The organism is Pseudobutyrivibrio sp. JW11 (assembly GCF_900115355.1).
Taxonomy (GTDB): domain Bacteria; phylum Bacillota; class Clostridia; order Lachnospirales; family Lachnospiraceae; genus Pseudobutyrivibrio; species Pseudobutyrivibrio ruminis.
In genome coordinates this window covers 1-115343 of sequence record NZ_FOWB01000005.1, presented here as the reverse complement: position 1 = coordinate 115343, position 115343 = coordinate 1, and the positions used below count along the sequence as shown (strand labels likewise).

113 protein-coding genes and 1 pseudogene (1 of these 114 running past the window's edge) are annotated in these 115343 nt (G+C 40.1%); 15 read left to right on the top strand and 99 right to left on the bottom strand.

All coding sequences use genetic code 11. From position 1 onward, the window contains the following. The 17 genes from BM102_RS06985 to BM102_RS06905 all read right to left on the bottom strand — a co-directional run. Positions 1-488, bottom strand: the beginning of a protein-coding gene (locus BM102_RS06985) for a tetratricopeptide repeat protein (protein WP_090480372.1). Its footprint begins 859 nt before the window's first position; the window shows 488 of its 1347 coding nt (coding positions 1-488); the start codon lies at positions 486-488; the stop codon falls past the left edge of the window. A 7-nt stretch (positions 489-495) separates the two neighbouring features. Beyond that, positions 496-987 carry a hypothetical protein gene (locus BM102_RS06980; RefSeq protein ID WP_090480369.1) on the bottom strand — a complete coding sequence of 164 codons (492 nt, stop codon included), beginning with the start codon at positions 985-987 and terminating at the stop codon, positions 496-498. 172 nt (positions 988-1159) lie between these two features. Continuing rightward, entirely contained in the window at positions 1160-3556 is a 2397-nt protein-coding gene (locus BM102_RS14185; protein ID WP_143085468.1) for a hypothetical protein, read from the bottom strand. An 84-nt stretch (positions 3557-3640) separates the two neighbouring features. Next, positions 3641-3892 carry a hypothetical protein gene (locus BM102_RS06970; RefSeq protein WP_090480366.1) on the bottom strand — a complete coding sequence of 84 codons (252 nt, stop codon included), beginning with the start codon at positions 3890-3892 and terminating at the stop codon, positions 3641-3643. A 27-nt stretch (positions 3893-3919) separates the two neighbouring features. Next, a complete protein-coding gene (locus BM102_RS06965; protein ID WP_090480363.1) occupies positions 3920-4390 on the bottom strand; it encodes a hypothetical protein in 471 nt (156 codons plus the stop codon). 382 nt (positions 4391-4772) lie between these two features. Further along, positions 4773-5009 (bottom strand): hypothetical protein, encoded by a 237-nt coding sequence (locus BM102_RS06960; protein ID WP_090394663.1) that lies wholly within the window; start codon positions 5007-5009, stop codon positions 4773-4775. Positions 5010-5084: 75 nt separating this feature from the next. Continuing rightward, positions 5085-6032 carry a HipA domain-containing protein gene (locus BM102_RS06955; protein WP_090480360.1) on the bottom strand — a complete coding sequence of 316 codons (948 nt, stop codon included), beginning with the start codon at positions 6030-6032 and terminating at the stop codon, positions 5085-5087. Between the two features lies 1 nt (position 6033). Further along, on the bottom strand, positions 6034-6354 hold the full coding sequence (locus tag BM102_RS06950; protein ID WP_090480357.1) for a HipA N-terminal domain-containing protein: 321 nt from the start codon (positions 6352-6354) through the stop codon (positions 6034-6036). Then, positions 6347-6562 carry a type II toxin-antitoxin system Y4mF family antitoxin gene (locus tag BM102_RS06945; RefSeq protein WP_044938163.1) on the bottom strand — a complete coding sequence of 72 codons (216 nt, stop codon included), beginning with the start codon at positions 6560-6562 and terminating at the stop codon, positions 6347-6349. Before BM102_RS06945 ends, BM102_RS06950 begins: the two co-directional genes overlap by 8 nt. Before the next feature lie 112 nt (positions 6563-6674). Further along, positions 6675-7409, bottom strand: coding sequence for a tRNA pseudouridine(38-40) synthase TruA (gene truA / locus BM102_RS06940; protein WP_033154492.1), 735 nt, complete (start codon positions 7407-7409; stop codon positions 6675-6677). A 1-nt stretch (position 7410) separates the two neighbouring features. Beyond that, positions 7411-8211 carry an energy-coupling factor transporter transmembrane component T family protein gene (locus BM102_RS06935; protein ID WP_044938165.1) on the bottom strand — a complete coding sequence of 267 codons (801 nt, stop codon included), beginning with the start codon at positions 8209-8211 and terminating at the stop codon, positions 7411-7413. A gap of 43 nt (positions 8212-8254) precedes the next feature. Next, on the bottom strand, positions 8255-10015 hold the full coding sequence (locus BM102_RS06930; RefSeq protein WP_090480479.1) for an energy-coupling factor transporter ATPase: 1761 nt from the start codon (positions 10013-10015) through the stop codon (positions 8255-8257). A gap of 8 nt (positions 10016-10023) precedes the next feature. Then, the gene (gene trmL, locus BM102_RS06925) at positions 10024-10521 is read right to left on the bottom strand and encodes a tRNA (uridine(34)/cytosine(34)/5-carboxymethylaminomethyluridine(34)-2'-O)-methyltransferase TrmL (protein WP_044938167.1); all 498 of its coding nucleotides are present in this window, start codon (positions 10519-10521) and stop codon (positions 10024-10026) included. A 20-nt stretch (positions 10522-10541) separates the two neighbouring features. Beyond that, entirely contained in the window at positions 10542-11711 is a 1170-nt protein-coding gene (locus tag BM102_RS06920) for a pyridoxal phosphate-dependent aminotransferase (RefSeq protein ID WP_090480354.1), read from the bottom strand. Further along, positions 11708-12190: an Lrp/AsnC family transcriptional regulator gene (locus BM102_RS06915; protein ID WP_033154496.1), complete on the bottom strand. Its 483-nt coding sequence runs from the start codon at positions 12188-12190 to the stop codon at positions 11708-11710. Before BM102_RS06915 ends, BM102_RS06920 begins: the two co-directional genes overlap by 4 nt. A 25-nt stretch (positions 12191-12215) precedes the next feature. Beyond that, positions 12216-13199 carry an AIR synthase family protein gene (locus BM102_RS06910; protein WP_044938171.1) on the bottom strand — a complete coding sequence of 328 codons (984 nt, stop codon included), beginning with the start codon at positions 13197-13199 and terminating at the stop codon, positions 12216-12218. Between the two features lie 2 nt (positions 13200-13201). Further along, complete coding sequence (locus tag BM102_RS06905) at positions 13202-14878, bottom strand: VanW family protein (protein WP_090480352.1); 1677 nt, start codon at positions 14876-14878, stop codon at positions 13202-13204. Between the two features lie 173 nt (positions 14879-15051). Here BM102_RS06905 and BM102_RS06900 point away from each other — a divergent pair, with 173 nt between their 5' ends. Further along, the gene (locus tag BM102_RS06900; RefSeq protein ID WP_090480350.1) at positions 15052-15663 is read left to right on the top strand and encodes a hypothetical protein; all 612 of its coding nucleotides are present in this window, start codon (positions 15052-15054) and stop codon (positions 15661-15663) included. Between the two features lie 34 nt (positions 15664-15697). On the opposite strand, the gene BM102_RS06895 is transcribed toward BM102_RS06900, so the two are convergent. From BM102_RS06895 to BM102_RS06835, 13 genes are all read right to left on the bottom strand, one after another. Further along, on the bottom strand, positions 15698-16282 hold the full coding sequence (locus BM102_RS06895; RefSeq protein ID WP_044938175.1) for a manganese efflux pump: 585 nt from the start codon (positions 16280-16282) through the stop codon (positions 15698-15700). Between the two features lie 116 nt (positions 16283-16398). Continuing rightward, positions 16399-16965: a TetR/AcrR family transcriptional regulator C-terminal domain-containing protein gene (locus BM102_RS06890; RefSeq protein ID WP_044938178.1), complete on the bottom strand. Its 567-nt coding sequence runs from the start codon at positions 16963-16965 to the stop codon at positions 16399-16401. Positions 16966-16973: 8 nt separating this feature from the next. Continuing rightward, on the bottom strand, positions 16974-17207 hold the full coding sequence (locus BM102_RS06885) for a hypothetical protein (RefSeq protein WP_044938181.1): 234 nt from the start codon (positions 17205-17207) through the stop codon (positions 16974-16976). Next, entirely contained in the window at positions 17207-17776 is a 570-nt protein-coding gene (locus BM102_RS06880) for an HdeD family acid-resistance protein (RefSeq protein WP_090480348.1), read from the bottom strand. Before BM102_RS06880 ends, BM102_RS06885 begins: the two co-directional genes overlap by 1 nt. 3 nt (positions 17777-17779) lie before the next feature. Then, positions 17780-18667 (bottom strand): DegV family protein, encoded by an 888-nt coding sequence (locus BM102_RS06875; RefSeq protein ID WP_090480345.1) that lies wholly within the window; start codon positions 18665-18667, stop codon positions 17780-17782. 78 nt (positions 18668-18745) lie between these two features. Then, positions 18746-21475: a response regulator gene (locus BM102_RS06870; protein WP_090480342.1), complete on the bottom strand. Its 2730-nt coding sequence runs from the start codon at positions 21473-21475 to the stop codon at positions 18746-18748. After that, positions 21475-22920 (bottom strand): HD domain-containing phosphohydrolase, encoded by a 1446-nt coding sequence (locus BM102_RS06865; protein WP_090394653.1) that lies wholly within the window; start codon positions 22918-22920, stop codon positions 21475-21477. Before BM102_RS06865 ends, BM102_RS06870 begins: the two co-directional genes overlap by 1 nt. Positions 22921-22990: 70 nt before the next feature. Then, the gene (locus BM102_RS06860; RefSeq protein WP_044938203.1) at positions 22991-23488 is read right to left on the bottom strand and encodes a Gx transporter family protein; all 498 of its coding nucleotides are present in this window, start codon (positions 23486-23488) and stop codon (positions 22991-22993) included. Between the two features lie 20 nt (positions 23489-23508). After that, on the bottom strand, positions 23509-23886 hold the full coding sequence (locus BM102_RS06855; RefSeq protein ID WP_090480340.1) for a NusG domain II-containing protein: 378 nt from the start codon (positions 23884-23886) through the stop codon (positions 23509-23511). A 2-nt stretch (positions 23887-23888) separates the two neighbouring features. Beyond that, the gene (locus tag BM102_RS06850) at positions 23889-24965 is read right to left on the bottom strand and encodes an FAD:protein FMN transferase (protein ID WP_090480337.1); all 1077 of its coding nucleotides are present in this window, start codon (positions 24963-24965) and stop codon (positions 23889-23891) included. Between the two features lie 71 nt (positions 24966-25036). Next, positions 25037-26122, bottom strand: coding sequence for a hypothetical protein (locus tag BM102_RS06845; RefSeq protein WP_090480335.1), 1086 nt, complete (start codon positions 26120-26122; stop codon positions 25037-25039). A gap of 66 nt (positions 26123-26188) precedes the next feature. Next, positions 26189-27148 carry a polyprenyl synthetase family protein gene (locus BM102_RS06840; RefSeq protein WP_090480332.1) on the bottom strand — a complete coding sequence of 320 codons (960 nt, stop codon included), beginning with the start codon at positions 27146-27148 and terminating at the stop codon, positions 26189-26191. Next, complete coding sequence (locus BM102_RS06835) at positions 27141-29138, bottom strand: NAD(P)/FAD-dependent oxidoreductase (protein WP_177194928.1); 1998 nt, start codon at positions 29136-29138, stop codon at positions 27141-27143. Before BM102_RS06835 ends, BM102_RS06840 begins: the two co-directional genes overlap by 8 nt. A 227-nt stretch (positions 29139-29365) precedes the next feature. Between BM102_RS06835 and BM102_RS06830 the strand changes: the two genes are divergently transcribed. Then, positions 29366-30271 (top strand): UbiA family prenyltransferase, encoded by a 906-nt coding sequence (locus BM102_RS06830; RefSeq protein WP_090480328.1) that lies wholly within the window; start codon positions 29366-29368, stop codon positions 30269-30271. Positions 30272-30351: 80 nt separating this feature from the next. On the opposite strand, the gene BM102_RS06825 is transcribed toward BM102_RS06830, so the two are convergent. The 4 genes from BM102_RS06825 to BM102_RS06810 are packed head-to-tail and all read right to left on the bottom strand — an operon-like array spanning position 30352 to position 35146. Further along, positions 30352-31872: an alpha-N-arabinofuranosidase gene (locus BM102_RS06825; RefSeq protein ID WP_090480326.1), complete on the bottom strand. Its 1521-nt coding sequence runs from the start codon at positions 31870-31872 to the stop codon at positions 30352-30354. 24 nt (positions 31873-31896) lie between these two features. Further along, a complete protein-coding gene (locus BM102_RS06820; RefSeq protein WP_081822036.1) occupies positions 31897-32766 on the bottom strand; it encodes a carbohydrate ABC transporter permease in 870 nt (289 codons plus the stop codon). Position 32767: 1 nt separating this feature from the next. Next, positions 32768-33664, bottom strand: a complete 897-nt coding sequence (locus BM102_RS06815; RefSeq protein WP_033154510.1) for a carbohydrate ABC transporter permease — start codon at positions 33662-33664, stop codon at positions 32768-32770. A 60-nt stretch (positions 33665-33724) separates the two neighbouring features. Beyond that, the gene (locus BM102_RS06810) at positions 33725-35146 is read right to left on the bottom strand and encodes an ABC transporter substrate-binding protein (RefSeq protein ID WP_090480323.1); all 1422 of its coding nucleotides are present in this window, start codon (positions 35144-35146) and stop codon (positions 33725-33727) included. A 399-nt stretch (positions 35147-35545) separates the two neighbouring features. On the opposite strand from BM102_RS06810, the gene BM102_RS06805 reads away from it, so the two are divergent. Then, positions 35546-36466: an ArsR/SmtB family transcription factor gene (locus tag BM102_RS06805; protein ID WP_044938231.1), complete on the top strand. Its 921-nt coding sequence runs from the start codon at positions 35546-35548 to the stop codon at positions 36464-36466. A gap of 4 nt (positions 36467-36470) precedes the next feature. Here the strand turns inward: BM102_RS06805 and BM102_RS06800 are convergent, their stop codons facing one another. The 22 genes and pseudogenes from BM102_RS06800 to nifJ form a co-directional block, all read right to left on the bottom strand. Beyond that, entirely contained in the window at positions 36471-36719 is a 249-nt protein-coding gene (locus BM102_RS06800; protein WP_044938233.1) for a DUF6171 family protein, read from the bottom strand. Beyond that, on the bottom strand, positions 36712-37659 hold the full coding sequence (locus tag BM102_RS06795) for a glycoside hydrolase family 43 protein (protein ID WP_177194927.1): 948 nt from the start codon (positions 37657-37659) through the stop codon (positions 36712-36714). Before BM102_RS06795 ends, BM102_RS06800 begins: the two co-directional genes overlap by 8 nt. Positions 37660-37684: 25 nt before the next feature. Continuing rightward, entirely contained in the window at positions 37685-39217 is a 1533-nt protein-coding gene (locus tag BM102_RS06790) for a glycoside hydrolase family 43 protein (RefSeq protein ID WP_090480316.1), read from the bottom strand. Between the two features lie 155 nt (positions 39218-39372). Then, positions 39373-40053 carry a tRNA (N6-threonylcarbamoyladenosine(37)-N6)-methyltransferase TrmO gene (tsaA, locus tag BM102_RS06785; RefSeq protein WP_090480313.1) on the bottom strand — a complete coding sequence of 227 codons (681 nt, stop codon included), beginning with the start codon at positions 40051-40053 and terminating at the stop codon, positions 39373-39375. A 56-nt stretch (positions 40054-40109) separates the two neighbouring features. Next, complete coding sequence (locus BM102_RS06780; protein WP_044938243.1) at positions 40110-40634, bottom strand: adenine phosphoribosyltransferase; 525 nt, start codon at positions 40632-40634, stop codon at positions 40110-40112. 115 nt (positions 40635-40749) lie between these two features. Then, positions 40750-41559, bottom strand: coding sequence for a hypothetical protein (locus BM102_RS14305; RefSeq protein ID WP_090480311.1), 810 nt, complete (start codon positions 41557-41559; stop codon positions 40750-40752). Continuing rightward, positions 41534-42346 (bottom strand): HipA domain-containing protein, encoded by an 813-nt coding sequence (locus BM102_RS06770; RefSeq protein ID WP_177194926.1) that lies wholly within the window; start codon positions 42344-42346, stop codon positions 41534-41536. The genes BM102_RS14305 and BM102_RS06770 overlap by 26 nt, the downstream gene beginning before the upstream one ends. A 137-nt stretch (positions 42347-42483) precedes the next feature. Next, positions 42484-43989 carry a flagellin N-terminal helical domain-containing protein gene (locus BM102_RS06765; RefSeq protein ID WP_090480308.1) on the bottom strand — a complete coding sequence of 502 codons (1506 nt, stop codon included), beginning with the start codon at positions 43987-43989 and terminating at the stop codon, positions 42484-42486. 465 nt (positions 43990-44454) lie between these two features. Next, complete coding sequence (locus BM102_RS06755; RefSeq protein WP_090480305.1) at positions 44455-45978, bottom strand: flagellin N-terminal helical domain-containing protein; 1524 nt, start codon at positions 45976-45978, stop codon at positions 44455-44457. Positions 45979-46413: 435 nt separating this feature from the next. Further along, entirely contained in the window at positions 46414-47883 is a 1470-nt protein-coding gene (locus tag BM102_RS06750; protein ID WP_090480303.1) for a flagellin N-terminal helical domain-containing protein, read from the bottom strand. A 632-nt stretch (positions 47884-48515) separates the two neighbouring features. Next, positions 48516-49319 (bottom strand): metal ABC transporter permease, encoded by an 804-nt coding sequence (locus BM102_RS06745; protein ID WP_049960413.1) that lies wholly within the window; start codon positions 49317-49319, stop codon positions 48516-48518. After that, positions 49312-50073 carry a metal ABC transporter ATP-binding protein gene (locus BM102_RS06740; protein ID WP_090480300.1) on the bottom strand — a complete coding sequence of 254 codons (762 nt, stop codon included), beginning with the start codon at positions 50071-50073 and terminating at the stop codon, positions 49312-49314. Before BM102_RS06740 ends, BM102_RS06745 begins: the two co-directional genes overlap by 8 nt. 15 nt (positions 50074-50088) lie before the next feature. Continuing rightward, positions 50089-51060 carry a metal ABC transporter substrate-binding protein gene (locus BM102_RS06735; RefSeq protein WP_090480298.1) on the bottom strand — a complete coding sequence of 324 codons (972 nt, stop codon included), beginning with the start codon at positions 51058-51060 and terminating at the stop codon, positions 50089-50091. Continuing rightward, complete coding sequence (gene yihA / locus BM102_RS06730; protein ID WP_044938258.1) at positions 51060-51680, bottom strand: ribosome biogenesis GTP-binding protein YihA/YsxC; 621 nt, start codon at positions 51678-51680, stop codon at positions 51060-51062. Before yihA ends, BM102_RS06735 begins: the two co-directional genes overlap by 1 nt. After that, positions 51680-52966 (bottom strand): ATP-dependent Clp protease ATP-binding subunit ClpX, encoded by a 1287-nt coding sequence (gene clpX / locus BM102_RS06725; protein ID WP_090480295.1) that lies wholly within the window; start codon positions 52964-52966, stop codon positions 51680-51682. Before clpX ends, yihA begins: the two co-directional genes overlap by 1 nt. Positions 52967-53012: 46 nt before the next feature. Then, positions 53013-53597 (bottom strand): ATP-dependent Clp endopeptidase proteolytic subunit ClpP, encoded by a 585-nt coding sequence (clpP, locus tag BM102_RS06720; protein WP_044938266.1) that lies wholly within the window; start codon positions 53595-53597, stop codon positions 53013-53015. Positions 53598-53847: 250 nt separating this feature from the next. Continuing rightward, positions 53848-55170, bottom strand: a pseudogene (gene tig / locus BM102_RS06715) (trigger factor); the annotation flags it as partial. 91 nt (positions 55171-55261) lie between these two features. Continuing rightward, positions 55262-55708, bottom strand: a complete 447-nt coding sequence (gene rpiB, locus BM102_RS06710; protein ID WP_044938270.1) for a ribose 5-phosphate isomerase B — start codon at positions 55706-55708, stop codon at positions 55262-55264. Between the two features lie 2 nt (positions 55709-55710). Next, positions 55711-56265 (bottom strand): YqeG family HAD IIIA-type phosphatase, encoded by a 555-nt coding sequence (locus BM102_RS06705; protein ID WP_090480477.1) that lies wholly within the window; start codon positions 56263-56265, stop codon positions 55711-55713. Positions 56266-56323: 58 nt separating this feature from the next. Next, a complete protein-coding gene (locus BM102_RS06700; RefSeq protein ID WP_044938273.1) occupies positions 56324-56713 on the bottom strand; it encodes a hypothetical protein in 390 nt (129 codons plus the stop codon). Between the two features lie 80 nt (positions 56714-56793). After that, positions 56794-57246, bottom strand: coding sequence for a transcriptional regulator NrdR (nrdR, locus tag BM102_RS06695; RefSeq protein WP_033154531.1), 453 nt, complete (start codon positions 57244-57246; stop codon positions 56794-56796). 214 nt (positions 57247-57460) lie between these two features. Continuing rightward, on the bottom strand, positions 57461-60994 hold the full coding sequence (nifJ, locus tag BM102_RS06690) for a pyruvate:ferredoxin (flavodoxin) oxidoreductase (protein WP_090480292.1): 3534 nt from the start codon (positions 60992-60994) through the stop codon (positions 57461-57463). Positions 60995-61340: 346 nt separating this feature from the next. Here nifJ and guaB point away from each other — a divergent pair, with 346 nt between their 5' ends. After that, positions 61341-62798, top strand: a complete 1458-nt coding sequence (guaB, locus tag BM102_RS06685) for an IMP dehydrogenase (RefSeq protein WP_090480289.1) — start codon at positions 61341-61343, stop codon at positions 62796-62798. Between the two features lie 151 nt (positions 62799-62949). On the opposite strand, the gene BM102_RS06680 is transcribed toward guaB, so the two are convergent. From BM102_RS06680 to BM102_RS06660, 5 genes are all read right to left on the bottom strand, one after another. Continuing rightward, entirely contained in the window at positions 62950-64464 is a 1515-nt protein-coding gene (locus tag BM102_RS06680) for a sodium/proline symporter (RefSeq protein WP_090480286.1), read from the bottom strand. Positions 64465-64475: 11 nt separating this feature from the next. Continuing rightward, positions 64476-65228, bottom strand: coding sequence for an amino acid ABC transporter ATP-binding protein (locus BM102_RS06675; protein ID WP_044938284.1), 753 nt, complete (start codon positions 65226-65228; stop codon positions 64476-64478). Between the two features lie 12 nt (positions 65229-65240). Then, complete coding sequence (locus BM102_RS06670; RefSeq protein WP_090480283.1) at positions 65241-65897, bottom strand: amino acid ABC transporter permease; 657 nt, start codon at positions 65895-65897, stop codon at positions 65241-65243. Positions 65898-65927: 30 nt separating this feature from the next. Next, positions 65928-66770: a transporter substrate-binding domain-containing protein gene (locus BM102_RS06665; protein ID WP_090394634.1), complete on the bottom strand. Its 843-nt coding sequence runs from the start codon at positions 66768-66770 to the stop codon at positions 65928-65930. An 88-nt stretch (positions 66771-66858) separates the two neighbouring features. Further along, entirely contained in the window at positions 66859-68142 is a 1284-nt protein-coding gene (locus BM102_RS06660; RefSeq protein ID WP_090480281.1) for an aminotransferase-like domain-containing protein, read from the bottom strand. Positions 68143-68266: 124 nt separating this feature from the next. Here BM102_RS06660 and BM102_RS06655 point away from each other — a divergent pair, with 124 nt between their 5' ends. Further along, positions 68267-68845 carry an ECF transporter S component gene (locus BM102_RS06655; RefSeq protein ID WP_090480278.1) on the top strand — a complete coding sequence of 193 codons (579 nt, stop codon included), beginning with the start codon at positions 68267-68269 and terminating at the stop codon, positions 68843-68845. A 106-nt stretch (positions 68846-68951) separates the two neighbouring features. Here the strand turns inward: BM102_RS06655 and aspS are convergent, their stop codons facing one another. From aspS to BM102_RS06640, 3 genes are all read right to left on the bottom strand, one after another. Then, positions 68952-70715: an aspartate--tRNA ligase gene (aspS, locus tag BM102_RS06650; RefSeq protein ID WP_090480275.1), complete on the bottom strand. Its 1764-nt coding sequence runs from the start codon at positions 70713-70715 to the stop codon at positions 68952-68954. 108 nt (positions 70716-70823) lie between these two features. Further along, on the bottom strand, positions 70824-71285 hold the full coding sequence (locus BM102_RS06645; RefSeq protein WP_090480271.1) for a Fur family transcriptional regulator: 462 nt from the start codon (positions 71283-71285) through the stop codon (positions 70824-70826). 57 nt (positions 71286-71342) lie between these two features. After that, a complete protein-coding gene (locus BM102_RS06640) occupies positions 71343-71723 on the bottom strand; it encodes a metal-dependent transcriptional regulator (protein ID WP_033154541.1) in 381 nt (126 codons plus the stop codon). 265 nt (positions 71724-71988) lie between these two features. On the opposite strand from BM102_RS06640, the gene BM102_RS06635 reads away from it, so the two are divergent. Genes BM102_RS06635 through BM102_RS06625 form a run of 3 tightly spaced genes read left to right on the top strand, consistent with a single transcriptional unit; the run spans position 71989 to position 73898 of the window. Next, positions 71989-72426, top strand: a complete 438-nt coding sequence (locus BM102_RS06635) for a hypothetical protein (protein ID WP_242942910.1) — start codon at positions 71989-71991, stop codon at positions 72424-72426. A gap of 14 nt (positions 72427-72440) precedes the next feature. Next, entirely contained in the window at positions 72441-73286 is an 846-nt protein-coding gene (locus tag BM102_RS06630) for a DUF5685 family protein (protein ID WP_090480269.1), read from the top strand. Continuing rightward, complete coding sequence (locus BM102_RS06625; protein ID WP_090480266.1) at positions 73287-73898, top strand: J domain-containing protein; 612 nt, start codon at positions 73287-73289, stop codon at positions 73896-73898. 118 nt (positions 73899-74016) lie between these two features. Here BM102_RS06625 and BM102_RS06620 read toward each other — a convergent pair whose 3' ends face one another. The 20 genes from BM102_RS06620 to BM102_RS06530 form a co-directional block, all read right to left on the bottom strand. After that, positions 74017-74361: a hydrogenase maturation nickel metallochaperone HypA gene (locus tag BM102_RS06620; protein ID WP_033154545.1), complete on the bottom strand. Its 345-nt coding sequence runs from the start codon at positions 74359-74361 to the stop codon at positions 74017-74019. Positions 74362-74363: 2 nt separating this feature from the next. After that, on the bottom strand, positions 74364-77246 hold the full coding sequence (locus tag BM102_RS06615; RefSeq protein ID WP_090480263.1) for an FAD-dependent oxidoreductase: 2883 nt from the start codon (positions 77244-77246) through the stop codon (positions 74364-74366). Between the two features lie 125 nt (positions 77247-77371). Next, on the bottom strand, positions 77372-78082 hold the full coding sequence (locus tag BM102_RS06610) for a carbon monoxide dehydrogenase (protein ID WP_090480260.1): 711 nt from the start codon (positions 78080-78082) through the stop codon (positions 77372-77374). Continuing rightward, positions 78082-78240 carry a hypothetical protein gene (locus BM102_RS14300; RefSeq protein ID WP_177194925.1) on the bottom strand — a complete coding sequence of 53 codons (159 nt, stop codon included), beginning with the start codon at positions 78238-78240 and terminating at the stop codon, positions 78082-78084. Before BM102_RS14300 ends, BM102_RS06610 begins: the two co-directional genes overlap by 1 nt. Then, complete coding sequence (locus BM102_RS06605) at positions 78240-79031, bottom strand: acyl-CoA dehydratase activase (protein ID WP_090480257.1); 792 nt, start codon at positions 79029-79031, stop codon at positions 78240-78242. The genes BM102_RS14300 and BM102_RS06605 overlap by 1 nt, the downstream gene beginning before the upstream one ends. A gap of 102 nt (positions 79032-79133) precedes the next feature. Further along, on the bottom strand, positions 79134-80684 hold the full coding sequence (locus BM102_RS06600; RefSeq protein ID WP_090480252.1) for a 2-hydroxyacyl-CoA dehydratase family protein: 1551 nt from the start codon (positions 80682-80684) through the stop codon (positions 79134-79136). After that, complete coding sequence (locus BM102_RS06595; RefSeq protein ID WP_090480247.1) at positions 80684-81874, bottom strand: 2-hydroxyacyl-CoA dehydratase family protein; 1191 nt, start codon at positions 81872-81874, stop codon at positions 80684-80686. The genes BM102_RS06600 and BM102_RS06595 overlap by 1 nt, the downstream gene beginning before the upstream one ends. 123 nt (positions 81875-81997) lie before the next feature. Further along, on the bottom strand, positions 81998-82762 hold the full coding sequence (locus BM102_RS06590; RefSeq protein WP_090480243.1) for an ATP-binding protein: 765 nt from the start codon (positions 82760-82762) through the stop codon (positions 81998-82000). A 172-nt stretch (positions 82763-82934) separates the two neighbouring features. Further along, complete coding sequence (gene udk / locus BM102_RS06585; RefSeq protein ID WP_033154551.1) at positions 82935-83564, bottom strand: uridine kinase; 630 nt, start codon at positions 83562-83564, stop codon at positions 82935-82937. 11 nt (positions 83565-83575) lie between these two features. Continuing rightward, positions 83576-84442 carry a YitT family protein gene (locus BM102_RS06580; protein ID WP_090480238.1) on the bottom strand — a complete coding sequence of 289 codons (867 nt, stop codon included), beginning with the start codon at positions 84440-84442 and terminating at the stop codon, positions 83576-83578. A gap of 47 nt (positions 84443-84489) precedes the next feature. Further along, the gene (gene pepT / locus BM102_RS06575) at positions 84490-85710 is read right to left on the bottom strand and encodes a peptidase T (protein WP_074791931.1); all 1221 of its coding nucleotides are present in this window, start codon (positions 85708-85710) and stop codon (positions 84490-84492) included. A 104-nt stretch (positions 85711-85814) separates the two neighbouring features. After that, on the bottom strand, positions 85815-86051 hold the full coding sequence (locus BM102_RS06570) for a hypothetical protein (RefSeq protein WP_044938337.1): 237 nt from the start codon (positions 86049-86051) through the stop codon (positions 85815-85817). A 124-nt stretch (positions 86052-86175) separates the two neighbouring features. Beyond that, the gene (ychF, locus tag BM102_RS06565; protein WP_044938340.1) at positions 86176-87276 is read right to left on the bottom strand and encodes a redox-regulated ATPase YchF; all 1101 of its coding nucleotides are present in this window, start codon (positions 87274-87276) and stop codon (positions 86176-86178) included. 106 nt (positions 87277-87382) lie between these two features. Then, positions 87383-87796: a hypothetical protein gene (locus BM102_RS06560; RefSeq protein WP_044938344.1), complete on the bottom strand. Its 414-nt coding sequence runs from the start codon at positions 87794-87796 to the stop codon at positions 87383-87385. 11 nt (positions 87797-87807) lie between these two features. Then, a complete protein-coding gene (locus BM102_RS06555; protein WP_074791935.1) occupies positions 87808-88248 on the bottom strand; it encodes a LytTR family DNA-binding domain-containing protein in 441 nt (146 codons plus the stop codon). Next, positions 88248-89078, bottom strand: a complete 831-nt coding sequence (locus BM102_RS06550; RefSeq protein WP_074791937.1) for a carbohydrate ABC transporter permease — start codon at positions 89076-89078, stop codon at positions 88248-88250. Before BM102_RS06550 ends, BM102_RS06555 begins: the two co-directional genes overlap by 1 nt. Beyond that, entirely contained in the window at positions 89075-89974 is a 900-nt protein-coding gene (locus BM102_RS06545; RefSeq protein ID WP_090480235.1) for a carbohydrate ABC transporter permease, read from the bottom strand. The genes BM102_RS06550 and BM102_RS06545 overlap by 4 nt, the downstream gene beginning before the upstream one ends. A 102-nt stretch (positions 89975-90076) precedes the next feature. Next, positions 90077-90289, bottom strand: a complete 213-nt coding sequence (locus BM102_RS14585) for an AAC(3) family N-acetyltransferase (RefSeq protein ID WP_090480232.1) — start codon at positions 90287-90289, stop codon at positions 90077-90079. 36 nt (positions 90290-90325) lie between these two features. Continuing rightward, positions 90326-90988 (bottom strand): sugar O-acetyltransferase, encoded by a 663-nt coding sequence (locus BM102_RS06535; RefSeq protein WP_090480229.1) that lies wholly within the window; start codon positions 90986-90988, stop codon positions 90326-90328. Between the two features lie 300 nt (positions 90989-91288). Then, positions 91289-91750, bottom strand: a complete 462-nt coding sequence (locus BM102_RS06530) for an HIT family protein (protein ID WP_090480226.1) — start codon at positions 91748-91750, stop codon at positions 91289-91291. Between the two features lie 225 nt (positions 91751-91975). Between BM102_RS06530 and BM102_RS06525 the strand changes: the two genes are divergently transcribed. From BM102_RS06525 to BM102_RS06505, 5 genes are read left to right on the top strand one after another with little or no spacing between them, the layout of a single operon-like run. After that, positions 91976-92917 (top strand): ABC transporter ATP-binding protein, encoded by a 942-nt coding sequence (locus tag BM102_RS06525; RefSeq protein WP_090480223.1) that lies wholly within the window; start codon positions 91976-91978, stop codon positions 92915-92917. Then, positions 92917-94062 (top strand): ABC transporter permease, encoded by a 1146-nt coding sequence (locus tag BM102_RS06520; RefSeq protein WP_090480220.1) that lies wholly within the window; start codon positions 92917-92919, stop codon positions 94060-94062. The genes BM102_RS06525 and BM102_RS06520 overlap by 1 nt, the downstream gene beginning before the upstream one ends. Next, positions 94049-95212 carry an ABC transporter permease gene (locus tag BM102_RS06515; protein ID WP_090480217.1) on the top strand — a complete coding sequence of 388 codons (1164 nt, stop codon included), beginning with the start codon at positions 94049-94051 and terminating at the stop codon, positions 95210-95212. Before BM102_RS06520 ends, BM102_RS06515 begins: the two co-directional genes overlap by 14 nt. Beyond that, positions 95202-96212, top strand: coding sequence for a sensor histidine kinase (locus tag BM102_RS06510; RefSeq protein ID WP_090480214.1), 1011 nt, complete (start codon positions 95202-95204; stop codon positions 96210-96212). The genes BM102_RS06515 and BM102_RS06510 overlap by 11 nt, the downstream gene beginning before the upstream one ends. A 3-nt stretch (positions 96213-96215) precedes the next feature. Continuing rightward, entirely contained in the window at positions 96216-96857 is a 642-nt protein-coding gene (locus BM102_RS06505) for a response regulator (RefSeq protein ID WP_090480211.1), read from the top strand. A gap of 31 nt (positions 96858-96888) precedes the next feature. Here BM102_RS06505 and BM102_RS06500 read toward each other — a convergent pair whose 3' ends face one another. The 5 genes from BM102_RS06500 to priA all read right to left on the bottom strand — a co-directional run bounded on the left by BM102_RS06500 (position 96889) and on the right by priA (position 104312). Next, positions 96889-98457 carry a GH25 family lysozyme gene (locus tag BM102_RS06500; protein WP_090480207.1) on the bottom strand — a complete coding sequence of 523 codons (1569 nt, stop codon included), beginning with the start codon at positions 98455-98457 and terminating at the stop codon, positions 96889-96891. Positions 98458-98471: 14 nt separating this feature from the next. After that, positions 98472-99326, bottom strand: a complete 855-nt coding sequence (locus BM102_RS06495) for a LysR family transcriptional regulator (protein ID WP_177194924.1) — start codon at positions 99324-99326, stop codon at positions 98472-98474. Between the two features lie 108 nt (positions 99327-99434). Further along, positions 99435-101426 carry an oxidoreductase gene (locus BM102_RS06490; protein WP_090394613.1) on the bottom strand — a complete coding sequence of 664 codons (1992 nt, stop codon included), beginning with the start codon at positions 101424-101426 and terminating at the stop codon, positions 99435-99437. Positions 101427-101565: 139 nt separating this feature from the next. Next, positions 101566-102057 carry a peptide deformylase gene (def, locus tag BM102_RS06485; RefSeq protein WP_090480201.1) on the bottom strand — a complete coding sequence of 164 codons (492 nt, stop codon included), beginning with the start codon at positions 102055-102057 and terminating at the stop codon, positions 101566-101568. Positions 102058-102080: 23 nt separating this feature from the next. Next, complete coding sequence (priA, locus tag BM102_RS06480; protein WP_090480197.1) at positions 102081-104312, bottom strand: replication restart helicase PriA; 2232 nt, start codon at positions 104310-104312, stop codon at positions 102081-102083. A gap of 99 nt (positions 104313-104411) precedes the next feature. On the opposite strand from priA, the gene pyrB reads away from it, so the two are divergent. Both pyrB and BM102_RS06470 read left to right on the top strand, forming a co-directional pair. Then, the gene (gene pyrB / locus BM102_RS06475) at positions 104412-105326 is read left to right on the top strand and encodes an aspartate carbamoyltransferase (RefSeq protein ID WP_044938387.1); all 915 of its coding nucleotides are present in this window, start codon (positions 104412-104414) and stop codon (positions 105324-105326) included. A gap of 9 nt (positions 105327-105335) precedes the next feature. Next, entirely contained in the window at positions 105336-105773 is a 438-nt protein-coding gene (locus BM102_RS06470; protein WP_090394612.1) for an aspartate carbamoyltransferase regulatory subunit, read from the top strand. A gap of 135 nt (positions 105774-105908) precedes the next feature. On the opposite strand, the gene BM102_RS06465 is transcribed toward BM102_RS06470, so the two are convergent. The 10 genes from BM102_RS06465 to BM102_RS06420 form a co-directional block, all read right to left on the bottom strand. Beyond that, a complete protein-coding gene (locus BM102_RS06465) occupies positions 105909-107567 on the bottom strand; it encodes a GH25 family lysozyme (RefSeq protein WP_090480194.1) in 1659 nt (552 codons plus the stop codon). A 77-nt stretch (positions 107568-107644) separates the two neighbouring features. After that, on the bottom strand, positions 107645-107851 hold the full coding sequence (locus BM102_RS06460; protein WP_044938395.1) for a DUF6472 family protein: 207 nt from the start codon (positions 107849-107851) through the stop codon (positions 107645-107647). Then, positions 107830-108015: a hypothetical protein gene (locus BM102_RS06455; RefSeq protein WP_033151491.1), complete on the bottom strand. Its 186-nt coding sequence runs from the start codon at positions 108013-108015 to the stop codon at positions 107830-107832. The genes BM102_RS06460 and BM102_RS06455 overlap by 22 nt, the downstream gene beginning before the upstream one ends. Next, positions 108015-108506, bottom strand: a complete 492-nt coding sequence (locus BM102_RS06450; protein WP_177194923.1) for a COG2426 family protein — start codon at positions 108504-108506, stop codon at positions 108015-108017. Before BM102_RS06450 ends, BM102_RS06455 begins: the two co-directional genes overlap by 1 nt. A 5-nt stretch (positions 108507-108511) precedes the next feature. Next, on the bottom strand, positions 108512-109573 hold the full coding sequence (gene hisC / locus BM102_RS06445) for a histidinol-phosphate transaminase (protein ID WP_090480191.1): 1062 nt from the start codon (positions 109571-109573) through the stop codon (positions 108512-108514). A gap of 21 nt (positions 109574-109594) precedes the next feature. After that, positions 109595-111289: a L,D-transpeptidase family protein gene (locus tag BM102_RS06440; protein WP_090480188.1), complete on the bottom strand. Its 1695-nt coding sequence runs from the start codon at positions 111287-111289 to the stop codon at positions 109595-109597. Between the two features lie 107 nt (positions 111290-111396). After that, complete coding sequence (gene hslO, locus BM102_RS06435; RefSeq protein ID WP_074792194.1) at positions 111397-112266, bottom strand: Hsp33 family molecular chaperone HslO; 870 nt, start codon at positions 112264-112266, stop codon at positions 111397-111399. Continuing rightward, positions 112263-113006, bottom strand: coding sequence for a class I SAM-dependent DNA methyltransferase (locus tag BM102_RS06430; protein ID WP_090480185.1), 744 nt, complete (start codon positions 113004-113006; stop codon positions 112263-112265). The genes hslO and BM102_RS06430 overlap by 4 nt, the downstream gene beginning before the upstream one ends. 4 nt (positions 113007-113010) lie before the next feature. Continuing rightward, a complete protein-coding gene (locus tag BM102_RS06425; protein WP_074792198.1) occupies positions 113011-114054 on the bottom strand; it encodes a DUF6709 family protein in 1044 nt (347 codons plus the stop codon). Between the two features lie 18 nt (positions 114055-114072). Further along, on the bottom strand, positions 114073-115017 hold the full coding sequence (locus BM102_RS06420; RefSeq protein ID WP_044938414.1) for an alpha/beta fold hydrolase: 945 nt from the start codon (positions 115015-115017) through the stop codon (positions 114073-114075). Positions 115018-115343 lie beyond the last annotated feature (326 nt).

Sequence of the window (115343 nt, the reverse complement as noted above, 5' to 3'; positions counted from 1 at the left end):
ATGAAATCATAAATGTATAATTGGTACTTATCTTTAAAAGAATTGATTTCCTCATAACCTTCTTCATTACAATTTAAGGTGTACAGCTCCTTAAAATATAATTCCGTAAATTCTGATTCAATTTGTACTCTTAATTCTGTTGCGGATTCAATAGTCTCATCTCCGCCTTCATATTGAGTATCAACATCTTCGATCATATCATTTAACGTATTCCATGCTAAAACTAATGAATCTAAGGATTCACTAGTATCATCTACGGATGATGCCTTAGCTTGATAAGCTTTTGCCAAGCCTACATGGGCATCAATACTTAAAGGATCTTCTTCAATAGCAGATGTATAAGCCTCAATTACACTGTCATAATCTAATTCTTTTAAATACTTCTCACCTAAATCCATGTATTTATTAGAATGAGATGTGCCACAAGAGCATAACATAACCAATACTAAAGAAACAGCCAATAAATTTTTTACAATTCTTTTTACCATATTCTTCTTATCCTCGCATCCTATCCCCTGAAAATGTTTTATAGAATTCCTCACCACAGTATTTACAAATATAGTTTTTTTGATAATTTCTTCGGGTATATTTAACCTGCTCAGTATGACTTTCAGGTGTCTCAACCTTGAAAGTACCCAATCCAGTTTCAACCTTAGAAGTGTTAACAGAATAGGATGTTTCATCAACTAAAAATTCATCTGCTTCAAGCTCAACAATACCATTGCCTTTTATGGCGAAGAACTTCCCACAAACAGGGCAACGCCACGGTTTTAAAAACTTAAAATATGTATAAATACTTATTCCAACAAGGATTAATAGACCCAAAATAATCACTATCACAGCTTCTTTTGTTTCCATAGAACCATCAGACAAACAGGCAAATCCGCCTATTATAGCTACTAATGCTAATAACAAACCCACCAAAACAGCAAAAAATGAAATTGCTTTATCCCTTAATTCTCCTAAATAATACTTAATCTTATCCATGTTGACAGGTACCTCCATATATCATTTCTCAACTTACTCTTCACACATTTAGAGTTCTTTAAAATTACAAAAATCATTATATATATAATGTCAAGCTGAATTTTTTATAACTTTTTGAGTATTTTTAGACATAAAAACACCCTTGATAAATAATCATCAATGGTTAAATCTATTATTCAGTATTTTCCATATTTCTGTAAGGTCTTCTATATGAAAAAGACGAACTTCCTAAATCTATTATTGTGTCTTCAAATCTACTCTCATCATCATATGTAATTTGCCCTACTACATCTCCATAAACATAACCTGAATTCAAAAAGCTAGCCCCCAAAAATGAGGACATTATTCTAGGGATTCGTATATCGCTTATGTCACAGCCATTAACTACAACAAAATCACCTGGCATGAACATGTTTACTTTTTCTCTATCTTCATAGCTTAAAGAAAACCACTCGGAATTGTTGAAAATGTAATCAGTCTCGTTGAAAGCGGCGCTATCTGCAGAGGTCATACCGTAGCCCATAATATCTTCCTTTGATAGATTATCTAAGTATGCTAAGTACTGCTCTTCGTACTCATCATTCTCGAACTCAAAACCAAAGCGCTCACCATTTATTTCAACAAAGTACGCTGCATCTGTATCATAATCAGCGCTTTCTTCAACCTCTGCATAGTCAAATGCTATCTTTTCATCCGATTCATGATCCTCGTCAGGTCTATAGTGTGTACAGACCGAGGCGTTACCATTTGGATCCTCCAAAAGCTTTATAGGCAACACCTCGATATGATAGTACTTTGCAAATAATAATGCATTGTCATCATTGATGCCATTAAGCTGAATTTCACCTGGAAGACTAGCCCTATCCAAGAAGTAATCTAAGAGTGTTCCATCAGATGCTAAAGCCACTGAACAAATAGGGCCGGCGGCCTTTACCTCAAAACAAGGATACTCGTATCCCTCTACCACATCTAATGCTCTACCAACTAACACCATTCGTGATGTGAAGCTTGGCTCTGCAACATTAATAAACTCACAAAGCTTTACACTAAGACCAAGCTGAGCTCCTGCTGCAACATGAAACTCATCCAAATCAAGGCTGACATCTTCTAGGTAATTAACATTTCCTATATCAAAATCACTGGTATTTTCATTAATTGAAGCTGCACCGCCTGATTCGTTGTTGTTTGTTGATAGGCACACTGGATTCTGTGGCTCAAACTCCACTGTAAGGCCTAAGTCCTCATCCAAAAGAATACTTGGGCTTACCTCGCAGGAAAGGACTCCAACACCCAGTGGAAGAGCTGGTAATGCCACCTCAAGGTCAGCTGTAATATTCTCCAGCTTTACATATGGTGTAAAGGAAACATCAAAGCTAACATCCTTATCATCTTTTACATATGCGTAAATCTGAACACCCTTTAAGACGATTTCTACATCACCTGAAGCTGAGCCTTCAGCTGAGACACCTTCATCCTCGTCCTCGTCTTCTTCGTCTGATTCTCCCTCTGAATCATCATGAGTTTCTTCAGATTCATTATCCTCATCGGACTCCTCGTCTGACTCCTCTTCCTCAGATTCTTCTTCATCCTCTTCTTCGGAATCTTCCTCATCGTCGCCGGATAAAACTACGCCATCTACGGAGAATTCTGAAAGCTCCCATCCCTCATTGGAAACAGTTCCTTTAATAACAATATCCACTGAATGAGATGCATTATTCTTTGTAGCGCATGCTGAAGCTTGAGGATTAGCAAAGGCTGTATTCCCTGTCATATCTTGAACCTTAGACCAATCAACGTATCCAGCAATTGTGTAGTCCTCAATAAGATCTGCCTGAGAATTCACTGGCTCAGTCATGATGTCATATTGACCACCATCCCTTGCTTCTACAGCAACGACTTTGCCACCATGCATTATTCCATTTTGGTCTAAATATACAATTTTCTCATCGATTTGAGGTTCATAGCCATTTGTGTCGATTATGACCTCACTCTTAAGAACGCCATCTTCCTCAACCTGGCTGAAATACTCAGCAGTCCATTCCTGACCGTCTACTACATTCTCAGCAAATTCCACTTCGTTTTTTTCAACATGATAATCTCCAGCTTCAAGCAGAGCCTTGAGGTTCTCGATAAGTGCAGTCGCCTGCTCCTGACCAATGTAGGAATCTATGTAGTTCTCATCTATCAGACCTAAATCTACTGCCACACTGCATTTATTCTCAAGTGTGTTTTCCTTTCCTTCCAAATAAAAGTCTAGGCACGCACCACCAAGCTTTTCAAAACCTGTGGCCACGGCAAAGCTACCGTTGATTTTATCGCTATTGTACTCTGTGTAATCAGTAAACTGAAATGCCTCATTAAGCATTTTCATCCACTGAGCTTGAGAAAGTGCATCCTCCTCTGAAACAGGTACAAATGATATTTCCTCTATCTCTTCAGGCTTGGATTGCTCCGTCTCGTTGTTAGCAGATTCCTCACCAGCCTTTTTATTCTTATAAAACTGATATCCAAAAAATCCTGTAACAAGCAAACAAATGACCACTACAATAGCGATAATTTTCTTTTTCATGCTCACCTCTCATAATTAGATAAAGACCACCTAATCACAACATCAGGCGATTATGCGATTTCTAATTTATATACATATTATTATTTATTCTGCAGGCTGTGCGGTAATATTTGAATCAGCCATTAAATCATCTTTGCAGTCTTCACATACATTGTAAGTGGTGGTTTCTTCTGACACTGTGTAGCCAAGAAAATCTGTTGACTCATTTACTGTAACTTCCCACAGCTTTGCATTTTTGCCGCAGATATCACAGATTCCCCTTGCCTGTCCGCAAGCAACAAATAGTGATGATATAAGTATCATTAACAACACTGTATTTAATATTTTAGCTTTCATTGATTTCAAACTCCTTATTCCTTAATATTAATCTAATGTATTCCTGTACGTGTAAACACCATCAAACGCACTTGGGTTGTCATTAAAATCACATAATTCCGCCTTGCAATCCCCATAAGTAACTGGACTATCAGTATCATTACTTAAAGATAAAGAAAAAATAGGCTGATATTCAATTGCAGAAGCATTCCACCCTTCCCACTCCGCATCTAGAGAATAGAAATCTTCATTCAACAAGTAAACTCTCTCAGTCCTGTTAGATTCAATCAAATCATCCTCGGGATTAATAATATTACTATCTTTGTTTACAAATATAAAATTTTCTTCTTCAGGAAACATTTCCAAAAAATCATTAAATGTTCTCTCTTCGTTAATAACAAGAATCTTATCGTCAACTTGAACAGATAAAGTCTTATAATCAAGCTCAGCCTCTTTAATTCCGTCTAAAGCTTCCCAGATGTGATCTTCCGGTTCCTTTGGGGCTCCACAGCCTGTCAATGAGACTAACCCCCCGTTGCCAATACTAGCAACGCTCCAAATTTCTTTTTCATATACTACCTCATTTAATAACTTTTACTACAATTAAAAATTGCACTAAAAATTATATATATATATATGCTAAGTCAATTGGATTTTGTGTAATATTTTTAAACTTTCTATGAAATAAAAAACCTTGGCATGTTATAGTGCCAAGGTCAATAAATAAGTTATTTTAATACGTTAATTCGCTCCACAATCAGTTCTTGCAATTGGTCCTTCATTTCTTTTGGTAGTCTCCAGCATATTTATTTTGAACGTAAACCCAATCCAGATCTAATTGCAAATTCTTCTTGGGTTAATCCGGCTTTTTTACGTTCAATTTTTATAATATCTCCCTGCTCTACCATACTTCTCTACCTACATGTTTTCCCCATTCTATTTCTGTAGAAGCCTGTAATGGCTTCCCTGATAGTTCAACATACTCCTCCAATGATCTATGTCTAAATCTAAAGCCAGTAGCTATTAATTCCTTAATTTGCTCATCATTAAGCTTTTCAATAACTTCCATATCCAATAGTTTCCCTTCACTTAATCCAAAAGCATATTTTCCAAGACGTTTAGCTCTTTCCTTTTTCATAACCTCTACATCCTCATAAAATACTCACTAACACCTTCTAAAATCAGAGTTTTTCATTATAAACAAGAGCTACATCTATTGAAATATGCTAATACGTTCCGATAGCAATTTACTCATACTTTCCTTCATATCATCCGGTAACAGGGATATTTCTATTTCCTCAAGAAAGCTTTTTTCAACCTTACATATTTTTGACATAAGCTTCTCCGCTGTTTTTCGATTCAAATCCAAACTATCTGCTAATAGTAAGAAATCTTTTTTTCTAATATTGCGTTTCTTTCCATTAACAGTTAAAGCCATCTGTTCTTTATCCGCTGGCATAATTACATTGACCGGTAATAAATCATAAGCCGCAGAAAGACCAAAGATTCTACTTTGAGGCTCATTTTCAATTAATGAAAAATTCTTAAGATGCATATCAGAATTACCAGTAGCAAAGCAAAATAGCAATCTATAGAATAATTCCGATTTATCTACACCGACATTTTTTGAATATCTAGAAATCACTTTTCCGCAGTTCTCATAAGACCCTTTGTATTTATCAGAAGTTAATCTATTTGATAACTGACAAAAGTCCTCCATGGCATACATTTTGCCATTCTCTCTATCTATTCTCTTTGTAATATAGGCATATTCACCATTTACTCTTATTAATCCATTAGGAACAGTCTTTATCCCTACCATTTCAGCTAACTTCATAGATAAGAACTCAGCTTCTGGCAGAGCCCGAAAATCTTCTGATTGAGGCTTTAAAATGTATCCTGTAGGGTAATCTACAATTGTAAAACGTCCAGCTTTGTCCACCTTATCAAGATGAAGGGACAGTTTCTTTTGAACGCCAGGCACTGTTAATCCTTTATTAACTGTAGAATTAGCTAATGCTTCTAACTGCTCTTCTGAAATATCAATCTCCGGAATAGCAACTGTACCAAAAAATTTCTTTATGCATTTATTATGCCACAAAACCTTAGCTTCATAATCAGACGGGCTATTTAGTTCTTTATTACAAAATAAACATCTCATATTATTCCTCTGGTATTACGTATACATCACCGATACAATCTCTACATGCTGCAAGAAGTAAACCAAATCTATCTTTACCATCTATTTTCCAATTACGTTCTACAACACCTAAAAGCCATCCCTCAGGAATAAGACCATCAAAAAATGGAAACAAAACATTTGATTTATATGGTTCATTTGTTATTGGTAAAGTAAGACTAATAGGCGCAGCATTCTCATCAGATAAATAGCTTTCATCATAAGAATACTCATATCCATCATCGGTCTCCTTTATAGCTCCAGCATATTTATTTTGAACATAAACCTTCCCAATTCTAGCCATTTACTTCACCTCTATCTATTTCACCCGGAACTGCTTGCATACCAAACATAGCAAGAGCCTGATTGACTTTATCCATTCGGACAGTCTCCTTGCCCTGCTCAAGTTCGCGCACAAAACGTAAACCCAATCCAGATCTAATTGCAAACTCCTCTTGGGTTAATCCAGCTTTCTTTCGTTCAGTTTTTATAAATTCAGCTATATTATTCATAAAATAAATATACACCCTATCGGGTATAAATTCAACTAATTGCAGAAGATTTATACCCGTTAGGGTGTACTCCGATATCGAAACAATATTTTTATACCCGTACGGGTATATTTTATTCGTATTCAATTCCAATCATAGTCAGTCCGTGAGCTGGAGCGGTTGGGCCAGCAAGCTCGCGGTTGCGGCCACGGAATATTTCAAGCATGTACATTGGTTCCATCTCTCCTGCACCTACTTTGATAAGTGTGCCGGCGATGATACGTACCATGTTGTATAGGAATCCATCGCCTGTAAGGCGGATATGGATGACATCGTCTTCTTTGTATACCTTTGCTGTGTAGATGGTGCGGACACGGGATTTAACCTGCGCCTTTACTGATGAGAATGAAGTGAAATCGTGCTGACCGATAAGGTAAGCAGCTGCTTCATTCATTTTATCTACATCCAAATCGTAATAATAGTGGAATGTGTCCTTGCGCTTTGTAGGGTCTGGCATCTTGCGGTTTAAAATCTTATATTCGTATGTCTTGCGGCAAGCAGCATAACGTGGGTGGAAATCATCCTCCACCTGACAAGAATACTGAACCACAATATCGTCAGGCAAGCGCTGGTTAAGTGCAAAGCTGATTTTGTCAGCTGGCATTCTAGAATTAGTGTCAAAGACAGCTACATTTCCAAGGGAATGAACACCTGCATCTGTACGGCTTGCTCCCATAATCGAAATCGGCTCCTGAAGAAGGTCCGTGAGGGCCTCGTTCAATTTCTGTTCGATTGTTACTCCGTTTGGCTGAATCTGCCAGCCACTATAGTTACTGCCATCATAGGCAACTACTATCATTACTCTCATATTATAAAATAACCTTTACTGCAAAAAATAGGATGATGTAAAGGGCTACACAAATATATGCTCTCTGATCAAGTGAATTATACTTGAGGGGATGCATCTTTGTACGTCCTTCGCCACCATTATAACATCTTGCCTCCATGGCAAGGGATAAATCGTTAGCTCTTCTAAAAGCTGAAACAAAAAGTGGTACTAAAAGTGGCACCATGTTTTTAGCCTTTGTAATAAGTCCGCCTGATTCAAAATCAGCGCCTCTAGCCATCTGTGCCTTCATGATTTTGTCTGTCTCCTCAATGAGGATTGGAATGAATCTGAGGGCAATTGACATCATCATTGAAATCTCATGTACTGGCACATTGAACTTTTTCATAAAGCCAAGTGATTTCTCCAAACCATCAGTAAGCTGATTTGGTGTGGTTGTAAGTGTCATGATTGATGTACCAACAATAAGAAGAATCATTCTGCTTGTCATAAGCACTGCATTTTTTAGTCCCACATCTGAAATAGAAAGAATCCAAAATGATACTAAAGTCTTTCCAGGTGTAAGGAACAAATTGAAAAGGCCGGCAATGATAAGCAATACAACAATTGCCTTTAGACCCTTTACCATAAATGAAAATGGCACATGGCTAAGCCTGATAATGCCAATCATTGACAACAAAACTATTGCAAACAACACTGCATTGTCTGCTGAAAATAATGTGATGATAAAAACCAGAGTAGAAAACAGCTTCACTCTTGGATCCAATGAATGAAGAACTGATTCTGCTGGATAATATTGTCCTAATGTAATTTCTCGTAGCATATTTATAATCCTTTTTTAGTCCAAGCCAATAAGGTCTCGGCTATTATTTACAAGCTTTTAAAATGGATTCTGTTGCTTCTGAAACTGTTGTTGCAGAGGCATCAACATCATAACCCATTTCCTTTAAATCATTCATAACATATGTTACCTGTGGAGCGGCAAGTCCCATCTTTTCAAGCTCCTTGTAGTGAGCAAAGACTTCCTTTGGTGTGCCATCGAAAGCTGGGCGACCTGCATCCATTACGATGATTCTATCAACGTAGTTGGCCACATCCTCCATGGAATGAGAAACCAAAATAACTGTATCTTTTCGTTTTTCATGCATATCGGAAATAAGACCAAGTATATCATCTCTTCCCTTTGGGTCAAGACCTGCTGTTGGCTCGTCCAAAATAAGCACTGCCGGTTTCATTGCAATTACACCAGCGATAGCAGCTCTACGCTTCTGTCCACCTGAAAGCTCAAATGGCGATGCAAGATATAATTCTTCTGGAAGCTTAACCAAACCGAGGGCCTCGTATGCTCTCTTGATTTGCTCCTTTTCATCAAGTCCCTGATTCTTTGGACCATACTGAACATCCTTGAAAACAGTAGTTTCAAAAAGCTGATGTTCAGGATACTGGAACACCATTCCTACCTGTGTACGTAAGTCTCTGATATCAAAATCCTTGTCGTAGATATCCTGACCATTGTAGTAGATTGTCCCCTCGGTAGCCTTTTCCAATCCATTCAAATGCTGCACTAGAGTAGATTTACCACTACCTGTATGGCCTATGATACCGATGAACTCTCCCTCTTTTATAGAGAGATTAACATCATCAAGAGCCTTTACTTCATATGCTGTATTTGGAGAATACTTGTATGAAACATGATCAAGTATTAACACGTTCTTTTTATCGGCATCTGCTTCTGCCGCTGGCTTTTCTATAGTCTGTGCAGCCGCTGCCTTTTTCATCCCAAGCTGTGTGAGAGCATCTACAAGTTCCTTTCTTGTAAGGACGCATTCTGGTAGATTAAGACCTGCTTTTCTAAGCTCATGAGCAAGAAGTGTAACCTGAGGAACATCAAGGCTGTGCTCCTTGAGAAGCTCAACATCCTTGAAAATCTCCCTTGGCTTGCCTTCCATAAAGACCTTGCCCTTTTCCATTACGTAGACATAGTCAGAATCAACAACCTCTTCCATGTAGTGAGTAATCAGGATAACAGTGATTCCCTTTTCACGATTAAGAGTGTGAACTGCACGAAGCACATCTGCTCGTCCATCAGGATCAAGCATGGCTGTTGGCTCATCCAAAATGATACATTTTGGCTCCATTGCCATAACACCTGCTATTGCTACTCTTTGTTTTTGTCCACCTGATAATTTGTTTGGAGAATGAGCTTTATACTTCGTCATTCCAACCATCTTTAAAGACTTATCAACGCGTTCCACAATCTGTTCTGTAGGAACGCCGATGTTTTCTGGTCCGAAAGCCACGTCTTCTTCTACAACACTGGCTATTATTTGATTATCAGGATTTTGGAAAACCATACCTGCAGTCTGACGTACTGCAAATGTGTACTCATCATCAGATGTGTTCATCTCGTCTACCCAGATTGTACCTTCTGATGGAGTAAGAAGCGCATTAATGTGCTTTGCGAATGTAGATTTGCCTGAACCATTGTGTCCTAAAATAGATATGAACTGTCCTGGTTCAACGTTAAGATTAACGTGGTCGAGGGCAAGCTGAATGCTCTCCACATTGCCCTCTTCGTCACGTCTGATATATTCATGTACTAATTCTTTTGACCTTATTATTGCCATGGTACCCACTATTCCTTCCAGTTGAGTCTATGCAAATTGCCCTCAGTTTCAAGTCCGAGGAAATCATTCTGTCTCAGTGCCTCGTATAAAACAACAGCAACTGAATTTGATAAATTAAGTGATCTAATATCGTGTCCCATTGGAATACGAACGCAATTCTCCTCATTTTCAACAAGGATTTCTTCAGGGATGCCTGCTGATTCCTTGCCAAACATAATGTAGCAGTCTGGTTCATAATTCACCTGGGTATGTGTCTTTTTGGCTTTTGTAGTAGCCATATAAACCTTTGCATCAGGATTCTTTGCCTTGAAATCTTCCCAATCATCATATCGGAAAACTTCAAGCTTATCCCAATAATCCATGCCGGCTCTTTTCACAGTCTTGTCTGTGAGCACAAAACCAAGTGGCTCAATCAGATGAAGACGTGTGCCTGTGGCACAGCATGTACGCCCAATATTTCCAGTGTTTGCTGGAATTTCGGGCTCATGTAATACAATATTTAACATTTTTACTTACTCTTTCTAAATTAATTCGCTCTCAATTCTTCCACGAACTCTTCAATGCGGTCCATGGCACGCTTGAGATTTTCCAGAGAATATGCATAAGAAATACGCACATTTCCTTCACCACTCGCTCCAAATGCTGTACCTGGAACTACCGCAACTTCCTTTTCGCGAAGAAGCTTTGTACAAAATTCTTCTGAACTCATTCCGAATTCTGCAATCGATGGGAAAATGTAGAATGCGCCGTATGGCTCAAAACATTTAATTCCCATTTTCTTGAAACGATTCACAAGATATCTACGTCTGTCATTGTACTCTTCGCGCATATTTGCAACGTCCTCGTCGCAATCGCGAATAGCTGTAACAGCTGCATACTGACTTGTTGTAGGTGCACACATAATAGCAAACTGATGAATCTTTGTCATCTGCTTTACAAGGATTTCTGGTGCACATACATATCCCAATCTCCATCCAGTCATAGCATGGCTCTTTGAAAAGCCATTGATGTAAATTGTTCTTTCCTTCATTCCTGGGAAGCTGGCAATTGAAACATGTCCTTCACCAGTGTATGTAAGCTCTCCGTAGATTTCGTCTGTGAGAACAAATAAATCGTATTTTTTAACAAGCTCTACGATTGGCTCCAAATCTTCTTTTTCCATAACAGCACCTGTAGGGTTGTTTGGGAAAGGCATGATAAGAAGCTTTGTCTTGTCTGTGATGGCTGCCTCAAGCTCATCAGGCTTAAGTCTGAATTCGTTTTCTTCCTTAAGATTGATAGGCACTGGCTTACCACCTGCCAAAATGGTACAAGGCTCATAAGAAACATAGCTAGGCTGTGGAATAAGAACCTCGTCACCTGGATCAAGCATAGCACGAAGAGCTATGTCGATACCTTCTGAACCACCGACTGTCATAAGCATTTCAGTAAGTGGATTGTATTCTAGATTATAATGGCGCTTTAAAAAATCAGCGATTTCAATACGAAGCTCTTTTAAACCTGAGTTTGAGGTGTAGAATGTACGTCCTCTCTCAAGAGAATAGATTGCTTCGTCTCTAACCTTCCATGGTGTATCAAAGTCTGGCTCGCCAACACCAAGGGAAATAGCATCTGGCATTTCTGCAACAATGTCGAAAAACTTACGGATACCAGATGGCTTAATTTCTGTAATAGTTTGATTTAAAGGATTTCTCATAAGCTCACCTTCTCCCTCTCATCAACATGCTTTTCCGCCATAATTATGCCGTGGTCCTTGTATTTCTTAAGGACAAAGTTAGTCTGTGTACTAAGCACTGAATCAAGTGGAGAAAGCTTAGCAGAAACAAAATCTGCAACCTCTCTAAGTGTGTGGCCCTCAATTGAAACCATGAAATCATAGCTTCCTGAGATCAAATAAACAGCATCAACTTCAGGATAGTTGTAGATGCGCTCAGCCACCTTATCAAAACCCATACCTCTCTGAGGTGTAACACGTACCTCAATAAGAGCTGATACCTTTTCTACGCTTGCCTTATCCCAGTTGATAAGAGTAGGATAGCCGCAAATGATGTGCTCGTTTTCCATTGCCTCAAGCTCGTTCATGATTGTAGCCTCGTCTGTACCAAGCATCATGGCTAAATCTGCTAAATCAATCCTACTGTTATGTTCAATGTAAGTTAAAATCTTTTCTCTCATTATAATCACCCCTAAACTTTCTTAGCTAATGTACGTTATACAATGCGTCTGTCTTTGGTGGCTCAAGGAATCGTTCCTCATCACCATTTATTACACGCTTATCATTCGAAGAGTTGGACTTCCCGATAATGGCGGATGCTACCCCCGCATCACGAAGCTTTCTAACAAGCCCATTGCCATCCTCGGTTGCGATTAGCATCGCTCCTGAAGAAATTAACTCGTATGGATTAATTCCGAAAAACTCGCAGACTTCGATGGTCTCCTGTTTTACTGGAATGGCTTTTAAATCAACATCAAGGCCAACGCCTGAGGCCTCTCCCATCTCCCAAAGTGCACCAAATATGCCGCCTTCAGTAACATCGTGCATAGCTGCTACGCCATGCTCCACAGCGATGCGGCTTTCTGGAAGAACGCTAAGATACTGATCAAAGCTCTTTGCTGTGTCAATCAACGACTGTGGAAGGCGCTCTAACAGTTCCTTTTCGTGGTCCTTTGCGATGATGGATGTTCCTTCAAGGCCAATCCACTTTGTGAGAACAATATCCATGCCTGGCTTTGCCCCACCTGTAGAAATCATCTGGCCTTTCTTGACCTTGCCTACTGCTGTCACTGAAATGAGTGGCTGATTGACAGCCTCTGTAACCTCTGTGTGACCGCCGATAACCTGTACATTGTAGCGTTTGCATGCTGCATCCACCTGTTCCATGATGGCCTTTAGCTTTGCTTCTCTCATACGTGGTGTGAGAAGCACTGTAAGAAGGATGCCGATAGGCTCTGCACCTGCACTTGCCAAGTCATTTACAGAAATGGTAACTGCAAGCTCACCAATATCGGATGCTGTACCGGTAATTGGGTCAGTGGAAAGAACGATTTCTTCGTCTGGGCCAACGCTCAGTGTGGCACAGTCCTCGCCAATTCCTGGGCCATTGCCAACCTCTGGTCGTTTTACATGTAGTTGTTTAATGACGGAGCGCTTAAGAACGCTCTCTGGTAATTTTCCAATTTCCATAATTATATTTCTGAGTTGTCTGTAACTGTTGTGTCTGTATTAGTGTCTGTAGTTGTATCTGTAGTGGTGTCTGTTGTTGTGTCTGTTGTTGTGTCCGTTGTTGGATTTGTAACAGAATACTTTGGAGTGATTTCAAATGGTGTTGAATTAACTACTCCTGGTGCATACATGGAAATAGCTGCTGCGATTGTGGCTGCATCCTGTGTGTTCACCGCCTGAAGCATAGCATATGAAAGATTTGGATCTGTCGATGCTATACCTACAGTAACTGTTCTGTTGGATGGATTGTAACGGCTGTTGTTGTAAACATCACGACTTACTTCCTCGCCATTTTCATAAACAATCTTCCAAAGACGAGCAGTGTATCCTGTATGTCCACTGACTGTTGTAGTCATCTTTCCAAGTGGCACATTTGGATCTGCGACCCATGTGGTTGCCTGAACATTCACACCTGTAATTTCTGTCTCGTATTCAACGCTGTGACCAGCGTCATCCTCTTCCTTACCGTAGATATTGAAATAAGCATTGTTGCCATCGCAATATCCTTCGATATAGATAGGATAATTTTTATTGTTTCGAATCTGGAAGTCCTTTCCACCAGATTCTGCAATAGCTGCATCCTGTGAAGGTGGTACGTATGTGACAATCATAGAGTGACATGAACGAGTGATTACCTCTAATTCCGCCTCTCTCACTGCACCATATAAAGTAGTAGAAACCTGGCAAATACCACCGCCGTAAGTCTCTACAGTAGTTCCGTTTTCGTATGAGCCTGCAAGCATATAGCCATTTTCCGCTGAGAATGGGGTGATTGTATTAAGCACTGAAAATTCATCCCCTGGATAAAGGATTGTGCCGTTAATAAATCCAACACCATTTGCAACGTTATTTTTACGAGCTGCAGATGATGAACTGTAGTCTGTGCTGTAGCTTCCAAGTAAATCTGTGATTTCCGCAAGCTCTTCCTTGCTTCCTCTAGGTTCTTTGACCTCAGTAGCAAGTGCTATTGTAGCTGCGCTTCCATCCCAGCTATTTTCAATATAATCAACAATGATAGCTGCTGATTCTTCAATCTGAACGACTACACCAGATGTTCCTTCATGGAATACGAATTCTCCGTTTTCTCTGGTAAGATAGTCATCACTGGCTTCGTCATTTACCTGTGTAGATGCTGAATTAAGATAGAGGATAACTCCATCCTTATCAACTCCAAGTGATAAAGCAAAATCCTTTGTACGACCTTCTGCTAAATCCTGTGATGCTTTGAATCTCTCACCGAAATTACCATATGAGCCATATGTGGCAGCCTTTACTGTAACGTCGCTATTTTTAGCCCCGATGCAAAGGTCTGCTCCAGTAGCAGATATAGTCTGGTCATTAGCTGATAGAGTGAATTCAACATCATCATACTGTGAAAAATAATCAGCTACTACTGCATCTGCCTCAGTAACAGTCATTCCACCAACTGATATTCCTTCGATGGTGATGCCATCTGGGATAATTCTGTCATCAGTTTCATCTGAAACTGCTGATTCAGCCTCTTCATTGGCAAGCTCTTCATCAGATACGGATGCTTCAGATTCTTCTATTTCATCTGCTTGAACAAAGGTAGTATTTGCAAAAAGACCACTAACCATGCTTGCTGCCAATAATATAGGTAATATGTTCTTTCTATTCATAACAAAATCCTCTTTACATTAGATTGTGCGCAAAGTAAACTTAGATTATAGCAGCAGCGAATGTGGTAAATACCATGCATACAAGCACTACTACAAGGATTGCTCCTGCGATTATTTGATGCTTCTTAGAACGCTTCATATAAATACCTCACTTAATATGTAAAGGAGAAACCATGGGCTTCCCGATTTTACCTTTTTTCTTAATATTCTTAATTTGGCTGACCTTTAGAATAAAGAGTCTTGATGCTAAACAAGAAAAACAGCAGAAAGATTTTTGGGACCGCGAAAGGGCCGCCAATATAACCCCTGCAAAAGATATATCTAATCTAAGATATATTACCATTCCAATAGAGAAATTTCCATTAAATTTTACTGATGACCCAAAAGTTCTTGAAATCGAAAATGAACTTCAAGAATTGTCTACACACAAGCTTTTAAACCTTTCTGGAAAGACAAACACAGATTTAAAACTAGAATATGGCGTGCCTAATTTTGAAACTATGACAAAGATTGGCGAGGACTTCGACCGGGTATGCGTTTTGCTTAATTCTTACGCTAAAATCCTTAAGGAAGCAGGGCTTCACAAGGATGCTCTTGAGACACTGGAATTTGCTGTAGGTATCGGCTCCGATATCAGCGAAACCTACACTCTTCTGGCTGATTACTATAGAGAAAATGGTCAAGACCAAAAGCTTGAATTCCTAAAAAGTAAAGTATCAAGCAGTGAAATGCTTTTAAAGGATTCCATCCTTAAGAAAATCGATCCATATAATTCACTTGCATAAAAAAAGGAGCTTACAGAAATCTGTAAGCTCTTTTTTAGATAATCTCTATAACTCTGTGTAAAAATATCTCTGCGCCAACGCCCCATAAAAGAGCTGCGCCAGCTACGTATGCAACTGTTTTCATTTCGAATCCGAAGTGAAGACCTGTGTAAAGGCCTGCTAAAACCATCAATACTGAAATAAGAAGAATGATGGTTATAATCTGCCAGATTGTAGTTCCTACAAGGCCGCATGCACATCCTGCAGCTGCTGTATAGATGCATGAGACAACAACAATTTTGATGTAATCCCAAACTCTAAGAACATCCTTGCGCTTTTCCTGTATGAATTCTCTCTTGATAGCCTTTGCAATAAGACGAATACCAAGAAATGCTAATACTACAACTGCTACTATCTCGCCGTAATTCATAGGATCTGACACATATCCGTTTATAGCAAGCAGTCTGCAAATAACAAAACCAATAAAATAAAAAATCAATTCCAACCCTGCCACAACGGTACATGCGATAACTATGGTGCGCTTTCTAATACGAGCAATCATAGCTCCTTGTATTTCCATAGCGGCAAATACATCTAATAAAATACCTGCTATCATCAGCAGGTTTTCCAACCAGCTCATATATTTCCTAACTCCGTTCCTAATATATCTTTATAATATCTCTAATTTTTATTTACTAAAATATTCAACCACCAAACCATGTTTGTTAGCAAGATACAATGTAATATATTTGTATTCTACTTGTTTGAAACTATTTCAATCAGCGAATTATGGAACAATTTAACGTAAACATCTGTTAATTCTTCAACTGGTACTGTCATGCCTCGTTTAATCCACTGAATTGTAATCCAGCTAATAGAGTGGCCTAAAAACTCTGCCACAAGCTCTTTGGAGAGCCATTTATAATCGGCCATCTGTACAAGGCTTTCAACATCAATATATTTTTGAACAGCATTTGCAACGCATCTGTTGTATATTTCGTTGAAAGAATTCTGTCCCTCCAACTGTGCTGCACGCTTATAGAAATCCTTTTCCTTTTCCATAGTAGTATGCACAAAAGTGATTGCCTCTTTTAACATCCCATTGGACAATAGCGGATCTATAGGTCTAAACAATTCATTGACGGTAATCCATTCAAGCAGTTCGTATTTATCCTGAAAGTGATTGTAGAATGTTGGACGAATTACGCCCGCCTTATCAGTAATCTCTTTAATTGTAATTTTCTCAATAGGTTTTGTTTTAGCAAGCTCTTTTAAGCTTTCAGCAAGAACAATATCTATTGCATTCTGCGATTGATTATTCATATATCTCCTTAAGAATCCTGATATTCAACTGTAACATAGAAGCCCTTAGGGGTCTCTTTTACATCTACCACTTTTCCCTCTTTGGCCTTAATACGTTCCAAAGTTGTGTAATTTGCCGACATAGCAAAAGACCTGCCTAACACATAATAGTATGAATTAGGCAGCTCGTATTCTGTGATGGAAAGCACGTCTCCTATATTAAGGAGACCTGTGCGTTCCATTTTAAATTCCATTTGACCCATTATATATCTTCCTCTCGGGTAATTGTTCCATCTACAACAGAGCCTGTTGCTTTTCTAACCTTGTGAACAATACCAAAATCTGCAATTCCATCATATATAAGCATAATACCAATAGCCTGAACAGCCACCGTTACCAGCTTAAAAGCTGCCATAATGCAAACGACACCAAGGGCCATTTTTAATACAGCAAAAATATATGATATCCAAACTCGAGGGGCATGGGCTTTTGTTGCTTCGATTGACATTCCTAAATCCATAACACCATGTACAATAAGGATTACTCCGATGGCGATAGGAATGATAGAAACAATTGAAGATGGTGCTTTAAAAATCCATACACCAATTATTGCTAGAATAGCTCCAACAACTATTCCAAGTGCATTCATTCCAAATTCATAAATCTGGCTGATTATCACTGATATACCAGCCAAAACAATAATACATGCAATAACTCGGCTAATTGTTATTAAGCTTTCCTCTGGAAATATCAAAAGCATAATACCAATAATAACACTGAGTAGTGCAGATATTGTAATATTTAGTCTTAGGCTTTTAATTTTCTCTTTCATAATTTATCTCTCTTTTTCTCTGCCCCAGAATCCAATTGCTACTGTACCTGGACCAGTGTGTGCTCCAATAGTAGGACCAATATCGAAAATACGGATTTTCTCTTTCATCTTAGGGAATGCTTCCTCAAGCATATCGGCCATTTCTCTAGCATCATCGTAGCAAACAGAGTGAGTGATGAAGATATTCTGATCGTAATCTTCACCATTTTCAATACGCTCTTTTACTGCTGCAAGAGCTGCCTTCTTAACCATCTTTTTACCACGGCACTTCTGTCTTGGAATAAGCTTTCCTTCATCGTTGACATTTAAAAGTGGGCAAATATTGAGAGCTGTACCAAACCATCCAGAAATCTTTGATATACGACCACCTCTGATAAAGAATGTAAGGTCTGTAGTGAAGAACCATGTGTTCTGATTCTGAATATGATCAGCTGTCCACTTAACTAAGTCATCGAAGCTGTATCCTTCATCACGAAGTGTAGCAAGCTTATCCATGAATAAACCATAACCAGCTGATGCTGTAAGGCTATCGAATACTACAAGCTTTCTGTCAGGGAACTCTTCTCTAAGCTCCTCTGCTGCGATTCTTGCAGAATTGATAACACCTGAAATACCGCTGGCAAGTGTTAAATGGATAACATCCTTCCCCTGCTCTAAAAACTTTCTAAAATATGCTGTAAATTCATCTGCATTAATCTGAGATGTCTTTGTCATTGCGCCCTCAACCATAGCGCCATAAAAATCCTGTGGAGACATTGATTTGAATAAATCGTCTACATATGGCTTGTCATCTAAATAATAGTGAAAGCAGATATGCTCAATGTTCTTCTCCTTTAAAAACTCTTCTGTCACGTCCGCTGTAGAACAGCAGCTAATAATAAAATCTCCCATAAACCATCCTATTCCATAAAATTATTTTCAACCTGTTTGAGTATAACGCAACACATTATTGAATTGCAACACGCTCAATTATTTTAACTGAAGATATTCCTCCAAAATCTGAGTACCTTCTTCGTATTCCAGGTTGTCGTAGGCCTCCCGCAAAGTGCCATAAAGTGCTAATAATTCTTGATTTTTTTCGCTCTTATCAAGCTTTTCAAGTGCCTCTTCTATAGCGTTCAAATCATATTTATCAAAAGCATCCAGCAGTTCCTTAAGAATATCTGTTACATCTTCATTAGAACTGTCTATTATTTCGATTTGCTCCTCTATACCATTTGGTGCAAGCTGAGTAAGCTCCTTTGTGGCATCCTCAACTACTTCGCAAAGCGCATTAAGGAACTCATCCATATGTGCATCAACATAGCTCCATGTTTCTGACTTTGCTGCCATCTCCATTATCTGAGCCTGCTCGGCAAAAGTTTCTCTGCCAATTTGTTTGCTGACGCCACCTATGCCATGTACCTTTACCTTAAACATTTCCTTATCGTTTTTACGATAGTTAGGTAAGTTCAAAAGAAGTGGCTGCATTTCCTTAACGAATGTATCCAAAGTCTTTTGATATACACTACTGTTTTGACGATTTCGTGTGACAACAGAAACTACTGTTTCCCTGTCGTTCTTTTCTGCCAAATCCTTTGGCATATACTTATCCATGATTTCCTGAAGCTTAACACCAAGAATTGGCTTTGCAAGGAAATCGCTGAAACCATATTCAGCCACAACATGTCTTGCGTTTTCTTCGGAATTTGCAGTAACGAGAACAATTGGCACATTAGAAAACTCACGAATCTTCTTGCAAGCTTCCGAGCCACTGACTGGCATCATCATCTGATCTAAAAATACTAAATCGTAGCGATTGTCCTTGACTGCATCGATGGCAGATGCACCATCTGGCACAGTAATAACTTCGCATTTCCATGGTAAGAGGAACTGCTGCATAATTTCCAGATTGATACGCATATCATCAGCCACAAGCACCCTGGCTCTAGGATAGATGTAGTCAACCTTTTCTGGTAAGCCGTGGAAGCCCTGATTTGGATTTAAGAGTGTTCTTCTATTGAGAACACGCTCCATCAATCGCTCACCGCCGCACTGTTTCTGATAGAAGTAACCCTTGAATACAGAACCAGATATTCCATCGCTTTCGGCTGTGATTGAGCCACCAAGCTTTGCAACAAGCTGACGAGTAATGGCAAGACCAAGACCTGTTCCTTCTGTATCTACTCCATCAGCGGATGAAACGTACTCATTGAACACCTCTTCAAGCTGTTCTGGAGACATTCCCTGACCTGTATCTGCAACTGAAAAATCAACTCTTACTCTGCCATCATCAAGTTCTTCAAAGGAAATCTCAGCGTGAATGGTTCCCTTGTCTGTATACTTCACCGCATTTGAAAAGATATTTTGGAAAATCTCTCTTACTCTAATTGCATCTCCAAACAAATATCTAGGGTAAGATGATGTGATAGCCAAATTGAAGTCGATTGGCTTTGACTGTATATTTAATATTGTGGAGTATGCCATATCCTCCAGGTTGGCATTTAAATCATATTCCTTTTCTGTAAATTCAAACTTACCAGCTTCAAGCTTGCTATAATCAAGAATTGAATTTACTAACTCAAGCAAGTTTTCAGAAGCCCTCTTAATATTAGAAATAAGATTCTTGTTCTTTTCTGAGATATCCTTCTTTGTGGCAAGAATATCGCTTACCCCCATAATGGCATGAAGTGGACTTCTAAGTTCATGAGACATATGTGCCAAGAATTGACTCTTTCGTGCCGTTTCTTTCTTGGCATTAGTAGCTTCTTTATGTTCTTGAGTAATATCTACAGCTGAAATGATATAGCCCTTTACTTCTTGCCCCTCTGTAACAGGCGCGTAATGTACTCTATACCATCTTTCGCAGGCATAATACTCGCTGTCATTTCTTTCTCTTTTTACCATGTTTTCCGCAAGGACGAATTTGCTTTCTGTTGTTCCATCCTCAAAAGCAAAACCTATTCCCTCGCCATCAGCAAAAAGCTCCATTGCCTTTTGATTGGCATCGATAATATAAAACTCTGAGTTTACAAGAGCTATTGGGCGTTCAGTTCTATCAAAAATAGTTGATTTAAGAATTGTTGCTGTATCTTCAATTCTGTTTGACATAGCAAGCCAGAAGAAAATGACGCAATCAATTGCAAATGCTACAGATCTTATTGCATCCATTCCTAGTAAATAGTCGTGCAAAAAATATCCTGTAATAGCAACTATAAATGCCAAAAGCATGTATCTTCCAACGATAATATCAATTCTGTCAAAATATGCTTTTGATGGTGTTTTAAGCTCAACTATTACTGAAGCCATGAATACAAATATTATTGCAAGCATATCTCCATCAACTTGCTTTGGAATTCCAAAATAATACTCTATAAAATCGTATACACATAGAGCAATCATTATGGTAACTGCAATTGTTATTATAACGGCCACATTTTTAGGTGTTTTTATAAACAAGAAATAGAAAAACATCATAAACATGATGACCAATGCACACATGTCGCATAGCAGATGTAAGAAATCCACTGTATCCTGACTATGAACAAATGGAATAATACACAGATAGAAATCGTACACAGTGATAATTCCTGCTATAGTAGGCAGTATTCTGTGTCTGCTAAGATAAACATCATTTGATACTAGCTTTATAAATGTGAAAAACCCAATTGCTACACATACTACATTAAGTAAGTATGATAAAGTAAACACCCCGTTCATTATTCAGCATCTCCTCGTCCTGTAATAATTCTCTTTAACTCGGATTTGATAAATGTAGGCTGAAACGGTCTAACTATATAACCGCTAGCTCCCACTTCTCTACACCTTTTCACTGTTTCACTGTCATTTAAAGCAGTAACAAACAGAATCGGTATTTCCAAGTGTAACTGTTCCCTGATTCTTCTGGCTGTCTCTACGCCATCAAGTCCCGGCATATCAACATCCATAACAATGGCATCCACTGGCTCATTCTTTTCCAAATACTTAATAGCCTGATTACCATTCTTTAAAAGAGTCAAGTCGTAGAAATACTCCAAAATTCCCCTCGCCATTTGGAGATTAGTCATCATGTCGTCTACCACCATGACTTTGTATCTTTCATAAGCTTGAATCATAACATTACGCTCTTCCTCTGATTCTCGAGAGAAAGAATCTGCACTAGCTGCCGCAACCAATGTGATATTAAGATAATCTTTTTCTGTTAGATCGATTGTGGTGCCATCCATAAGCCTGATGATTGGTCGTAAATTGTGGAAGCCACTGTTTTCAACAATGATGCAATGTCTACCGTCTGACATAATCATTTCAGTACCCTTAGGATAAAGTGGCACATGTTTGAGAAGAGCCATAACCACATCCCTGTCAAACATGATTCCACAAGCACCCATCATATATTCAGAAACCTCATATGCAGAATAAGGATTCTTATACGGCCTCTTTGATAATAGTGCATCAAACACATCTGCCACATGGATGATTTTGGTGTAGTCTGTCATGTCCTCAGCTGTAATCCCTCTTGGATAACCACTACCATCCACATTTTCATGATGGAAAAGCACCGCCACCTTAACATTAGGTGTAACATCCCATCTTTCTTTAAGCATGTCGTAACTCATCTGAGCATGACTTTTCATTATCTGATACTCTTCCTGGGTTAAGCGTCCCTCTTTATTTAAGATTTCACTAGGAATAGCCATTTTGCCAAGATCATGAAGAAGTCCTGCCAATGCCAGCTCTTCAAGAGCCTTTTCATCGTAGTCTAATGAAAGACCGATAATTGCACAATAAAGCGCCACATTGACTGAATGAGAATATGTATAGTCATCTGTCTCACGCAAGTCATTCATATCAATGGTGATAGAAGCCTTTGATAGAATCTCCTCAACCATTTCCTTGGCAACTATCATACATCCATCAATATCCTGCCTGCGGACACAATCTATACCTTTACCTCGCAAGACTGGCGAGATGATTGGTTCTACTTCGATATCCTTTGAAAGCTCATCTGATATGTATAATCCGTCAAATCCAAGTGATTTTAATCTGTCTATGTATTCTTTTGTAAGTTCTGCTTTCCCTCCAAGCAAAACTCGCCCATATGAATCAAATACTTCCGAACCAAGCTTCATACCTGGTTCCAACTGGGACATGTTTATATATCTCATAAGACCGCCTTAAAATATTTTATATAATACTATATTATACTATCTTTTGCGTAACAAAAAAACCTCAGATTTAAAACCTGAGGTTTCTACGTAACCTTTCCACAATCATTGCCGCTAAAACTCCGATTACTACACCAGAAATAGTTCCAATGATTACTAAAAATGGTAAATAATAAATCAAACCAGCCGTTTCAAGAACAAGCATAGCTACTATGATTTGGCCTACGTTGTGAAATACACCACCAAGCACGCTAACGCCTGTGATTGAAAGCTTTTTTGTTTTCATGCCAATAAGCATCATTAAATATGACAGAGCTGCTCCTGCTATTGAATACATTGTCATAGCAAGATTGCCAAATGTAAGCCCTACTAATAACACTCTTATGATTGATAATACTAGAGCGTCCTTTTTTCCGATAATAAAAAGAGCAACTACCACAGCAAGATTTGCCAGACCAATTTTGGCTCCTGGAATTCCGATGCTAAATGGAAGTAAAAACTCAATATAGGAAAGAACAAAAGCAAGGGCAATAAATAACCCAAGTAGTGCCACCTTATTTGTTTTCATAATCTATACCTGCAAGACTATTAATGGGTAGAACCATCAATATCTCTTTCCTCACCGTTAACAATTTCTGCTATCAATCCATTTGGAAGACAAACTATCATTTCTTTTGAGTAATGAATATGCATATGTTTTACACAGATTTGATCTGGGCAGCTGGCTTCGGAAATCTGAGCCTCCCCATCCTTAATCTCAAGAACGTTGTAAGAACCATCTTCGAATTCTATTCTTTCGGTAGTATCCTTATTAAGAGGATACTTGCCGTACTCCACTCCATCTATAGTAACTAATACATAAGCCTGATTTGCCGTGTTGTATTTCTGATACAAGCTCATGCCAAGCCAGAATACAACAGCTACTGCTAAAACAGTTACTATTAATTTTAAATCATTTTTCTTCATAATTACTCTACAATACTTTCTTCAAAATTGTCGGAATAATAGATATTCCCTTCGTGGTCCACCCACATAGCCTCAACTCCATCGTGGCTATTTACAAAATCCATACCTTCTTCCAGAGTCATGTTGTACACAGCAGTTGAAAAAGCATCTGCCTTTCCGGAATCGTCTGTGAGAATGGAAACCTGACCAAATGTATCAGATGGAAAAAGTGTATCTGGATTGATAATGTGACAGTAAACCTTTCCATCAACCTCATAGAATCTTTGGTAATCACCACTTGAAACTACACACTGTCCATCTTGGATTTCTACAGTTTTCAGATATTCCTGCTCACCGTCCATATCTGGATTCTGGATGCCAAGCTTGAAATTGCTACCATCGATTCTACCACCAATGCCCTGAACATTTCCACCTAAGCTAAGAAGAACGTTGTTCATTCCCTGCTCCCTGGCATATTCCAAAGTCTTCTGAACTGCATATCCCTTGGCAGTACTTCCCACATCAAGTGACATTTCTGGATCTGAAAGATATACAGTATTGTTTTCATCATCAATTATAAGATTGTTTATATCTGTATGCTCTGCTGCTGCCTCAAGCTCTTCCATTGTAGGAAGTGTAGCACGTTCTGGATCATCCATGCCGATTTCTCTGTGGCGATGCCAAATCGAAAGCACAGAACCCATGGCAACATTTACTCTGCCGTCTGTTTCATAGTACATATCCTGGCTAAACTTGAGCATATCGATAATAGCCTGGTCCACCTCTACAGGCGCAACTCCTGCATTATCGTTGATTGTCTTTATATTATTTACACCATCATAATCGTTATAAATATCATATAGATTGTTGTAAATGATAAGCTGGTCCTTAAGTTGCTGAGCCATCTCTGCGAATTCCTCTTCTGAATCAGCGTAACCAACAATCTCTGTTCTTGTATCAAATATATCTAAGAATGTGGCATTGTACTTGGTCTTTTCTGTGAGGGCCTCACTCTGACCATCTCCACTAAATTTTATAAATACTATAAAAGCAATCAATGCGACTACTGCTAAGCATCCAAATATCTTTTTCTTATCCATAATCTACTCACTCACAAAAAAATAGAGGGAGTGTAGTAAATACACTCCCTACATTACAAATTGTAAATTAATTACTGTGCACTTGCAACAGCCTTTGTAATAGCTGTGTTGAAATCAGTGATGTGAACTGATACAGAAGCTGCTAAGTCAGCATCTGTTGCACGTCCTTCTTCTACTGCTGTACCGTTTACTTCGTCTACAGTCTTTCCAACTGTGTACTCAGCGTAAGCAGCAGCCTGCTCATTCCACTCCTTGCCAATTGAAGAAGCAGCCTTCATACCGTAAGCATCACCAAGTTCGTTCTTGCTTGGTACGTCAGCTGATGTATCAGCTGTGATTGCACCATTAGCATCGAAAGTAACCTTTGCCTGAACAGCATCGATAAGTGAGCTTGTGATTACGCCATCACCATTTACTGTAAGAACAGAGATTGTTGTGTAAGCCTCAGCTACACCATCAGCATCTGCAGTAGCATCTGTTGACTTTGCAATGTTTGTTGTAAGACCAAGACCAAGCTTATCACCTGCAACTGCCCCACCAGCTACAGCTGTATCCATAGCCTCAAGAACTGCAGCCTGGAAGCCTGTTACATGGATAGATACAGAAGCTGCAAGATCCTCATCACCAGCTTTTCCTTCTGTAATTGCCATGTTGCTAATATCAGATGCTGTCTTACCTACTGCCCATGCAGCAAAAGCATCTGCCTGCTCATACCACTCTTTACCGATTGCAGAAGCAACCTTCATTCCGTAATCATCGCCGAGCTCTCTCTTTGAAGGATACTCTGCGTCAAGATCAGATGTGATCTTTCCGTCAGCGCTGATACCAATCTTTGTCTGAGCGATATCGATAACACACTCAACGATTGCACCGTTTGAATCAACTGTTACAGCAGCGATTGTTGCGTCAACCTGTGCTGTACCATCAGCATCTGCAGTAGCGTCTGCTGAGCTGTCGATTGCTACGCTTGTACCAATACCTGTGAGAAGCTCACCTTCTGCAGCAACAGCAGCTGGAGCTGCCTCTTCTGTTGTTGATTCTGTTGTCTCAGTTGCCTGAGTTTGCTCTGTAGCAGCCTCATCTGTAGAGCCACAGCCTACAAATAATGATGCTGAAAGAGCACCTGCGCACATAAGTGCTACTAAACTCTTTTTCATCGTTTCATTCCTTTCCTTAAATAACTTTTGATGAAATATATATTTGGTAGTGAAACCACCCAAATATCACTTTTTAAGACCTACATAGGCCTTTGTAATGAGCCCTTCTAAAATCTCTCTCTTTTTACCGGAGAGCTGAAGTGCTTCTATGGCTTCAACGCCTTTTTTATAGTATCTTTCAGCAGTCTTATGAGTATATTCAACTCCGCCATGCTTAGATACTTCTTCCAAAATTTCTTCTTTAGAAATGAGACCCTTTTCTGCTCTTTCAGCAAGTGATGCATCCTCTTCAAATGTATGAATAAGTGGAAGTGTAACTACTCCATTTTCAAAATCAGACTGAACTGGCTTTAATGCTGTATCCTCACTCACTTCATAATCGATGCAATCATCTGTAAGCTGAAATGCAATTCCTGTATATCGACCAAGCCTACGATAAAGCTTTATTTCTTTTTCTGTGGCATTTCCAGCCATGGCACCAGCATGGAAAGATGCCTCAAAAAGTGCTGCTGTTTTGCCATCTATGATAGATAGATATCTAAAAGTTCCAAGTCTAAAATTTCTGTTGTTGATATTCTGACGAAGCTCCCCTAAAGCAATTGCCTCTACATATTTTGAAAAATCAAAATCCTTGTATTTATCTGTGTCATCTACACTGGCAATTTCTCTAATAGCTGAAGCTAAAAGATAATCTCCACAAATCACAGCATTTCGCTTGCCGGATTTCTTTTGAAGAGTTATCTGACCTCTTCTGGTGTCAGCATCATCCATGATATCGTCATGAACCAATGTGGCCAGATGGAGAGTCTCAACAGCTGCTGCAAAAATAATTGCATCCCTTGGCACCATGTCGTTTTCATCCATGGCGCATGCCAAAACAGCCTTTGCCCTCATCATCTTGCCTGTAGCCTCTGTCAGATAGGATGTATATCCGCTGATAAGGCTTGGTCCTTTAGTTAAAAGCTTTGCTACTTCTTTTTTTACTTGTTCAAATGCAGTCTCAAAATCTACTACATTATTAGTCATTATATAGATACCACTTTCTTACCCACTTAACGTTCTTCCAATGCTTCTTTAAGAATGGCATTAAGTAGTAGTCAATACCGATTGTGTAACCACCACCGATAAGTACTGCAATTCCTGCAAATATCATCCAGAATGTATTTAAGTATAAGCCTGTTGTTGTAACAAACATTGCCTGAAGTACAAGTGAAACACCTGCTGACAGGAATGTGAAGCATCCACCCATAAGTCCAAGACCAATGAGAATCTGCATAATTACAATAACAATCTGCATAAACATCTGCATACCATCTGAAGCTAATACTGCATTGTTTACGAACCAGTCTACAAATGGAACCTGAATCTTAAATGCAATATCTGAAATAGTTGATGATGCTAAATCAGTTCCAGAAACAAGGATAAGCTCAAATATCTTTAGGTTGAAATCAAATAGAACTGTTCCTGTGCTAACTGCTGCATCTGCTACTGCTGTAGATGCTGAAGCTACTGTATCAACTACTTCTGTTGAAGCTGAAGCAACTGCGTCTGTTGCTGCAGGATCAATACGTCCAAGAAGTGAATCAAACCATGAGTTTGCTCCACCGAAGAAGCCTGCAAGCATTGGTGTTGTTAACCAACCCTCAACAATCTTCATTACACCTTCGAATACCCAAACACATCCAAGCCAGAATCTAAGTGGAACTAATAAAAAGCTTGGTGTCTTGTTAGAAAAATGTCCGCCGAGGAAGCTTCGATTATTTCTGATTGTAAAGAACTCATGCTTTAAGTAGCTGATAATCTTTGTCCATCCCATAACCTGGATGAAATAAATAATATTGATAAAATGCTTTGCAAACATAGCAAAGAATGAAGCAAAGTTAATCTGGTGCTTTGCTAATCCACCTCTTGCAACACCGTAACGTCCACCTACGCAAACCATTACACCGTGGAACTTAGGATTGTAAGATTCCTTCTCGCCAGACTTTGTAATCTCAGCCACAATGTTCTTTGAAACTGTAGCTGCTGAGTGTTCTGCATTCTCAACCATCTGAGGAACTGGACGCTCCTCGCCTGGAGCTGTAAAGAGCATGTTGTCACCGATTACATATACGTTTTCGTAATCTACTGAACGAAGGTATTCATCTACCTGAATACGTCCTCTTCCGCCGCTCTGTACTCTAGATGCGATTTCTGATGTAAGGTCAGAACTTTCGATACCTGCTGTCCAGATAACTGTTCCAGCTACGTGCTCAGTAACATTGTCGTTCTGCTTGAGCTTGATAGAGCCTTGGCCAACGCCAACAACGCTTGTATTCATAACAACTTCGACACCCATCTTCTTGAGACGTCTGTCTACTTTGTTAGAAAGCTTTTCTGGCAAGATAGGTACTGGACGAGATAAACCATCAACATCAACGATAGTAACTTCTTCTCTGTCGATACCAAATCTCTTGCAAAGGATAGGTGTGTACTCAGCAAGCTCGCCTACCATTTCAACACCTGTAAATCCTGCACCTACAACATAAAAGCTAAGAAGCTCTTTTCTCTTTGCAGGATCAACTTCATCAGCTGCCATTCTGAAGCAGTTGTGAATTCTATCTCTGAGGGCTACAGCGTCGTCATATGACCAAAGTGGCCAGCTGTTTTCTTTTGCGCCTTCAACACCAAAGTATGTTGGCTTTGAACCAGCTGCAACTACTAAATAGTCGTAATCATACTCTTCTGTTCTACCCTTAACCTTCTGTTCTTTAAAGTCTACATTTGTAACTTCATCTAAAACTACATTTACCTTTCTTCCGGCAAATATCTGCTTTAGGTTCATTTTGATACTTTCTTCACCAACACGGCAAGCTGCTACCTCGTGAAGCTCGGTAAGCATTGTATGATATGGATGCTTATCGATGATAGTGATTTCTGTAAGATCAGCCAGCTTCTTCTTACGAAGCTTCTTTTCAAGTTTCTTTGTGGCAAGAACGCCTGCGTAACCTGCTCCGATTACAACAATCTTAATCATGATTCATTCCTTCCTAGTAATTTCTTTTCTTTAATATTCTCCAACGCATTACTGCGGAACCAAATTGTACCATAATGTATTGTGCGCGACAAGATAGAACTTGTTTAAATTTTCACAAATAGCATTTTGCACTATCTTTTGATTGAAATTTGTGTTATTATTGCCAAGTTTCACAAGACTAACTGCTCGTATAATATAATTACCTAATTTATGTATAGGAGAGATTTATGATTAAGAAGTTTTTAAAGTTTGTAGAGATTCAAACAAAGATTACCAGCACATTTGCTTTTGCAAATACGCTTATGTATATGCTCTTTTTGAAACAACCTATCAATATTCCTTTGATGATTATCTTCTGCATTGCGGCATTTATATTTGATTTAGCCACCACTGCAATCAACAACTATATTGATAGTAAGGATTATCCTGAAATGCTTCCCTTCAGACGAGACGTATCATTATTTCTTATAATATGTATGCTCTTTATAAGCACTGTAATGGGACTCTATCTGGCATTAAAAACAGGCATTGTTGTTCTTCTACTTGGAGCACTCTGCTTTGGCCTTGGAATTTTTTATACCTTTGGGCCTATGCCAATTTCGAGAATTCCTCTAGGGGAAGTATTTTCAGGTATTGCTTATGGCATGTTTATTCCATTTCTGATGGTTTATATCAATAATCCTGATGAATACATTATTTTAGACTATAAAAATGGTGTATTATCTGTACACTTCATGCTTTGGCCATTGATAAGCTTTTTATTTTTCTCATTGGTAAATACATTTACCACTTCCAATATCATGGTTGCTAACAATACTTGTGATTTAGAAAAAGATGTTGCTGTAGATAGACATACTCTGATTTTTTACATAGGACAGAAAAATGGCGTACGTGTTTTTGCTACTCTTTACTACTTATGCTACGCCGCAGTGATAGCAATGGTTGCATTAAAAATTCTTCCTATTATTGCCCTCATCTTTTTACTTTCATTTCCTCTAGTAGAAAGAAATATAAGGGTATTTCGTAAAGAACAGATAAAGTCAAAAACTTTTATTACAGCAATTAAGAACTTTATCATTGTTAATACTTCATACTTCATTGCTCTTACACTGTCATTTTTAATGTACAGATAAAATAAAAACCAGCATCAAGCCCCGCTAAGCCTGATTGCTGGTTTTATATTTATGGAAGGATATGAAAAAGAAGATTATTATTATTTCTTTAATCTTATGCTGACTACTGAGCAAGCTGGCAGTGTAACCTTCAGTCCATCTGAAGTCTTGCTGTAGTCTTTAAACTCTAGTTCCTTTACAACCTCTGGATTATCAAAGGTGTTGTGATCAGCCATCTTTCCTGTTACGTAAACAGCCTCACATACGTTGTAAGCGCCGCCGTCTTTTGTAAGCTGAACATCAACATCCTCTGATGATTCAAGAGAGTTGTTTGTTAGGGTAATAGTAATAACGCCATCTGCATCCTCTGATACAGACTCGAAAATCTTTGGAAGTTCATTCTTGCCAGAGCCTACTGTTCCGCCGTTCAGTAAATCTGAGCCAAGAAGTGTTGCTCCCTGGTGATGACGATACATCTTGAATACATAGTATGTAGGAGTCTTGATCATCTTTTCACCCTCTGTGAGCATTACTGACTGAAGCACGTTAATCATTTGGGCGATACATGCCATCTTTACTCTGTCTGAATGCTTGTTAAAGATGTTCAAATTCATACCTGCAACAAGAGCGTCACGCATTGTGTTCTGCTGATATAAGAATCCTGGATTTGTACCTGGCTCAACATCTGTCCAAATACCCCACTCATCAATCATAAGACCGATTTTCTTTTCAGGGTCATATTGATCCATGATTGCACCATGATTGTTAATCAGCTCTTCCATAAAGTAGCTACGCTTCAAAGTCTGATAGAATACTTCCTCAGTGAAGTCTGTAGCGCTTCCTTTGACATTCCAATCGTCCTCTGTCTCTGGAAGAGTGTAATAATGAAGAGAAAGACCATCCATGAATCCATGGAAGTGTTCTGGTGTGTGGTCAAAGCATGTATCCAAAACTCCCTTTGTCCAATGATAATCATCCACATTTGGACCACAGCAAATCTTTGCTATTGGCTTGTTTCCATTGTAGTTTCTAACGTATGTCTGATAACGTCTATACTCATCTGCATAGTGCTGAGGTCTCATGTTTCCGCCGCAACCCCAGTTTTCATTACCAACACCAAGATAGTCAACTACCCATGGCTCCTCATGACCGTTCTCTTTTCTGAGATCAGCCATTGGAGAAACACCGTTGAATGTCATATATTCCACCCATTCGCTCATTTCACGAACAGTACCAGAACCTAAATTTGCATTGACGTAAGTCTTACAGCCAAGCTGTCTGCAAAGCTCGAAGAACTCGTGAGTACCGAAGCTATTATCCTCAACTACTCCACCCCAGTGAGTGTTAATCATCTTCTTACGCTTTTCCTTTGGACCAATTCCGTCCATCCAGTGATACTCGTCAGCGAAGCATCCGCCTGGCCAGCGAAGTACTGGAACCTTCATCTCTTTAAGAGCTTCTACAACGTCTGTACGCATTCCGTTTACATTAGGAATGTCGCTATTTTCGCCTACGTATAAGCCTTCATAAATACAGCGTCCCAAGTGCTCAGAAAAATGTCCGTAAATTTCTGGAGCAATGGTGCTCTTCTTGTTTTCGTTATTAATAACTAATTTAGCCATTTTGTCCCCCTTAGTTTTTGTTGGCTAGCCTTTTACCGCTCCTGCAGTCATTCCATCAATAATGTACTTCTGGAAAATAAGGAAGATTACGAAGATAGGTAAAATTCCAAACATTGATCCAGCGATAAGTACATCGTAGTTGTTGCCGTATGGTGTAAGCAATGTATTAAGTCCGATTGGAAGTGTAAACTTCTCTGCTCCCTTAAGTACTAAGAGTGGCCAAAGAATTGCATTCCATGAACCCATTGCACAAAGGATACCCATTGAAGCGAATGCTGGCTTTGCAAGAGGAAGGATGATTCTTACTGAAATGCCATATTCTGAACATCCATCAATTCTTGCTGCATCAAGCAAATCCTTTGGCAGTCCTGATAAGTACTGCTTGAAGAAAAAGATAGTTGATGCGCCACAGATACCTATGATGATTACACCTGTGTAAGTATCAATAAGCTTTAATGCAATAATTTCCTTGTAAAGTGGAAGCATTAAGATTTCGAAAGGTACCATCATTGTTGCAAGCACGATTGTGAAAAGTAGATTTTTGAATCTGAACTCATACATTGTCAGTCCATATGCAACAAAGTAACAAACTATCAAAGTAAGTGCTACCGAAATAATGGTAATTAATAACGAATTCTTGTACCACATGAAGTATTTAATACTGTCAGCATTGCCGCTGAATAAGTATTTGTAGTTATCAAGGTTCATTGTAGAGAGGTTTAAATCGATTGAAAGACCTCTACGAATAAGCTCTGTACCAGGTCTAAATGAAGCAAGTAAACCTGCAAATACAGGGAAAATAATGATTAAACAGAGGATTACAAAAAATCCTGTTCCAAGTATTGTGCCTACCGTTCTCTTAGGAGTGCCAGACATTGTCTTTTGCTTTGACATATTAATCCTCTCCCTTCTTGAATGTTCCGTTGAATATAAGCTGAGCAAAGTTGATGATAAGAGCAACGATAAGAAGTACTACACCTACTGCACATGCATAACCCATATCATTCTTTTCAATACCACGCTTGTACAAATATCCAACAATTGTAAGTCCAATATTGTTTGGTGATGAATTTCCTGCCCATAACATGTATGACTCCAGGAACATTGCAAGACCGGCATATACTGAAATTGTAAGTACGTAAACTGTTGTTGGCTTAAGAAGAGGAAGTGTTACGAACTTGAACTTCTGCCAACCTGTAGCTCCATCAATATCGGCTGCTTCATATAAAGAGCTGTCGATTGATTTGAGACCTGACAAGAAGTAAAGCATGTTTACACCTGTCCATCTCCAGCAAGCTACGATTAAGAGGGCGAGCATACCTGACCAGCCCATCTTTAACCATTTATATGTTCCAAGGCCTAAAGCCGCTGTAATCATATTCATCTGACCTGTTGTATACTCAGTAAACATCAGGCGGAAAAGTGTACCAGAAATAACAACTGATGTTAATGCTGGCATGTATAAAATTGCCTTCCATACACCCTTTGCCTTTACCAAATGACTATCAAGCAAAACTGCAAAAAGCATAGGGAATGGAATTAATAATACTAATGTAAAGAACATGTATTTCACACTGTTCCATACAGCAATATGAAATACCTTATCCTGTAATAACTTTGAATAGTTAGCAAACCCAACCCATTCTGATTTAATTGCCCCAATATCCTGAAAGCTCATTGTGAAAGCCGTGATAAGAGGATAAACCCAAAAGAAGAAAAAACTTAATACAAAAGGTAAAACAAAAACGTATGGTGCCACCTTCTGAGAATATAAAAAGTTCTTGATTTTCATAATGCACCTTTCTCCATCTTTTAAAATAGGGCCGCCTAAGCGGCCCTTAGTTATAATTTCTTACTGCTCCATATCAATTGCATCCTGTGCTTCCTGAAGTGCATCATCAATTGAGTAATCTGGATCTTCAAGTACTTCGTTAAGTGTTGTTGTGCAGAAGTACTCATTGATTGTTGGGCTGATAGAAACTACTGAAATCTTTCCAATGTTGTCCATTCCGATATCAGCTAATACATCATATGGATAGTTGATGAAGAACTGGTTGTACTGGTTGTTCTCATCATGTGCAAATGCATCATCTGTCCAAAGAGCTGCGTTACATACATCAAATCCAAGTGTATCCCAGATATGCTGCTCGCCTTCTTCTGACATCTTTGCCCAGCAAAGGAACTCTGCTGCAAGATCAATATTCTCAGACTGCTGAGTAACAACTGTACCTGTACCACCAATACCTACAGAACAAATCTGGCCTTCCTCGAATACAGGGCACTTAGCAATGTACCAGTTGCCTGCTTCATCTGGCATGTAGTTTGTGAAACGTGACATATACCACATTGCCTTAGGGAATGAAACGATGTTTCTATCCATAATGTTCTGGAAGCCTGCCTCAAGGTCAACATGTCCGTCTGGAGAAACCTCTGCAAGACCTGACTTTAACCAATCCTGCTGCATTGAAAGCATGTTCTTAACTGAATCAAGCTGAACGTTTGCTGGATCATCGAAACCGCCTGTCCAGTCATCACCGTACTCAGCCATTGCAATCCAGAGCCAATCAACACCGCCTGTATCAACTGATGTCCAGTACTTACCTTCCTCAGAAACAGATCCTAAGTACTCTTCACCAAGTGCTGCATAATCATCCCAAGTCTTAACTGCATCAATCTTAGCAATTACTTCGTCCTGTGTAAGTCCCATAGCTTCTGACATTGCAGCTACGTTGTAGTACATTACTGTAGCACCTACATGGTATGGAGCTCCGTAGTAGTTACCATCCTCACCCTGATATGTTTCCATACGAGCTGTAACCATTGTATCAAGGTAATCAGCAGCGTAATCATTTAATGGTACAAGCCACTGATCAAGACCTTCAACTACGTTAGGGAACTGACCAACTTCTACGTCACAGATATCTGGAGCACCTGTGCCAGCTTCAAGAGCTGTAAGAAGCTTTGTGTGCATATCGCCATATGGATATGTTGTACATGTAATTTCGATTGTGTTGTCTGGATGCTGCTTGTTCCACTCCTCAGCCATAACACCGTAGTGCTGACCGTGAAGCTCAACGAATGTCCACATCTCTAAGTGTGTACCATTTGGATCACCAAATGTGTTTGTTACGACCTCAGATTCTGCTGTTTCCTCAGCAGCTTCTTCTGTAGCAGCATCAGGATCTACCCCACCTTCTGAAGCGCCACCGCAACCAGCAAATAAACTAGCTGCCATTGATGTGCAAAGAAGTGCACTAATCAATTTCTTCTTCATTCTTCTCCTCCTTTTGTAAAAAAGAAATGTTGTAATTGTTTCAAGCTTTTATAAATAGTACAATTAACTGAGGCTTGGTAGTTAATCTACATATTTTTCTAAAAGCTCATTAACTATTATGGTTTAATTATAACCTGCCACTACAGCAAGTCAATAATTGTTTTAGATTTTTCTAAAGTAATTTGGATATTCTTTTAATATTCACAAAAAAGACACGGATGATTTAGCAATTATTAACAAGTTGTTTGTCAATTCAGGCTTTGAAGTGTATATTTTTATTAATAAATTTATCTTTTGTTAAAATAATAGAATTCTAAAGCTCAACTATATTGACACCCATTTTGTTAAATTTTATAATTAAGAGTAATATTTTAAGAAATCATAAAAAGGAGAAACGTTATGATACACATAACTTCCCTGGATGATGGAGTCGAGCTTTTTAAAGCCTTAGGTTCTGATGTTCGTATTCAGATTCTAAACATACTATTAGAAAACGACCGCATGAGCATGAATCAGCTTGCTACTCAGCTAAATCTTAGCAACGGCGCTCTCACTGGTCATATTAAAAAGCTTGAAGAATGCGGACTCATCTCCACTTCTAACGAATCTGCCAGTCACGGCAATTCAAAGCTATGCTCAGTAATTCAAGACAAAATAGTCATAGAAATAGAAAAACCACTTGATTTAGCAAACGTATCTACTACAGATATTAAAGTGGGACAGTTTTCAAAATACGATATTTGCCCAACTTGCGGCCTTGCCAACAGCGCATCTGTTATTGGTGAGATCGATGATGCAAGATACTTTGCTCATCCTGATCACTTCAACGCAGATATCCTGTGGTTTACAAAGGGTTACGTAGAGTATGCTTTGCCAAATCTTGTTCCTAGCAACAACAATATCACTCAGATTTCCATCTCATTTGAGATTTCATCTGAAGCTCCTGGTATTGATAACAATTGGCCAAGTGATATCTCTTTCTCTATCAACGATCAAAAGGTTGGTATGTGGACTAGCCCTGGGGATTTTGGTGGCGAAATACTTGGAATGTTTACACCTGACTGGTGGCCACCAAACTGGAATCAGTACGGCCTTTTAAAGCTTCTTGTTGTAAATAAGTTTGGAACATTTATCGATGGTCTTCAGATTTCAGATATTACAATAGACGATTTGAAGCTCAAACCTGGACAGCCACTTGATTTCCGCATCGCCGTTGAAGACGACGCAGAGCACATTGGTGGTGTCACACTGTTTGGTAAGACTTTTGGTAACTATGGTCAGGATATCAGAGTATCCATCAACTATAGCCCAATCAATTAAATATCTACCATGATTTACGTGGACAATGGGCAGCCTTCATGGCTGCCCTTAATTCTACATAGCATCCGCAGGACATGCAGGTACCTGCATTGAGCTGGACGCAATTTTTGCAGAGGGCCAGGCGGCGCTCATATTCTGAATCATCCACCTGGTCCTGTGCTTTAAGTTCATTTTTGTATTTTTCAATCATTTCAGCATCTGCTCTTGTCATATCTCTAAGCAGACATCTTGCACAAACTCTGTTTTCAATCATAATTAAACACTGGTCTTCCATCCTGCCAATCAAACTTCATAAGCATTGCATGGCGATTTGGATTGTAAAGTGGGTCCCCCACAATCTCTGTTTCTGTCCTAGCGTGATAAACCAGGATATCATGGCCCTCTTCATCTACGGTAAATGAATTGTGACCTGGGCCGTACACTACATGCTCTGGCGATGAAGCAAGAACTGGATAACGTTCCTTTTTCCAAGATAATGGATCAAGCAAATCGCTATCTGCATCTGCTGTAAGCATACCCATGCAATAGTTAATACCTGTATCACTTGCAGAGTAAGTAACGAAAATCTTGCCGTTGCGCTGAAGTACTGCAGGGCCTTCATTTACCCAATAGCCATGACGTTCCCAGTCATAGTCAGGTGTAGTGAGAAGTACCTGTTCTGTTTCTAACGTATATCCGTTTTTCATTCTGGCAATATAAAGGTTAGAAATCTGCTTACCTACGCTAACTTTCTCTGCCCAAATATAATACCATTTTCCATCATTTTCGAACACTGTTGCATCGAGAGAAAATGCCTCAAATGAAAACTCATCACTATCAGCTCTAGTCATTTTTCCCTTTTCAATCCACTGGTCATGAATAGGGTCATCACCCTGACATTCAAGGACATATGGACGAATCTTCCAGATATCCTCTACCTCTCCGCCTGCATAGTAAATGTACCATTTACCAAAAAGATAATGTAGTTCAGGAGCCCAAATGTGCTTAGACATTGGGCCACTTTCATGCTTATGCCAAATTTCCACTTCCTCAGCGACCCCAAGGCCCTCCAATGTATCGCTTACACGCAACACAATTTTATCGTATTCAGGCACAGAGGCAGTAAAGTAATACTTGCCATCTGTGTGTCTGTATACATATGGATCTGCTCTCTGCAAAATCCATGGTTTATTGTATTCAAAATTTTTGTCCATTTTCACTCTCCACCATAAAGCCTTATTAATATTTTACTCCCCATACACTCTCGTTACTTCCAACAGCTGAGAATGTCATGCATTCTGTGCCGGCTTCATCCTGCATCTTGCAGAATACGCCACTATAATCTGTACCATCTACTGTGATGTTCATATAGTATGTGCCATCAGTCATAGTCCATGTACCAGAAACCTCTTTGCCCTCGCAAGTGCCATCAGAATTCAAATAAAGAATTATCGGATTTGCGATATCACTTGAAATATCTGTGCCCTGATTGATGAAATAGTATCTTCCCTCTACTTCATCCATGCTATAACCGGTTTCAGAAACAGTCTCACCCTGAGTCTGATATGGTAAATCGCATGGCCATCCTTCTGCATTCATAAGCATCTGATGTACTCTTGGAGAGTGATTCTCTCCTCCATCGTTGAAACGAGTATGGTAAACCAAATACTCCTTTCCGTCGCTATCAACAAAAGCAGAGTTGTGGCCTGTGGCCATGTATGCTCTATCCAAGCTAGGTAGCTTATAGTTACCTGAAAGCTTAAGTCCGTAGTTTTCATGCATTGCGCTCTTCTGTGGATATTCGCCATTCATATCAACGTATTCGCCATCCACTGTCTTAGAACGGAACACACGAATCTGATATCCACCGTTGCTAGTCAAAGTGCCATAAGATACAAACAGATAATAATAATCTGTATTGGCATCATACATAATGTATGGTCCTTCAATGGAAATATGTCCACCACCAAGAAGCTTCTTGCCATAATATGGATCCACATTGTTTTCCTCATCAGCTTCTGGGTGAATCACAAGACCAGTCTCTGGGTCAAGCTCAAGCAGGAATATACCACCAGACCATGAACCATAAACCATCCACATTCTTCCATCAGCATCATAAAATACTGTAGGGTCAATTGCATTTGGATAATCTTCGTAATTGTAACCACCACTTTTAATGTAGTTTTTCTTCACATAGTCCTTATCAACATAATCAAGCACATCTGTAGAATCCACATTGCTAAGGTTAAAGCCTGAATAAATTAGTGGTGCCTGCCATTCAAATGGTCCCTCTGGCGATTCGCTGGTACCAAAGCAAAGATTTGACGCATTAAATGTACTGGTTGTGCAGTAGTACATGTAGTAAAGACCAGTAGTCTCGTTGTAAATAACATCCGGTGCCCACACATGTGTACCGCCATCGTCTGTTTTGATAATACTATCCTTGGAGCCTGAATAAGCAAAAGCTTCATCTGCCACATCATAAATCTGACCATAAACAGGATTAGATTTCATATAGCCATCGCCAATCATTTCCCAATTAAGTAAATCTGTACTTTTCGCTGCAGTCATATGACTACCATAAATATAATATGTTCCATCAACTTCTAATATGGATGGGTCGTGGACTGAAACGCCCGAAGAAGAAACGTCACCTGTGGCAATACCGTCATAGCTGACTGTGTAATTTTTCTCTTTAGATTCAGAGCTTAAGCAAGCCACCAGACCTCCAACCATAGAAACTGCTAGAACACATGAAATAAATTTTTTCATGCGTTATCCTCCATTAATAAGTCGAAAATCTTCAGACATCAAGCCCCTTATAAAAAATGTTTGAAGATAAAAATAACTGCCCAAAACACTATTGCTTTGGACAGTTCTAATATATCAAATCTATTTTAAGAACACAATATTTATTTTAAATATTTCTAAAGTATTTTGATAACTTCTTTAACTATAAGTGAATCATTTACTGACTCGAATACTATATCATAGCCATGATAAGCCAACCTAAAATCACGATTTTTGCCTCTATCATAGCCTGCTCGAGGGTCCTGGCTGAGGACATCTATTGCAGAATGACGCAGGTTTTCGGGAAGCTTGGCTAAAAGTTCTTCTGGAAACTCCACCTTAACCTGGGCTCCCTTTGAAAGGGAATCAGTGAAACCTCCCTTTGCATCAGGATGAGCGTCTGCATAAGGGATGTATGGCTTTATATCGTAAATAGGTGTGCCATCTAACATATCCACTCCGCTGACCACAAGCACCGGGCCATCTTTTTCAGTTTGCTTTACCTCTATCAGCTTTACAGATGAAAGGCCGATGTTGTTTGGACGATATGGCGCACGGGTGGCAAACACTCCCATGTGCTTTTCTCCGCCAAGCCTAGGTGGACGAACAGTGCCCCCTTCCAATGGCTTATTCTTAGAAAAGCCCCACAGCAGCCACAGATAATCATAGTCTGTGATACCATCGATAAAGGTAGGATTTCTAAACTCCTCCGTAAATACGATACAGCCTGTTTCATCTGAAACAAGACCGCTCTGCCTTGGTATCCCAAACTTTTGTGTAAAGCCTGTATGTATAAATGCTATTTCTTTTAATTCCATCAGTACCTCTTAAATAATAAAAGGCAGTACAAAATGTACTGCCCAATAGTCTAATATTACTTTCCTTCGTATGTAACAACTGACTCTACGTCGTACTTTGCAAGCTTTTCGCGTCCGTTAAGACCTGCGAGCTCCATAAGGAAGATGATTTTAACAACTTCGCCGCCAAGCTCCTCAACAAGCTGTGCTGCAGCCTCGATTGTACCACCTGTAGCGATAAGATCATCTACGATAACAACCTTCTGACCTGGCTTAACTGCATCCTTATGCATCTCGATTGTAGCTGTGCCGTACTCAAGATCGTATGTCTTTTCGATAGTTTCGCATGGAAGCTTACCCTTTTTACGAATGAGAACGAATGGCTTGCCAAGTGCGTATGCAAGTGGTGCACCAAAGATGAATCCGCGGCTCTCTGCGCCTGCGATAACATCGCAATCAACATTCTCAATAAGCTTCTTCATTTCGTCTATAGCAAGTCGGAACCCTTCCGCATCCTGCAAGATGCTAGTAACATCTCTAAACATGATACCTGGCTCTGGGAAATCTGGAATAGTTCTGATGTAATCTTCTACTTTTTTCATATGACTCCTTCTATTAATGGCCGCATAATTTCCAATGGAACGGCAAATTAAAGTCGGATAAAAATCTTATCCTCATAAATTATATGTTTTTTAAAGGCTTTTTTCAAGTACTTGGCTAAAGACGTCTTTCAATTTCAGCTCTCAAAAAAAGCTTACTATTATCCATTTCTTTTACCGGATGTAGCTTATCTCTTTTAATCAGGTCGTTGACATTTTGTCTGCTACATTCTAAAGTTTTGCACACATCCGAAGTAGACATAGTTCGTTGGTTAACAAACGTTTTAAAATCGTCGTAAGATAAAGGCAGTTCTTTGCCAATTTGAAATAATTCTTCACAAGAAATCTGTCTACTATCATCCCAACCTACTCCATAACCTGCAATAAGAGACCTTATAGAATAGTAATAGTTTTCGTTTATAGATAAATATTTAATCCAATCATATCTTTCATCGAATTCATTTAAATCACATAACTTAACTTTCCCATTGTAAAAAAATACCAGTAGCCTCATATTAGGTAGCAAAACAAAATCTTCAATTCTTTTTTCAAGTCGCCCACTAATGTCCATTGGCATATATTTCACTGGTATTGGTTTTAGGTAAAAATCATCCTGTGCACATCTTCCATCGCTAAGATTAAGTAATTTGAATTCATCATAATAATCTAATCCCGCATCCTTTAAAATATATCCAATATTTTGTCTGTCTTCGGGAATAATACGTTCCTTTATCCAAAGATATGATACATATGGGCCCACTGTACGAGACCCTTTTTCTATGGCAGAATCTAGTAAAAGTGGCGCTTCCCAATATTCCAAATCATCCGGCAGCTCTACCAAATACTGATCAAACTTTTCATCATACAGTAGAACTCCATATAATCGGTCGTCCCCTGGCAAATCACTTTTTATTTCGAAATACTTCATAGAAAGCCCACCTTTCAGATATCATCTCTGATATTTTTTCTATATATGCTTCTGTCAGAACATCATCTAATCCTTCAAACAGCCCGTTAATGATAGCCTTTTTATTAGAAGGCAAAGAGATTAAATATTCCTTTGGTATAGAAGCAAGATTTTCTAGTGTACTTCCTTTTCCAATAAAATCCATCACCTTTTTATCTTCCAACAAATCGTTCTTATTAAGAGCATCAGGATTTGTAACATCAAATAATAATGACAAACCATGATCAAACAGTGGCGCTAATCTGACACTATTTTTATTCTTCAATACTTCTATATTTGCTCCATGCCTATCACGATTAAGAATCAAATAATCTACAATAAACATCTGATAAATATAGTCTTTCCACCCATACCTATTAGCAAACTCAAAAGGAGTTTCATTGGAATACTTATTTACCAGATAAAATGACTCAAAAGCAGTCTTTTTTTCACCCTTTGTCTTATAATCATGTGACCTATTTATATAGGTTTCAAATTCCTGATTATTAATAACGATCTGCGATCGAATCAAGTCATAATTTAAATGAGGCACACCTATTGCTGTAAGTAATCTGTCTACAATAAGCTCATTAACAGCTTCGTGGCCGATTATACCATTTTGAGAATCAAACCTAGAGAGTTTGTAGTAGATTTTCCCTTCAGAGCCAATCTCCTCTGCTTTAAGAAGAGTTCCAGCCGTACCAGAACTATGTCTAGTTTTGCTCCAATTTAAGTATCTATAGTCTTGAAGTTCCTTTATTATTTCCATATATATACACCTCACAAAAATGTTATTATAAAACTTGACTATCGTCAAGTTTTATAATTTCTATATTAAAAAGGGGCCCCGAAGGACCCCAATTTGTGGATAGTACTCGAAAGTACCTATGCGTTTGGCCACGCTAATTATCCTAAGAGTGAAAGAACACCCTGAGTTGCCTGATTTGCCTGAGCGAGCATTGATTGGCCTGCCTGAGCAAGAATATTATTCTTGCTGTATGTAACCATCTCGTCAGCCATATCTGTATCACGGATACGTGATTCAGCGGCTTCTGTGTTCTCTACGACGTTGTCTAAGTTAGCAATTGAGTGCTCAAGTCTATTCTGTATAGCACCAAGACCAGATCTCTGAGCTGATACCTTTGCAAGGGCATCTGCGATAGCGTCTATAGCGTATGTTGCTGCTTTACCAGTTGCATCACCAACATTTAAGCCCTGAATTCCAAGTGCTGTAGCTGTCATCGACTCGATTGTTACACCAATCTTGTTTGTCATGTCGGCATCTGAACCAACATGAAGATTGAATGTAAGGTCTTTCTGCACAGTTGCTGTTCCCTTTTTGATAATAAACTCAACCTTCTTGAGGTTGTTGCCTGTAACATCGTTAGGTAACTTTCCATTTACAGTATTAGTTGATGATGTCGCATTTGTAACAGTAATATCTGTGCCATTATACTTAGCGCCTGGAACCTCAATAATTGAGTCAGAACCAATTGATGAAGCTGCTCTGAGTTCATTTGCTATGAGCTGGTATGCCTTTGCTGCTGTGATTAATGTAGAATCTTTTTCGTCTACACCATCTGCTGGAGCACCACCTGTTGATGTACTAAATAATTTTGCCACCTTGCCATTGTACTCAATTGTAGATCCCTGGCTGGCAAACTTATTAAGCTCTGTAGCTGCAACCTCAGATGTATCAGCATTGGTCTTATCCGCAATAGTAAATGATTTACCATCGATCTTTACTACTTCTCCTACTGTTAAGTGGATTTGTGCAGTTTTATTTGCAGATGTTCCTAAAACAGTAAGTGCATTTGATAACTGTTCTGCTGTAGTTTGACCCTGTACACCAATTGTGTACTTTGTACCACCAATTGTGTAAGTATCACCCATTGCAAGGGCATTGATTGTAAATGTGGCTTTTGTTGTATTCTGTGTAAGTGTTCCATCAAGACCAGCGTCATGCGCAGCAATTATTTGTGTCTTGGTGCCGTAGTCCCCCTTGAGAAGATAGGTCTCGTTGAACTTTGTTGTCTCTGCTACACGATCAATCTCTGTTGTAAGCTGAAGGATTTCATCCTGAATAGATGAACGGTCAGACTCAGAGTTTGTACCGTTTGCTGCCTGGACTGCCAACTCATTCATTCTCTGTAACATAGAATGTACCTCTGTAAGGGCACCCTCGGCGGTCTGTACTGCTGAGATACCATCTGATGCATTGGTTGATGCCTGATCCAGACCACGGATCTGCTTTCTCATCTTCTCAGAAATTGAAAGACCAGCTGCATCGTCTGCGGCTCTATTGATTCTAAAACCACTTGAAAGTTTCTCAGTAGATTTTCCCTGAGCGTTTGTTGTAATTCCTAACATTCTTGAAGCATTAGCTGCCTGCATATTGTGTTGTACTACCATAATTTCTACCTCCTTGTAGATACTCCCACGATTCCATTCATGAGAGATGCATATTGCATAACATTAGTTAAATTTCATAGTTTCATGACATGGAAACATACATACTTTAGGCTTATTTCCAGTATCTATATAACAAGGGAGTGACCAACCTCCACATGCTATCAAGGAAGAAATTATCACTATTACAAAATCATTAAAGATTTTTAATAGTGCCGTAGTATAACAAGCTTTATTTAATTGTAAAGCTGCGATTTGGCAAGTCACTTTTCCGCGCGATAATGAAAAATAACTGCCCAGGTGGACAACAAAAACAATCTGTTTACTGTTTCCATCTACTACAATTATCGGAAAACTTTCTACAAACTTTAGAAAAATTATAAAAAATAATTTATACACCAAAAAAGAGGCCTCTTTCGAAGCCTCTAATTTAAAATCGTAATGTAATTTTAATAACTAAAGTGGCTATTAGCCAAGGATTGAAAGAACACCCTGTGTAGACTGGTTAGCCTGAGCAAGCATTGACTGACCTGCCTGAGCAAGAATGTTGTTCTTGCTGTATGTAACCATCTCATCAGCCATATCTGTATCACGGATACGTGACTCAGCTGCGTTTGTGTTCTCTACTACGTTATCAACGTTTGCAATTGTGTGCTCAAGTCTGTTCTGGATAGCACCGAGTGATGATCTCTGTGCAGATACCTTTGAAACAGCATCAGCGATTGCATCGATTGCGTATGTAGCAGCCTTGCCTGTAGCATCAGCTACGTTAAGACCATTGATACCAAGTGATGATGAGCTCATGTCTGAGATTGTAACACCAATCTTGTTTGTCATGTCTGCATCAGAACCAACGTGAAGGTTGAATGTAAGATCCTGCTGAACCTTAGCTGTTCCCTTATCAAGAGTAAATGTTACCTTATCATACTCTCCTGCCTTAACAACATTAGCATTTGTAGATTCTTGAGATAAATCCTTACCTGTATATGTGATTTTACCATCATTGCCCTTTGTACCTGTTGAAAATACATTAGTAGATTTTGTAATAGGTGTATCTGCGCCGATTGAAGAAGCAGCCTTAAGCTCTGTAGCCATAAGCTCATAAGCCTTTTCCTGTGTGATTACAGTAGAATTAGCCTTATCAACTCCATTATCAACTTCCTTAAATAATGTAACTGACTTACCATTGTACTCGATTGTAGAACCTGCACTTGCAAAATCCTTTAAATTTTCCTGGTTAAGCATCTTTGTCTTCTCATCAGTTGTGCCTGATGTGATTGTGTAAGAGCTTCCGTCAATCTTAACAACTGTGCCTTCTGCAAAATTTGCAGCTTTGTTAGTATTATCCTTATCAGCTCCCGCAAGAATCATTCTTGCATTTTCGAGCTGCTCATCAACATTAGCTGCTTTTCCAGATTTATCTGCAACACCAATTGTGTACTTTGTTCCACCGATTGTTGTTGTATCGCCCATTGAAAGAGCCTTTACAGTGAATGTAGCCTTTGTTGTGTTCTGTGTAAGAGTTCCATCAAGACCTGCATCATGAGCTGCAATCTGGATTGACTTTGTACCATTGTCGCCCTTAAGAAGGTATGTCTCGTTGAACTTTGTTGTCTCAGCAACACGATCGATTTCTGTTGTAAGCTGGTTGATTTCGTCCTGGATTGAAGAACGATCTGACTCAGAGTTTGTGCCGTTTGAAGCCTGTACTGCAAGCTCGTTCATTCTCTGAAGCATTGAGTGAACTTCTGTAAGAGCACCTTCAGCTGTCTGAACTGCAGATACACCATCCTGTGCGTTTGTAGAAGCCTGATCAAGACCTCTAATCTGCTTACGCATCTTCTCTGAAATTGAAAGACCTGCTGCATCATCTGCTGCACGGTTGATTCTATAACCAGATGAAAGCTTCTCTGTTGACTTAGCCTGATTATTTGCTGTGATGTTAAGCATTCTTGAGGCATTTGCTGCCTGCATATTGTGTTGTACTACCATTTTTTTCTACCTCCATGTAGTTGCTTCCTCGAGTCCATTCGAAGAAGAAGTGCGTCCTGCACTTATAATAAATTTAATCTATAATCAAAACAGACGCGCGCCACCTGTTTGACTACCAAATATAAAAATAAATAAAAAATGGGAATTAATTAATTGAAATATCTGTTTCGATTAATAACATCCTTGTCCCAAATCGAAAGAAAATAGAATTTAGAAATAAAACCTATTCTGTCTCGTTATTAAAGTGTGCTGTGAATTCCTTTTCATCAGCAAATATAATTATCTACATTTCAGAGAAAAAAGCAATACCTTTTTCACATTTTTAACACAATTTTTTCACAAAAAAGAGGACCTCCCGAAGGAAGTCCCCTAATTTACTAGCTATTCAACTAGTCTGCGCGAAACGAATAGATAAACTATTAATTATCTTTAGTATTAACCTAAGATTGAAAGTACACCCTGAGTTGCCTGGTTAGCCTGTGCAAGCATTGCCTGACCTGCCTGAGCAAGAATGTTATTCTTGCTGTATGTAACCATCTCATCAGCCATGTCTGTATCACGGATACGAGACTCAGCAGCGTTAGTGTTCTCAACTACGTTATCTACGTTAGCGATTGTGTGCTCTAATCTGTTCTGGATAGCACCGAGTGAAGATCTCTGTGCAGATACCTTCTCAACAGCGTCAGCGATTGCATCGATTGCGTATGTAGCAGCCTTACCTGTAGCATCAGCTACGTTAAGTCCCTGTACACCAAGTGATGCAGAGCTCATGTCAGCGATTGTAACACCAATCTTGTTTGTCATGTCAGCATCAGAACCAACATGAAGGTTGAATGTAAGATCCTTCTGAACAGAAGCTGTCTTCTTATCAAATGTGAATGTAACCTGCTCTGGTGCTGTTGTACTATTATTAACCTTAAGAGCATTTACTGTCTCTGCACTATATGTAGCACCGTTGGTATACTTCTTTGTAACAGTACCTACTACCTCATCAGCACCGATAGAAGAAGCAGCCTTAAGCTCATTAGCCATCAGGTCATATGCTTTTGCCTGTGTAATTACTGTTGATACCTTAGAATCTACAGCACTACCTGATACATTCTTTTCATTGAATAATGTTACAGATTTACCATTATACTCAATTGTAGAACCTAAACCTGCGAACTTACCAAGGTCATTAGTCAAATTAAGCTCAGAAGTATTTACATTTGTTGTGCTAGCAATTGTAAATGACTTACCATCAATCTTAATAACCTCGCCATTACCTGGATTAATTGCTGTTCCAGCGCCTAAAGCTTGCTTAGCATTGGTAAGCATATCATTAGTAGTTGCTCCGGTAACACCAATTGTGTACTGTGTACCACCGATTGTTACATTGTCGCCCATTGAAAGAGCCTTAACTGTAAATGTAGCCTTTGTTGTGTTCTGTGTAAGTGTTCCATCAAGACCTGCGTCATGAGCCTTAATCTGGATTGTCTTCTTACCGTAGTCACCCTTAAGTAAGTATGTCTCGTTGAACTTTGTTGTCTCAGCAACACGGTCGATTTCTGTTGTAAGCTGATTAATTTCATCCTGGATAGATGATCTATCAGACTCACTGTTTGTTCCGTTTGAAGCCTGTACTGCAAGCTCGTTCATTCTCTGAAGCATTGAGTGAACTTCTGTTAATGCACCTTCAGCTGTCTGCACTGCAGATACACCATCCTGTGCGTTTGTAGAAGCCTGATCAAGACCTCTGATCTGCTTACGCATCTTTTCAGAAATTGAAAGACCAGCTGCATCATCTGCTGCACGGTTAATTCTATAACCTGAAGATAACTTCTCAGTTGACTTTGCCTGATTGCCTGATGTGATGTTGAGCATTCTAGAAGCGTTGCTTGCTTGCATATTGTGTTGTACTACCATAAATTCTACCTCCTTGTAGATACTCCCTAGATTCCTTTCCTGGGAGAAGTGCCTTTGCACTCAAATTGTTAATAAATTACATCTATAATAATTACAGCACTCGCGCGACATGCCGCAAATTATTATCCTCATTAACGGATAGTAGTATGCACTTTAAGCCCTAAAACTAGTATTCAATTTTCAATATCCTGTGCATGAAAAAATCCTATTGCGATTGCAATAGATAAATAGAAAAAGATTATTGATTATCCGATCCTTAACATCCTTGTCCTGGTCCGAAAATATAAGTTATGTGATTATGATGTGTTAACCTGGATAAACGAAATCCGTTTCATTTACCGCTTGCAAATATTGTATCGGATCAATTATCGAATTACTTAACCCCTATTTAGAAATTTTTTTATAAATTTTTATTTCAGTTCTAAATATCTGGATTAAGAGCTCTTTTTGACCCTTACACAGACTTTATCGGAAGCTTATTCTGAAACTTAACCCCTTTTTGAAGAAATTTTTAAAAAATTATTATCTCGTTACAAAAAATGGTGATACAGCAAGCTCTCCCGCTATCTGTATCACCATTATAACATCATTTTTCAGTTGTAACCGTTTTTCACCGAAAAGTCATAAAGAAATTATCTATCTTTTCCATATATGTATGTTGCAAAGTAAATCACACTGGCGATGATTACAATCATTGGGCCTGTAGCCATATCTGTGAAGTATGATACAAACAAGCCTGCCACACCAGAGAAAATACTGAATATCATTGAAAGGTATGTATACTCTCTGAAGTTTTCAGAGATATTTCTGCTGCTAGCTGCTGGAAGTATCAGCAGTGCATTAATAAGTAGAATACCAACCCACTTGATAGAAAGCATTACAAGAAGTGCTATAAGCACTGCAAATGCATCTTCCATTACTCGCACTGAAATGCTACGGCTCTTTGCAAGGGTAGCATGAATACTGATTGCAGTAAGTCTGTTGATGCTGATGCACCAAAAAACAAGAATCACTACAAATAATACAATCAGCTGGATGATTTCCGCTGAGGTAATGGATAAGATATCACCTACCAATATAGCTGAATAATTTGCAAAGCTTCCGCCTCTTGATAAAATAGCAAGACCAAGGGCTGTGGCACAGCTTGCGAATACTGATATCAATGTATCTGATGAGCTAAGGCCCTTTCTGCTGATGTAATTAAGAAGCAATGCAAAGCAGATTCCAAATATAATCATGGAAACTGTAGTGTTGGCTATGCCCATAATAACACCTGCAGCAATACCTGTAAGTGCTGAATGGCCAAGTGCATCACTGAAATATGCCATGCGCTTTTGCACTATCATGGTGCCTACCATTCCAAACAACGGAGAAATCAAAAGGATTGCGATTGTCGCTCTTACCATGAAGGCGTATGAAAACATTTCATTAAACATTTGCATTCACCTCCACTTCTCCTGCGGCACCCTTGCCAAAAACATGCTTAAAAGCATCTGTCTCAAAAACCTGCTTTGGCTTGCCCGCTGCTGTAACAGTCTTGTCTATAAGAATGACGTTATCTGCATACTTATATACATAGTCTAAATCATGGCTTACAAGGATGATTGCTAAATCATGAGTTTCTTTTAAATATCTCATCTTTTCATAGAAAGCATCCATACCATTTTTATCAATGCCTGACACCGGCTCATCCAATAATAGTAAGTTTGGAGTATCATGCACAGCCATAGCAAGAAGCACTCGCTGAAGCTGTCCACCTGAAAGTGTACCTACAGGCTGATCGATAAGCTCAGCCACATCAAACTCTGCCAACGCTTCCTTTACATGGTCGTGCTCTTTTTTGTTTCTGAAAAGAATAGGGAGCTTGCCGGTGAAACTTTGAAACATATCATATACAGATAATGGTGTAGTCCTATCGATGTTAACTGTCTGTGGAACATAGCCTATTTTAAGCCCCTGCATATTGTTGTTCATTTTATTTTTAAATTGAATTTCACCTGTATAAGGAACTTCACCTAGTATTGCTCGGATTAAAGTTGATTTTCCAGCACCATTCCTTCCGATAATAGCTGACATTTGACCACAATGCACATGTAGATTTATATTATCTAAAACCTGCTGATCACCAAAAGCAACACCTAGATTTATGAACTTTATACAGTGGAAACCACATGGAATAATTTTCTTCATATTTTTCCTTATATACTACAAACTATTCTTTATTACAGCGTAGTTTTTATTTAATACAGTGATATAATCCAAGCCACTATAATCGCCATGAACTAATGTCTCAAGATAAACTACCTTAGCATCTGTCTGCTCTGTAATAAGCTCACCCATGGCATGGCCATAATCGTATTCTGCAAATACAACCTGCACATTATTTTCATTGATTGCATTTATGAAGTCACTGACCTCACCAGCACTTACCTGGCGTTCTTCATCAAGGTCCATTGTAGCTACTATATTGGCTCCAAGAGACTGAGCTGTATAAGCAAAAGCTTCATGAAGCACTGCAACATTAGCACCAGAAAGAGTCTCATCCAGGCCCTGGTTGTCAATTTGGGAATCCATCACGCTGATAAATGTGTCAGCATTTGAAGCATAAACGCTAGCATTGCTTGAGTCCAAAGCTGCTAATCCATCTGCAATAGCCTGCACCTGACCAGCGTAGATTTCTTCGCTCATCCAAATGTGGCTATTGGTGCCTTCATCATGATGATGCTCTTCCGAAGTACCATGGCTATGGTCTTCTTCCTCTTCTTCAGCTTCCTCCTCGATGATAACTGGATAATGCTCCTCTACTGCCTCGAATGTATCAATAATAGGAAGGTCTGGATAAGCCTCAACAACATCCTCCAAATATCCTTCCATGCCACCGCCATTTACAATAAGAACATCTGCTTTCGAAAGATTCTTCATATCCTCTGTGGTGAGGGTGTAATCGTGAAGGCAACCTGTGGTAGGCTGAGAAAGATTCTGCACTGTAACTCCATCTGCATCACCAACCACATTGATAGTAGCAAGATATACAGGATTACAGCTGGTCATTACAAGAAGTTCAGAATCATCACTTTGCTTGTTATTTAGTTTTACATAAAAAAATGTGCCACCCAGCAGCACCACACTAATAGAGATGAGCAGTAGTAGCACAAATAAATATTTGCTTTTCTTCATTAATCGAGATCCTCTACATCAGTGAGACTTGCTTCGTTTTCAATGACCTGATCTAAGAAATCCTGGATTGTATCAAGTCCTTGCTTTGTCTGTGATGAAAATGGAACAATTATTGTATCTTTGTCAGCTCCAAGCCCCTCTCTAAGAATTTTAATCTGCTTATCTAGCTGACTACGTTTGATTTTATCTGCCTTTGTAGCAATGACGATTGGATCGTAGCCTACATAGGCCATCCATTCGAACATCTGCTTATCGTTTGCCGATGGTGTGTGTCTGATATCCACCAAAAGGAACACAGCACGAATCATATCTGATGTGTTCAGATAGGTCTCTATCATCTTGCCCCATCTCTCACGCTCCTTTTCAGAAGCCTTAGCAAAACCATAGCCCGGCAAGTCCACTACGTAAATTTCGTCATTGATATTGTAGAAATTTATGGTCTGTGTCTTTCCAGGCTGAGCTGACACTCTGGCAAGTGATTTGCGGTTCATTACCGCATTTATAAGTGACGACTTCCCTACATTTGACTTGCCAGCGAATGCTACCTCAGGTAAATCATTCTTTGGAAGTGTGGATGTAGGGCCGCACACTGTTTCAAGATTGCATGATCTGATAACCATTATGCACTCTTTTCCTTTTTATCCTCGATTGAAACAACGCTTGCTTCTGCATCTTTGTCGATAAGGAGAAGGTTATTATCAACCATTTCTTTGTTTACTGTGATTTCTGTGATTGACTCATCAGATGGTACATGATACATGTAGTCCATCATAACGCTTTCAACGATTGCGCGAAGTCCTCTAGCACCAGTCTTTCTTTCGATTGACTTCTTTGCGATTTCGCGAAGTGCCTCGTCCTCGAATTCAAGCTTAACGCCATCCATCTTGAACAATGCCTGGTACTGCTTTGTAAGAGAGTTCTTTGGCTCTCTAAGGATACGAACCATATCGTCCTCTGTAAGCTCATTTAAGGATACATTGATTGGCACACGTCCGATGAACTCAGGAATAAGACCAAACTTAATGAAATCCTGTGGAAGAGCCTGCTGAAGAAGCTCGTCTACCTTCTGATTGTTTTTATCCTTAACATCTGCGCCAAAACCAATCTGGCTAACATCTGTACGCTGAGAAATAATTTTATCTAAGCCTTCAAATGCACCACCGCAGATGAAGAGGATGTTCTTTGTATCGATAGCAATTGTCTCCTGCTGAGGATGCTTACGTCCACCCTGAGGAGGAACATTTGCAACAGTACCCTCGATAATCTTAAGAAGTGCCTGCTGAACACCTTCACCAGAAACATCACGTGTGATTGATACGTTTTCTGATTTCTTTGTAATCTTATCAATCTCATCAATATAAACGATACCGATTTCTGCTTTCTTTACATCAAAATCAGCAGCCTGAATAAGCTTTAAAAGAATGTTTTCAACATCCTCACCAACATATCCAGCCTCTGTAAGTGTTGTTGCATCTGCAATCGCAAATGGAACACCAAGTACACGTGCTAATGTCTGCGCCAAAAGAGTCTTTCCTGAACCTGTAGGTCCAAGCATAAGAACGTTACTCTTCTGAAGCTCAACATCGATGTCATCTGGATTAGCCATGATGCGCTTGTAATGATTGTATACCGCTACAGAAAGAACCTTCTTTGCCTCGTCCTGACCAATAACATACTGATCAAGAAAAGCCTTCATGTCCTCTGGCTTCTGAAGATTGATTTCGATTGAATCAGTCTCAGGAGCTGGACCGAAGTCGTCTAACTCTTCTACGATAATTTCCTGGCAGATATCTACGCACTCGTCACAGATAAATGCACCATTTGGTCCTGCAATAAGCTTGCGAACCTGATTTTGTGTCTTTCCGCAGAAAGAACAACGAACTCTATCATCGTTTCTTGCCATAATTACCTCTTTAAACTCTAACTACCCCTACTAACTATATATCGGTGAATTAGTTCTTCTTTGTAATAATCTCATCAATAAGACCATAATCAAGTGCTTCCTGAGCATCAAGCCAATGATCACGCTCTGTATCAGCACAAACCTGCTCGTATGGCTTTCCTGTGTTTTCAGCAAGCATACGGTTGAGCTTTTCTCTAGTCTTTAAGATGTTCTTTGCAGCGATTTCGATTTCAGTAGCCTGTCCTTTAGCTCCGCCAAGTGGCTGGTGAATCATAACCTCTGAATTTGGAAGTGCAAAACGCTTGCCCTTCTGTCCACCTGCAAGAAGGAATGCGCCCATAGAAGCAGCCATACCGATGCAGATTGTAGATACATCACACTTGATGTACTGCATTGTGTCGTAAATAGCCATACCAGCTGTAACGCTACCGCCTGGGCTATTGATGTAAAGATGAATATCCTTGCTAGGATCCTCTGACTCAAGGAAAAGAAGCTGAGCAACTGTAAGAGATGCTGTAGTTTCGTTGACCTCCTCACCTAAAAATACGATACGATCCTTTAAAAGACGTGAATAAATATCATAAGAACGCTCTCCACGAGAATTCTGTTCAATGACATAAGGAATTGTAGCCATTTTTGTCCTCCTTCGAATATAAACCTAGCCCGAGCGTATGCTCAGGCTAGTGTATTAACTTCCTAGATGTTTTTCAACACAAGGATATTATATATGTTTTTAAATCTAATGTCTTTGATTTTACAAAATTTTAATACTTTTATAAGATGTCAGACACTAATTATTCTGCGTCATCAGCCTTCTTTGTTGTCTTCTTTGTAGTAGTCTTCTTAGCTGTTGTCTTCTTTGCTGGCTTCTCCTCAGCTGCATCTGCCTCAGCATCATCAGCCTTCTTTGTAGCCTTCTTTCTAGCAGATTCCTTAACGTTGTCCATGATAAGCTCGATTGCCTTTTCGATAGCAATATCCTTCTTCATAGACTCCTTCTCAGACTCGCCAACAAGGTTCTTGATCTGATCAAGCTCCATGCCGTACTGCTTAGACATTTCCTCAAGCTTAGCATCAACGTCAGCATCAGCTACTTCGATGTTTTCTGCCTTTGCAATTGCCTCAAGTACAAGTGAAGACTGTGTACGTGAAAGTGCATCTGGGCGAACCTGCTCACGGAATGAATCCATTGTCATACCTGTGAACTGCATGTACTGCTGAAGTGAAAGACCCTGCTGTGCCATGTTGTTAGCGAAGTCGTTGATCATGTTTTCTACCTGATAGTCAAGCATTGCATCAGGGATTTCCATCTCTGAATCCTCAACGATCTTTGCGATAGCTTCGTCTTCCTGTGCACGACGGCCTTCTGCCTTCTTATTGTTCTCAAGACGTTCCTTAACAGAAGCCTTGTACTCTTCTACTGTTTCGAACTCTGTAGTATCTGCTACATACTCGTCATCAAGCTTAGGGATATCCTTACCCTTTACTTCGTGGATGTGGCACTTAAATACTGCTGGCTTACCTGCAAGATCCTCTGCCTGATAGTTCTCAGGGAATGTAACCTCAACGTCTACATCCTCACCAGCCTTGTGGCCGATAAGCTGATCTTCGAAACCAGGGATGAATGAACCTGAACCAAGCTCAAGGTCATAATTCTCGCCCTTACCACCTTCGAATGCAACACCATCGATGAAGCCTTCGAAATCGATAACAGCTGTGTCACCCTTAGCAGCCTTGCCTGTCTTTGTAACTGTACGAGCAGCTCTCTCAAGCTCTGCCTTAATTGTGTTGTTAACTTCTGTAGCTGTAACCTTTGAATCGATCTTTGTTACAGATACACCCTTGTACTTACCAAGCTTAACTTCTGGCTTTACAGCAACTTCTGCTGTGTAGATGAAGTCCTTGCCCTTTTCGAGCTGAGTAATATCAATCTTTGGCTGAGATACGATATCAAGCTTTGACTCGTCATAAGCCTGTGGATATGTATCCTGCATAATAATATTAGCAGCGTCCTCATAGAAAATCTCTGCACCATACATCTTTTCAACCATGTTCTGTGGTACCTTTCCCTTACGGAAACCAGGAACAGAGATGCTGTTTTTCTGCTTATTATATGCCTTTGTAATAGCCTTTTCTAACTCAGCTGCATCAACTGTGATAGTGAGCTTTGCCATGTTCTTTTCAAGATTTTCTACCTGTACGTTCATTTATTAATATTCCTCCTCTAACATATATATAGGTAGACTATAAAGTCTTTTATGTACGTTATACTACGCAGACTGACAAATTATATCAGACTTAAGCCTCATTTTCAATAGCTGTTATCATATCAATTCTTGTCTGATGTCTTCCGCCGCCTTCGAATTCTGCCTCTAAGAAGCTTTTAACGATATCCTTTGCAAGCTCGCTTCCAACGATTCTAGCGCCAAAAGCAATCATGTTTGCATTGTTGTGCTGACGGATAAGACGAGCTGTTGTAGTCTCTGAACAAACGCCGCAACGAATGCCTTTGATTTTGTTGGCTGCAAGTGAAATACCAACACCTGTACCGCAGATAAGAACTCCCAAGTCAACCTCTCCTGAAGCAACCATGCGAGCGGCCTTTGCACCGTACTCTGGATAATGACAGCTTTCGTTTGAATCTGTTCCTATATTAATAACCTCATGTCCAAGGCTTTCAATATATTCCTTTACCTCTTTTTTTAAATCTACAGCTGCATGATCATTTGCAATTACGATTTTCATTTTTATTCTCCTTTTGAACTTTTAGTAGGTACTTTATTTATGTCTGTTCCATATAATTTATAAATCTTATAACCAATAAGAATGATGGCTTCCAAAAATCTTTTAAAGATAATCTGGATTTCTTCGTGCCATTTTTTAACTGGCTGAACCATTACTGAACGAATGCCTGCACGATTAGCGCCCCACACATCTGTGAGAATCTGATCTCCTACGAAGATTGTGCTTGTAACATCTGTGCCCATCTGCTCCATAGCCTTTTTATAGCCAGCTGTGCCTGGCTTGCCTGCCTTATAAATGTAAGTACAGTATTCTACTGCCTCTTTAAAGGTCTTTACTCTTGGTTCTTTGTTATTAGATAGAAGCAACGCCTGAAAGCCTATTTCATGAAGTTCCTTAAATAAAGCTTTTGCTCTATCATCCGCTGGCGCGTTGTGCGGAACAAGTGTATTGTCCACATCAAAAATAACTCCACGATATCCTTCTTCGTATAATTTAACAAAGTCGATATCGTATGTGCTTTTAATATAGTCTTTTGGATATAAATTTCTTTTACTCATAGGCTCGATTTTAGCACAATAAAAAGAGCACATCAATTGATGTGCTCATAAAATGCTATTATAATGAGAAATTTTCCGTTCCTCTGACTGGTGTAGTCTCTGAAGTTGATGTAGCTTTATTAGCTACGAAATACTGATATCGATGAATTGCTGAATCCTTTTCCATGTCGCTGACTGCCTTTTCAACATCAAGTGATTTGATATCGCTATCTGATCCCTTCATATCGTATACAGTGCCTGGCTTGTACTGAGTAGCAAAGTCGTAAGAACCAAATGTCTGATTGCTTCTAGCGGCTGCAATGTCCTCTTCAGTAACTGAGGCTGATGAAGACTCCTCGGGAATGTCTGTAACAGTTTCTTCAACAGACATTGAACTAAGTTCAGGCCTTATTCTTATGGAATTTTGATCATAAAACCCAATCGATGGGCGAATTCCTGAAATGTTCATTAAAAATAACTCTCCATATTTGCTTACATATCTTATATCGGCCAGATAAGCAAATACTTAACCCCTTCTACAAAATGAGTTTATTTATCTAATACCCTCTTTAACTCATCCATGAATGTATCAACATCCTTAAACTCACGGTAAACTGATGCGAAACGCACATAAGCAACAGGATCAACCGTCTCAAGATGTTCCATAACAATCTCTCCGATTTTTGTGCTAGGAATCTCTTTTTCTTCTAATGAAAAGATTTCTGTTTCGATTTCGTCTACTACTTTTGAAATCTGAGCTGCAGCAACAGGACGCTTACGGCATGCAATAAGTACGCCTTTTTCAATCTTGGTTCTGTCGTATGGCTCGCGGTTATTATCCTTTTTAATAACGATCAAAGGAATTGTTTCTACCTTTTCGTATGTTGTAAAACGCTTGCCACACTCTGGACATGAACGTCTACGTCTGATTGATGTGTTGTCATCTGCAGGTCTTGAGTCAATTACGCTAGTATCATTACTACCACAAAAAGGACACTTCATAAAACCCTCCCTAAAAATCCTAGTCTACGGCTCGCACAGTTACACTCACAAGCATAATTATACTCCGCTCGACAACACGTCTCGCTTGAGTATAACAATAGCTTGTTAGTTACTGTGCTACCTCTACACAATATATAGTTATATTTTATCAAACACCGTTAAAGAACGCAACAAAAAACCCCGCACATTTATGTGCGGGGTAAAAAGTTAAATCTTATGAGTAAAGATCTACTAACTTCTTAAGGTGAGCGTAACGCTCCTTAGCTGTCTCCTCGTTGAGTGCGAAGAGCTTCTCAGCACGCTCTGGGAATGCCTTTGTAAGACGAGAGTAACGTGTCTCGTTTGCAAGGAAGTCCTGATACTTGCTGTAGTCACCTTCCTTAGAAGTAAGAGTGAATGGATTCTTTCCTTCCTTCTTAAGGTCTGGGTTGAATGAGAAGAGGTTCCAGTAACCAGCCTCTACAGCCTTCTTCATCTCATCCTGGCAGTGGTTCATACCACCCTTAACACCGTGAAGCTCACATGGAGCATATCCGATGATAAGTGAAGGTCCGTTGTAAGCTTCTGCCTCAGCAAGGACCTTAACAGCCTGAGCCATGTTAGCACCAAGAGCGATCTGTGCTACATATACATAGCCGTATGACATAGCGATCTCAGAAAGAGACTTCTTAGACATCTCCTTACCTGATGCAGCGAACTGGCAAACTTCACCGATGTTAGAAGCCTTAGAAGCCTGTCCACCTGTGTTAGAGTACATCTCTGTATCGAATACCATAACGTTAACGTTCTCACCAGAAGCAAGTACGTGATCAAGACCGCCGAATCCGATATCGTATGCCCAACCGTCACCACCGAAGATCCATACAGACTTCTTAGCGAGGTAATCCTTAAGAGCAAGTGCTGCCTTAGCGTCCTCAGAACCGTTCTTCTCGAGCTCAGCTACGAGTACGTCTGTTGCTGCACCGTTCTCACGTGTGCTGTTGATTGTCTCTTCGAACTTAGCAAATGCTGCCTTAAGCTCTGCAGAACCAGCCTCAGCTGCCTTCTTAGCAGACTCGATAGCGCGCTCGCGGAGGTACTTCTGTCCTACTTCCATACCCATACCATGCTGAGCGTTGTCCTCGAAGAGTGAGTTACACCATGCTGGACCCTTCTTAGAATCCTTGTTTACTGTGAATGGTGATGTAGCTGCAGGACCACCCCAAATTGAAGAACATCCTGTAGCGTTTGAAATATACATATGCTCACCAAAGAGCTGTGTAATAAGTCTAGCGTATGAAGTCTCTGCACAACCTGCACATGATCCTGAGAACTCAAGGAGTGGCTGGTTGAACTGTGAGCCCTTAACTGTAAGGTCAGAACCTGCTGCTTCCTTACGTCCAACATTAGCTACTAAGTAGTTGAATACTGGCTGCTCGTCTGCTTCTTCTGCCTGTGGAACCATTGTGATAGCACCAACTGGACATACAGTTGTACACTCACCACATCCCATACAGTCAAGTGGAGATACAGACATTGTGTACTTAAGCTCAGAAGCCTTTGGCTTTGTATCAGCAAGCTTGATGTTTGCTGGAGCTGCCTTAACCTCGTCCTCTGTAAGAAGGAATGGACGGATTGTAGCATGTGAACATACGAATGCACACTGGTTACACTGGATACACTTTGTCTCATCCCATGTAGGAACTGTTACTGCTGTACCACGCTTCTCATATGCAGAAGCACCAAGCTCGAACTGTCCGTTAGGGTTGCCAACGAATGCAGAAACTGGAAGTGAATCACCATCCATCTTAGAGATAGGCTCAAGGAGATTCTTAACCATCTTAACGAGCTCTGGACGACCCTCAAGCTCAGCCTTAGGAGCGTCTGGAGTAGGGTTCTTCCATGAATCTGGAACATTTACCTTATGTACAGCGTCAACACCAGCATCGATAGCGTTGTAGTTCATCTGAACAACATCGTCACCCTTCTTGCCGTATGACTTCTTAGCAGCTGCCTTCATGTACTCAACAGCCTGGTCGATAGGCATTACATCAGCAAGCTTGAAGAAAGCTGACTGAAGGATTGTGTTTGTACGCTTACCCATACCGATTTCGATAGCCTTGTCGATAGCGTTGATTGTGTAAAGCTGGATGTTGTTGTCAGCGATGTACTTCTTTGCCTCAGCGTTAAGGTGCTGCTCGAGCTCCTCATCTGACCACTGGCAGTTAATCATGAATACTCCGCCTGGCTTAACGTCCTGAACCATCTTCATGCCCTGTGTAACGTATGCTGGGTTGTGGCAAGCAACGAAGTCAGCCTGGTTGATATAGTATGGAGACTTGATTGGGTTGTCACCAAATCTCAAGTGAGAAATTGTAACACCACCAGTCTTCTTTGAATCATACTGGAAGTATGCCTGGATGTACTTATCTGTGTGGTCACCGATGATCTTTGTAGAGTTCTTGTTAGCACCTACAGTACCATCACCACCAAGACCCCAGAACTTGCACTCCTTTGTACCAGGAGCTGATGTAATAGGAGCTGGCTTAACCTCTGGAAGTGAAAGGTTAGTAACATCATCTACGATACCGATTGTAAATCTAGCCTTTGGAGCATCCTTCTCGAGTTCCTTGTATACAGCGAATACTGATGAAGGTGGAGTATCCTTTGATCCAAGACCATATCTACCACCACAAATTGTAATGTCGTTAAGACCTGCTTCACGAAGTGTTGTAGCAACATCAAGGTAAAGTGGATCTGCAAGAGCACCTGGCTCCTTTGTTCTATCAAGGATAGCAATCTTCTTAACTGTCTTAGGAAGTGCTGAAAGGAATGCCTCTGAAGACCATGGTCTGTAAAGACGTACCTTAAGTACACCAACCTTCTCTCCGTGTGCGTTTAAGTAATCGATAACTTCTTCTGCAACGTCGTTGATAGAACCCATAGCGATGATGATTCTGTCAGCGTCAGCAGCACCATAGTAGTTGAAAAGCTTGTAATCTGTACCAAGCTTTGCATTAACCTTGTCCATGTACTTCTGAACAACTGCTGGGAAGTTATCATAAGCTGTGTTGCAAGCTTCTCTATGCTGGAAGAAAACGTCACCGTTTTCGTGTGAACCACGCATTGTAGGATGCTCTGGATTAAGTGCGCGAGCTCTGAACTCGTTGATAGCATCCATGTTAACCATCTCTTTAAGATCTGCATAATCCCACTTTTCGATCTTCTGGATTTCGTGTGATGTACGGAAACCATCAAAGAAGTTAAGTACTGGAACATGTCCCTCAATAGCTGCAAGGTGAGCTACTGGAGCAAGATCCATAACTTCCTGTGGATTTGTCTCGCATAACATAGCGAAACCTGTCTGACGACAAGCGTAAACATCGGAATGATCACCAAAGATGTTAAGTGACTGTGTAGCAACTGTACGAGCTGATACATCGAATACACAAGGAAGCTGCTCTGCAGCGATCTTGTACATATTAGGGATCATAAGAAGAAGACCCTGTGAAGCTGTGAATGTAGTTGTGAGTGCACCTGCACCAAGTGAACCGTGAACGGCACCTGCGGCACCTGCCTCAGACTCCATCTCTACAACCTTTACTTGATTTCCAAAAATGTTTTCAAGGCCTGCTGCTGACCACTGATCAACAAAGTCGGCCATTGGGCTGGATGGTGTGATAGGGTAAATAGCAGCGACGTCTGTAAACGCATAAGCAACGTGTGCTGCAGCCTGGTTACCATCCATAGACTGTTTTGCTCTTGGCATTTTTAAATCCTCCTTATTATATAGGACATTTTATAGTTACTAGGATTGGAGAAAATAACACCGGCCCCAACCCCACAATGTCGTAATTTTATGATAGAACTAATGAAAAATTTTTTCAACAGAACAAGGTATCATTTCTGTTTATTTTAGAGTACAAAATTGTAAAATCTTTTTGTTTTTATCCTCACAGGCGGACATTTGTCTTTCATAGAGTTACATGTCAAAAAAACTTTCTTCCAATAGCAAAAAATCAGCATATTTATTCAAATAATTTTATTGACTAACGGAACTTTGTTAAATATAATTTTAAAAAATTTATGTTCATTAAAGAAAGAGAGGTTGTTTTATGGCATCGATTATTGGTGATGGCATTACTTTCGACGACGTCTTACTGGTTCCTCAGTATTCGGAAGTAACTCCAAATCTTATTGATCTTCACACTAACTTAACTAAAAAAATTAAACTCAACATTCCTATGATGAGTGCTGCTATGGATACTGTTACAGAATCCCGCATGGCAATCGCTATGGCACGTCAGGGTGGTATCGGTATCATCCATAAGAATATGTCTATCGAAGCTCAGGCTGAAGAAGTAGACAGAGTTAAGCGTTCTGAGAACGGCGTTATCACTGACCCATTCTTCTTAGGACCAGACAACACACTTGCTGAAGCAAACGAACTTATGGGTAAGTTCAGAATCTCCGGTGTACCTATCACAAAGGAAGACGGCACACTTATCGGTATCATCACCAATCGTGACCTTAAATTCGAAACTGACTTTTCTAAAAAAATTAGCGAATCAATGACCTCAGAAGGTCTTATCACTGCAAAGGAAGGTATCTCTTTAGAAGAGGCAAAGGAAATTCTTGCAAAGTCTCGTAAAGAAAAGCTTCCTATCGTAGACGAAAACTTCAAACTCAAGGGACTTATCACAATTAAAGATATTGAGAAGCAGATTAAATATCCAAACGCTGCAAAGGATGACCAGGGTCGTCTTCTCTGTGGTGCTGGTGTTGGAATCACTGGAAATATGATGGAACGTGTTGAAGCCTTAGTTAACGCTCAGGTTGACGTTATCGTTATGGATTCAGCTCACGGTCACTCAAAGAATATTATCGATGCTGTAAAGAAAGTTAAGGCTGCTTATCCTGATCTTCAGGTTATCGCAGGAAATATTGCTACTGGCGATGCTACTCGCGCTCTTATTGAGGCTGGTGCAGATGCTGTTAAGGTTGGTATTGGACCTGGTTCTATCTGTACAACACGTGTTGTTGCAGGTATTGGTGTTCCACAGATTTCTGCAATCATGGAATGCTACGAAGTTGCTAAGGAATACGGCATTCCACTTATCGCTGATGGTGGTATCAAGTACTCAGGTGATATGACAAAGGCTCTTGCAGCTGGTGGTTCAGTATGTATGATGGGTTCAATGTTTGCAGGATGTGATGAAGCTCCTGGTTCATTCGAGCTCTTCCAGGGTCGTAAGTACAAGGTATACCGTGGTATGGGTTCTCTTGCAGCTATGGAAAACGGTTCAAAGGATCGTTACTTCCAGGAAGGTGCAAAGAAGCTTGTTCCTGAAGGAGTTGAAGGACGTGTTGCTTACAAGGGAAGCCTTGAAGACGTTATCTTCCAGCTCATCGGTGGTATCCGTTCAGGTATGGGTTACTGTGGTTGCCCTACTATCCCAGAGCTTCAGGAGCGTGGAAAATTCGTTAAGATTTCTGCTGCTTCACTTAAGGAATCTCATCCACATGATATTCACATCACAAAAGAAGCACCTAACTATTCAGTTGAAGGCTAATTAAAGTATTACAAAAGCCCCCAGTTACGGCTACAAGCCTGATGAATTCTACGCTCGGCGACATGCCTCGCTTTAGAATTATCAGAGCTTGATGCCTACTAGGGGCTTTCTTAGTTTCTGTATGATTTTCTACTTCGTATTTAGTCGTGCATTACGATACGGAATTGAACTCATCCACGATTTCCTGTTCTGGAGCTGGTGTAAGCAAGCTTACAACTACGCAAAGCACAAGGGCTACAATGAAGCCTGGAAGCAATTCGTAAATTCCGAATACACCGCCAAGTGGTTTGATAAGGAACTTCCAAACAAATATCATTACTCCACCGCCAATCATTCCTGCGATGGCGCCATATCTATTTGCTCTCTTCCAAAACAATGCTAAAAGCATTATTGGTCCAAAGGCTGCACCAAATCCTGCCCATGCAAATGAAACAATTCCAAATACAGAGCTGTTAGGGTCTCTAGCAATTACAACGCCGATGGCTGCAATGATGATAAGTACTACTCTAGCCATTACCATCTGCATGTGCTCGGAAAGTTCGATTCCAAAAGTCTCATGCAAAATGTTTTCTGAAACTGATGAAGATGCTGCAAGCATCTGTGAATCACAGGTAGACATTGTACATGCCAAAATTCCTGCTAAGATAACACCTGCTAAAAGTGATGCTAAAAATCCATGCTCAGCTAATGTCTGTGCAATGATAACAATCGCTCTCTCTGAATCTTCAAGCTCTGGAAGGGCACCTGCGTGCACCATTGTTCTAGTCATAACACCAATAAAGATTGCTACACCCATTGCGATGAATACCCAAACAGTAGAAATTCGACGGCTAAGCTTAATCTTTTCTGGATCTTCGATCGCCATAAATCTAAGAAGGATATGTGGCATTCCAAAATATCCCAATCCCCATGCCATAGTAGAAATGATTGTAATCAATCCACCATAAGACACACGGCTGCTTGCTTCAAAATCATGTGTAGCAAGAAGGCTGATGTAACCATCCAATGATAATGAATAATCCTGAACAGTAGCCACTCCTCCTACAGTTGATAAACCAAAACAAACAACTGCAATAAGAGCTATTGTCATAATGATTGACTGAATAAAGTCTGTAACTGATGCTGCTGTAAATCCACCAGTAGCTGTGTATCCAATAATTACTGCCGCTGATACAAGCATTGCGATTGTGTAATCAAGCCCAAACAATGATGAGAAAAGCTTGCCGCATGCAGCAAATCCCGAACCTACATAAGGTACAAAGAATACTACAATGATAAGTGATGATGCCACCATTAAGATGTGGCTTTTATCTCTGAATCTGTGTTCAAAGAAATCCGGTATTGTAACCGAATTGTTTTTCTCAGAATATTTGCGAAGTCTTTTTGCAACAATTAACCAGTTAACATATGTTCCAATTCCAAGGCCAAGCGCTGTCCAGAACACATCACAAATACCTGACGCATAAGCGATTCCAGGAAGACCCATCAAAAGCCATGAGGACATATCTGATGCTTCAGCACTCATTGCTGTAACAAAAGGTCCAAGCTTTCTACCACCTAAATAATAATCGCCAATAGTCTGATTGTCCTTTGCAAAAGTGGCACCCATAATAAGCAATGCCGCAAGGTACACTACAATTGCAATAACTATTCCTAGTGTTGCCATTTTATTCTCCTCTACTTAAGATAATTTGATAAGAACTGTCTAGTTCTTTCCTCCCCTGGATTGTCGATAACCTGAGCCGGTGTACCCTGCTCAGCTATCACTCCGCCATCCATGAAAATAATTTCATCTGATACTTCTCTGGCAAACCCGATTTCGTGCGTAACGATAATCATGGTTGTGTGATTGTCTGCAAGCTCTCTGATAACCTTTAGTACTTCCCCTGTAAGCTCTGGGTCAAGAGCTGATGTAGGTTCGTCAAAGCAAAGGATGTCAGGTTTGAGTGCAAGGGCACGTGCTATTGCCACTCGTTGCTGCTGACCGCCAGATAACTGGTGCGGATAGTTATCCATTCTATCCGAAAGTCCCATTTTATTCAAAAGAATTTTTCCCTCTTCCAAAATTTCAGCCTGACTTTTGCCATTGTTTTCAAGCTTTGGAGCCAAAATAACATTTTCCAGCGCTGTATACTGAGGGAACAGATTGAACTGCTGGAATACCATTCCGAAGTGCAATCTCTTTTCTCTTAAATTCTCATTTTTTCCTGGTTTATTGTTGCCATCAAAAAGAAGATTTCCATTAACAGTAATTGTTCCTGAATCTGGAGTTTCAAGGAAGTTTAAGCATCTAAGTAAGGTTGTCTTACCACTTCCAGAGCTTCCAAGAATAGAAAGGGTCTGCCCCTTTTCCATATCAAAGCTAATGCCCTTTAGGATTTCTTCTCTATCAAAGCTTTTTCTAATATCTTTAACTTCTAATATCGCCATAGTTCACATCCATTATTTAAAGTAGTCTAATTTCTTCTCTATGTAGCCAAAAAGTAATGTAAGCAATCCGCTGAATATCAAATAGAATACGCCAGTGTAGAAAAGTGGCCAAATGATTCCCGCACTCTTTATAAATCTCTCGCCTTCCCAAATAATTTCATAAAATGCGATAACTCTGGCAAGAGATGTATCCTTTACAAGGGTGATAACTTCGTTTGAGATAGGTGGAACAATTCTCTTTACTACCTGAAGAAGAATGATTCTAAAGAAAGTTTGCTGTCTTGTAAGTCCAAGCACCGCGGCAGCTTCATATTGTCCCTTTGGAATAGATTGGATTCCTCCACGGAAGATTTCACTGAAATAGCATGCATAATTGATTACAAAGGCAACAAGCGCCGCTGTGAATCTGCCTGAATCCCCTGAACCCCACAAATTTACACCAAAGAATATGCCAGGGCCGTAAAAAATAATCAGCAGCTGTAACATAAGCGGAGTACCTCGAACCACCCATATGATAAATCTTATAGGTATTCTCACTACAGAGGTCCTGCTCATGGAACCAAAGCTAATTATCAGCCCCAGTGGTAAAGAGAATAATAAAGTTAGTGAAAAAAGCTTTAGGGTTCCGAAGAACCCCTCTAAAAGCGATATTGTAACCGTTGAAAACATGTTGTTAATAATCCTTTTTATTATTTTCGATTACTGCTCTACAACGGCATCCTGTACACCGTATGTTTCAGCAATTTCTGTCATTGTGCCATCTGCATAGAGAGCCTTGAACTGGTCGTTAATATATGCAGCTAAGTCAGAACCCTTTCTGCAACCAACGCCATATTCCTCTGTTGTAAGCTCTACAGTGTGTGTAAGGTCAGGATAGCTTGTTCCCTCGCCAACCATTGCACCTGCCATAAGAAGATCGATGATGCAAGCATCAGATGTGCCAGCAGCAACTTCCATAACTGCATCTGCCTGAGATTTTACAGCTACATAATCGAAGCCATTGTCTGTAGCAGCTGCCTCGCCTGCAGAACCTGACTCAACAGCAAAGCTAAGTTCCTTTGCTTCATCTACAGATGTTACAGCATCAGCCTTGTCAGCATTTACAACTATAACCTGAGCGTTATTGCAATATGCATTTGTTGTCTCCATAGCATTGGTAACCTCTGGAGTAAGTGTCATACCATTCCATACAACATCAATTGATTTGTTCTCAAGCTCAAGGATTTTGTTATCCCAATCGATTTCTACAAACTCTACATCTACGCCAAGACTATCAGCTACTGCCTTTGCCATATCAGCATCAAAGCCAATCCAATCACCATTATCGTCCTTGTAATCCATAGGAGCAAAATCTGTGATACCAACGATAAGCTTACCCTTCTCCTGAATGTAAGCTACATCGCTTTCAGCTGACTCAGTTGATTCAGTTGCTTCTGCTGTATCAGATGTATTCTCTGTTTGGCTTGTCTGGTCCGCTCCACATGCAACAAACCCCATAGCCATTGTTAATGTCATAATAGTAGCCAATAATCTCTTCTTCATATAATCCGCCTCCTAAAATTATGTTCAACGCACTTTAGTGTGATAAATCGCTAAACTATCTTATACTTTAGTACATTATCACACTAAACTATTTTTGTAAACTATCATTTAATTTCTGGATAGCGTTATAAATATTTTCAGACTCAATTTTACTGCAGGAAATCAACATCGTTGCAGCATTTTCAGAGGCTTCCAGTATATTGACTGCAACTTGTGAATCTTCTATTCGGGCAAGAATATTGTCTCCTTTAAGTTTCACTGCCAATTCCATTCCACTTTCCCCCATAATAATTTCTGCATTATCAGAGAAATGTTTTTGGAGTGCTTCATACATTAGATTTCTTTTATCATCGTATAGACGTTTTATCTTTTTAATATGTCTATCCAGATGCCCGTCTCTTAAAAACTGAGTCAATGCAATCTGTTCAGCTTTAGAAGCCGTCTGGTTATACAATCCTCTAAGCTGTAAGTATTCTTTTCTGGCTTTTTTAGGAAGAATCAAAAAACTTATTCTTACGCTAGGCAGTAATACTCTTGAAAAAGATCCTAAGAAAGCAACATTCTCGCCACCAGTCATAGCATAAAGACTAGGCGTAGGTTTGCTAGAATAAACGAATTCATTTTGATAATCATCCTCTATAAGTAGGTGGTTGTTTTTTGTTACATGCTCCGCCAGCTCTCTACGTCGTTTCATAGGCATTACATCGCCCCATTTTGTCATATAGGATGGGGTTACATAAATAACATGACTATCTTTATCTCTAAAATTGACAGCGAAACCTGCGCTTTTAAACAGAATAGCTCCATCCATAAAATCCTTTGTTGGAAAAGATATAGTTTTTTCCCCAGGGATCAGAGGAATCAGAATCTGTAAAAGGTTTTGGAAGCCAGCTCCAATCACAACATCATCTGCGCTACATATAATATTTCTATTCTTTCTGACATAGGCAGCTATCTCCTGACGTAAATCGTACTCACCTTGATTATCCGCATAGGAAAGAAGTCTATCCTCCTGCCTTAGAGCAGATTTCATATATCTCCTCCATAGATTCAGGCAGGATACGGTTTTGTCCTCTCCTATAGTGGCTAAATCATATTCATAAAGCTTAGCACCAGGTTTTACAACCTGCTCATCTTGCTTCTCTAATGCATTATTGTTTTCCAACATATCAGAAACAAAATAGCCCACCTTTTCAACAGAATAAATATATCCGTCGGCGGCCAGCTGTAAAAACCCGGTCTCAATAGAAGTACGACTAACACCAAGAATCTTTTCTGAAGTCCTTATAGACGGCATTTTATCGCCAGGTTTTAAGGCTCCCTCTTTCATTTGATTAATGTAATATTCACATACCTTTTCGTATACTTTCATATCTGTCCCCTAAAAAATAGTTATTTTTGCGTATTTTTGTGATGTCAGTTTGGTGATATTATAGCTCCAACATAACAAATGAGAAAGTACTTTTTCACAGGATTAATATAATGGGAGGACAAACATGAGTAACACAGCAACAAAAACAACCGAAAACACTTCAGAGCGTACACGCACTTTAATAACAGCCGCATTATTTGCTGCTCTTACATGTGTGGGTACAATGATTATAAAAATCCCAACGCCTACCATGGGATACATTCATCCAGGCGATGGATTCGTATTGCTATCAGGTCTTCTGTTGGGACCAATATGGGGAACTCTTGCAGCCGGAATCGGCTCTGCATTATCAGATTTAATTGGAGGCTATTTTGTTTATGTACCAGCCACCTTTATTATAAAAGCTTTAACAGCCTTGACTGCCTATCTGGTTTTTAAATTGCTAAGGAAGGTGTTTTCTACAAAAACAGAATTGCCCCAATTAATTGTAAGTGGAATAATCGGGGAACTTGTTATGGTATTTGGTTATTTTATATTTGAAATTTTTATGCTTGCAATAGCAAACGGAACGGATTTGCAAGCTGGTGTAATCGCCTCACTGGCTGGCATCATACCAAACCTTATCCAAGCTCTATTTGGCGTGATAATCTGTACAATATTCTATCCAGTAATAAATAAAATAAATAATTCTCAGAATAAATAAGCCCCCAGTAGGACACAAGCTCTATCATTTCTCAAATGAGACATTCCGTCGAATTGAGAAATCGATAGGCTTGTAGCCGTAACTGGGGGCTTTTGTATTGTATAGATTAATCTTCTTTAGGCATTACGATTGCGATGTGTACATCGTCAAGCTGCTTCTGATCTACAGTAGCAGGTGCATCCATCATAATATCCTGTGCATTCTTATTCATTGGGAATGGAATGATTTCACGGATAGATTCCTCACCAGCGATAAGCATAATCATACGATCAACACCAGGAGCAATTCCTCCGTGTGGTGGTGCACCATAAGTAAATGCGTTGTACATAGCAGGGAACTTAGCCTTAACATCTTCCTCACCAAGACCAACAAGCTTGAATGCTTCAATCATGATTTCTGGATCATGGTTTCTGATAGCACCTGAAGAAAGCTCTACACCGTTACATACTAAATCGTACTGGTATGCAAGGATATCAAGTGGCTCCTGTGTCTGAAGAGCTTCCTTGCCACCCTGTGGCATTGAGAATGGGTTGTGGCAGAACTCAAGCTCTCCTGACTCCTCGCCGATTTCGTACATTGGGAAATCAACAATCCAGCAGAACTCGTATGTATCCTTCTTCATGTGACCCTCAGCAGCTGCGCCGAGAAGCTTTCTGAATACACCAGCTGTCTTCTGAGCTGTAAGAAGGTTTCCTGCAGCAAGACCAACGAAATCACCAGGCTTAAGACCAAGCTTATCAATAACAGCCTGCTTTCTCTCCTGAAGGAACTTTGCGATACCACCAACAAGCTCTCCGTTTTCATCGAGCTTGAACCAGTATGTCTTCTGAGCTGTAGCAACCTCTACCTCAGCTATCATAGCATCAATCTGCTTACGTGTAGCTGAAAGATTGTCAACAACGATAGCCTTAACAACATTGCCCTCGAATGGACCAAATCCACAATCTGCCATAACATCTGTAGCATCCTGAAGAACAAGGTCGATACGAAGATCTGGCTTATCTGAACCGTACTTATCCATAGCCTCAAGGTATGGGATACGAACGAATGGAGCTGTTGAAGCGCTCTTGTATACACCGTACTTAGCAAAGATTGGAGGAAGTACATCCTCTACTACTGCGAATACGTCTTCCTGAGAAGCAAATGCCATCTCCATATCGAGCTGGTAGAACTCTCCTGGAGAACGGTCTGCACGAGCATCCTCATCACGGAAGCATGGTGCAATCTGGAAATATCTATCGAAACCAGATGCCATAAGGATCTGCTTAAACTGCTGTGGTGCCTGTGGAAGTGCATAGAACTTGCCAGGGTGATTACGTGCTGGAACAAGGTAATCACGTGCTCCCTCAGGTGATGAGCATGTAAGGATTGGAGTTGTAATCTCCAAGAAATCGTGAGCGATCATTGCGCTACGAAGCTCTGCAACGATTTTGCTACGAAGAATAATCTTACTCTTAACCTCTGGGTTACGAAGATCAAGATAACGATACTTAAGACGTGTATTTTCATCAGCTTCCTTTGAACGGTTAATCTCGAATGGAAGCTCATTGTGGTCACACTTACCAAGAACTTTTATATCTGTAGGAACAACCTCAATCTCGCCAGTAGGGAGCTCTGTGTTCTTTGAAGAACGCTCACGAACAGTACCTGTTACAGAGATTGTAGACTCCTTGTTTACAGAATCGATGATAGCCATCATGTCTTCTGTCTCTACTACTACCTGTGTAGTGCCGTAAAAATCACGAAGAATAAGGAAACCAAGATTCTTCGAAACCTTTCTAATGTTTTCAAACCAACCAACTAAAGTAACTTCTTTTCCTGCATCTGCAAGGCGAAGCTCGTTACAGTTGTGTGTACGTGACTGAGTCATTGTGTATCTCCTCTTCTAAATTTGACATAACTAAAGGCCGTCAGTACACTGACAGCCTTTTAATAATACATCAGAATAACTATAAATTCAACTATTTGAGGGTATCAACTACATGGCTAAACGAGAAATTTTCTGGTCACCGATACGGCCCTTAGCCTTGAGTCCCTCATAGATTAATTCTTGTAATTCTTCTCTTCCTATAACTATTTTTGAATCATCATCCAATGTAACTACAACATTGGTTTCGCATACTGGACAGCTACCACCTGGACATGATTCATCGCAATCTGCATCCTCACAAAGATGCCCGCAGTTACTGCAATCAACCTGATACATATTTTTGCGGTTGATTACGCCGATTTCTTCAAGGGTATTTACCATACGATAAACAGTGGCGCTACCAATATTTTTATCCTTTTTAACGGCTTCCCTATATATTTCCTTAACACATGATGGATCACCATTTAAAATGATGTCCAAAATTGTCAAACGCTGCTTTGTGATTCGACAGCCTGATTCTCTAAGCTGCTGAATGATAATGTCACGCTGTTCTGTATCCATAACGTCCATTTTGATACCCCTTCTATAAAACTAAGAAAAACCCAGCCCTATTTTAGGGCTGGAGTATTATTTTAAAATATTTTTTTCTGCGTAATCCTTGATTGCCTTGAAGCTCTCTTTGCTGAGAACATGCTCAATTCTGCATGCGTCCTCTGATGCAATTTCTTCGTCTACGCCAAGCTTTACAAGAACATCTGTAAAGAACTCGTGGCGTTCAAGAATCATCTCTGCAATAGCCTTGCCTTCATCTGTGAGGTATATGTAACCAGCATCTGTAACTGTGATGTGGTTCTTTTCACGAAGATTCTTCATAGCAATGCTGACTGATGATTTTTTGAAGTTCAATTCATTAGCAACATCTACCGAGCGAACAACTGGTAATTTCTTGCTGAGCATAAGTATAGTCTCAAGATAATTTTCTGCTGATTCGTTAACAAAAGTTCTCAAAACAACTCCTCCTAAACTAAATGGATTTTGAAATAAAATTTCAGTTGCACACAATCCACTTCACATAAACCTTATCATAAAACTTACCTCAGTGCAACTTATTAAACTATAGTTAGTTTACACTAACCATTATATTATTTCAAGTATTCTAAATCAAATCTTAAACTTTTATTAAATACTTTTCCAAACTGTTGACGAACCCTATTTTAACAGTTAAAGTGCAACTAAACAACAACGGATTTACATCCGATATGAGGAGGCCACAATGAACGATTTCAGATATAAAATGGCACAATTTTTCTCAGGTAGAACAGGTGTAGATGCACTTGGCAGAACAGTCACATGGGTTGCTCTCATACTTATGCTTCTCACAATGATTACAGGTTCTAATATTTTCTATCTGATTGCAATGGCCTGCCTCGTATACAGTGTTTGGCGCATGCTTTCAAAGAACTATCAAAAGCGTTATTACGAGAATCAAAAGTTCCTTGAAAAGACAGCAGGAATAAGAAGAAAGTTTTCCGGCTTTCCTTATAAAGCAAAAACATTCTTCTCTCGCACAAAGGCAAACTATGAGCAGCGTAAGGTATATGCAATTTTCAAATGCCCAAACTGCAAGCAAAAACTTCGTGCTCCAAGAGGCAGAGGCAAAATACAAGTAACATGTAGTAAGTGTCACACTCAATTTATTAAAAGGGTATAGATAAGGTATCGATTTTGTTTGGATATATAAATGCTGATATAAAGCAGCTTTCAGAGGATGACAAAAAAATATATCAACAATTCTACTGTGGATTGTGTCATCAGCTTGGCAAAGAGGCCGGTTTCAAGGGCCAACTCTTGCTCAACTACGACCTTTGCTTTTTAGCTATACTTCTGCAAAGTCTGTACGAGCCTGATCTCAGTCAGGACACACATCGTTGCATAATTCATCCATTCAAGGTCAGAGATTTCTATAACAGCGACGCCATAAGATATGCTGCAGATATGGACATTATTCTCTCATATCACAGTCTTATGGATAATTATAAAGATGACAATTCCAAGATTTCAAAGCTAGCAGCTGATAGTCTAAACAAGGACTACAATCGCATAAAGGATAAATATCCAAAGCAGACTGCTGCTGTTGAAAAATATATAGCGCAGCTTTCAGCTGCTGAAAAAGCCCGCGAAACCAACATTGATAAGGTTTCCAGCTATACCGGCGAAATGCTTGGTACGCTTATGAATTGGAAGGATGACGATTGGAGTTGTACCCTTCACTGTATGGGCTTTCATATGGGCAAGTTCATTTATATCATTGATGCCTACGAGGATTTAAAGAAGGATGAAAAAAATGGCAACTACAACCCTCTTTCATTTATGAAGAAGGAGTCGCCAAAGGAATTCGAAACCTTCGTGAGAATCAATCTCACATCCCTCATGGCAGAATGCGCAAAATCCTTTGAACGATTGCCAATAGTGGAGAATGCAGATATTCTTAGAAACATTATCTACACAGGTGTATGGACCAAATACGAGTACCTGCAGATAAAGAAAAACACTCCAAAGGAGAAACCATAAATGCTCAATCCTTACAGCGTTTTGGGTGTCGAAAGAGGCGCCTCAGATGAGGAAATAAAAAAAGCATACAGAAATCTCAGTAGAAAATATCATCCTGATGCCAATATCAATAATCCTAACAAGGCACAGGCAGAAGAAAAATTCAAAGAGATTCAGGCAGCTTACAACCAGATAATGGATGAAAGACAAAATGGAAGCTACTCTAACAACTACTCTTACGGATATGACTCCTACGGTAGTCAGGGCGCTGGCTCAGTAGAGATGCAGGCAGCTGCCAACTATATCAACGCCAGACAGTTTGCCGCCGCAATGAATGTGCTTTACAGCATTCCTGACAGTGGCCGAAATGGGCAGTGGTATTTCTTCGCATCAGTTGCATCTCAGGGACTTGGCAATCTAAACGATGCTAGAGAATACATTTCCAGAGCCATCGCACTAGAGCCAAGCAACTTTAGATATAGACAGTTTGAGCAAAGCATCAACTTCAGCAGAGGTTGGTATGAAAACAGAAGTGCCAGCTACGGCTACTACAGACCATATTCCGGTGTAGCCAGATGGTGTATTAGCATGGCTTTCTTAAACTTAATTTGCAACCTATGTTGCTTCTTTTAATTAGTTAATTACTTGGTCATTCGGACCGTTCATATATTTTCTCCCTTCAAATGCATGTCGGTTGATGTGCAAAAGAAAAGAACCTTGGGGCTTCAGCCACCCCGAAGGTTCTTTTTTCTTAGTCAGCTATAACTTCTTTTAATATAACCTCGTTTCCTGTAACAAGATAAGTGTTGCCACTGCCACAATGTGGACATGTCTTTCCATAAGCAACTGTCTCGTACTCTTGTTTACAATCCTCGCAGAATGTCACTGCCTTAATAGTTTCGCAAGTAAGCTTGCTGCCATCAAGTCTTGGATACTTTTTAGCATTCCAAGCCCAGCAATCAATAAGATAGTCTGGAATAACTGTAGATACCTCACCAATCGAAAGAACTACTTCGCTGATGTGATCTGCATTATTCTCCTGAGCTACCTCTTCTACCTGTTTCGCCACATGAAACACAATACCTAATTCATGCATAATTACTTATTACCCTTCTTATACTCCTTGTGGGCCTTTTCTGCAGCCTTCTCCGCGTCAGTCTTACGCGAGAATGCAATCTTAGCCGCACGTTTTACTGCATAAGCACCGATATGCTTGAACTTATCCTCAGACTTAACCATATGTGTGCACTCTGGATGAGTTCTGTGAAGGGTGATAGCGTCGAAGGCACACTTAGTTGTGCAAACACCACATCCGATACACTTATTCTCATCAACAACTGATGCACCACACTTTAAGCAGCGGCTAGCCTCAGCCTTTACCTGCTCTTCTGTAAGTGTAAGGTGAGCATCACGGAATGAATGCTTCATATCAATGCTTGTATCTATAGCTGGCTCATTTCTGCCCGCTGTGTCATATTCTTCCACAAGAATATTGTCTTTGTCAAGCTCAATAAAGTCTCTACGATTCTTACCGATTGTCATAGAGCAGCCTGGCTGTACAAATCTGTGTAGAGAATCTGCTGCACACTTACCAGCTTCGATAGCGTCGATAGCAAACTTAGGACCAGAATATACATCACCACCAACAAAAATGTCTGGCTGTGCTGTCTGGTATGTAAGTTTGTCCGCTACTGGATAATTACCGTGCCAGAATTCTACCTTTTCTTTTCCATCACCAAGGAGTCCGCCCCACTCGATACCCTGACCAATAGCAAAGATGATGTGCTTGCACTCTACTGTCATTGTGTCATTTTCATCGTACTGAGGATTGAACTTGTGGTCAGCATCAAATACAGATGTACACTTCTTGAATACGATACCAGATACATTGCCATCAGCATCCTTGAGAACTTCCTTTGGACCCCAACCATTGTTGATTGCGATGTCTTCTTCAAGTGTCTCTGTAATTTCTGAGTTGTTTGCTGGCATCTCGTCTCTAGACTCAAGACAGAACATCTGTGGGTTGCCAGCGCCAAATCTAGCAGCTGTACGTACGCAGTCGATAGCTACGTTACCACCACCGACAACAACTACGTTACCATCCATCTTCTGTGTCTGATCTTCAAGTGCCTTGTGAAGGAATGTAACAGCAATATCAATACCATCCTTTGCGTCTGTTCCAGGAATTGGTGGAATCTTGCCGCCCTGGCATCCAATTGCTACATAGAATGCCTTGTAGCCCTGAGCACGTAACTCATCAAGTGTGATATCCTTACCAACCTCAACATTGCATTTAATCTCTACACCAAGCTGACGGATAACATCGATTTCAGCCTCAACAACATCCTTCTCAAGCTTCCATGTTGGAATACCCCATGTGAGCATACCACCTGGACGGCTGTTCTTTTCGAATACTGTTGGCTTGTAGCCCTTTGTTGCAAGATAGTAAGCACATGAAAGACCTGCAGGGCCTGAACCGATGATTGCAATCTTGTCATCCCACTGTGTTAAACGGTTTGAAGGGATGTCGATTGGTGGAATATATCTTGTCTCAGCATGAAGATCGCGCTCAGCAATAAACTTCTTGATATCATCGATAGCAACTGGTGCATCGATAGTGCCACGTGTACAAGCAGCCTCACATCTCTTGTTACATACGCGGCCGCAGATAGCTGGGAATGGGTTATCCTTCTTGATGAGTGCAAGAGCGTCATCGTAACGGCCATTCTTTGCCATGTTTACATAACCCTGAACAGATACGTGGGCAGGACATGCTACCTTACATGGAGCTGTACCTGTGTCGTAACAGTTCTTACGGTTGTTATCACGATAATCCTCGTCATATTTATCCTTGCCCCAGTGAACTCTGTCTGGAAGAACTACCTTTGGATATTCAACCTCACTACCATCCTTCTTGCAGAGCTTCTGGCCAAGCTTAACAGCACCTGCTGGGCAGTACTCAACACACTTACCACAAGCTACACACTTCTCTGCTTCTACGTGAGCTGTGTAGGCAGAACGTGACATGTTAGGTGTGTTGAAGAGCTGTGATGTACGAAGTGCATTACAAATATTTACGTTACAGTTGCAAAGACCGAAAATCTTGTTTTCGCCATCGATGTTTGTAATCTGGTGAACGAAGCCAAGTGTCTCAGCGCGCTCAACGATGCGCATAGCCTCTTCGTATGTGATGTCGTGGCCCTTGCCTGTCTCACGGCAGTAGTCAGCGAAATCACCAAGACCGATACACCAGTTCATCTCGTCATCACCGCAACCTTCTTCAAGGCAAGCACGTGATACACGGCATGAGCACTGGCCTACACCAATATGTCCTTCATATTTCTTGAGCCAGTAAGAAATCTGCTCAAGGTCTACCTTTTCGTTTTCGAACTCGATAGCCTTCTCCACAGGGATAACGTGCATACCTACACCAGCGCCTCCTGGTGGGATGAGGTGTGTCAAACCATCAAGTGGAATGTATGTCATTCTCTCGAAGAATGATGCTACAGCTGGATGCTGCTTAATTCTATTGTTTGAACGCTCACCTGGAACTGACTCTTCCATGTTGAAAAGCTCTGCAGAGCCTGGAACGAAGATAGGAAGCACATATCTTCTCTCAGACTGTGGAGCTGTACGTCCATTATGATCATAGTGATTTCCATAATCGTACTCTAAAAGTCCGATGTATGACATATCATCAAGTAACTTCTGGAAAGCCTCTTTATCCTTTGCCTTCTCAGGATTCATTTTGCAGAGATCCTCAAATGTGTAGTGATGGCGTACCTTCATTGTAAGGCCAACCTCAGCCATCTCCTCTGTTACGATTTCTGCAAGTCCCCAGTACTCTGGGTCCTCTACCTTAACGCCAAACATCTTGTGTGGCATTACATCTGTTATTTTTCTTCCAAGCTCTATAATCTTCTTGCTTGGCTCTTTATCATGCATATGTGGTGGCATGATTGCTTTGCTCATTTCTGGCATATCCTATACTCCCTTTCTTAACTATAATCCGGCAGTTACGCTTACAAGCCTTAGTGTTTCTTCATTCGACTACATGTCTCATTCAGAAACCTAAGAGCTTGTTATCTACTGCCTCATTTAATTATTTAATGAACTGAGAAATGGAGTTCGCGTAAGCCCTCCACTTCATCACAGACCTTCTGCAATGAACAGCTTCCGCAGTCCATCATTACATTCTTGAAGATATGGTCTATTGCGCCAGTGATATCTTCAAGATGCTTTGCCTGCTCAGCTAATGACCTGTAGTCAAAAGCTGAGTCAGTTATAAATATGAGCTTTACAGCTTCAATATTTTTGTTTTCATGGTAGGTATCAAGGAACAGCTTTCCAACCTTGGCGAAATCTAATCCCTCATTAAGAGCTTCCTTGCCAACTCGTACCGGCTCTCTGTTGTTTGATGCAGAGATGCGGGTCATGTATCCCTTTGGATTAATGTGATACCTAACGTATTCTATTTTTCTAATTGCATTATAAAGTGCATTGCCATCCCCAAGGCTTTCCTCAGCCACCTTCACAATAGCTATTCTTGCGTATGGCGTGTCGTTTTTGATTTCATTTAAATCTGGACCAATCAAAATAACTTCATCCGCATTTACGAATTCGTCATTGCAGGTAACAGCCATAGCTGATACTGCAGGATTAGTACCTCCTCCCAATTCATAAGCCATATCAGCTCTAAGAATTAGATTATGGTCTCCCACATCAGTCCAATTCGCATTTACGATATCAAGACTCTTGGCCTTAGAAATATCTAATCCAGCAAGCAGCTCTTTAATGCTTTCATCATATAGTTTCATTAAATCTTTCTATCTCTCTTAATCTTATCGTAATGCTTTGCAAGCAGTGGCTGTAATGCGCTTGTGAGCTTCATATCCAGATTAAAGAAATAAACAATCATGGATAAAATCCAAAGGCATATCAACACTATTGCGATAATTCCTAAAACTTTCAACATTATCTATTTCCTTTCTTGCGAGCAAACTCTGCTGCACCAAGTGCACCCATGAGCTGTGGGTCAATTGGAAGGTCGATAACCTTCAGCTTAAGAACCTGCTCGATGGCAGCCTTAAGTCCTGCATTCTTTGCGCATCCACCTGTAAGTGTAATCTTATCTGTGGCACCAGCCTTCTTAGACATTACAAAGCATCTCTTTGCAACCGAAAGCTCGATACCTGCTGCAATTTCATCCATTGGCTTTCCCTCTCCAACAAGAGAGATTACCTCTGACTCCGCAAATACGGTACACTGCGCTGTAATTGGAATAACATTTTTTGCCTTGAGAGAAAGATTTGAGAACTCATCCAAATCCATCTCAAATGCTCTAGCCATGGCCTCAAAGAAACGACCTGTTCCTGCTGCACACTTATCATTCATTGCAAAATTAAGAACTGTACCATCAGTATCAACTGCAATTCCCTTTACGTCCTGACCACCAATATCGATAATAGCCTTTACTGTTGGGTCAGCCACATGGACACCCATGGCATGGCAGCTAATTTCTGAGATATTCTCATCAGCAAAAGGAACCTTGTTACGGCCATATCCTGTACCTACAAGATAAGTCAAATCCTCTGCACTATTTAAATCTGGCACCTGTGCCACTGCCTGATCAAGGGCATCCTGACAAGATAGCACAGCATTTATCCTACTCTTTAAGGTGACGTCCGCCACCATTTTACCTGTCTCATCAATAATGACGCATTTAGTATAAGTACTACCTGAGTCACATCCACCAAAATATTTCATATATTTTTTCTCCTTTCGGGAAGACGCAGCCATTATAATTGCTTCGCAAGGCTGCGTCGTGGGAAACGATTTTACAAATCAAGTTTGCAAAATCATTTCCTTTTACCATAAATTCGTATCGTCATAATCCTCTAGCGATGGGTCCAGGGGCTCCTCGCGAAGGACTGAGCGCATGTAACGGTTTACGTCCTGGCGAAGGTTCTTTCGAGGGATGACACGTGGGTCATAGAGGTCATGGTTCACCCAAACCAATTTGATACCGTGTTCTCTCGCCTGCTCTTCGAACATACCATGCATACCATCAAGTGCCTTGCATGCTATGTGTTCCCAAAGGATAACCATATCAGCGCGGAATTCCTCACAGTATCTCCAAAGGTCATCAAGAAGCACCTCATAGCCACCATGAGTACGATTTCTCATAATCATGTTTTCATACTGATGTGCCATATCGTAGATGGCCTGTTCCTTGTCGTCCTCTGAAATAGGATCAAGGGATACCATGGTGAGCATGTCGAACATTGGAAGAATTCCCCAACAGTTCAAAAGCCATGCCACAAAGTCTGTATAGAACTGAGATTGAACGCCCCAGATAACAGCACGATGACGATACTCTTTAGCAAGCATTGTCTTTTTCTGGTATGCCTCTGTTGCCATCTTGGTAATCTTTTTATCAAGCTTGGCAAATGCTGGAACCTTTCCAGCGATGGCCATATACTCAGTCTCGCGATAAAGCAGGATGTTGTTTCCGATAACCTGCGGATAATCTGTCTTTGTGATTTCAAGCCACTCAGTACATTCGCGGGCACCTATGTTGATTCGCTTAGCGCATTCAAAGTAATAATCCCAATCGAACTTTTCACCTGTCTGCTCTTCGATGAAGGCGATGGCGTTTCTAACCTCCTGAGCTGCATACTCCTGAACACCAGGCTCTGTGTGACGAAGTGGTGTAGCAAGCTGATGAACTGGAATGCCATTTCGCTCTAGCGCTCTTGAAATAACACCATTTCCCATAAGCGAACCATCACAAGTAGTGTTACATTGAACTGCACACTTACCAAAAACAGGCATATCCCCATCAATACAAATGCCAGCCTCAGATGCAGGCATAGGACAAACATCACCTGGCATACCACATTCCTGAACAACATCCAAATAATGTGTCATGGCATCTCCTTGAAGAAGAACGCATACATAACAGCTTGCTGTCTCCCAACTGAGTCCCTCAAGATTTGGGAAGCCGCACATGATGTTAGTCATTTCGTTTTCATCCATAAGAACTACATGCTTTGACTTTTCTGGGCTTGCCCCAAGGTTTCTATCCATTGAAAAAATCTTTGTCAAAAGCTTTGCAACGTCCGATGCAACTAAATCGTATTCCTCACGGCAAATACGAAGCTGAGTTCCACGAAGTCCCATGGAATGCTTATCTATCATCATTGGAACTGCCAAATAGTTGAGCATCCAACGATATCTGAAAAATCCCTTTACATTCTTTGGGTGGAGCATAAACTTTCCAAGCATGGCTATGATTCCAAGCCATCTGGTGTAGTCGTACCAGGTATCCCTGATTCCTCTCCACTCGCGGTGTTTAAAAACCTTTTTATCACCGCTATAAAGCTCACCTAATTTTGAGCTGCCTACTGCTTTTCCCATTAGCGTTTACCTCCTTGTATCTTTTTGATTTCGATACTTTCCACGAAGGCCTGGACACGGGTACGAATCTGTCCCGATGAACCCACCGCATATGGTCTATCGATTGTAAGCACTGGATAACCATATTCATCACGAAGAACATGGCTTCCTACCATTCGTTCATAAGCCCATGGATCACAGAATTTCATCTGCTCATAGATGATTCCGTCAGCCTTGTACTCCCTTGCAATTTCATCAACGTATTCACGGCGTCGATTCATCTTTGGAGTATCCATGTGACGTGGGCACATGCAGCTCATCATGTAATGACGGCAAATTTGTGTAAGCACATCTTCCTCATCATTGAGAATGATTTCCTCACGCCCCGGCAATGAACCAAAGCAGAATCTATCTGCGCATACATATGCCCCTGATTCCTCGATGAGCTTAATCATATCGATATCGTCTACCTCTGAACCAACAACCGCTACTCTGGCGCGATATGGCCATTTTTCATCTGGCACACGATTCTTTACTTCTTCGAGTGTTTCCTCAAGCTTTTCAAGGAGCAAATCCTGTGGGCACACATAGGTGCACATTGTGATGATATGGAATTCGTATCCTGTGATACGTGGCTTTTCCTCTTTTCTAAAGTTGCCCAGCTCGGTAATGATTCGGCAAATCTTGTTGTGATTTTCTACAGATTTACGAAGTGCCTCATCGGAAATATCCACTCCGAACTTTTCATGAAGTGGCTCCAAAATCTTTGAGCGGCACTGACCTACATAGAGGTTTAATCCATTATCATCAGCCTTCATTGGAACCTCTAGATACTTGTAGAAAAAGTGCTCCTTTTCATTCATCTTAAGAAGCTCCATATTCTCAACACATCTGTTGATCATGGTGCAACCATCTGGCGCGATGAGGCAATCCAAAAACTGATATCCCCCTTCAATTGCACGCTCAAGCAATGCTCTTGAATACTCGCACAAGAAACTGGTCAGATAGTAAGTTCCCATCTCCATAGAACCAGTTCTTGGCGCGCGAAGTCTAACGGTAAAGCAATTACCTAGATTCATGAGAACCTCTGGTATCTGATAACACACACTACCTACGCATACACGACCCTCAGCCTGAGCCTCGCGCACTAGGTCATTATCAGCATCCATAAGCAAGTTCTCAAAATATATAAGATGCTTTAAATCCTTCATATATTTTCTCCCTATAGTCCGCAGGTCACACTCTCAAGCCTTGGTATTACTCCGTCGCGAGATTGGCTCCTTGAGTAACACCAAGAGCTTGATAGTTACCTGCTCACATAAATATTGTACACTTTATATTATTCCTAGCTTATGTAATGCACGGCGCAATTCAACCACGATAGGTGATTCCCCTGAAATACCTAGCACCGATTTTCCCTTAAGGTCGCATTCGGTAAGGTTGGCATCTGCTGGTATCCAGCCAAGAAGTGGAATATCACCCAAATCCATATATTCCAAAACTTCCTCTGATGAGACACGATTAACAACTACTCCGATTTGGTCGTACATAACAAGATTGTCAGCCACATTCTTGATTGTCTTAACTACATCGCAGCCCTTCTTACTAGAATCTGTGATAAGGATAAGGTGTGTCACCTTCTCCATAACGCGACGGTTAATCTGCTCGATACCGGCCTCTCCGTCTATTACTATGTAATCAAAATTGTCTGAAACTGAAGAGATTACTTCCTTGAGATAAGTATTGATCTTGCAATAGCAACCAGCAGCCTCCGGTCTTCCTATTGCAATAAAAGAAAAGCCCTCCATTTCCACCATAGCATCGAAAATACGATATCTTGCTTCCCCAAGCACTTCTACAGTTGCCTTGGTATCACCATTTTCTGCAGCTTCCACTGCCTCTTTCCTGATATCATCAAGAGTAAGAGTTGGTTCAACACCAAGTGCTGTCGAAAGTCCCACCGCTGGGTCAGCATCGATTGCTAGAATGCGTTTGTCTGGATAAGCTTCCACTAACAACTTGACCATCACCGAAGCTAACGAAGTTTTGCCTACTCCGCCCTTACCGGCAACAGCCAACACGATTGGTTTGTTTCCCATTATTAATTATTTCTCCCTTTTAATACTCCATAATTGATAATTTTTTATCAATTACTATTCAATTTTAGCATAGGGATATTCCAAATTAAAGGAAATAAAAGAGCCACAGTGATTTTCGTCCTTATCAACAAAAACCACTGTGGCACAAGTCGCACATTGCATAAACGTCTATTTAGTTTTCTTCTTCATGAAGCTTTTTGTTCATGTATGTGATGAGCATATCAAGACCTGCAGCGTTCTCTCCTCCACGTGGAATAATGATGTCTGCATGCTTCTTTGAAGGCTCAACAAACTCTTCATGCATTGGCTTTACAGTATCGCTGTACTGACCAATGATTGATTCGATACTACGACCACGCTCAATCATATCACGCTGGATACGACGCATAAGACGCTCATCAGCATCTGTATCAACAAAGATTTTGATGTCCATCAAATCTCTAAGCTCTTTGTTCTCAAGAATAAGGATACCTTCCATGACAATAACTGTCTTTGGCTCAATTCGGATTGTCTCCTCTGAACGATTGTGATTTACGTAATCGTAAACTGGCATATCGATAGCATATCCTTTTATAAGCTTTCTAACATCCTCTGCCATTCTGTCTGATTCAAATGAATCTGGATGGTCGTAGTTTAATTTGCTACGCTCCTCAAATGACATATCAGGATGTGCCTTGTAGTATGCATCATGGCTGATAACCGCAATGTCCTCTCCAAAATAATCCTGAAGCTTTTTAATAATTGTAGTCTTGCCTGAAGCAGATCCTCCTGCTACACCAAGAACGCAAATCTTTTCTGACATTTCTATACTCCTTAAGGTTTAAATCTCTTGAACCCCTCACCATATACTGCCTTTGATTCCATTATGACAATAAATGCGTCCACGTCAATCTTTTTTGCGACACGATTAACCTGGTACATCTGCTTGTCTGAGCAGGCGCACATCAAAACCTGGCGCTCATCGCCTTTGTATCCGCCCTTTGCAGTGAAGATTGTTGTTCCTCTCTCAACTGCTTTATCAATAGCATCTGCAATTGCTTCTGCTTTGTTGGTAACAATCATACACATCATACCTGAATCGGCATTAATCATTACCTTATCCACAACAAGTGAACCTACATAGCTGATTACAAAACCATAGCACAATGCTTCAAATGAGTGCGCATATGCGATTGTGTCGATTACAATGATAACCACATCAACTATGAAAAAGATTCGTCCAAGTGACATGTGTGGATTCTTTGCCTTGATAAGCATCATGATAAAATCAGCACCACCTGTGGATGAATTACGCATATAAACAAGCGCGTAACCTAATCCAGTAAACACACCTACCACCAATGCATTCAAAAGAATATTTGAAATCTCGATTTTAGGTACAAGAGGTGCCGCAAAATCCATCATAACAGTGCCTATGGCCATAGTCTTGAAAGTTTTAAGAAGAAACTTTCTACCCAAAACCTTGTATGAAACCACTATCAGTGGAATGTTCATTATGATTGTCATAAGACCGATTTTCCATCCCCAGTACTGATAGAAAATCATTGCAATACCGGTAAGCCCGGTCAATGGAAACTTGGCATCTGCAGCAAAGTTATAAATTGCGATACCAATACACAAGCCTGACAAGGCATCCATCAAAATATCTACAAGTAATTCTTTTCTTTTTTCCGCTGACATAATTCCCCCAGTCCGCTGGTTACGCTCTCACCAGCTCATCGGCTAACTTATTCTGTAGCAAATTTGCTTGTAATACCGTGTAGTACCTTGACTACGGTATCCATGCCCTCCGCTGTAATGTGCTCCATTGGGCCGTGGAAGTTGTAGCCACCTGTTCCAAGGTTTGGGCAAGGCAATCCCATAAATGAGAGACGTGCTCCATCTGTACCGCCTCGGATAGCAACAGCCTTTGGATTCTCTCCAGCATCCTTTAATGCCTCGAAAGCATAATCGATAAGGAACATGTGAGGCTTAATCATCTCGAGCATGTTCTGGTACTGGTCTCTAATGTTAAGCTCGCATGTGCCCTCACCATATTTCTGATTGATGATATTAGCAGCATGCTCCATAACCTTTTTCTTCTCTTCGAATTTATCTGCATCGTGGTCACGAATAATGTACCAAAGCTTTGCCTCTGCAACATCTCCAGACATATCAAGAAGATGGAAGAATCCTTCGTATCCCTCTGTCTGGCTAGGTGTCTGTGTTGGTGGAAGCATAGAATTAAACTCCATAGCAACAAGTGCTGCATTAACCATAATATCTTTTGCATCACCTGGATGAATATTTACACCGTTGAATTTAATCTTTGCTTCAGCTGCATTAAAGTTCTCGTACTCTACTGCGTTTTCTTCGCCACCGTCTACCGTATATGCGAAGTCAGCTCCAAAGTATTCAACATCAAAATGATCTGCACCAGCACCAATCTCCTCATCAGGAGTGAAGGCAATGCAAATCTTGCCGTGTGGCTCATCGCTTGCAAGAAGTTCCTCTGCAAATGTCATGATTTCGGCAATACCTGATTTATCATCAGCGCCTAAAAGTGTTGTTCCATCTGTATGGATCAAAGTACGTCCCTTTAATTCCTTAAGGTGTGGGAAATCTGATACTTTAATTGTTCTTCCAGATGTGCCAAGAACGATATCCTCACCGTTGTAGTTTTCTTCGATTATCGGATTTACGTTTTCACCACAGAAATCTGGCGCAGTATCCATGTGTGCAATAAAGCCAATTGACTTTTTGTCTTCGTATCCCTTTGTTGCTGGGATGCTTGCATAAACATAGCACTTGTCGTCTACCTTTGCATCCTCGATGCCAAGGCCCTTCAATTCTTCAACAAGAATCTTTGCCAAATCAAACTGTCTAGCAGTTGAAGGAACTGTAGTGCTCTCTTCATCACTGGTTGTGTAAACCTTTACATAATTTAGTAGTCTTTCATAAGCTCGCATAACTAATCTCCAATATTATTTATAAACTTTAAGAAAGGTTCTCAGCGTACACTGAGAACCTTTTTCTTTCTAATTCGGAATGTTCATTCCTCTTTTCAATGTGATTATTGGTTAATCATAAACTCCAATAATTTCTTTGCATCGTCTGGCTCGTATGCAATAAGCTCAAGCTCAGGAATGCTCTCATCAGCCTGGAAGATATTTGCAAGTGAAACAAACTGAGAAAGCTTTGACTTAAGATTAAGTCTGTCACCTTCACCTGTAACAAGCTCTACCTTTCCCTGACAGTTATCGATAACCTTAAAAAATGCCTCTGTGTCCTTAATATTAGTAAGTTTCATAAATACCTCCTTATGGGTAAAAACAAACTGTTAACTATCTTTATCAATATAATATCAAAGAAAATCTATTTATCAACAGATATGCCGATAAATCAGGGATTTTTCCCACATAATTCACAATTTGTTATACATTAAATCTAAATGTGATTACATCACCATCAGCTACCACATATTCCTTACCTTCCATACGTACAAGGCCTTTTTCCTTTGCAGCTGTCATAGAGCCGTTTGCCATAAGGTCGTCATAGCTAACAACCTCTGCCTTGATGAATCCACGCTCGAAATCTGTGTGAATCTTTCCAGCAGCCTGTGGAGCCTTTGTGCCCTTCTTGATTGTCCAAGCACGTGTCTCGTCCTCACCTGATGTAAGGTAAGAGATAAGGCCAAGAAGTCTGTAAGAAGCAGTGATAAGCTTATCAAGACCTGACTCTTCAAGTCCCATAGCCTCAAGGAACTCCTGCTTTTCTTCCTCTGACTCAAGCTCTGAAATCTCCTGCTCAATCTGAGCTGAGATAACGAATACCTCTGAACCTTCCTTAGCAGCGTACTCACGAACGGCCTGAACGTTTTTATTGTTTGCGCCGTCATCTGCAAGATCCTCATCCTCTACGTTTGCAGCGTAGATAACTGGCTTTGCAGTAAGAAGGTTGTACTCCTTGAAGTATGCTTCTTCATCCTCATCGTTAAGCTCGAATGTCTTTGCCATGTTGCCAGCTTCCATATGATCTAAAAGACGCTTCTGCATAGCAGCTTCCTTCTGAAGTGTCTTGTCCATACGAGCGCTGCGCTCAGTCTTTGAATAACGACGCTCCATAACTTCCATATCTGAGAAAAGAAGCTCAAGGTTGATTGTCTCGATATCACGAAGAGAATCGATGCTGCCATCAACGTGAACAACATTTGCATCCTCGAAACAACGAACAACGTGAACGATTGCATCTACCTCACGGATGTTTGCAAGGAACTGGTTTCCAAGTCCCTCACCCTTTGATGCACCCTTTACAAGACCAGCGATATCAACGAATTCGATTGTAGCTGGAACTGTTTTCTTAGAGTTGTACATCTTTGTAAGCTCGTCAAGACGCTTATCAGGAACAGATACGACACCAACATTAGGGTCGATTGTAGCGAATGGATAGTTTGCTGCAAGTGCTCCTGCCTTTGTAAGTGAATTAAAAAGTGTTGATTTACCGACGTTTGGTAAACCTACGATTCCCAATTTCATGGTAATTTATCTCCTTCTATGTATATATATTCTTTCGTATTAAAAAATTAGCCTAAATCTAAAGTATATTACCATATTTCTATTTATTTCTCTACCCTTTGTACTACTACCTCATCTCCTTGATTTTGCTATTAATCAAGTTCGCTGTTTTCATATCATATAAGAATTCAACGAAATGATTTCCGAAGGCGATGACAAGTATTATCAACATCACCACCAGCATTCCCACCAGGCTTTCCCACAAGCCTGCGTAGAAAGTCAACGGCAATGTGATGGCCATATTTATCAGTATGCAGATAATCTCTCTGCACCACCAAGCTGCCCCGTGCAACTCCTGCTTTGATATAAACACCAAACTAGAAAGTGCCGCTGCAGCTGCACAGATTATCAACACTGCAAACTGCACATTATTTATACCATCCACAATTCCAAGCACTGGCCCTAAAATCACCATAATAAACAGCATGCCAGCGCACACATTTATAAATCTTCTAAGAACATTTAATATCTCTTGTTTCATCTGTCATACTCCTATAATCCCATCTTTTCCTTTAAATCAGCTACGTATTTTCGGGAAACAATCAGCTTCTCCTTATTTATCATGGTAATCTCAAATCGCCCTGAAAGAGATGGCTTCATGTTTTCAATCTTTTTAATGTTGATTAGCATAGACTTTGATGCCTTGAAAAAATCAGCGCCGCTGCACAGCTGCTCTGCTTCATAAAGACGCATCCTGTTTTCATAAACATCATCCTCACAATAAATGAACAATCTCTCATCAACTGTCTCTATATAAAAGACCTCATCCAGACGAATCTGATATGTCTTATCATCTTTCTTACAAGTGATTTTCTGATTGCCCTCCACTAGCTCCTTTGCAATCTCCTGCAGCCTCTCCTTATTGGCCTCATGACAGAAGATATCCAGTTTCTCCTCCATGGAGTCTTCAATGATGTGGATATTGATGTTCATCAACCTTTTATTCCCCCGCTTGTTATGCCGCTGATTATCAGACGCGACAAAAATAGATAGATTATGATAGATGGCAGGATTGAAAAGGCAATTACCATGTAGATCAGACCGTTATCGTAATTTGCAAAGTTTGCACTTCGTAAAAGCGATATTACAATTGGCATTGTTTTCTTATTATCCTCATGTAAAATCAGTGCCGGAATAAAATAATTATTCCAAGATTCCACAAATTTGAAAATCATCTGCACCGCAAATGCCGGTCTCATCAATGGCAACACGATTCTATTGAAAACAAAAATCTCTGAAGCACCATCAATCCTTGCCGCTTCCACTAGTGACATTGGAAGCGTACTCTCCATGTATTTTATCATATAGTAGAAAACGATTGGAGATGCTATTTCCGGTATAATCAGCGGAATAAATGTATCCATCAGATGCATATCATCCACCAAGCTTATAAATCCAAGGGCCGTCACCTGTCTTGGAATCATCATAAAACCAATCATAATGGTGTAAAAAAGCTTCCTGCCCTTGAAGCAATATGCATGAATTCCATAGGCTGTCATAATGGAAAAATAGCTGCAAAGTAGTGACGAAGAAAGCGCTATCACCATGCTGTTTTTCATGCTATTCATTACAGGCAAGGCGCAGTGTCTCATGCTATTCCAGTTTTTCACAAGGGCCGTTCCAGGTATCAGTGAAAATCCACTTGATAGCTCGCTGTTAGATCTGGTGGCGTTTATAAATAAGGCATAAAACCAAAACAGGCACAGGAAAGATACGAGGATCAATATCGTATATGCGAAGATTCTTTGCACACGTCTACTCATCTTACGCCCCTCCCTTCTTCTGTCTTAGAGTTAAGGCTAAAGACGATGATAGAAAGCACCGCTGTCACAATAAACAATATAAAGGACAACGCTCCTGACACACCATAATTCTTGCTAAACATGTGCTTGTTCATATACATCAGCACCGTCATGGTGGAACGATTTGGATCTCCCGTTCCCTTGGTGAGAATCTGTGGAACATCAAACATCTGGATTCCACCTATAAGAGATGTAATTATCACATACAAAAGGATTGGTCGAATAAGTGGCAGCGTGATTCTTGTAAATACCTGCCAGGTGCTGGCTCCATCCACTTCAGCTGCTTCCTTTAGAGACTTATCAATCCCCAACATTCCCGCCAACAAAAGCAAAGTGGTATTACCAAACCACATGGTGCAATTCATGAATGCCACCAATGCTCTTGTGGACCAGGTATTTGAGAAAAATTGAAATGGCTCATCAATAATTTCCAGCTCCATCAGCAGTGCATTTACAGGACCGCAGTCTGCAAAAAAAGAGAAAAACAAAGATGCGAATGACGCGGCGATAATCAGATTTGGAAAATATATAACTGTCTTAAAAAACTGGATTCCTCTTAGACCCAATCTATGATCCGAAAACCATGCCGCCAGCGTAATCGATAAAACTAACTGTGGCACAAATCCAAGAATCCACATGATGGCCGTATTACCAAGGTAAGTGTAGATGCTCTTGTCCGTAAGCAACGTCACATAATTTTCGAGACCACAAAAGAACGGACCCACTTCCTCTAGTCCCTTCCAATAATTTACAAATAAAGATTTATACAAGGAAATAACGATCGGCAAAGCCGTGAATAATAGATAAACGATGATATATGGAGATATAAAAAGAATCCCCCATTTGCTCTTTTTCATTTAAAGTTCCCCCTACACATATCAGTGTAGGGAAGAACTAATTCCTCTTCAACAAATGGACGGTGAAATGCATATTATGTAGGGTGAAATGCAGTGTAATGTTCATCCTCTTCTATATTTCTGAATCCAGTCGACAGCAAAATCCACAAGTATTTTTTGATTCATTAAGCGTAGTTCAGCATTTCCAAGATTCTTCCAGGATTGTGCAGGCATCATGATCGTACCGTCTTCTCCAACCACTTCAATCAATGCCTCAATAACGGCCTGCGCCCCACCACAGACATAGCCCATTTTAGATAATGCTGTATGAACCATCACAGTATGGCCTTTCGCCAAACCAACAGATATAGTTTATGCCTTCGGATATTTCCGCTCATCATTTGCTTCACTCTGGATTCGCAGGATATCCTGCCATGCTTCTTCGTCTATCTCCCTGCCGGCAAAATATTTGTTGCGGTCATCTTCTGTTATCTTTCTTAGCACACAGCATGGGTTGCCTGCTGCAATGGACCAGGCAGGAATATCTTTAGTAATTACAGAACCAGCACCAATCACAGTGTTATCTCCTATTGTTACTCCAGGACATATCACCACATTGCCTCCTATCCACACATTGTTACCTATGGTTACATCTATTCCATATTCATACAATGTGTTTCTTGTAGCAGGATGAACTGGATGTCCCGCAGTATATATTGCTACATTGGGAGCTATCTGCACATTATCACCTATTCTTATCCGTCCAACATCCAGCATGGTGCAGTTATAGTTTGCGAAGAAATTCTTACCAACCTCTATATGGCTTCCATAATCACAATAAAAAGGAGGATTTATAAATGTATCACTATCTGATTTTCCTAGAAGCTTATTAACTATCTTCTTTATAGCATCGAAATCAGCCCTATCTACAGTATTTAGTTCCTGCGTAAGGCGTCTTGCTATCTTTTGCTCTTCAAATACTTCATCATCTGAAATATATACTAGTTCCTTATCTCTTCTTTCTATGTTGTTCATTGCAAACCTCCCTATATGGTTAGATATTAGACTTTTACCACTAGCATTGGCTGTATTCCTGCCTGCTAGAGGTACATTTTTTGAGTTTTACCTCTAGCATATCCCCAGTTTACCTTTGCTAGTGGTAATAATTCTTTCCTTTACCTCTAGCATTCATTGAAATCTCTATCGCTAGTGGTACAGCTATCTTTTTTTACCTCTAGCGCAGGCTAACTTTGTAATTGCTAGTGGTAATAGTATCTTTTTCTTACCACTAGCAGTGGCCTAGTTTACAGTCGCTAGTGGTAAACCCCAATTTATCTACGCTAATAATGCCTCTAACTCATCATTTAATCGTCGTTTCATCTCTTCGAGTTTCTCCGCATTCGGCCTGTTATCATCTGAATACATTTTCTCCATAGGGTACCACCAAACAGGTCCTCTTCCATTATTTCCATAATTTTCTATATCTCCCTGTTTTCTAGGAAACAGATGCCAATGCAAATGAGCATCACCATTTCCAAGACATTCATAATTCATTTTTTCAGGTTTGAAAGCCTTATAAGCAGCTTCTGCAACTATGCTCATTTCTTCCAAATACTTTGTTTTAACCGCAGGTTCAATATTAAACAACTCTACAACATGCTCTTTAAACAAAAATAGTGTGTAGCCTTCAAAATGCTGATTATCACCTATAACAACATATCCTGTTTCAAGTTCTCTAACAAAATATGGATTTGTCCCTTCTTTTATCATCTTTATTCTGTCGCAAATAATACACATTGACTCTCTCTCTCTACCTCTCTAGTAATTATTTTTATATCCCAGTGGTAATTCTCCCCCGCATATTCATAGCATATCCCACTCACTTCAACAACATGACAATTGTCATGTGCCTTTATGACGCAGTTCACTACAGATGTGACAAAAGTTTCGGTATTATAATCTCAGAACAACAAAAGAAACACACGGCCGACGGCTGTAACACAAATAAAAAGGAGAAATGAAATGAGTAACACAGTAGTATCAATCGACAATTTAGTAAAGCGATATGGTGAGAATGTAGCTGTAGATCACTTCTCACTAAACATTGAAGAAGGGGAAATCCTTGGACTACTTGGTCCAAACGGTTCAGGAAAGACAACCACAATCAACTGTCTCCTTTCTCTTCTTACTTTTGATAAAGGGGATATCAAAATCTGGGGCAAAGAAATGAGTCCTGATGCATACGATATCAAATCACAGATTGGTGTGGTAATGCAGAATGTAGCCGTTATTGAAACACTTAATGTGTACGAAAACGTAGATTTCTTCTGCGGGCTATATATAAAGGATAAAGCAACAAGAAAGCAATATGTTGAAGAGGCACTTGAGTTTACAGGCCTTACAGAATTCAAAAAGCAGAAGCCTAAAAAGCTTTCAGGTGGACTTCTAAGAAGACTTAACATTGCCTGTGGAATTGCTCACAAGCCAAAGCTAGTCATCTTTGATGAGCCAACAGTTGCTGTTGATCCACAAAGTAGAAATGCAATTCTCGAGGGAATCAAAAAGATGAACAAAGCCGGCGCGACAATCATCTACACCTCACATTATATGGAAGAGGTTGAGGAGCTTTGTTCAAGAGTTGTCATCATGGATCACGGTAAAAACATTGCCAATGGAACTACAAACGAGCTTAAGTCTTCTCTTATCAGTCGTGAAAAAATCCGCATTGGATTGCCTGACAAGTCCCCTGAGATTCTTGCAGGGCTCATGGAAATCAACCACGTGTACAAGGTTAAGGAAGATGGTGATGATGTGGTAATCAAATGTGACGGCGGTGAGCACAATCTGGTTCACGTACTCAGTTACCTTACAGACAACAATGTACCATTTGGCCGCGTAACTACCGAACTTCCTACTCTTAACGATGTGTTCTTGGAGATTACAGGAAAGGAGCTTAGAGACTAATGTTTATTAGAATCTTTACATACTCATTAAAAAATTTATCCAGAAAATACTGGCTGGTAGGCTGGAACTTTCTTTTCCCGCTGGTTCTTGCCACCGCTTTCTTTCTTGGATTTGGAAATCTCATAAAGGAAGATCCTGATACCTTCCAGACTTTGGAAGTAGGATATGTAAATGAACTTGAGGAATCAGCAGGCTTTGACCAGGTTCTAGAAGAGCTTTCCGAGGAAAATGATGAAGGAACTACAGTGCTTAATCTTCACACATACTCTTCAAAGGATGATGCTGTAAAAGCTATGAATAATGGAGATATCAAGGGCTTCTACTTAGAGTCAGAAGATGGTGTCGAAACTATCATTATTTCAAATGGCTATGATTCCACAATCATGAACGAGATAGTTCGTGAATACGATAATTACACTGATGTAATCACACAGATTGCTAAGGACCATCCTGAAAAGGTAGCTGATGCCATTGAGGCAATCACTTCTGAAAACAGCTTCATCAGTGAATACAACTTTGGAAATGAAACCAGTCAGTACATCCAGTACTTCTACGCTTTGCTTGCAATGACATCACTTTTCAGCTCTTGGATTAGCACAGCAATCCTAGACGGAATGTGCGCAAATATGTCTGAGATGGGCAAGCGAGTTGAATGTACACCTACACCAAAGTTTATGAGCATTACTGCAAGCTTACTTGCTGGAGTTCTTTTACAAATTATTTCCAATATCATAGTTGTGATTTATATCCAATATATTTTAGGAATCAACCTGGGCGTGCCAATTGGAACTATGATTCTCCTTTGCACTATCGGCAGTGCTCTTGGTATTTCAACAGGAACACTGATGGGCTCTGTTATCAGAAATCAACGATTACTTGTAACCGTGCCACTGTTTTTCACAATGATATGTTCATTCTTCAGTGGATTAATGTGGGGACAGATTAAACAGATTATCCAGTATAACTGCCCTATCATCAACAAAATCAATCCTGCTGCACTACTTACAAACGCTATGTACGTTCGCTCAACCTATGGCGCCACAGCCGAATTCCACCAGGATGTCCTTATCATGTGCGGAATGATTGTAGGTTGTATCATCGTTGCATCCATATTCCTAAGGAGGAGAAAATATGTCAGTCTTTAATGCAATAGTAAAATCAACCAAGGCTTGCCTTGTTACCATAATCGTATATTTCTCAGTCTTCGCATTATTTGGAAACATTTCTGCAAAGGCAACAGCCACCACAAAAGACACCATGTTTGAGGATTCAGTGGTAAAGGTTGCTATTACAGATAATGATAATTCTGCATTGAGCCAAGGTTTAGTAGACTACCTTAAGGAAACTCAGAACGTAGTTGACCCACAGACCACATCCTTGGTTGAGATGAATGATAATGTTCGATTCCTTATCTATGACTATGCACTGATTATCCCAGAGGATTTCTCAGAGCGTGCAAAGGCTGGAGAGACGGAAGATTTACTTGAATTCGTTGCACCTGGCGCCACAGCTCCACAGTTTTTATTAACCGAGAAAATACGTACCTATATGCAGGATGTTATGGTATATTTAAATAGTGGGTATTCAGAGGAAGAGGCTATTGCCCTCACCAAAGAAAACATGATTAAGCTTTCTGATACAAAGGCCACTGTCATGGATACCTCTGATGAAAATCACCGCTCGTTCTACACTGGAATGTTTACATTTAACGGATATACGTTACTTATGATTCTTTGTATTTCTATTAGCTCAGTGCTTGGTTTTACAAAGGATAGGGATGTTAAAAACCGTATAAGCGTTAGTGGAATGCATTTCAAATCAAGAAATTTTGCAACCATCGCTGCAGTGTTCTGCATAGGCTTTATTATCACAGCAGCCGTAGTTTTATTTGTTGCACTAATGGGTATGGCTGATACAAACGGAAAGCTTTTCTTCTACTGCATAAATGTCTTAGCATTGATGTTGATTGGAATGGGCATGGCCTACATGATTAGCGCAATCACAACCAATGAAAACATTATCAACATGGTTACAAACATGTTTGTACTTTCAATGAGTTTCTTCTGCGGTGTATTTATCGACCTACAGTTTTTATCACCATCCATTGTAAAGTTTGCGCACTTCCTGCCACTTTATTGGTACACTGCTACAATAAGACTCATTAATGACACTCCTATAGATAAAATTTTAGGAAAAACATTCTTTGAATACTTGCTAATAGAGGTGCTTTTCGCTTGTTTCTTCTTTGCAGCCGGCCTAATCATCTCAAAGAAAAAGGAGCAATATGCTGTATGATATAATCATCAGGCTTTTAGGAGCCCTTGGTTTAACATTACTAATAAACACAAATGGCATTACCACTATTTCAGTGGTAATGTCTATTTGTGTTTTTTTATTAATGGAGATTAGCGTTATCGTAAATACGAAGATTATATATTCAATCCTTACCGCTATTCCATTTCTTTTATCTGCTGGCTATCTAGTGGGCATCGGCGCTGACAGTCTTTTAATACAGCTTGCACTGATTCTAATTCTGGCAGGCTTCACCATCATGTCTATCCTGCTTTTCAACAAAATGACTTTCTATCAGCATGATTTGCACCGCACTAGGGATGACAGTATCGAGCTTGAAGAAATGCTAAAAAGCAAAAACAAAGCCCTGCTAATGGAGCAAGATCAACAGGTACATCTTGCTACCCTTGCAGAGAGAAACCGCATTGCCAGAGAAATCCACGATAATGTAGGACATCTGCTTTCCCGCGGAATCTTACTGCTTGGAGCCATTGTCACAGTAAATAAAGATGAAAATATTGCGCCTCAGTTAAAGATGCTTTCGGACACCCTGGATGAGTCCATGGAAAAGATGCGAAGCTCCGTACATGATTTACATGACGATTCAATAGACTTAAAGAAAAATATAGATGAAATACTTGGAGAACTAAAAAATTATACCGTAAATACGGAATTGGATTTAGACGAAGCACTTCCAACAGAAGTTAAGCTATCAATCATTGGTATTTTAAAGGAATCTGTTACAAACATCCTTAAGCATTCCAATGGCGATTCAGTAGCTGTCATCCTTCATCAAAACAACAGCTTCTGCACTATTTCCATTACCGACAATGGAACCCTTACTCCAGAGCAGAAAACTAAGATTTCCACCGAAGGCTACGATGGAATTGGACTTACCAACATTAAAAACAGAGCAAGCTCCCTAGGCGGAGAAGCTTATTTCTATTTAAACGATGGCTTTACAGTATTTGCCAGATTACCTTTTGACAACAAGCGAGGATAGATTATGGAAAAGAAAAGAATTTTACTTGTAGATGATGACGAACTTATCACAATGTCGCTAGAGATGATTATCTCTGCTGAGGCTGATTTTGAAATAGTTGGAAAAGGCGGTAGCGGTCGCGAAGCTGTAGCTCTTTATGATGAGCTTGAGCCAGATTTGCTTCTTATGGACATCCGTATGGCCGATATGAATGGGTTGGAAGCTGCCGAAGAGATTCTCGCAAATCATCGTGATGCCACTATCCTCTTCCTAACTACATTCTCAGATGATGAATATATCGTAAAAGCGTTGAAACTTGGCGTAAAAGGCTACTTACTTAAACAGGACTATAAATCTCTTCCTGCTGCACTTCACGCTGCAATCAACGGTCAGAGCGTATTTGGAGGCGCTGTTATCGACAAACTTCCTACTCTCATGAATCAGACCAACACTGATGATGAAAGCTTTGATTATCGCAAATACGATATTTCCGAAAAAGAATTTGAAGTCATCCAACTTGTTGCTGAAGGCTTTTCAAACAAAGAAATCTCCCAGAAGCTTTTCCTTTCGGAAGGCACAGTTAGAAACTACCTGTCCACCATCCTAGAAAAGTTAAATCTGAGAGATCGTACTCAACTTGCTATATTCTATTTGAAGCATGAATAAAGCAAAAGCTGGCAGCAATGCCAGCTTTTTCTTATTCCACAACCTTTATATAACTGCTTACACAGTAAAGAACTTGTCCATTGTATTCTACACGGGACCAACCGTATTCGTTGTTGATACCTGTTCGAATGGCTGTCTGGCCTGCACTAAGTGTAGCCACTACCTGAGAATCAGCATCTGTAACGCTTGGCTTAGAGCGAAGGTTTACAACTTCCTTCGCAGTAACTGTTTCATTAACATCTGTAAATTTAGTTTTAAAACCAGGTGCCTGAGCTGGTGCTTCCTCTACTGCCGGAGCTTGCTCAGCTGGCGCTGCAGATTGTGCAGGTGCACTTAAATCTGTGGTCAAATAACTTGATACAGCATAGTATGTGGCGCCGTTATAAACCACTCTAGACCATCCGCTTGTGCTTGTGCCAGTTCTTGTGGCTGTTTGACCATTTTCAAGAGTAACCATTACCTTGCTATCTTCGCCCTGGCTAGGCTTATCACGGAGGTTTGTCTTGCTCTTTGCTGTGACAGTCTCATTGACTTCTGTAAACTTCATCAGTGCTTCCACATCTGCTGATGCTGTAGCTCTTTCTGAAGTGTCCTTAGCCGTTTCTGTGCCGTTGTACCCAAAGTATGCTACATCCACATCCACCTTTTTAGTGATACCAGGGATTGTTCCCTGATTGGTGTACTGCCACATATCGTATTTGAATCCAGCCGATGGGCCTGTGGCCAAATTTGAAGAATCCTGATTGTACCAGGCCATCCAAATCTTGTACTTTGCACCAATTGTGGATGTGTTCCATTTTGCATCTGATGCCATTTCATTCTTAGAAGCATAAAAGATTGGAGTGTATCCCTTGTTATAAACCTCTCCAAGGAATGCCATTGCAATATTGCTTCTGTCATCCTTTGTAAGATTGTACTGGCGGCTAGTGCTGTTTTCAAAGCCCTCACAGTTGTATCCTACTGGATATGTAATTGGATATTGAGCTACATAGCTTGCAACCCAATCAGCCTCCTCTATGGCTTCATCCTTTGTAACTGCAGTAGAGAAAAAATACGCACCGATTTTTATGCCATTTTTCTCTGCCTCCTGCATGTTGTATTTTGCATTTGTATCTGGCTTAATCTCTCCTGTTGTGGAGTCTCTATAGCCCACACGAATCATTGCAAAATTAATCCCTGAGCTGGCAACCTGTGCCCAATCGATAGTACCCTGGAATTTTGATACGTCGATTCCATATGTGGTGGTGCTGTTTTCTCCAACATTGCTGGCATTAACAATATCCTCCACATTTACTGAAGCTCCCTGCTCTGACTGAGTTGAAGCCCCTGGGTCTTCTGCATCAGTCTCATCTGTTGTATCTTCTGTCTCCTCAGGCTCTACCACTTCAACTGTAGTTCCATCCTCAGGCTCCTCATTTGCAACATCCACTTCTGCCGCAACCTCAACAGGCTCATCGTCCCTACCTTTTACCTTTTTGACGATGAGAACTGTACCCAATACCAATACTACAAGTCCTAGACAGCAAGCAGCCATCATCAACTGTCTTCTACGTCTCAATCTTCTGCGACGTCTGCTACTTCCACGATGTCCGTTATTCATTTTTATTCTCCCAATTATTTAATAGCCGCTAAAAACTTCTTGGCTAAATCTTTGTCTGCAGAGTCTTCTCTGTAGATTCCATACACATTCCAGGTGTACGCATCTTTAATAGTTAATACTTTTATTTCGTCTGTTTCCGGGAAGAATCTTGGGGAGATTCCAAGGCCAGCTCTATTCTTTGATAATAGATACAGCGACTCTCCTTCATCTACCTTAGCAATAATATTTGGTGCAAAACCATTGAGATGGCATGCATTCACAATATCATGATATACACGATATTTCTCATTCATGGAAATGATTTTCTCATCCCTCAGATCCTTTAACTCAATTTGACTTTCATTCCAAAATCTATGTCCTTTATAGACATAAACCACCAAATCAACCGCTTTTACGTGTTCGCAGACTACGCCTGTTAAAGATTGCTTTCCTACTACAAATCCAAAGCTTATTTCATCATTTACCACCTGCTGGATTACATTTTCATTTTCATACTCATACCAACTGGCGAGAATCTCAGGATTATCCGCCATAAAAGATGCAACACTAGGAACGTCGATTGCTCTAATTGTTCCTGCTGCAAATCCCACCTTGAAACGTTTTTCTTTATCATTTAACGCCTCAATTGATGAAAACAAATCATTTAAATCTCGACTTATTGTTTTAGATCTTTCGTAGAATAATCTTCCACTTTCGGTTGGAATGAAACCTTCCTTGGACCTAATGAACAAACTGGTTCCAAATTCATCCTCAATGCTCTTAATAATTTTACTAAGGCCCTGTGGTGATAGAAACAGCTTGTTGGCTGCCGCCTGTAGATTTCTTTCCTCATATACAGCTTGAAAACATTTAAAATTTCTTGTATTCATAATACTAATTATAGAATAAATGACCTTGACAGACAATATGTCCATCAAGGCCATTCACGGGGGAGTAAAAAAATTATACGAAAAAAGTGGTTATTAAACTAATTTATATTAAATGTGGTTTGCTACTTCAAAGGCATCCCAGATACCATACATGATATTTGAAACCTGTCTAGCATCACCAAGGAGATAAACTTCGTCAAGCTCATTCTTATACTGGTTGTAAAGAGTGTTCTCGCTAGCATAACCAACACAAAGAACTACGCTATCTGCATTAAGTTCCTTTGTCTCTTCTCCAACAGTAGCTGTAAGTACGCCATTGTTGAATCCAGTAACACGAGCGCCTGTAACAACATCGATGCCGTTGAAAGGAATAAGCTTTTCAAGCATTTCTTTGTTTGCTGAACAAAGTGGTCCGTTCACTGCCATAAGCTTATCAAGTGCCTCAACGATTGTTACCTTCTTGCCCTTCTGTGCAAGATCAAGGGCAAGCTCGCAACCTACAAGTCCACCACCAACAACGATAACATTGTTACCAGCTTCCTTCTGTCCAAGAAGTACCTGCTCTGCTGAGTAAACCTTCTCATCATCGCCAAGTGAGAACATCTTTGGGCGAGAACCTGTAGCCATGATAACTGCATCAAAGCTCTTATCGAGAATTTCCTTCTCTGTAGCCTTTGTGTTAAGGTGAACCTCCACACCAAGACGTGTCATTTCATCCTCATACCACTTAGCAAGGGCGATATCGTCCTCCTTGAATGCTGGAGCACCACCAGGAATAAGGTTTCCACCAAGACGTCCTGCTGCCTCGTAAAGAACTGGCTCATGTCCTCTTTCTGCAAGTACACGTGCAGCCTCGCAACCTGCTACACCACCACCTACAACAAGAACTCTCTTCTTCTTTACGATTGGGTTGTATGTGTTAAGTCTTTCCTTACCAGCCTGTGGGTTAACAGCACAGTTGATAAGTGAGTATGTCTGGATACGTCCCATACAGCCTTCCTGACAGCTGATACATGGACGAATCTGGCTAAGCTTGTTTGTACGAATCTTGTTTACGATATCTGGATCTGCAAGTGTTGGACGACCAAGTGAAATCATGTCGCAGATATCATTGTTTAAGCAATCAAGTGCTGTATCTGGATTATCAACACGGCCTGCCATAATAACAGGGATGTTTACATGCTCCTTTGTAATCTTTGCAAATTCCTTGTAAGGAGCCTTCTCCATATACATTGGTGGGTGATTCCACCACCATGCATCGTATGTTCCTGCATCTACATCAAGGGCATCATAACCATACTTCTCAAGAAGCTTTGCAGCCTCGATACCTTCCTCGATGTCACGTCCCTTCTCTTCGAATTCCTCGCCTGGAAGAGCACCTTCTCTGAAGTCCTTAATCATAGACTTAAGTGAGAATCTCATTGCAACTGGGAAATCCCATCCACAAGTCTTTGCAATTTCCTCACGGATTTCCTTGGCAAAACGAAGTCTGTTCTCTAAGCTTCCGCCGTACTCATCATTTCTCTGGTTGAAGAATGAAATAGCAAACTGATCAATAAGGTATCCTTCGTGAACAGCATGGATTTCAACACCATCGAAACCAGCGCGCTTTGCATTGTATGCGCCTTTACCAAAGCTTTCTACAATACCATGAATCTCCTCTACAGTAAGTGGACGACATGTTTTGTCTAACCATCTGTGAGGTACTGCTGATGCAGAAACAGGTGGGAACTCACCTAAGTTTGTTGGGATAGTAACACGTCCGAATCCACCTGACATCTGTAAGAAAATCTTTGAGCCATAAGCATGTACACGCTCGGTCATCTCGCGGCTAGTTCTTACAAACTGAACTGGGTTGTATGTTGAGTTTGGTGTGTTAGGGAATGAAGGCTTCTCTACCTCTGTATCAGAGAAAGTAACACCTGTAATGATAAGACCAATGCCACCCTGAGCACGTCTTGTGTAGTAATCAATACCTCTATCATTCCATCCACCTTCGCAATCTCCAAGACCAAGTGGTCCCATTGGAGCCATTGCGTAACGGTTCTTAATTTCGAGCTTGCCAATTTTAATAGGCTCGAAAAGTCCTTGATACTTCAATTTATTTCCTCCTTTTACATTTAACAATTAATTTGCCGGCACATTGTTAAATTTTTATCATCTATGTCTATATTTTAACCATTAAATGTAACAAAGGCCATCAACATACAGTTGATGGCCTTTATCAAAAAGGATACTATTAATTTTCGTCTTCAATTTCCTCAAGGAAATCTTCTACATTGTAGAGCTCTCCCTCTACCTTATCTACGTAGATATTACCGTCTAAGTGATCGATTTCATGAAGAAGTGCTCTTGCCATAAGCTCCTCACCTTCCACGATAATCTCTTCCATATCTTCATTTAATGCCTTTACTTTTGCATAATTTGGACGAGTCACAATACCAGTCTTGCCTGGAACAGAAAGACATCCCTCGCTGCCTGTCTGCTCGCCAGATGTTTCAATAACCTCTGGGTTGATAAGAACAACTGGGCCCTCACCTATATCGATAACGCAGATACGACGAAGAACGCCAACCTGAGGTGCAGCAAGACCTACACCGTCTGCATCATACATTGTATCAAGCATGTCCTCGATAAGTGTCTTAAGACGTGGTGTAAGCTCCTTTACTGGCTTACATTTTTTAAGTAAAACATCGTCTTTACCATATTCTCTAATTTCTAAAAGTGCCATAATAATTCCTTTCTAAAATCCTGTTATATTGTAGATATCGGATCAAAATCAAACCATGTAGAGGTATTTCTGTATTGCTTTTGCTGCAATAAGAATGCCTCGATAGTATCTTTTACATTAACAAGCCTATCGTATTCGTCGGCCTTTACGTAGATTACCCTTCGGTAAACATCCTTTAGCTTACCGATATAGGCGTCCTCTGGCCCCATGATAATGATGTTTGAATCCGCCTGTCTGATGATATCTGCTAGAATATCTGCCTGTTTGATAGCATCCTGCTGCTTGTCGCAGCTAACTTGTATGCCCAAAATATGTGAGCATGGTGGGTATGAAAGCAAGCGTCTGTATGCATACTCCTGACTATAGAAGCTGTCATAATCCTGGTTTGCAGAGGCAACTACTGAATAATTGTCAGGCTGATATGTCTGTATAACAGCTATGCCTGGCTCCGAACCTCGGCCAGCTCGTCCTACTGCCTGGGTCAGCAGCTGGAATGTACGCTCCCCACTATGATAATCGCTTTCGTTTAGTGATATATCTGCTGCTATTATACCAACTAAAGTGACGTTTGCAAAATCGTGACCTTTGACAATCATCTGGGTGCCTATCAGCACATCTGCCTCGTGTGCTGCAAATGCTGAAAGGATTTCCTCGTGACCATCCTTGCCTTTTGTGGTATCAGCGTCCATTCGAAGTACCCTGGCTGTTGGGAACAGTTCCTTTACGATTTCCTCCAGGCGCTGAGTACCAGCCTTGAAACTGCCGATATATTTGCTGCCGCAGCTTGGACAAGTCTTTGCTGCCACTGTTGTGTAACCGCAATAGTGACATTTCATCTTGCCACCTGTATGTAAATGAAGGGCAACATCGCAATGTGGACATTTTAACACATGGCCGCAGGCCCTACAAGAAACAAAACCCATAAGCCCACGTCTATTTAAGAACAGCATAATCTGCTGATGCTTGTTCAATCTATCTGCCATCAACTCCTGCAATCTGCGACTAAGCATAGAACGATTGCCAGACTGAAGCTCTGCCCTAAGGTCCACTATCTCACAAGAGGCCATATCCTGCCCCATAGCTCTAGAATGAAGAGTAATAAGCTGATATTCTCCAGTCTGTGTGCGACTGTATGCCTCAAGACTAGGGGTAGCGGAACCTAGAATTACAGTAGCACCTGCTAGCTTTGCACGGTACACTGCAGTTTCTCTAGCGTGATATCTAGGGATGACTTCGGATTTGTAGCTTGGCTCGTGCTCCTCGTCAATTATAATCAATCCAAGATTAGCAAATGGTGTGAACAGTGCAGAACGAGGTCCTACCATAATGCTGATTTCCCCTGATTTAGCTCTCTCGAACTGATCGAAGCGCTCTCCAGGAGACATTCTACTATTCAAGATACTTACTTTATCACCAAACCTGGTGTAAACTCTCATAACTGTCTGGTATGTAAGGGCGATTTCCGGAATGAGGACAATTACCTGCTGTCCCATGGAAATCACATGCTCCATAACATCCATGTATACTTCTGTTTTGCCTGAGCCTGTAACACCATGGATAAGATATGTCTTTCTTCGACCTGTATCTATATCTGCTTTGATTGTTTCTGCAGCGGCTTCCTGCTCCTCATTTAAAACGATGTGCTTTTGATTTGCGTCCTTGTTGATATGAGGGTTTCTGAATGTTCTAACGGATTCAACCTTAACAATTCCCTTAGATTCTAAATCCCTGATATTTGACGATGGAATCTGAAGCTTTTTTGTAGCAAGCTCCCAGTCAAGAACATCCACCTCAAGAAGCTCTCTCAAAAGGCGTTCTTTTCCCACTGCATGATTCTTTTTAGTAAGAATCTGTGTCAACTCAATCTGAGCCTGTTCAAGTGAAATATTCAGACTGATTTCTTTCTTTAGCTTTTCGTTTTCCTTTTTCTTAATAGGAATAACTGTCTTTAACGCCTGATTCATAGTAGAGCCATAATTCTTTTTAAGAAATGCAGCCAAAGAAATAAGCTGAGACTCTATGGCAATGCTATCTTTTAGCACTCTTGCAATAGGCTTCAGCTTTGTAACATCAAACTCCGGCTTGTTGTGCAATCCCACCACATATCCTGTGATGGCGCGATTGCCCTGTCCAAATGGAATTACTACCTGAACACCCTCAGTTACTTGATTTTCAAGCTCTGTAGGCACAATATATTCAAATGTCTTATCCAATCTCTCGTGAGAGATATCAATAATTATATCCGCATATTTCATGGAAACAATTTTAACATAACTAGTTTATTTTTGAAACGAGTGTGATATAATTAGACGATTTAGTTATCAGGAAATTAATTTAAATAGGGAGGATTTCCAATGCGTCATCTAATGAGCCCTCTAGATTTTTCTAGAGAGGAACTAGAGCAGCTAATGGACCTGGCGGAGGATATTAAAAATCATCCAGACTCGTATTCCGAGAAATGCCACGGCAAAAAGCTTGCTACATGTTTCTACGAACCAAGCACACGTACACGACTATCTTTTGAGGCTGCCATGCTTAATCTTGGTGGTTCAGTCCTTGGTTTCTCTTCAGCTGATTCTTCTTCAGCAGCCAAAGGCGAAAGTGTTTCCGACACCATTCGCGTCATTTCTTCTTACGCAGACATTTGCGCTATGCGTCATCCTAAAGAAGGCGCTCCACTCGTTGCTTCTCAGCGATCACTTATTCCAGTTATTAACGCAGGAGACGGCGGTCATCAGCATCCCACTCAAACACTTACAGATTTATTTACTATCCGCTCTTTACGTGGAGAAATCAAAGATCTTACTATCGGACTTTGCGGTGATTTAAAATTTGGCCGTACTGTTCATTCTCTTATCAATGCGTTAGTACGTTATCCTGGAATCAAATTCGTACTAATTTCACCTGAAGAACTCAAAGTTCCTGAGTATATTCGCGAAGATGTTTTAGAAAAAAATGGATATGAGTACAAAGAAGTTGATTCTTTAGACGATGTTATGGGAGAGCTGGATATTCTCTACATGACACGTGTACAGAAGGAACGTTTCTTCAACGAAGAAGACTACATCCGCTTGAAGGATTTCTTCATCCTTACACCAGAAAAGATGAAGCTTGCAAAAGAAAATATGATGGTTCTTCATCCACTTCCACGAGTTAATGAAATCTCTGTAGACGTTGACGATGATCCACGAGCTATGTATTTCACTCAAGCTAAATACGGAGTATTCATCCGAATGGCTTTAATACTTACTCTTTTGGAATTAGTATAGGAGGATAATATGCTAAATATAAGTGGAATTCACCAGGGATTCGTGCTTGATCATATCAAGGCCGGCGAATCCATGACAATTTACCGCGACCTTCATTTGGATAACCTTGGCAGCGATTGCACTATCGCCATGATTATGAATGCCAAGTCCAACAAAATGGGCCGCAAAGACATTATAAAAATAGAATGTCCAATCGAACGTGTCGATTTAGACATTCTTGGATTCATTGATCACAACATCACCTGCAACATTATCAAAGATGACGTTATTGTAGAAAAGAGACAGCTTAAGCTACCTCACGAAATAAAAAATGTAATCTCTTGCAAAAACCCACGTTGCATCAGCACCGTTGAGCAAGAGCTAGACCAAATCTTCATCCTCACTGATGAGGAACGTGAAATCTATCGCTGCAAATACTGCGAAGAGAAATACGTAGGTCTTAAATAATACTAAAAATCTAGAAGGTCCCTAGTTACGACTACAAGCCTGATGAGTTCTACGCTCAACAACATGTTTCGCTTTAGAACTATCAGAGCTTGATGTCTACTAGGGACCTTCTTATTTTTCTCTAACCTATGTTAATTATTTAGTTGGTGCAGCAGCTGCAGCTGGAGCTGAAGCTACTACTACACCATTTGCATCTGTCTGATACAAAGTTGTTCCAATCTGGATTGTCTGATTGATTACAAGCTTTCCATCAAGTCCGAAGAGGTAATCACTTCCACCAATCTTTACTGTCTGACCAGCGATAAGCTTTCCATCTGAACCTGCATAGTAAACACTGCCATCAGCTGCATTTACAAGACCAGTTGCCATCTTTCCGTCAGCTCCAAAGTAGTAAGCTGATGTTCCGATTGTCTGTAAACCTGTAAGCATCTTTCCATCTGCTCCGAAGTAGTATGTTGCACCACCGATTGTGATGAGACCTACCTGCATCTGTCCTGCTTCGTTGAAGTAGTACATAGAACCATCAACAGCTACAAGACCTGATACTCTGTGAGCATCTGAAGGATCGCAGTAGTATGTGCCTGTTGCATCTGTCCACCATCCCTTGTACATCTTTCCGTTGTCGTTAGGATTGAACATGTATGTAAGACCATTAACTGTCACCCAGCCTACCTGCTGTAAGCCCTGCTCGTTAAAGTAGTACATATCCTTACCAATTACAGCAAGACCAACAAGCATGTGTCCGTCTGTTGTATCTAAGTAACGTGTACCAACTGTAGGATCTGTCCACCATCCTGTGTAGAGTGCACCGTTTGCAAGTGGATCAAAGAAGAATGTGCTTCCGCCAAGCTCTAACCAACCTGTCTGAAGCTGTGAAGCCTCATTGAAGTAATAAATTGCCTTGTCAATTGTTGTAAGACCAACTGCTGCATTAGCTGTACCAGGTGTGAAGTAGTATGTACCTGTACCTGCTGGATCTACATACCAACCTGTTGTAACAATACCTGTTGTCTCATCTGTATGATACTTAACTCCTGCAATATCTACCCAACCAAACTGCTTACGGTAGTTGTTGAAGAAGTAAACATTTCCTGCGCCTAAATCAAGAAGACCTGCTGCTGGAATGAATGCTGTGTAGTCCTTCTGTGCTACGTTCATATCTACACGGCCGCTGATACCTGCAACTGCTCCGCTTGATGAATACTGCCAAATAGCCCATCCAGCAATATCATTGTGATCTGAATACTGAGCAATCCACTTATCATAAGCAAGTGCTGATGTAAAGTGTGCCTTGTAGAAGTTTGTGTATGTGTAAAGCATTGGTGTGTAACCAGCCTGAGCGATTACACTACAGAATGCATTTGCCATTGCTGTACATGTATTAGCATCAATACCCTTCTGAGTTGCATCTTCGAAATCGAATGCTACTGGGAAGTTGATGTTGTATGGCTCAATCCACTGAAGAACAAGATTTGCTTCCTGGATAGCAGCCTCAACTGTTGTTGCGTATGAATAAATATATACACCTGTACGAATACCTACAGCCTGTGCGCCTGCTACATTAGCTGCAAAATAAGGATCAACACCACTCTTTGTGCTACCTACCTTAATAAATGTATATGTAACTCCTGACTGAGCTACTGCTGCCCAGTTAATTGCCCCCTGATACTTTGATACATCGATACCCTGTGCACCAGCTGCATTTGCAGTGATTGGTGTGGATACTGTCATCACTACAGCAAGCATCAACGCTGCAAGTGACTTAAACACTTTTGAAGCTTTAAATTTTCTCACTTCATTGACCTCCTAAATAAAACTAGAAATATAATATCATAATAATTTGTATTATTTAACTGATAAATACAAATATTTTACATCTGATGGCGTACTACCTTGTACTCATCTCCATTAACAAAATATGGGCATTCACTGTAATGACCTGTTACCAGCCTAACATAATCATCCTCGTCCATATCCATTTCGCAATAATATTGCTCATCCTCTTCGTCCCAAACGAAATTGTTACAATATTCGCAGGCAGTACTACCAGATTTTTTTACCTTACTATTACTAGCCATCTAATAAAACCTCCTACTAGAACAGCTACAAGTATTGTTCCTAGCATTATTGCATACATATATTCCTGATGCTTCTTGCCCCAGGCAGAATTCATTACAGCCATATAAAGCCCAAGGCCAACAAGAATAGCTACAACATTTATCAACATATTAACTGTTTCCATTAAGCTGTCACTCCTATAAATGCACCAAGACCAAGTGTACATAAAACACCGATGATGATTCCGGCTAAAGCCACACCGCAGATTACTGCAAGGATTGAAGACTTAAAGTCCATATCAAGAATTGATGCTGCAAGTGTACCTGTCCAAGCTCCTGTACCTGGAAGTGGGATACCAACAAACAGTAACAATGCTACGAAAAGACCTCTACCAGCCTTTTCCTGAAGCTTCTTGCCACCCTTTTCACCTTTTTCAAGGCAGAATGTAAAGAAACCACCGATAACAGGCTTATCCTTGCCCCACTCAAGTACCTTTCTTGCGAAGAAGTAAATGATTGGTACTGGAATCATGTTTCCAATTGCAATAAGAATATAAGCTAAAAATAAATTGAAGCTTGGATCTGCAGCCTTAAATCCATAGGCAAATGGAATAGCTCCTCTAAGCTCAATAAGTGGAACCATCGAAATAAAAAATACTGTTAAATACTTGATCATTAAATCTAAACTCCTTTTAATATCTTTTCTAATTCATCTATAAATACTTGCATCTCCTCATCTGTTCCAATAGAAATACGCAAGTAATTTGATATACGCTGTGGTTTTGAAAAATAGCGTACATAAATGCCACGCTTTTTCAGCTCTTCAAAAATGAATGAAGCCTCCATAGATTCATGCTTTGCAAAAATGAAATTGCTTTTTGAATCTGGGAACGTAAATCCAAGGTTCTTTAGCTGAGCCTTTGTCCATTCTCTGGTGGTAATAACAGCATCAAGCTTTTCCTTGAAATAACTGTCATCCTCGATTGAAGCAACACCTGCTTGTAGCGTGATTGTATCCATTGTGTATGAGTTAAACGAAAACTTACAATCAGATAGATACTTAATAAGCTCCTTTGAACCAATAGCGTAACCAATACGGTTTCCTGCCATAGCTCTTGATTTAGAAAATGTACGAACTACCAAAACATTATCGTATTTACGAACTAAATCTATAGCAGACTCAGAACCAAAATCCACATAGGCCTCATCTATAATCACTACACACTCAGGATGTGCCTTAACAATGTCCTCGAAAAATGAAACAGGCTCTGCTATTCCTGTAGGTGCATTAGGATTAGGAATAACTATTCCTCCACATGGCATGTCATAATCGCTTTTTATAATTTTAAAATCCTCATCAAGTGCTTTAGTCTCAAATGGAATTCTAAAAAGTGATGCCCAAACATCATAAAACGAATAGGTAATGTCTGGGAAAAAGATTGGTTTATCTGAATTGAAAAATGTAAGAAAGCTCATTGCAAGAACATCGTCTGAGCCAACTCCGACAAAAACATTTTCCGCATCAAACCCATGATATTTCGCCAACGCCGAAATCAGTGACTGACATCCTGGGTCCGGGTATTTTCTAAGAGAATCCATTTCTATTTTAGAAATAGCTTTACCCACCAAAGGACTTGGTGGGTATGGATTTTCATTTGTGTTTAGCTTAATTACCTTAGTTTTAGGCTGCTCGCCTGGAGTGTAAGGTACTACCTCTCTAACATTACTCTTCCAATTAGCCATATTTTGCCTCGCTATCGTGCACTATTGAACAACGCCTGTATCTGTACCGCCAGCCTGAGCTGCTGCAGCCGCTTCTGCGGCAGCCTGTAACTTCAATGTCTGAAGTGTAAGCTCTGCGTTAACAAGATCCTGATAATTTGAAACCTGTGCCTTCTGCTCTTCTGTTAAAGCTTCGTACTGTGCTCTAGCTTCAGCAATCTGAGGTTCAGACTCAAGTGTAACTGTCTCAATTTCTGCGATAAGCTCTGATACCTTAACCTGTGGATTCTGGATAAGGTAGTTTTCTTCTTCTGTGTCACCAGTGTAGAAAACAATAACAGGCCAACCAGCTTCTACTATATTGTAGATTTGCTCTGCAGCGGAAAGTGGAAGGTTAACACATCCGTGGCTTCCGCCTGTTTTATAAATTGTGCCACCAAAGCTTGAGCGCCATGTTGCGTCGTGAAGGCCCTCGCCCATGTTGAATGGCATCCAGTAATTAACATGTGATTCGTAATTGTCACCCTTAAGTGTGGCATCTGTCTGCTTGTAAGCAATTGGGTATACACCTGTGTGTGTACCGTGGTTTGCTGAAATCTTACCTGATACACAATCTGTATCAAATACCATTTCACCATCCTTATAAACATACACATGCTGTTCTGTAAGGTTAACTTCTACATAGGAATTGCCATAATCGTGTTCGCCATGGCTTGTTCCGTAGTAAAGATAAGTGAAGTCACGAGTAACATCCTCGCCACCTTCAAGATCAGCAATGATTGCATCGATTTCGCCATCATATGCTATTCTCCAACCGAATGAACCTGCTGGAACTTCTATTGTCTCACCTGAAGTGGTTGTGAATTCCTTTTTCTTACCATAAGTGTTGTACTTATCTCCCATTGAGTTAACGTACTCACCAATAGCATCTCTGTCGAAAGAAACATTAAAGCTGTCATCCCATGTGAACCATGTGGCCTTTGTATCAGCAGGGATTTCTTCTGTAATGCCCTCGCCTAAATCATAATGGATATCTGTATCCATGTAATTGTTTAAAACATCAACTGCCTTTTGAATATTAGCATCAGATGCTAGAACATTTGGCTTTTCATAGCATGTGCCATCTGCAAGATTAATCTCAGTTTGAAGATTCTCAACTGCATAGATGATTGCTTCCTCTACGCCTTCTTCTGTGATTTTATCTCCGTAAACTTCATCTACAATCGCAAACTTCTCTCCATCGAACTGGATAGTGGCATCCTGAGATTCTGTTGTAGATGATTGATTGCTGAAGTCAAGACTGCTGGCTACTGCTGTGACCTTTGCAGCATCATATGAGTTGCCTGTAGCTGTGTAATATTCAGCTGGGGCAAACAAACGAAGTACCCAGTTAAAACCTGACTGAGAATCAAGAAGTGTCTGAACCTCTGATTCGTCATAGTTAACTCCTACGCCTAATTCACTTGAGCTAACTTCGTTGATAACATTTCCATCAGCGTCAATAAATGAAATAGTGTATTTATCAGCGCTGTTGATGATTTTGTCGTATGTGCTTTGAGCTGTTCTAAATGAAGCACCAACGCCATTGACCTTACTTCTGATATAGAAGTGATTTCTAAAGAACAAGCTTCCTGCCAAATATATTATTAGAATAATACCAAGAATTATTCCAAGTCTGATTCTTTTTGCTCTGTAATAACTTGGTGGATAAATTTTTTTGCGACCTTTTGCTTTCATTGTGCATAATCCTCTAAAAAATGATAATAAATCTCCGTGTGTTAGTTTACAGGAAATCAGCAAATAAAAACAACTAAACTTTTATCTAATAGGGCGCAATTATTTGACTAATTCCTCCTAAAGCTCTTGAGCTCGTCAATTGTAAACTCATATGCCTCATTACAGAACTGACACTTAACCTCTACTGGCTTGCCATCTGCAATGATTTCGTCCATATCCTCCTTGCCAAGTGATGCAAGACTTTTTACAACTCTATCTCTTGAGCAATCACACTTGTATGCTGCTGGATATGTTTCCTTAATCTCAACATCTAATCCTGCAAGAACAATCTGGAGCATCTCCTCTGGTGTCTTACCACTTGAAAGCATATCTGTAACTGAAGGAAGAGTCTTTAAATTCTCCTCAAGCTGAGTAATAACTTCCTCTGGAGTAAAAGGCATAAGCTGAACAATAAATCCACCTGCACAATTTACTGTATTGTCCTTATTCATAAGAACACCAAGCCCAACTGATGATGGAATCTGCTCTGAAACTGCATAATAGTATGTAAGGTCCTCTGCAATTTCACCAGTCTGAAGCTCAACAGTACCAACATATGGCTCCTTGAGGCCCATATCTTTGATAACCCTCATAATACCAAGGTCGATTGCTCCGCCTACATCAAGCTTTCCATTCTTTGGTGGCAAATCAACTACTGATACATTAGGAAATCCCTTAACCTCACCCTTGCTGTTGGATGTAACTGTGATTCCCTTCATTGGACCACTTCCTTGAATCTGAAGTGTAACCAAATCATCCTCGCCTTTAAGCATAACACCCATCATAGAGCCTGCTGAAAGCATTCTTCCAAGGGCTGCTGTAACGATTGGAGATGTATTGTGACGAGTTCTGGCCTCTTCAACTAAATCCTTACTTGTAATTGCAAATGCTCTAACTGCGTCATTTGCTGCTGTTGCTCTAACTATATAGTCTTTCATTTTGTAACCTCTCTTGCTATAAAATACAATCTATCACTATCTTCTGTAGGTGCTTCCATTGTGGAAACATCAAGCACCTGAAGAAGTTCTAAGCCACTTTCTTTAATGGCAGCCTTCACTTCATCGACGGTAAACGCATGCTGCATATGTTCTTCCTCGAATCTGTCAAAAGTGCCCTCTTCATTTTCTTCATAAATGGTCAGGTAATAATAATTGTCTCTGGTGTCAGGATTGTATTCATTTTCCCAAATGAAGCTTCCTTCTTCGCGGTTTTCCGCAATCGTACCAGTTCCTAGCTTTTTATAGTAGCTGTCTGTTTTCATATCAAATATGAAAAGACCTTTAGGATCAAGATAATTATTTGCCAGTTTGCAAACCTGAAGCAGCTCATCTGTGTCCGCAAGATAATTCATGCTATCACAAAGGCTGATTACTGCTCCTACCGTTCCGTATAATTCGAAGGAACGCATATCCTGACATAGATAAAGGATTCCATCGGAATCCTCCTGACTCATAGCCTCCATAAGCATATCGTAGGAGACATCGATACCAATCATATCGTAGCCCATTTCCTTAAGGCGTCTGGTCATCTGTCCTGTACCACAGCCCAAATCGCATACGATTTCCATTGGCATATTATATTTTTCAAATAGTACTTTTATATTTTGTGCCCAATCATCATATGGAATATTGTCCATATATCTATCGTAGACTGTGGCAAAGCCTGTATAAGCTTCCATCCTGCTATACCCTCTTAGATAAAAAGCTTGTTATCTTTCTGATAACATCAAAATCATTTTGAATTTCTTCAACCTTGAGACGATTCTCCTCTGAAAATCCCACAAGTATATCATGGTTGGCCTCAGCCAAATAGTCCATAATACCGTCAATATCACTTTTGATATTCTTTGGACACTTGATATAGTGTCTCTTTCCTGCAGTAATGTGCAATGTATAAGTAATAGAGAAATGATGCCATAAAAACTTGTGCATTGTTGAATACTTGTAAATCCAAATTATAGCATCAATTGGAACAATGGCAACACCATAGCTACTTGTTTCAATAAAATAATGCTCTGTAATAAACATATCCTCTGTTGCAAGCTGTGGTAATGTAGCAAGCTCTTCCTCAGCTTCCTCAAGTATTTCTGCTGGCTTGCCGTAAGCTCTTGTTTTCTGAACTGGCAAAGACAACACCGGAAATGCAATATACAAACTGTATACTATGATTGATGCAACACTGTATAGACCAAAAATCGTGTAGAAAAACTGGAAGGCCTCTGCCGAAGGTCCTGTAGCATCTGGCTCAGAAATAGTGTATGTAGAAACTGTAGAAAGAATGCCCTCCTCGCTCCAATTCAAATCACTAGCCAAATTTGCTAAAAGGTTTCTGGCTGCCTCAGAATCATAAAGGATTTCACCTTTTATGGTAAGTTCTTCAATAGTAGGTGAGCCCTGCTCACAAGTATCAGGATCCAGAAGCACTATAACACACTCAGAATTAATCATAGTGTAATAATAGTAGCCTCTGGTTCTATCCAGCCATTTGCTGGTATATCCTGTAAAATATAAGTTCTTTAAATCAAATTTGGCGTAGTTTTCACCATCGTTATACATTTCGTATAAGCTGATTGAATCCTCACTGTATGTCCTTGGAAAAAGCAAATGTCCTATTGGGAAAATAAATGTTACCGCAATAAGAATCACCAAAAAGACAATAGGAGCATATAGCTTACTTTTATAATATGTCTTTATTGACCTTGTTATTAAATGCTCCAAAGAATCCATAACTACTCCATTTTACCTTTATTTGTGTGCTTCAAGCCACTGATAGATATCTTCGTAAACCTGCTCTCTATCAAGCTCGTTTAATATTTCGTGTCTGTCACCCCTGTATAATTTCAGAGTAACATCCTTTATGCCTGCAGCTTTAAAAGCATCTGCTGCAGCTGTTGTACCTTTGCCCATATTTCCAACTGGATCCTCGTCTCCTGATACAACTAAAAGTGGTAATGTCTTGCGCATCTTTTCTACACAAGCCTTTGTTCCAACATATTTTGTAGCTTCTACTAAGCCCTTATATGCATTCAAAGAGAATGTGAATGTACAATATTTATCATGGTAGTACTTTTCAACGCTCTGAATGTTTTTAGAAAGCCATGAATTAGCATAATCATTTCCGTAGCAATCATACTGCTTGTAAGGTGCAGAATATGTCATATCTCTTACAAATGTGCTTCGGTAATTTTTGCCTTTTAAAAGTGAAAGAACAGCAATAACAGCAAGACCGCCATTACATGTGCCTGCAGATTCCTGACCTGTACCCATAATAACAGCACCAGTAAGCTCTTCCAAATAAGCAGTTTTATCAGATAAGAACTTACGAAGCATATATGAACCCATAGAATGTCCTAAAATGAAATAAGGAAGATTAGGATATTCCTTTTTAGTCTTTGCATAATGAGTATAGATATCCTCTACCATATCGTCAGCAGGGTGCTTGCCTGTCATGATACCAAGCTCTTCATCCTTTGTAACAGACTGACCATGACCAATGTGATCATGACCTACAACGACGTATCCCTTTGATGCAAGGAATGTAGCGAATTCGTCATATCTTTCAATATATTCAACCATGCCGTGAACAAGCTGTAAAACAGCTACTGGCTCTCTGTCTGGAAGCCACTTTCTACAATGTATTACAGAATGTCCATCCTTTGAAACAAATGTATAAGTCTCCTGGTTTCCCATAAATATATCCCCCTCGTATAATATTTTAGATACATTAAATGTACCTTGATAACTTAATAAATATCTGTTCAATAGGCTTAGTTAAGCCCATGATATAATTGTCCCAGTGTCAATCAGGTAATAGTTCTATTTCCCCCTGTTGAACCAGAAATGGTTACTTCATAATAAGTCTGTTCCCCTGACATGGAAGTTAACTTCAAACCGGCTGGCTGTTTGCTTAAGTACATGGACTACCATCTAGCAGTGTGGTTTCGCATCTGTCCATCTTAAGCTGGATTCTTATATGCGAGGGTGTCGATGCTCCATGATCATGGGTTTTACCAAGC

Coding starts and splice junctions, on each gene's coding strand:
- BM102_RS06620 (WP_033154545.1), bottom strand. CDS start 74,361: ATGCATGAATTAGGTATTGTGTTTCATGTGGCGAAACAGGTAGAAGAG.
- BM102_RS06645 (WP_090480271.1), bottom strand. CDS start 71,285: ATGGACGTTATGGATACAGAACAGCGTGACATTATCATTCAGCAGCTT.
- BM102_RS06500 (WP_090480207.1), bottom strand. CDS start 98,457: ATGAATAACGGACATCGTGGAAGTAGCAGACGTCGCAGAAGATTGAGA.
- BM102_RS06440 (WP_090480188.1), bottom strand. CDS start 111,289: ATGAAAGCAAAAGGTCGCAAAAAAATTTATCCACCAAGTTATTACAGA.
- BM102_RS06770 (WP_177194926.1), bottom strand. CDS start 42,346: ATGGAAATAATAAAGGAACTTCAAGACTATAGATACTTAAATTGGAGC.
- nrdR (WP_033154531.1), bottom strand. CDS start 57,246: ATGAAGTGTCCTTTTTGTGGTAGTAATGATACTAGCGTAATTGACTCA.
- BM102_RS06800 (WP_044938233.1), bottom strand. CDS start 36,719: ATGATTGAAAACAGAGTTTGTGCAAGATGTCTGCTTAGAGATATGACA.
- BM102_RS06550 (WP_074791937.1), bottom strand. CDS start 89,078: ATGAGTAGACGTGTGCAAAGAATCTTCGCATATACGATATTGATCCTC.
- BM102_RS06675 (WP_044938284.1), bottom strand. CDS start 65,228: ATGGCGATATTAGAAGTTAAAGATATTAGAAAAAGCTTTGATAGAGAA.
- BM102_RS06660 (WP_090480281.1), bottom strand. CDS start 68,142: ATGAAAGTATACGAAAAGGTATGTGAATATTACATTAATCAAATGAAA.
- BM102_RS06935 (WP_044938165.1), bottom strand. CDS start 8,211: ATGCTACGAGAAATTACATTAGGACAATATTATCCAGCAGAATCAGTT.
- BM102_RS06615 (WP_090480263.1), bottom strand. CDS start 77,246: ATGCCAGAAATGAGCAAAGCAATCATGCCACCACATATGCATGATAAA.
- BM102_RS06855 (WP_090480340.1), bottom strand. CDS start 23,886: ATGAAGAAAAATGATTTAAAATTAATAGTAACTGTTTTAGCAGTAGCT.
- rpiB (WP_044938270.1), bottom strand. CDS start 55,708: ATGAAAATCGTAATTGCAAATGATCATGCAGCTGTAGATTTAAAAAAA.
- BM102_RS06430 (WP_090480185.1), bottom strand. CDS start 113,006: ATGGAAGCTTATACAGGCTTTGCCACAGTCTACGATAGATATATGGAC.
- pepT (WP_074791931.1), bottom strand. CDS start 85,710: ATGCGAGCTTATGAAAGACTACTAAATTATGTAAAGGTTTACACAACC.
- BM102_RS06825 (WP_090480326.1), bottom strand. CDS start 31,872: ATGGCTAAATTAGTTATTAATAACGAAAACAAGAAGAGCACCATTGCT.
- BM102_RS06810 (WP_090480323.1), bottom strand. CDS start 35,146: ATGAAGAAGAAATTGATTAGTGCACTTCTTTGCACATCAATGGCAGCT.
- BM102_RS06605 (WP_090480257.1), bottom strand. CDS start 79,031: ATGAAATATTTTGGTGGATGTGACTCAGGTAGTACTTATACTAAATGC.
- BM102_RS06905 (WP_090480352.1), bottom strand. CDS start 14,878: ATGAATAGAAAGAACATATTACCTATATTATTGGCAGCAAGCATGGTT.
- BM102_RS06740 (WP_090480300.1), bottom strand. CDS start 50,073: ATGAAGAAAATTATTCCATGTGGTTTCCACTGTATAAAGTTCATAAAT.
- BM102_RS06680 (WP_090480286.1), bottom strand. CDS start 64,464: ATGGCAACACTAGGAATAGTTATTGCAATTGTAGTGTACCTTGCGGCA.
- BM102_RS06470 (WP_090394612.1), top strand. CDS start 105,336: ATGCTAAATATAAGTGGAATTCACCAGGGATTCGTGCTTGATCATATC.
- BM102_RS06665 (WP_090394634.1), bottom strand. CDS start 66,770: ATGAAGAAGAGATTATTGGCTACTATTATGACATTAACAATGGCTATG.
- truA (WP_033154492.1), bottom strand. CDS start 7,409: ATGAGAGTAATGATAGTAGTTGCCTATGATGGCAGTAACTATAGTGGC.
- BM102_RS06815 (WP_033154510.1), bottom strand. CDS start 33,664: ATGAAAATCAAGAACTTTTTATATTCTCAGAAGGTGGCACCATACGTT.
- BM102_RS14300 (WP_177194925.1), bottom strand. CDS start 78,240: ATGTTGAAAGTTTTAGGAATTATCGCAATAGTGTTGATATGCCTTTGG.
- BM102_RS06830 (WP_090480328.1), top strand. CDS start 29,366: ATGATTAAGAAGTTTTTAAAGTTTGTAGAGATTCAAACAAAGATTACC.
- BM102_RS06850 (WP_090480337.1), bottom strand. CDS start 24,965: ATGGATAAGAAAAAGATATTTGGATGCTTAGCAGTAGTCGCATTGATT.
- BM102_RS06705 (WP_090480477.1), bottom strand. CDS start 56,265: ATGAGTAAAAGAAATTTATATCCAAAAGACTATATTAAAAGCACATAC.
- yihA (WP_044938258.1), bottom strand. CDS start 51,680: ATGGTTATCAGATCATGCAATCTTGAAACAGTGTGCGGCCCTACATCC.
- BM102_RS06805 (WP_044938231.1), top strand. CDS start 35,546: ATGATACACATAACTTCCCTGGATGATGGAGTCGAGCTTTTTAAAGCC.
- priA (WP_090480197.1), bottom strand. CDS start 104,312: ATGAAATATGCGGATATAATTATTGATATCTCTCACGAGAGATTGGAT.
- BM102_RS06765 (WP_090480308.1), bottom strand. CDS start 43,989: ATGGTAGTACAACACAATATGCAGGCAGCTAATGCTTCAAGAATGTTA.
- BM102_RS06670 (WP_090480283.1), bottom strand. CDS start 65,897: ATGTTTTCAACGGTTACAATATCGCTTTTAGAGGGGTTCTTCGGAACC.
- BM102_RS06505 (WP_090480211.1), top strand. CDS start 96,216: ATGGAAAAGAAAAGAATTTTACTTGTAGATGATGACGAACTTATCACA.
- BM102_RS06655 (WP_090480278.1), top strand. CDS start 68,267: ATGAGTAACACAGCAACAAAAACAACCGAAAACACTTCAGAGCGTACA.
- BM102_RS06610 (WP_090480260.1), bottom strand. CDS start 78,082: ATGAAACTATATGATGAAAGCATTAAAGAGCTGCTTGCTGGATTAGAT.
- BM102_RS06530 (WP_090480226.1), bottom strand. CDS start 91,750: ATGTGTATTATTTGCGACAGAATAAAGATGATAAAAGAAGGGACAAAT.
- BM102_RS06560 (WP_044938344.1), bottom strand. CDS start 87,796: ATGAAACAAGAGATATTAAATGTTCTTAGAAGATTTATAAATGTGTGC.
- BM102_RS06595 (WP_090480247.1), bottom strand. CDS start 81,874: ATGAAGGATTTAAAGCATCTTATATATTTTGAGAACTTGCTTATGGAT.
- BM102_RS06460 (WP_044938395.1), bottom strand. CDS start 107,851: ATGGCTAGTAATAGTAAGGTAAAAAAATCTGGTAGTACTGCCTGCGAA.
- BM102_RS06450 (WP_177194923.1), bottom strand. CDS start 108,506: ATGATCAAGTATTTAACAGTATTTTTTATTTCGATGGTTCCACTTATT.
- BM102_RS06555 (WP_074791935.1), bottom strand. CDS start 88,248: ATGAACATCAATATCCACATCATTGAAGACTCCATGGAGGAGAAACTG.
- BM102_RS06950 (WP_090480357.1), bottom strand. CDS start 6,354: ATGGCTAGAATTGGGAAGGTTTATGTTCAAAATAAATATGCTGGAGCT.
- BM102_RS06835 (WP_177194928.1), bottom strand. CDS start 29,138: ATGATTAAGATTGTTGTAATCGGAGCAGGTTACGCAGGCGTTCTTGCC.
- BM102_RS06875 (WP_090480345.1), bottom strand. CDS start 18,667: ATGGGAGATTTTATTATTAGCTGCTGTTCTACAGCGGACGTGACAGAA.
- BM102_RS06945 (WP_044938163.1), bottom strand. CDS start 6,562: ATGAATAATATAGCTGAATTTATAAAAACTGAACGAAAGAAAGCTGGA.
- BM102_RS06495 (WP_177194924.1), bottom strand. CDS start 99,326: ATGAATACAAGAAATTTTAAATGTTTTCAAGCTGTATATGAGGAAAGA.
- BM102_RS06635 (WP_242942910.1), top strand. CDS start 71,989: ATGAACGATTTCAGATATAAAATGGCACAATTTTTCTCAGGTAGAACA.
- BM102_RS06780 (WP_044938243.1), bottom strand. CDS start 40,634: ATGAAAAAAGTAGAAGATTACATCAGAACTATTCCAGATTTCCCAGAG.
- hslO (WP_074792194.1), bottom strand. CDS start 112,266: ATGAAAGACTATATAGTTAGAGCAACAGCAGCAAATGACGCAGTTAGA.
- BM102_RS06510 (WP_090480214.1), top strand. CDS start 95,202: ATGCTGTATGATATAATCATCAGGCTTTTAGGAGCCCTTGGTTTAACA.
- aspS (WP_090480275.1), bottom strand. CDS start 70,715: ATGACTCAGTCACGTACACACAACTGTAACGAGCTTCGCCTTGCAGAT.
- BM102_RS06455 (WP_033151491.1), bottom strand. CDS start 108,015: ATGGAAACAGTTAATATGTTGATAAATGTTGTAGCTATTCTTGTTGGC.
- BM102_RS06420 (WP_044938414.1), bottom strand. CDS start 115,017: ATGGGAAACCAGGAGACTTATACATTTGTTTCAAAGGATGGACATTCT.
- clpP (WP_044938266.1), bottom strand. CDS start 53,597: ATGGCTACAATTCCTTATGTCATTGAACAGAATTCTCGTGGAGAGCGT.
- BM102_RS06970 (WP_090480366.1), bottom strand. CDS start 3,892: ATGAAAGCTAAAATATTAAATACAGTGTTGTTAATGATACTTATATCA.
- BM102_RS14305 (WP_090480311.1), bottom strand. CDS start 41,559: ATGAAGTATTTCGAAATAAAAAGTGATTTGCCAGGGGACGACCGATTA.
- BM102_RS06425 (WP_074792198.1), bottom strand. CDS start 114,054: ATGGATTCTTTGGAGCATTTAATAACAAGGTCAATAAAGACATATTAT.
- BM102_RS06545 (WP_090480235.1), bottom strand. CDS start 89,974: ATGAAAAAGAGCAAATGGGGGATTCTTTTTATATCTCCATATATCATC.
- BM102_RS06890 (WP_044938178.1), bottom strand. CDS start 16,965: ATGAATAATCAATCGCAGAATGCAATAGATATTGTTCTTGCTGAAAGC.
- BM102_RS06910 (WP_044938171.1), bottom strand. CDS start 13,199: ATGGAAATTGGAAAATTACCAGAGAGCGTTCTTAAGCGCTCCGTCATT.
- BM102_RS06960 (WP_090394663.1), bottom strand. CDS start 5,009: ATGAAAAAGGAAAGAGCTAAACGTCTTGGAAAATATGCTTTTGGATTA.
- BM102_RS06570 (WP_044938337.1), bottom strand. CDS start 86,051: ATGAAACTTACTAATATTAAGGACACAGAGGCATTTTTTAAGGTTATC.
- BM102_RS06860 (WP_044938203.1), bottom strand. CDS start 23,488: ATGAAAACAAATAAGGTGGCACTACTTGGGTTATTTATTGCCCTTGCT.
- BM102_RS14185 (WP_143085468.1), bottom strand. CDS start 3,556: ATGAAAAAGAAAATTATCGCTATTGTAGTGGTCATTTGTTTGCTTGTT.
- BM102_RS06520 (WP_090480220.1), top strand. CDS start 92,917: ATGTTTATTAGAATCTTTACATACTCATTAAAAAATTTATCCAGAAAA.
- BM102_RS06840 (WP_090480332.1), bottom strand. CDS start 27,148: ATGACTAATAATGTAGTAGATTTTGAGACTGCATTTGAACAAGTAAAA.
- BM102_RS14585 (WP_090480232.1), bottom strand. CDS start 90,289: ATGGTTCATACAGCATTATCTAAAATGGGCTATGTCTGTGGTGGGGCG.
- nifJ (WP_090480292.1), bottom strand. CDS start 60,994: ATGCCAAGAGCAAAACAGTCTATGGATGGTAACCAGGCTGCAGCACAC.
- BM102_RS06625 (WP_090480266.1), top strand. CDS start 73,287: ATGCTCAATCCTTACAGCGTTTTGGGTGTCGAAAGAGGCGCCTCAGAT.
- BM102_RS06790 (WP_090480316.1), bottom strand. CDS start 39,217: ATGAAAAAATTTATTTCATGTGTTCTAGCAGTTTCTATGGTTGGAGGT.
- BM102_RS06900 (WP_090480350.1), top strand. CDS start 15,052: ATGGGCTTCCCGATTTTACCTTTTTTCTTAATATTCTTAATTTGGCTG.
- BM102_RS06820 (WP_081822036.1), bottom strand. CDS start 32,766: ATGTCAAAGCAAAAGACAATGTCTGGCACTCCTAAGAGAACGGTAGGC.
- def (WP_090480201.1), bottom strand. CDS start 102,057: ATGGCACTTTTAGAAATTAGAGAATATGGTAAAGACGATGTTTTACTT.
- BM102_RS06735 (WP_090480298.1), bottom strand. CDS start 51,060: ATGAAGAAAAGCAAATATTTATTTGTGCTACTACTGCTCATCTCTATT.
- BM102_RS06980 (WP_090480369.1), bottom strand. CDS start 987: ATGGATAAGATTAAGTATTATTTAGGAGAATTAAGGGATAAAGCAATT.
- BM102_RS06700 (WP_044938273.1), bottom strand. CDS start 56,713: ATGAACATTTCAGGAATTCGCCCATCGATTGGGTTTTATGATCAAAAT.
- ychF (WP_044938340.1), bottom strand. CDS start 87,276: ATGAAATTGGGAATCGTAGGTTTACCAAACGTCGGTAAATCAACACTT.
- BM102_RS06885 (WP_044938181.1), bottom strand. CDS start 17,207: ATGGGTCAAATGGAATTTAAAATGGAACGCACAGGTCTCCTTAATATA.
- BM102_RS06920 (WP_090480354.1), bottom strand. CDS start 11,711: ATGAGAAATCCTTTAAATCAAACTATTACAGAAATTAAGCCATCTGGT.
- tsaA (WP_090480313.1), bottom strand. CDS start 40,053: ATGGAATTAAAAGAAATAGCATTTATACATACAGGCTTTACACAAAAG.
- BM102_RS06865 (WP_090394653.1), bottom strand. CDS start 22,920: ATGAGATATATAAACATGTCCCAGTTGGAACCAGGTATGAAGCTTGGT.
- trmL (WP_044938167.1), bottom strand. CDS start 10,521: ATGTTAAATATTGTATTACATGAGCCCGAAATTCCAGCAAACACTGGA.
- BM102_RS06515 (WP_090480217.1), top strand. CDS start 94,049: ATGTCAGTCTTTAATGCAATAGTAAAATCAACCAAGGCTTGCCTTGTT.
- BM102_RS06525 (WP_090480223.1), top strand. CDS start 91,976: ATGAGTAACACAGTAGTATCAATCGACAATTTAGTAAAGCGATATGGT.
- BM102_RS06955 (WP_090480360.1), bottom strand. CDS start 6,032: ATGAGATGTTTATTTTGTAATAAAGAACTAAATAGCCCGTCTGATTAT.
- BM102_RS06580 (WP_090480238.1), bottom strand. CDS start 84,442: ATGTCAGCGGAAAAAAGAAAAGAATTACTTGTAGATATTTTGATGGAT.
- pyrB (WP_044938387.1), top strand. CDS start 104,412: ATGCGTCATCTAATGAGCCCTCTAGATTTTTCTAGAGAGGAACTAGAG.
- hisC (WP_090480191.1), bottom strand. CDS start 109,573: ATGGCTAATTGGAAGAGTAATGTTAGAGAGGTAGTACCTTACACTCCA.
- BM102_RS06845 (WP_090480335.1), bottom strand. CDS start 26,122: ATGAAAAAGAGTTTAGTAGCACTTATGTGCGCAGGTGCTCTTTCAGCA.
- BM102_RS06880 (WP_090480348.1), bottom strand. CDS start 17,776: ATGAAAGAGAAAATTAAAAGCCTAAGACTAAATATTACAATATCTGCA.
- BM102_RS06795 (WP_177194927.1), bottom strand. CDS start 37,659: ATGGACAAAAATTTTGAATACAATAAACCATGGATTTTGCAGAGAGCA.
- BM102_RS06590 (WP_090480243.1), bottom strand. CDS start 82,762: ATGGGAAACAAACCAATCGTGTTGGCTGTTGCCGGTAAGGGCGGAGTA.
- BM102_RS06535 (WP_090480229.1), bottom strand. CDS start 90,988: ATGAACAACATAGAAAGAAGAGATAAGGAACTAGTATATATTTCAGAT.
- udk (WP_033154551.1), bottom strand. CDS start 83,564: ATGTCAGAAAAGATTTGCGTTCTTGGTGTAGCAGGAGGATCTGCTTCA.
- BM102_RS06870 (WP_090480342.1), bottom strand. CDS start 21,475: ATGAACGGGGTGTTTACTTTATCATACTTACTTAATGTAGTATGTGTA.
- BM102_RS06930 (WP_090480479.1), bottom strand. CDS start 10,015: ATGGCAATAATAAGGTCAAAAGAATTAGTACATGAATATATCAGACGT.
- guaB (WP_090480289.1), top strand. CDS start 61,341: ATGGCATCGATTATTGGTGATGGCATTACTTTCGACGACGTCTTACTG.
- BM102_RS06755 (WP_090480305.1), bottom strand. CDS start 45,978: ATGGTAGTACAACACAATATGCAGGCAGCAAATGCCTCAAGAATGCTT.
- BM102_RS06745 (WP_049960413.1), bottom strand. CDS start 49,319: ATGTTTAATGAAATGTTTTCATACGCCTTCATGGTAAGAGCGACAATC.
- BM102_RS06895 (WP_044938175.1), bottom strand. CDS start 16,282: ATGAGCTGGTTGGAAAACCTGCTGATGATAGCAGGTATTTTATTAGAT.
- BM102_RS06915 (WP_033154496.1), bottom strand. CDS start 12,190: ATGAGAGAAAAGATTTTAACTTACATTGAACATAACAGTAGGATTGAT.
- BM102_RS06750 (WP_090480303.1), bottom strand. CDS start 47,883: ATGGTAGTACAACACAATATGCAAGCAAGCAACGCTTCTAGAATGCTC.
- BM102_RS06600 (WP_090480252.1), bottom strand. CDS start 80,684: ATGGGAAAAGCAGTAGGCAGCTCAAAATTAGGTGAGCTTTATAGCGGT.